This window comes from Olsenella sp. KH3B4 (genome assembly GCA_900111695.1).
Classification (GTDB): Bacteria; Actinomycetota; Coriobacteriia; order Coriobacteriales; family Atopobiaceae; genus Tractidigestivibacter.
This window is the reverse complement of the sequence record FOHD01000004.1, coordinates 57,672-173,014: the sequence shown is the minus strand read 5'-3', so window position 1 is coordinate 173,014 and position 115,343 is coordinate 57,672. Positions and strand designations below refer to the sequence as shown.

The following is a 115,343-nucleotide window of genomic DNA, read 5'->3' as shown; positions in this document are numbered from 1 at the left end:
TTGAGCTCGACCTTGTCGACGGTACCCACGACGGTGACCTCGCTGCCCACATCCGCATGGCTGATGGGCACCACGTTGGAGTAGTCCACATAGCGATGGGGCACATGGAGGAAGAGGTCACGCACACGATGGATGCCAAGCCGCTCCAGCGCCTCAAGACGCGACGAGGCGCCGCGCGACGAGACGTAGCGAAGTCGCGAGACGCCATCGGTGAGGGCAAGCGTCCTGTCTATGCGTCCCGCAGCAGCCCCGACACTCGGGGCACTGCCCGCGGGCGGCTGCTGCGGGACACCCATGGGCGGCTACTCGATGGAGAAGACGACGGGATAGAGCGGCTGCTCCCCGCGGTGAGAGTCAAGCTCGAGCGAGGGCTCGGCGGCGGCGATGGCATCGAGAATCTCCTGGAAAGAGGCATCGTCGAGGTCCTTGCCAGCCAGGATGGTGAGGGTGTCGCCCTCCTCGGCCTCCTGCATGCGGCGAATGAGCTCGACCGTGACATCCTTGACCGAGGAGCCCACAACCGTGATGGCGCCGTCCTCGATGCCCATGACATCGCCGGCGTGGATGGGCGAGCCATCGGCGGCCTGGGAGTCACGCACGGCGCGCGTGACCTCGCCGCCGCGGACCTCAGAGACGGCCTCGGTCATGGCATCGACGTTGTCCTCGAGGGTGCCTTCGGGGTCCGCCGCAAACATTGCCGAGAAGGCCTGAGGGACGGTCTTGGTGGGGACCACGGCAACGTGCGCGTCCTCGCAGGCAGAGGCTGCCGCCTCGGCGGCCATGCGAATGTTGCCGTTGTCGGGAAGCACGATGACGTTCTCGGCATTGGTCTTCTCGACGGCAGCGAGGATGTCTGCCGTGGAGGGGTTCATGGTCTGGCCGCCAGAGACGACAACGTCAACACCGAGCGAGGTGAGGATCGACGCCTCGCCAGAGCCTGCCGCAACGGCAACAAAGCCCAGCGGCTTCTTGGGGGCCTTCTCCTCGGCGGCCTTGTCGGCAGCGATCTTTGCCGTGCGCTCGTGGGCCTCGAGGTCCATGTTGTGGATGAAGACCTCGAAGATCTGGCCGCGCTCGAGCATATAGGCAAGGACCTTGTCGGGCGTGTTGGAGTGCACGTGCACCTTGAAGTCCGGGTACTCGCCCACGAGCAGCTCGCAGTCGCCCATCGTGGCGAGAAACGCAAGCGCGGCGTCGCGGTCGAAGGACTCGTCGTTGGCGTGGAAGAGGAACTCGTTGCAGTAGCGGTACTGCGAGCCCTCCCAGTCGTCGTTGAGCTCGATGGCAACCTTGGAGGAGACGGCTGCCTTGGCGTCTGCGGAGTCGACGGTGGTCTTGAAGTCGGAGACCTCGCCGGCCTTGCCCTCGACGGCGTTCACGAAGGCCTCGAAGAAGGTGGCGAAGCCAAAGGCGCCGGAGTCGACTACGCCGTTCTCCTTGAGGACCGGGAGGAGCTCGGGCGTGCGCGCAACGGACTCGTAGGCCTCGATGACAAGCGCATCGAGCATCTCGGTGGCAGAGATGTGGGTCTTCTCGAGCTGGTCGGCGCGGGTGGACATGTCGCGCAGGACGGTGAGGATGGTGCCCTCGACAGGCTTGCGAACTGCCTTGAAGGCGACCTTCACCGAGCGGCGGAAGGCGTGTGCGATGTCGGGGGCCGTGGGGTTGTCCTGGTCCTTGGCGTCGCAGAGCCCCTCGGCAAGGCCGCGCAGAATCTGCGAGGTGATGACGCCGGAGTTGCCGCGCGCGCCCATGAGCGAGCCGTGGGTAATTGCCTTGGCAATGTCCTCGATGGTGGCGTCCTGTGGGAGCGCCTCCACCTCCTTGACGACGGTTCCCAGGGTAAGCGACATGTTGGTGCCGGTGTCGCCGTCGGGAACGGGGAAGACGTTGAGCTTGTTGATTTCCTCGGCTCGCTCGGCAACGACGTTTGCCGCCACGGGGAAGCACGTGCGGATGACTGACGCGATCATCTTATTTGGACCTCTGTTCTTTCTCTGCGGCGGCCTAGCGATTGGAGCGGAGGCCCTCGATGTGGACAGTGACCTTGACGTCCTCGAGCTCGGCGATTTGCTTCAAGATGAACTTGACCGAGCTGGTGAGGTTGTTCACGACGGATGCCATGTTGACGCCCTGCTCAACGATGACGTGAAGGTCGACGGAGAGGTGCCCATCCGAGGTGACGTCGACGTCAATGCCGCGGCGAAGGCGGTTGGTGGGCAGGAGCTGCGCAACGCCGCCCTGCTCGTCGATGACCGCCATGCCAACGACGCCATAGCACTCCAGCGCGGCATAGCCGGCCAGGTCTGCAATGCAGTCGTTAGACACCTTGAGCGTTCCCGGAACGACACCGGCCATGGGGTCTCCTCTCAAAGCCCTCGCAAAACGAGGACGGTAGAAACGACATAAGTCCTAGTGATTATAGCGCAGGGCGATGCGCACATGCGACCTACCCCACGAGAGCGGGGCCAAGGCGGCCGCAGAGGTTCTCCGGAGGTCGGCGCGGGCCATCCGGGGGTCAGCACGGGCCGGTGTCCAAAATTTGCGGTTGACGGCCCATTTTGGGCGAATCGACGAGTACGAAAACACTAACTTTTTGCGGAGCCGCAGGTAGCGAAATGGCACCCGCTAGGTGATACTAAGCGGAATCCCCGAAAAAGGCCGTCAACCGCAAATTTTGGGCAGAACCCTACTCTCGGACTGAAAAGAAACGGGAAAGCCGTCGTGAGTCCACCGTTTGCAGGCCAACTCCGCATGAGTTTTCGCAACCCATGCATGCAAACCAGAAAACAGAGCTCCATCAATGGCCACGAGGGAAAGCCGGGCTGCCCTTGCCTAATACGCCTCTTTGCGGACAATGGATCCGGCGGTGTTGGCTTCAAAGATGAGGAACTCCGCTTGACGCACTTCTTATACACGGCGTGCCCAACATCGTTTCTTGTGTACACAACCAACATGTCCCCCAACTGCCGCGCCAACTCCTTTTGAAACCTCTCTGCGTTTTGCTTGTTGTTCCCCGGCAGAGAGGGGCATGCCATGCTGAGAGAGTATTGCGGCACACGAAGCACCCGTCTCACGACAACATAGCGCGGGTTGTTCATGGAAGCCAGCAGTTCCCTCATGGCTTCCGCAAAGAGCTGCTTCTCCCAGAGCGCCCCCCGCAACGTGCAGGTAATTCGCAATCCATCCGCAGTTCCGCTGACCTCAACGCGAGCGTTCTCCGAACGGATGGTGCCGTTCTACTGGAATGCCGACAGAATGCTCTTTGCGATAGACTCGACCAGCCTCGTCGGGGAGGCCAGCCGAATCGCGTAACGAATCCCCCGCAGGAACAGCACGTACAAAAGCACCAGCGGGATTATCCCCAGCAGCCCGCCGCCAGCTCCTGCAACGTCCACAACGTTTCTGCAGGTGGATGTCTGCAGCACGCCGGTAGGGACCATCAGCACCAGGCAGGCAGCCAGATTGACGAACCGAAACTTGGTGGCCAGCGCCTCTTCACTGAACTCGTTCTTCTGGCTGCAGCGGGCAGCAGCCGAAGAACAGCAATCGAGGCCAGGGGATGGCATCCTCTGGCCTCGATACTTTTGGGATTGGAACCAACCGTTTGGTTGAGTTAGTAGCTCAGCCAAACAATGCGACTCTCCCCTTCTGGAGGGCGCACGAGACAACAGCCTGCCGAGCCGCCACTCCTAGTGGATGGCGTCCTGATAGAACTCCCAAGCTTCCTTGTCGGTGGCTCCCTCGTGGACGATCATGCGAATAGCTTTCGCCATCTCGATGGGGTGCGGGCTCTGGAAGATGTTGCGGCCCATATCGACACCGTGGGCACCCTTGCGCATCACGTCGTACGCGAGTGCGAGGGCATCGGGCTCGGCGAGCTTCTTGCCACCAGCAACCACGATAGGCACGGGGCAACCCGCGACGACCTTCTCGAACTCGTCGCACTGATAGGTCTTCACAATCTGAACGCCCATCTCAGCGATGATCCTGGTCGCAAGCTCGAAGTAGCGGCTCGTACGCTCCATGTCCTTGCCCACAGCGGTGACGCCCATCGTAGGAATGTCATAGGCCAGGCCAGCGTTGATGACCTGGTTAACGTTGTCGAGGCTCTCAAGCTGCCCATCGGCACCAATGAAGACCTGAACGGCCATGCAGTCGGCGTTCATGCGGATGGCATCATCGATGTCAACATTCACGACCTCGTGGGAGAGGTCGTCCTGGACCATGGAGGAGCCAGCGGAGACGCGAAGGGCAATGCCCTTGTTGGCAACTGCCTCAGGAGGCAGGCAGGTGCGGATGATACCGCGTGTACCCATCATGCAGTCCATGTAGGGCGCAAGCTCAGGCAAAAGCAGGTCGAGTCGCTCCAGACCAGTAGCGGGCCCCATGAAATAGCCGTGATCGAAGGCGAACATGACGGTGTTGCCGCTCTTGGGGTCAAAGATGTTGGCAAGGTGCTTCTTCATGCCCCAGTCAAGATCGTTGGCGCCCTTGAGGTAGAAACCCTTGTTGTTGGCAAACGGCTTGTCCAAGTGGAAGTTCTTCTCAACCTTGTCGACGTTTTCGGCCATGTAGTTCTCCAATCTATGACGCGCAAACAATATGTCTAGAAGTCCCCTCTGCCAAACCGGGGCCGTCGGCACAAGGCCGACGGCCCTTGGGGGAAGGGAGGACCCTATTGACTAGAAGTCATAATCGTTCATGTTGTCCTTGGTGAAGACGAGGCGCTCGGGAAGCAGGATGACGCCGTTGTTCTCATCCTTAGTCGTAGCGCCCTCGGCGATGCTGTCGTTGGCCATGACCTCGCACTCGCCAATGTCGGGGATGTCAATCTTGTCGCCAACCTTGACCGTGTTGCCGGCAGCCAGGTACGCGGCGGCATAGCAGCCCATGGCACCCTGCACGCCGCAGTCCCAGAGGCCCCAGTTGTAGATGGTGCCGTTGGAGCAGTACTGCTTGACCGAGTTGGGCGACGCGAAGCCGGTGATGGTGATCTTGTCCTCGTTATAGCCCTTGTTCTCGGCTGCCTGGAGCTGGCCGGGCAGCGCCGTGGAGTCATTGCAAATGATGAGGTCGATGTCGGGATACGCATCAAGGACGGCCTCGCCAATAGTGATGGCCTTCTCGGCATCCTGCTCGGAGTAGTAGTTATCGGGGTGAACGTTCTGCCACGTCGGGTAGTTCTCAGAAATGTACTTCTCTGCTGCTTCATGCCAGGAGTTCTGGTCGGTAACAGTTGCCTGCGAGTAGTGCCAGCAGTAGGTGATGGCGTCCTTGTCCGGGTCCTTGCCGCGCTGCTTGAGGCCATCGACACCCATGTCAACGAGCATCTTGCCCAGGATGTCAGGCGTGCCCTGGGAGACCATGAGGGCGCGGTCCTCGGGGTTGGCGTCGGAGTCCCACGTGCAAACCACAACGCCCGAGTCGGCTGCCTTCTTGAGGGCGTCAGAGACGCCGCCAGCATCAACAGTGGAGATGCAGAGGGCATCCACGCCAGCAGCGACCTCCTGGTTGATGACGGAGACCTGGGCAGAGACGGAAGCCGTGGAGTCTCCAACGTAGTCCACCGTGAAGCCCCACTTCTTGGCGTGCTCCTGAGCGCCGTTGTTGGCGGACTCGAAGAACGCGTTGCCTGTCACCTTGGGGATGAACGCGACGGTCTTGCCGGAGACGTCTCCGCCGGCCGAAGAGCTGGAACCTGCAGACGAGGAGTCAGAAGATCCGGAATCGGACGAGCTGGACCCGCCGCAGCCAACGAGACCAAGCCCGACCGTGGCCACGGAAACACCCATGAGCCTGCAGAAGTTCCTACGAGAGAGCTGTGACATTGCTAACCTCCACCTTCCCATGCCTAGGGACTTTTTGTCCCGCCTATTTCACGTCCTTCATGCGTACCGCGCTACGCCTTCTGGACGTCCTTCCTGAGGAAAAGAGACTTGAGCGTTGTTCCCACGCTCTGGTGACTTGCGACTGAACGGCCCACGATAATGGCAACAAGGAGAATGCCTACGGGAATATCCAGGTACTGCGTACCAATCTTGAAGCAGAGCGGCAGGCCAAACCTGAGCAGGGCAATGACGAGCGAGGAGAGCGCGGTGCCAAAGACCGAGCCCTTGCCACCTGTGGAGAGGGTGCCGCCGAGGACGACCGCGGTGACGATGTCCATCGTGAGGTCACTTCCGAGGTCGGACTTCGCGGTGCCGAGGTAAGACGTGAGGATGATCCCGGCGATGGCAGCCGCGATGCCGCTCAGAATGTAGGTGGACATGATCACGCGACGAGAGTTAATGCCAGAGAACTCGGCAGCACTGGGGTTGACACCGCACAGGAAAATCTTGCGACCGTACTTGGTCTTGTGGAGCAGGATGAACGCGATGACAAGCAGCACGGCGTAAATCACAATCTGGAGCGGGAGAACGCCACCGATCTTGTACTGCCCTATCACCTTGAATTCATCGGGGAAGTTGCCGATGCCCTGGTAGCTTGCCGTACTTGAGAGCGTGGAGACGAGAAGGGCGATGCCCGAATAAAGGAAGCTTCCACCCAAGGTGACAACCATCGCCTGGACGCCGCAGTAGGCGATAAAGAAGCCGGAAAGAGCGCCGCAGGCGGCCGCAACGATGATTGCCAGCAGGCACGACTGGAGAATCGAGAAACCAAAGTCCTGCCAGGTAACGCCAATGATGATCGAGGTGAGGCCAACAAGCGAGGCCACCTGGATGTCAATGCCGCCAGTAATCATGACGAAGGTCACAAAGAGCGAGATGATCATGACCGACATGGAGTCGTCAATGCTGGTGAGAAGCAGTTGCGGCTTGAGGAACTTGGGGTTAGCCGCACCAAAGATGACAAACTCAAGTAGGATGAGCGCCACAAGCATGATGTTCCAGCTTGCCTGACCGCGCTTGAAGAACGACAGGCCATTCTTCTTGGAAGCTGCCCCCTTGCCGGCAGCGGGCGCCTTGCTGTTTGCCGCCATCACTACTCGCCTCCCTTCTCGGTCGCGCCAGCGACTACCTGGTCAGGAGAAACCCGGGCGAGGAGGCGCGCATGGTAGTTCTTGATGACGCTTCTGTGCTGGATGAGTGCGTCAACGACGACGATCACGATGAGGATGATGCCTGTGATGGCATTGTCGTAGTTGGACGAGAAACCCATGAAGACGAGCAGGTAGCTGATGGAGGCCATGATCACGGCGCCCACCGCGGCACCTATGACGGAGCCGACGCCGCCAACCAGGCTGATGCCACCAAGGACGCAGGCAGCGATTGCCTTCATCTCGTAGCCGTCGCCGGAGTCAGCAGTGACGAAACCGATACGGCTCGTGAAGATAATCCCGGCAATGGCGGAGAGCACACCGCAAATAACGTATGCAATGACCTTCACCCGCTTGGAGGGGATGCCCACGAGCTCGGCGCCACTCGCGTTGTCGCCCACGGCAATGAAGTAGCGACCGTGGCGGGTCTTTGTCGTAAGCACCCAGATAACAATGGTGAGCACGACAGCTGCACAGTAGTACACCGTAAGGTCACCCACGGCAGTGACGGCCGAGAAGTCCTTAAAGTCCTTGGGGAGATTCTCGACCCAAGCGCCGTTGGTGTAAAGGTACATGAGGCCACGCAGGATACCGCAGACGCCGAGCGTGAAGATGAGCGACGGCGCATGCATGAGGGCAACGCCCCAGCCATTGATGAAACCGATGGCGGCACCGATGAGAATGCCCACGAGAATCGCCGCGGGCACCGGAGCCCCGTCGCGAAGCATCGAGCCCACGACCGTGGCGACAATGCCGAGGTTGGCTCCTACAGAAACGTCAATCTCACCGATGAACAGGGTAAATGCCATGCCTACCGCAACAAGCGTGTACACCACAGAGGTATTGAAACACGCAGAGACGTTCGACGAGTTAAGAAATGACGGGTTTATCAGCCCGACCACCAAGAAGAGGGCGATGAGGAACAAAATGCTGCTCAACTCCCTCGCATGCAAAAGCTTTTTCAACGCTTTCACCGTGACCCACACCTTCCGTCAGTGATGCCTGCAGTACGTGCGCAGCGTTACGACGCAACCTTCTCGCCAGCGCCCTCGTGGTAGACCCCGAAGGACGCCGCCATAAGGTTGTCCTGGGTGATCTGGTCCTTCTTGAACTCATGGTTGATGCGGCCCTGGAACATGGTGACCGCGCGATCAGCCAGCTCCACGACCTCCTCCATGTCGCTGGAGATGAGCAGAATAGAGACGCCCGTCTTTCTCAGCTCCTGAAGCACCGCATAGACATCGCCACGGGCGGCGGCGTCAATGCCACGCGTGGGCTCGTCAAGGATGACGAGGCGTGGCTCGGAGGCAAAGGCGCGAGCAATGATGATCTTCTGCTGGTTGCCACCGGACAGGCTACCGACCTCCTGGTCGAGGCCCGTGACCTTGGTGTGGAAGTTGTCCACGTAGGACTGGGAGATCTTGTCTTCCTCAGCCTTGTTGAGGAAGAAGGAGCCCAGACGCTTACCGTTGAGGATTGATGCCGTGGTATTCTCGGCAACGTCGCGAATGCGGAAGATGCCGTTGGCGAAGCGGTCCTCCGAGACATAGTTGATGCCCTCTTCGATGACCTGCTTGGTGCTCTCGCCCGTGATGTCTTTGCCGTCGAGAAGGACCTTACCTCCCAACACCTTGTCGCGACCAAAGATGGTAGTTGCCATCTCGGTACGGCCAGCGCCAACAACGCCAGCCAGGCCAACCATCTCTCCCGGGTAAATCTTGAGATTCACATGAGAGAAGCCGTAACCGGTAAAGTCCTGAAGCTCGAGCACCGGCTTTGCACTGTAATCAATCTCGGAAACGGGACGCGGGGCTGCCTTTGCCTCTCGCTTCTTGGTATCGGGCGGAAGGAGGCCGCGGATGAGGTCGTCACGCGTGAACTCGGAGACATTGCCCTGCATGGCAATGATGCCGTCGCACATGACCGAGACCCGATCGGCGATCTCGAAGACCTCCGTGAGTCTGTGGGTGATGTAGATGATGCCGATGCCCTTCTCCTTGAGGCTCTCTACCACCTTAAAGAGACTCTTGACCTCATCGAAGGCAAGAGCAGAGGTGGGCTCGTCGAGGATGAGGACCTTCGAGCGGCGCATGATGCCACGGAGAATCTCAACCATACCCTGCTCAGCAATCGAAAGCGTAGAGGCTTTACGCTCGAGGTCGAAATGCCAGCCGATCTCGCTCATGGTCTGCTCGAGCCTGCGGTCAAGCTCGCTCGGGCTCTCAGAGAAGCCAATCTCAACGTTCTCGCGAACGGTCATGTTGGGGAAGAGCATCGGTTCCTGCGGCACCATGTAGGTGCTGTTGGAGAGGGCCTCACGGGTGCTGTTGTGCTCGACCTTCCTGCCCTCCACGTAGATCTCGCCACAGTCCTGCGTGTAGATGCCCATGATGATCTTCATGAGCGTCGACTTGCCGGCGCCATTTCCGCCTACCAGGGCAATTGCCTCCCCGGGCATGAGGTCAAGGCTCACGCCCTTGAGGACCGAGTTAGACCCAAACGCCTTGCAGATGTTACGCACGGACAGCAGCGCGTTTGTGATCTCGTAGGAGGAAACGCCCTCGCTTGTATCCGCCATTGCTATCCCCCATTCAGGTAAGAGCTTCTGTCTCTTAAGAAATGGTGCATTGATGGACTTCTGTTCGCCCTGTGAGCACTCTACCGGTTTTCCTCCTCCCAAGACGGGCGGTCTGGACGGATGGCCGCAAATTGACGTTGTACGGTTGCATTACGTCCGTAAGTGGTAGAGGACTACCAGACGCTTGAGGGTGCCAGAGGAGAATCGATTTTAGCTTTTAAGCTATCTACCTTGTGTTTATTTGTTTTTCTGACCAATCATCAGAGATGGCTTTCCTTAGTTTGGTGACCGTTTGCCGATACTCGCCAACGTTTACAGGCAATAACGCAGACATGCAGTCGTAACCGTGAGAGAGTGTTTTCTGAACTCGATTCTTTGTTCAAGTCTGTTACAATTGTTCATATAACAGATATTTGTTCGAAGAGAGGCAGGCAATGGGCGAGTCAACTAACCTCTTCATGGTTAAGGCGGCTTGGTACTACTACATAGTTGGCTACACGCAGAGCGACATCGCCGATATGCTGGGGCTCTCGCGCGCCAAGGTGGTGCGTCTTCTGGACGAGGCGCGCGAGCAGGGCGTTGTTCAGTTCACCTTTAGGGCAGACGACAGTGCTCGCATGGACGTTGAACAGGAGCTCATTCACCGTTTTGGCCTGGAGGACGCCTTTGTCGTACCCACGGCTCGCGAGCGTGCAGCAACTGAGGACTCGATTGCGCGTGCAACATCAATGTATATTTCGTCCCACCTCGAGGATGGCTCTTACCTCAACATGGGGTACGGAGCCATGATGAACCGCGTGCTGGGGTCTCTTGCGCGTGGAACATGCCGAGACCTAAGCGTCATCAGCCTCACCGGGGGCGTGAACTTCTACCTGCAGGACATTCCGCCTAGCGTTATGTCCATCAGACTCAACCTTCTTCCCTGCCCAATTCTTCTCTCAACCAAGGAACTGCGCGACGCCATGGTGCAGGAGCCCAGTATCACGAGCATCGCCAAGATGGTGGATCTTGCGTCGATGAGCGTGGTTGGCATTGGCGGCATCTCTGATAACGCAACCATCCTCAAGAATGGGATGCTCACAAAGAGCGACTTCGAACTCCTGCGCATGCGTGGGTCTGTGGGCGATATTCTCTGTCACTTTATCGACGCCGAGGGCAACCCCCTTCCCACAGACATCGAGTCCAGGCTCGTCTCGACGAGCCTTCCCTCACTGCAGCATATGAGCAACGTCGTCGCTGCCGCCGGTGGCGACGAGAAGGTGCGTGCGATACGCGCGGTCCTCAGGCACGGTTACGTGAACACGCTCATCACAGACGAGAGGACCGCAACGAAAGTAATCGAGGAGGACGACAGGCTCAAGGAGATGGTCCCATGAAGTATTTGATGGCAATCGACGCGGGGACAGGCAGCGTGCGTGCGGTGCTGTTCGACACCAATGGTACGCAGATGGGAGTCGCACAGAAGGAGTGGACGCACCGCGAGGATCCGCGCTGGCCAGGAAGCATGGACTTTGACTGGAAGCATAACTGGGACCTCGCCCGTAGCTGCGTGAGCGAGGTTCTCGCTTCGACGGGTATCGACCCTGCAGACGTCGCCGCCGTCTCGACAACGTGCATGCGCGAGGGCATTCTCCTCTACGACGCTGATGGCAATGAGATTTGGGCGTGCGCCAATGTCGATGCGCGCAGCAATGACGAGGTCGCCCAGCTCATCGCGAAGGATCCCGACCTCGAGCGCGAGCTCTACCTCGAAAGCGGGCAGACCTACGCCCTTGGTGCGCTCCCCCGCCTTCTGTGGGTCAAGAACAAGATGCCCGAGGTTTACGAACGGGCAGCGAGCATTGGCATGTTCAACGACTGGCTCATCTACCATCTCACGGGTGTGCTGGCAGTCGAACCCTCGAACGGATCGACGACAGGAATCATGAGCCTCGAGAAGCGAGATTGGGATCCATCGATTTCAGAGCGCTGTGGCCTTCGAACCGACCTCTTCAAGCCCGTCCTCGAGTGCGGATCGCTTGCTGGCCACGTAAACGCACAAGGCGCACGCGATACCGGCCTGGCCGAAGGCACTCCCGTCGTGGTGGGTGGCGGAGACTGCCAGCTGGGGATGATTGGCGTCGATGCCTGCCTGCCCGGCCAGGCGGGAGTCTTTGGCGGAAGCTTCTGGCAGTACGAGTTCAACACGGCAAGCCCCAAGACAGATGAGAACTGCCGTGTTCGCGTGAACTGTCATGCCGTTCCCGGCGTCTGGCAGTACGAGGCCCTTGCCTTCAAGCCCGGCCTGGTGATGCGTTGGTTCCGCGACGCGTTTTGCCAAGAGGAGAAGCGCATTGCCGCAGAGACTGGCGAGAGCGCCTATGACCTCATGGACGAGCGCGCCGCCGAGGTGCCCGTGGGCGCTGGCGGCATGGTGTGCTGCTTCAGCGACATCATGAATTACATCCACTGGACACATTCCGCCCCCACGTTCACCAACTTCGAGCTCGATCCCGAGAGATACAACAAGTACACCTTCTACCGCGCAATCCTCGAGAACACCGCTCTTCTCGTAAAGGGCCACATCGAACTTGTGCGCGAGTTCACGGGCAACGAGCCCGAGGAACTTGTGTTTGCCGGAGGCGCCTCGTACAGCGACCTCTGGGCACAGATTGTGAGCGACGTCACCAACAAGCCTGTTCGCGTACCGGTCGTGAAGGAGGCCACCGCGCTTGGTGCGGCCATTCTCGCCGGCTACGGCGTTGGCATCTACCCCAGCGTCGCCGAAGGTGCTCATCGCGTGGTGAAGATCGAGAAGACCTTCTCGCCAGATGCGGCCAATCATGCGACGTACGAGAGGCTCTACGAGACGTGGCGCAAGGTCTACGCAGCCCAGCTCGGCCTCAGTGAGCAGGGCATCACGAAGAGCATGTGGAGCGCACCTGGCATCAAGTAGACGAAACCGGGAGGCGGCGCTCCCGCGCAGCGCCGTCCCCCATCGCTTGTCTCATCCAACATATTCCAGCCACGAGAGGAAAGGATCGCCATGTTTGTAACAAACGAGGACAAGTTCGAGTATCGGTTTGGCAACTCTGGACCCAAGTACCTCATGAAGGGGCCGCGTGCCAACTTCGCGCTTGTTGCCTTCCAGCCGGGACAGGACTTCGACGCCCATCACCACAACGTGATGGAGGAGAACTTCTACATTCTGGAGGGGAAGGTGGACATCGTCGTTGACGGCAAGGTCAACGTGCTCGAGCCTGGCGACTTCATCCACATCGAGCCGGGAGAGGTCCACTACGTGAACAACCCCTATGACAAGCCCGTGAAGATGGTCTCGGTGCTGGCGCCCCACACCGATCCAGACAAGTTCATCGACCCAAAGCCGGTATATTAGGGTTTAGAAACTTGGAACGGCACAGGACTGCCAAGCCGCGGTCGTCTCAGCCCATCATCGAGGGGCATGGCCGGTGCCAATACCAAGAAGTTGTGTGTATCGCTTGCGAGAAGCCGCCCAAGTGGTATATTTGCAAGGCTTGTTGATTAACGGGCGCGCGAGCGCCGCACTTTGGAGGTCAAGGTCATGTCGAAGGTTTGTGATATCTGCGGCAAGCACGCCGTTGCCGGTCGTTCCATCAGCCACTCCCACCGCACGGTTGCTCGCACGTTCAAGCCCAACATCCAGCGCGTCTCCGTCGTCGTCGACGGTCAGCGCAAAAAGCTCAACGTCTGCACCAGGTGCCTCAAGAAGGGCAACCTCGTCCGCGGCTAAGCTTCGAGGACTCAAACGTATGCAGAAAGGGACCGCACCAGTTTGGTGCGGTCCCTTTTTTGACGGTAGGGGGAGCTGACGCCGGAAGACGACTTTTGGCAGCAAGAGCATACGAGGCCCCCGCTGTGGCGCCGTTCTGGCCCCGGGGGGGCGCGTTTCCGCAGCGCTGGCGCACACGCACCGGTAACCTACCGCAGCAGGAACGCCGCCACCGCGCCGGAGCTCACGGACACCACAGCGTCGTCACTCTCCACCACGTTTGAGATTCCCACGTCGTCGAGGAGACCAAGGGGCTTCTCATCGATGCACCACTTCATGCCAGACTCGCTCGCGACCGTACCCGGCGCCACGGCCACAGCCGAGAAGGTATGCCCGCGCGCCTCCGCGCCAAGCCGCCATTCGCGCGCGCCCACTGCAGACACAACGCGCATCTCGAACGAATCCTCAACCAGGATGGAATGCGCGTCCGCTGCTCCGGCGAGAAGGCCCACGACGCCTAGCGCATGGTCGGGCCTGCCGCCAGAAGCACAGGTCACCGTAAGGCTCAATGGCCGACCCTGACGCGCGGCCTCGTGCCGCGCGCAGTCGATGGCAAGCGAGAGGTCCGTCGCGTACTTATCAGAAGGGAACGTAATCGAGCGGCCCGCCTGGTCATATGCCCAAGCTCCGTCCTCCTCGCTTACAGAGTCGTGATCCCCGCAAAACGCATGGGGTACCACCCCGGCAGCCCGGCACGTCTCGGCACCCCTATCTGCCGCGACGATATAGTCCGCCTTAGCCGCTAGCCGCGCAACAAGCTCCGGCGAGCTCGGCGCCGGGGAGCCGTCAACCACAAGTGCTCGCAGCGGTTCCTCCCCCGACGCCACTACATCTTTCATCATTGGTGCGACCGCGTAGTCCTCGATGAGCGCCAGGGAGAGCTCCGCATAGCCGTGAACGAATATGTCGCACCATGGCTTTACGTCCCTCTCGTCTCGCCCATCATGGTCGTTCATGAGGCCAACAACGTTGAACCCCGCCCGCTTGGAGGTGCGCACTCCAAACGGGGCGTCCTCGAAGACCCAAGTCTCCCCCACCGATGTGCCAAGGCGACGCGCCGCTTCGAGGTAGACGTCGGGAAACGCCTTGTCGCGCCCGCCTACCTGCTCGGTTGTAACAATGTCCTTGAAGAAGTGGGCAATGTCGTGCGTCTCGAGCGCCACGCGCACCTCACGCAGCGGGGTCGAGGTGGCAATCACCATGGGGATGCCGGCCGCCGCCAGCTCCTCGAGAAAGCCACGGGCACCCGGCATGAGCGGAATGTCCGTCGCATAGTGATGGCGCACAATGGCGCAGGCCTCCTCGTAGAGCTCGCTGGCTGGGGTCGTGATGCCAAGCTCGTCGTGCATCATCTGACAGCCGTCACCCAGCGTCACACTCTCGATGCGGTCGAAGAACGAACGGTCCACATCGCTGCAACCATGCGCGCGAACGAGCTCGAGCATCACGCTGCTCCACATGCGCATGGAGTCCACGAGCGTCCCGTCACAATCGAAGATCGCACCCTTGAAAGACATCGTTTCCTCTCCCTTGCTGAACGCATACGTGCTGCGGCGAGCAGATTCAGTGTTATCCCCAGGCTTGCCGCCCACGGACTGGCAGCAATCCCTCCGGTTGGGTAAAGTATCCCATGGCTTGGGCGCCGACATGCCCGCCCGGACCACCTTACAGCATCTGCACCAAGCTTCCGGAGGAAGAAGAACATGGCTCGTTATGACTACAAGTGCCCCTCATGCGGTTCCACCTTCGAGGTCGAGCATCCCATGAGCGCTCATCCAAAGGTGAACTGCCCCAAGTGCGGCCACGAGGCCGAGCGCGTGTTCGAGACCTCGGGAATCGTGTTTAAGGGCTCCGGCTTCTACAACACCGACCAGAAGGGCAAGTAACCCTCCTCCTCAAAAGCAGAGGCCCAGTGGCCCCGCCGACTGCCGGCGGGGCTTTTTGTACCTGCGATTATCTTCACGACCGGTGGAGTTATCTCCTCAGCAACGCGTTGCTCACCTTGTCTGCTGCAATTTACGTGCAAAAGTGAGGTTGTGTGTAAGTGCACGGAGTTGGAGATGGCATTCGAGGTCTCCCTCGACCTAACCAAACATCATGGTGATGAGTGCTATCAGGCATAATTATGTTAGTTTACCGGCGAGATCCCACGTGATTTCCGACCAACCACACCCGACGTCTCCCAAACCAAGAAAATAACCCACATATCCTGACTTCTGCACGTAATTTTGGCCTCTCATGTTACCCGGAGCGATTCGCATATGTTCACAAGCCGTAATGCGGAGGTCTGGCAGCAGCGAAGAAACGCTTTGGATACGCCTGGCAGCCTCCACCATGCGCACGAAACCAACACGGAGAATCCCCCAACAGCGTTAACGCAGGAAGCTGGTAGGTACCAGTCGTTTCCGTGTGCGCTTTTTCCAGAGCGCGAGTTGACAACAGGTCGAGACACCCGATACAACAAGACAATCACAGACACAGTGGCCATGAGTTGTCGGAATTATTGAGACATGAAGAGCAGCCAAAGCCATGAGTGCCGCGCTGGAAAGTAGTCTATGGTTATTTGAACACAGACATCGGGGCGCATCCCCTCGATACAACGAAGCAGAAACGACGTCACGCGGCGGGCTAGGTTCCGGAGGAAGCATGTCTGAGACGCATAACGAGAAGATCCCCTCCAAAAGGATGGCGGGTCCCACGAATAGTAACGACTTTGGGCTTGTAGGCAAGGGTGCGGGATTCATTCCCACGGGAGACGCCAGCGCAATGCCCGAAGGTGACAACCGCGGCAACGGAGAAGGTCGAAGCAGGCGCTTTGTAGCTCGGACGCTTGTGCCCCTCCTTGTGCTTGGAGCGCTTTTCGGCGGCGGTTACTACTGGTGGACCAGCCTCCGTCCCGTGCAGGTGACAGTCAACGGCACGCTCCAGAGTGTGACCGTAAGCACCACCATCGACCAGCTCAAGAGCGACGAGGGGATCCAGACAACCCCGGGCAACTACGTGAGCGTCTCGGGGAACATCCTCGCCGAGGGTGAGGGCTACCCCTATTCGGTGACCGTTAACGGCAAGGCCATGGACTACGACGAAGCCAGCACCTACAAGGTTGCCGGCGGAGAGCGCATCACCGTGAGCGACGGCGGGGACCGCACGGAGCCCTACACCACCGAGACCGTGAACCAGCCGCCCAAGCTCCTCATGGACGGCAACGTGGGAGCCATCAACTACATCTCTCAGTGGGGGTCCACGACGGTGAAGGACGTGCTCACTGGCCAGGAGTCTGGCGAGCAGGTCGACGGCACGGTCTACGAGCAGGGCCAAGACTGCGTGGTCACGGTTAAGGACGTGCAGCCCTCGGACGACAAGAAGCTCGTGGCCCTCACCTTTGACGACGGACCAAGCCAGTACACAGGGCAGTATCTGCAAATCTTGCAGGGCAAGGGCGTAAAGGCCACCTTCTTCTGCCTGGGCAAGGAGGTTGACGCCAACCCCGATGAGGCAAAGGCGATCGTAGACGCGGGGTGCCAGATCTGCAGCCACTCCTACGACCACCCGGACCTCAGGGCGTCTGACTCCCAGACCGTCCTTGACCAGCTGACAAGCTCCTTCTCGTCAATCGAAAGCGCCACGGGCGTGAAGACCACCGCGTTTCGACCGCCCTACGGGAGCTTCACGCAGCGCACCTGGCTCGCCACGCAGGGCGTGGCCACCGTGGCCGTGCGCTGGGACATCGACACCGAGGACTGGAAGCAGCCCGGTGTGGACCAGATTGTCTCGGCTGCCTGCGACAACGTGCACTCCGGGAGCATCATCCTGATGCACGACGGCGGCGGCCCGCGCGACCAGGACGTCGAAGCGCTGCCGCAGATCATCGACAATCTCCAGGCGCAGGGCTACACCTTCGTGACCATAAGCGAGCTTCTCGCCAGCGACGACTCGATTCCCTCGGACATCGCGAGCTGCGATGCGGCCATGCCCTCGAGCGCCGTCTGGCCAGACGAGATCGGCTAGGCGAACTGGCTGCGGTAGAGCGCCGCGTACGCCCCACCCTTGGCCAGCAGTGACTCGTGCGTGCCCTGCTCGATGATGGTGCCGTGGTCCATGACCAGGATGAGATCCGCGTCAACGATGGTCGAGAGCCGATGCGCGATCACAAAGCTCGTGCGGTCCTCCATGATGGCCTCCATCGCACGAACGATTGCCTGCTCGGTGCGGGTGTCCACGCTCGAGGTTGCCTCGTCGAGAATGAGCATGGCTGGGTCGGTGAGCATGGCGCGGGCAATGGTGAGGAGCTGCCGCTGGCCCTGGCTCACGTTCTCCCCGCCGTCGGTGAGACGCGTGTCGTAGCCGTGCGGGAGCGTGCGCACGAAGAAGTCCACGTGCGCGGCGCGCGCGGCCGCTTCGACCTCCTCACGCGTGGCACCCGGCCTGCCGTAGGCGATATTCTCTGCAATAGTGCCCTCGAAGAGCCATGCGTCCTGAAGCACCATGCCAAACTCGCGCCGCAGGTCGCGTTGGCGCAGCTGCCTGGTGTCTACACCATCAATGGTGATGCGGCCGCCATCCACCTCATAGAAGCGCATGAGCAGGTTGATGAGGGTGGTCTTGCCTGCACCCGTGGCGCCCACGATGGCAACCTTCTCGCCGGGCTCGGCCACAAGCGAGACGTCATGCATGAGGGGCGCCTCGGGCGAGTAGCCAAAGCGCACGTGCTCGAAGGCCACACGACCCCGCACCGGCTGCGGCAGCTCTGCCGGCACCTCGGGGTCGGGTAGAACCTCGGGCGCGTCGAGCAGCGCAAACACGCGCTCCGCTGCCGCAAGCGCACCCTGCAGCATGTTCACCGTGAGCGAGAGCTGCGTGAGGGGCTCGGACGCCTGCGTCACGTACTGGAAGAAGGCCTGGAACGCCCCGACTGTCATCTGGCCGCCCGCGACAAGCGCGCCGGCAGCAAGGCCAATGGCCACCTGCGAGAGTCGCACGAGGAAGCGGATAGCAGGAGAGATGGCGTTGGTGAGAAAGTCCGCACGGGCGCTCGTCGTGGCAACCTTCTCGGCATGCGACTCGATTGCCCGAAGGCTTGCGTCCTCGACTCCAAAGGCCTTGATGACGGTACGGCCCGAGTAGGCCTCCTCGACGCTCTCGGTGAGGTGGCCCAGCGCGTCCTGGCGCGCCGCGGCGGCATCAAGCGTGCGGCTGGCGGCAAACTTGGTGACCACAACCGACGCCGCGGCAAATGCACAGAACACGAGCGCCAGCGCCAGGTTTGAGAGAAGCATGAGCACGACGGCGCCCACCAGCGTCGTAAACGCGATGATGAGCTGCAACAGTCCGCGCTGCAAGACCTCAGAGACCTTGTCGAGGTCGTTGGTCGCGCGGCTTATGGTGTCTCCGGGCTGGTGCGCGTCGAAGTACGAGAGCGGAAGCCTCCCCAACTTTGCCGAGATCTCCTTTCGCAGGGAGAGGTTAAGCCGCTCGGCAAAGCTCGACATCACAAGGGACTGCACGGAGTAGAACGCCCAGGCGCAGGTCCAGATGCCAAAGTAGGTGAGAACCTCGCGACCACCGTTGCCAAGACCAACAACGTAGACCTCGCCCTTCGCGAAACTCGCCTGGATGTTCTCCCACAGCACGTCCACCACATGCGCGCTGTACGCAGCGGCTCCCAGGCTCGCGGCAACGTAGACAACGGCGCTCGCAGCGGCAACGACCAGGCGCCAGCGCTGCGTGCCGGCCGCCTCCCAGAGGCGACGTGCCGTCCCCCTTGCGTCGTGCGGACGCTCCTCGTCAAGCGCGTCCTTCTCGTCACGTGCGTTTCTCTCGTCACTCATCGGCGGTGGCACCTCCCCTCGTCTGCGACTCAACGATGTCCCTGTAGGCGGGGCACGTCTCCATGAGCTCGTCATGCGTGCCGCGACCCACCACGCAGCCGTCCCCGAGCATCACGATCTGGGCCGCATGACGCACCGTGCTCACGCGCTGGGCGATGATGACCACGGCTTGGTTGGCAAGCTCGCGCTCGAGGGCATGGCGCAGCGCCGCATCGGTCTTGTAGTCGAGCGCCGAGAACGAGTCGTCAAAGACGTAGAGGTCTGCGTGGCGCACGAGCGCGCGGGCGATGGCTAGGCGCTGTCGCTGGCCGCCCGAGAAGTTCGACCCGCCCTGTGCGACGCGCGTGGAGAGTCCATCGGGGAGCTCCCGCACAAAGCCCGCCTGCGCCACGTCGAGCGCGTGCCAGAGCTCCTCGTCTGTGGCAGCGGCATCTCCGTTACGCAGATTCTCGGCGATGGTGCCCGAGAAGAGCCATGCCTGTTGGGGCACGTAGGCAATGTGGGAGCGCAGCTCCTGCTGCGTGACGTTGCGCACATCGACTCCCAGCATGAGAAGCGACCCGGCTGTCACGTCGTGGAAGCGAAGGAGCATCTTCGCCACGGTCGACTTGCCCGAGCCGGTATTGCCCATGATTGCCGTGACCTCACCACGCCGCACGGAGAAGTCGAGGTCATGGAGGGTGTCCTCATCGGCATCGGCGAAGCGGAAGCTTGCGTGCGAGAAGCGCGCGACCCCGTCGCCAGGCTGCGGATTGGGGGGTGCACTAAGGTGCTTGGGTGACGCTGGATCTGCCACGCTCGGCACCGCCTCGAGCACGGCAGCAGCGCGCGTAAGGCACGAGAGGGCCCTGGGCACCTGGATCATTGCGAACTGCGCCATCATCATGAAGAACATGATGAGCATGGCGTACTCGAGCAGCGCGGAGATGGAGCCTATCTGCATGGCGCCCAAGCCCACGCGGTCCGCGCCCCACCACATGACGAGAACCTCGACGACGTTCATGAGGAAGAACGTCGAGCAGTCCACAACCGAGAAGAGCATGTTGACGCGGATGGCGTTTGTGGCGTAGTCCTCGAAGGTCTCGTCCAACCGGCCGCGCTCGCGTTCCTCCTTGCCAAAGGCGCGGATGACACGCGTGCCGGTAACAACCTCGCGCAGCCGCGAGTTCATGCGGTCAACATAGCCCTGCATGGCAAGGAAGATAGGCGTCGACCTGGCTATTGCGATAAGCGAGATGGCGAGCATGGCAAGCGTGACAAGAAGGAGAAGACGCCCCATCACGGGGTCGATGCCGAATGCCAGGACGATGGCAACCACGCAGGTGACGGGCACCGGAAAGACCATCATGAAGGCCATGAGCAGGGTCTGCTGCACCACATTGGCATCCGAGAGCGTGCGGGTGATCATCGAGCCCGTGCCAAACGCGTTGAAGTCGGCCCCAGAGAGCGCAAGCGACTTCTTGTAGACGGCCACACGCAGGTCGCGACCAACATAGGCCGCAAGGCGCGAGGCCACGTAGTAGGAGGCCACGCATCCGCCGGACCCCACCACCGCAGCCACGAGCATGGCAATGCCATGCGTGGCCAGCTCGGCGGTGTCACGCGTACCCACAGCCACGTTCACGAGTGCAGCAAGCTGCGTTGGAATGAGGAGCATGCCCACGATGTCCGCAAGCAGCAGCACTAGCGAAGCCGCGGCAAGACGCCAGTGTGGGCGCATGAGCTGCGTGAGAACCCTCCACGACGCGCGCTTGCTGTAGTCACGCTCAGCGGACATGTGGCCTCGCCTCCCCTGCGCTCTCGGCTGGCCCGCTCGCAGCAGGCCCGTTGGACAATTCGCTCGCAGCTGGCCCATCCGTATGCAGAGCCTGCATCTCAAGGTCGATTGCGACCACATACCGGCGAACGAGCGCAACGAGGTCTGCCCGGTCACGAGGCGAGAGCGAATCGAAGGCACGCTGCTCTGCCTGAAGCGCAGGCGAGACCTCCCTCTCGCAGAAGGCGCGACCCTCGGACGTGAGCGTCACGATCTTGCTGCGTCGGTTGTTCTCGTCACGCTCGAGCGTCACCAGGCCACGGGTGACGAGCGACCTCATGGCCGAGCTCACCGTCTGGCGCGAGAGCGAATGGCACGTTGCGATGGACCCCTGGGGACAGCTGCCCCCGGCAACCACGATGTCCACAAGGATCCAGTACGCCGTCTCGGAGAGGCCACAGCCCTTCGAGATCTCGTAGTAGAGGCGCTCGACCTCCTGGTAGACGATGTCCATGTCGCGGACGGTTGGGACGCCTGGCGCCTGGACCCCAGCGCTTCCCGACTGCTCCTCCGGCAAGAGAACCCCCAAGATTGTACGATTTCGGACAATGAGGAAACCATGGTAATCCTGAATGCCATACGGCGCAAGGAGGGACAGGCCATGCCTAAGGGCTACGCCTCGCGGACGAGAAGCGCCAGGAAGTGGCCGTCAAGCGGCAGCTCAGGCGTACCAGCACGAGAGGTGCGCACCATCCCATAGGGTCCGATCATGTCTGTGACCAGCTGTTGGGCGAGAGGTGGCAGCGACGCGAAGGCAGCCGTCGAACGGGGACTCACCAGCGAGAAACGCGAGCCCTCCGGGCACGCAAGGAACGCCTCGACCACCCCCTCGTCCTCCTCGCGCAGCTCGGAGCAGGTGGCGTAGGCAAGCGTGCCGCCGGCGCATACGCGCTTGGAGGCGGCGCGGAGAAGCTCCAGCTGGAGCGCAGGGAGGGACCTGCCCGCCGGACGGATTGCGGGCTCCTGGAGCGACCAGGCAATCTCGGGGTGCCGTCTGAGCGTGCCCGTACCAGAACAGGGGGCATCCACAAACGCGGAGTCGAAGCTCTCCGCGAGCTCAGGCGGGAGGCCCTCCTCGCCAAGGCGTCTTCCGTCCAATGCGGTGCAGGTCACGGCTTTGTCCAGGCCCGCGCGCTCCATCCGGGCGCGCGACACGGCAACCTTGAAAGCCTCGGAATCCACCGCGGCAATGCGTGCGAGGCCCCCACGGCGAAGCGAGCAGGATTCGAGCAGGAGCGACTTGGTTCCTCTCCCCTGGCCCACCTCAAGCATGCGAGTGCCGGGCGCAGGAGAGGCAAGCCAAGCCACGACCTGCGCCGCCATGTCTGCGGGGACAACGTCCACGGCATCAACGAGCCCTGAGGTGGCAAGACCCGCGGCCGAGGAGAGCGCGAGGCACCCGGGCAGACAGGTAGCCCGAGGCATGAGGCCCGCCGCAGAGAGCAGGTGCTCTACCTCGGCGTCATTGTGCAGGCAGGCATTGCCGGCAACGTAGGTGCCGGATGCGTCCATGGCAGAGAGGGCCATCCGACACGCACCCTCGGTGCCCAGCGAGACCACGAGCTCGTCTGCGAGCCACTGCGGCAGCGCGGCAACGAGCGCGATGTCGGAGGCGGTGCAGTCGCGACGCTCCACGCGCTTGCGTGCGTGGGCGATCGCGGGCAGGTCCTCCCCCGCAACGCGATGCAGCACCGCGTTGGCCAGGCCGGCACCATGAGGCGAGACGCGCCGCACGAGCTCAACACCCTGGCTGATTGCCACGGGTGCGGGCGTCGCGAGCCACAGGAGCTCGAAGGCCGAGATGCGCAGCGCGTCTCGCACGCGCGGCTCGAGGTGGCCGCGGCGCAGGTGGGCGTCGAGAAGTGCGTCGACGACACCAGACGTGCGGACGCCCCCCAGGGCAAGCCGGGTTGCGAGGGCACGGTTTGCGGGCGTCAGGCGAGCCACAGGCGCGGAGGTGCGAAGCAGGTCACGCGCGCGGGCGTCTCTGCGCCGCACGTTGGAGAGGATGTCCGCAGCAGCGATGCGGGCGGGCGAGAGCGTTGCCATGCGCTAGGCACGCTCCCATGGAGCGCCATTGGCACCGTGCAGGCCCTGAGCCCACGCAGAGGCGTCCATCTCGCGCTTGCCGTCGGGCTTCACGCGGAGAAGCTCAAGCGCGCCGTCCACGCAGCCCAGGAGCACGCGTCCGTGAGCCGCCAAGACCTCACCAGTGCCTATCTGCGGCGCATTGACATCTGCAACCGTGGCGAGCACGACGCGCACACCCCTACCCGCAACCTGGCAGCGCGCGGGAGCGGCATCGGTCGAGGCCTGTACGCGAAGCGCGTTTACGTCGCACGCGTCTGCCGGGTCAAGGCGCATCTCGCCCTTCTTGACCTTCTCGGCAAACGTGACCTGTGAGGGGTCCTGCTCGTGCCACGTTACCGAACCATCCGCGATCTGTGCCGCGGCGGCAACGAGCTCGGGAGCCCCCGCCTGCGCCAACTCGTCGAAGAGCTGGCCCGCCGTCTTGGTGCCAATGGGCGTGGCCACCTGGCGGCACCATGCCCCGGCGTCGAGGTCGTGCGCCACGCGCATGATCGAGATGCCGGTCCTCTCGTCACCGGCAAGAATGGCACGCTGGATGGGAGCGGCGCCACGCCAGCGCGGCAAGAGCGAACCGTGCACGTTGATGGCGCCCAAGGGCGCCACGGCGAGAAGCTCGTCGGGCAGGATGCAGCCAAACGCCACCACACAGATGAGGTCCGGCTGCGCGGCGCGCACGGCATCGACGGCCGCGGCGTCCATGCGCTTGGCCTCGAGCACGGGAAGGCCCAGCTCAACGGCGCACGCCTTCACCGGAGAGGGCTCGAGCTTCTTGCCGCGCGAGCGCACGGCATCGGGGCGCGTCACCACGAGCGTGACGTCGTAGGCGGCGGCAACGGCCTTGAGCGACGGCACCGCAAACTCGGGGGTGCCCATGAAGACGATGCGCATGCTAGCCCTCCTCGACCTCCACGTCGCCGGGACGCGCGCCGGCGTCAAGCGCCTCCTGGTACTCCGACATCGCGCGCACGCGTGCCGAGGGAGACAGGTGATCGATCATGGTCACACCGTGCAGGTGGTCAATCTCGTGCTGCAGGCACACGGCCAAGAGGTTGTCGGCCGCCTCGTACTGCATGAGGTCACCGTCGAGGTTCTGCGCCTGCACCACCACGTGGCTGGGTCGCTTGACCTCGACCGTAATGCCGGGGAAGGAAAGGCACCCCTCGCCCGTGGTGCGCTCGGGGCCGTCCGCCGTGATGATCTTGGGGTTGATAAGGACATAGGGGTTCTTCTTGGACCCCTTACCCGACCAGTCGACGTCGATGACCACAATCTGCTTGGCAACGCCCACCTGCGGTGCGGCAAGGCCGCAGCCGTCGGCGGCGTACATGTCGCGCAGCATGCGCTTGGCAAGGGCGCGAATCTCGCCATCGATCTTCTCGACAGGAGCGCACTCCTCGGTAAGCACGGGTGCGGGCGAGAGCACGATTTCGTCCAGCGGGTTCATTGCATCCTCCAATGCAGCGCGACTTCTCGCGCGAGTTGTGTCTTGCCTACATGAGGTTGTAGGCGTCTATATCCAATGCCATGTTAATACCCATACCGCGCCCTATGCCTGCGGCGCACTCCGAGACCACACCGCCAAGATCTGCGTCGAGAGGCGCCTTCACCATCACGTGGCGACGGGACCTGTCCTTCACGCGGGCCTTCACGCAGTCTGCGGGCCCCAAGACCTCCCAGCCGGAGAGGCCGGAGACTTTCTCGCGCAGGGCCGCAGCCACCTTTGCCGACGCGTCCTCCACGGCACGGGCATTCTTTCCCCACACCAAAATGTTTGCGAGGCGCGAGAACGGCGGGTAGGAGGCCTCCTTGCGCTCGGCAAGCTCGGGGGCGAGAAAGACGTCGCGCCGGTGCGAGAGGACCGCCTGCATGGCCGGATGAGTTGCCCAGTAGGTCTGCACGATGACCTCGCCCGGGCGCCCTCCCCTGCCGGCTCGGCCGGCCACCTGCTCCAAGAGGTCGTAGGTCCTCTCGGCAGCGCGAAAGTCGGGCAGCTTGAGCATGGTGTCCGCGTTGATTACGCCCACGAGCGTGACCTCGGGGAAGTCGAGGCCCTTGGCTATCATCTGCGTGCCCACGAGCACCGCACACTCCGCCGCATCGAAGCGCTCGAGCAGCCGCTGGTGGGCGCCCTTCGCGCGCGTGGTGTCCGCGTCCATGCGAATGACCTCGACACCCTCGGGCAGGAGCATGGCAAGCTCGTCCTCGACGCGCTGGGTTCCCACACCGTAGGCGCCCAGGTAGCGGCTACCGCAGTTGGGGCAACGGGTCGAGGGGTCTGGGTAGGCGCGCACGGGCCAGCTGCGGCCGCATGTGTGGCACACGAGGGCGTGGGTGCGCTCGTGGTACGTGAGCGCCGTGGAGCAGTGCGGGCACTCGGGCACGCAACCGCACTCGCGGCACATGAGGAAGTTCGCGAAGCCGCGCCTGTTTAGGAGCAGCACGGCCTTCTCGCGCCTCTCTGCCACGCCTTCGAGCGCACGGCGCAGGGGCTCCGAGAAGACCGAGCGCGAGCCGCCCCTGAACTGCGACGCCATGTCCACGATGGTCACCTTGGGAAGCACGGCGCCACCAGGCCTCTCGGGCATCTCTACGCGCGTCCAGCGCGCTTCGCGCCACGAGCCCACCTCGCAGCGACGCAGGCTCTCGAGCGAAGGCGTTGCCGAGCCGAGCACCAGCGCGCATCCCCACTCCTTGGCCATGCGTGCCGCGACCTCGCGCGCGTGGTAGCGCGGGCTCGAGTCCTGCTTGTAGGAGGACTCGTGCTCCTCGTCGATGATGATGAGGCCAACGTTGGCGAGCGGCGCAAAGAGCGCGGAGCGGGCGCCCACCACCACGTGGACGACGCCCTGACGCACGAGGTCCCACTGGTCGAAGCGCTCGCCGGTGGACAGGCGCGAGTGGAGCACGGCCACGTTGTCGCCAAAGCGCGAGCGGAAGCGCCCCACGGTCTGCGCCGTGAGCGAGATCTCGGGCACGAGGACCAGTGCACCCTTGCCTGCGGCAAGTGTTCGCTCGATGGCCTCGAGGTAGACCTCGGTCTTGCCGGAGCCAGTCACGCCGTCAACGAGAACCACGTCGCCAGCCGCGCGGGTGCGTGCCTCGTCAATGGCAGCAACGGCTGCGAGCTGGCCTTTTGTGAGGCGCTCGGGACGCGGGGCGTTCGCCGAGGAGAGCGTGGTCTTCTCGCCGCCGCGAATCTGGCGGCGCGTCTCAACGCTCACCACGCCACGCTTCGCCAGCGCGGTCACGGCAGCCGAGGCGCCGGGGATGGTGGCCGAGAGCTCGGCCAGACGCATGGCACCTGCGGAGAGCGCCTCCAGGACCTCGCGCTGACGACTCGCGTTGCGCGCGGGCTCAAAGCCCTGGGCGCCCGGGGCCAGCGAGACCCAACGGGCATCGGCGGGCGCGGCCTTCTCGGCAACAAGCTCCCATGGGGCGTCCGGCGACTCGCGGGTCACGCGGACCTTCTGGCCGGGAGCAAGGAAGAGGCGAACGGCGTCGGCCAGGGGACAGGCGTACTCGTGCGCAATCCAGCGGGCAACGGCAGCGGAATGCGGGCCAAAGGCTGCGGGCGCGAGGACCTGCGCCACCGAGAGAAGGCGGGCGGGCGCCACGTCTGCAGGGGGCTCGTTGGAGGTGGCCATCACGTAGCCCACGGCGCTTCTGTGCGAGAAGGGCACGAGCACCGTGACACCAACGTCTACCTGGTCCTCGATGGCCTCGGGGATGGCATAGTCGAACGTGCCCTCGAGGGAACGCGTGGATATATCAAGCGCGACGCTCGCAAAGCGCACGGATGCCCCTCCCCCCGCTGTTGAGAACTTCTCGCGCCACGTGCAGCGGCGCCAACGGGAACCGATTGTAGCCGATGCGCGTGGCGTCCCTACGCGTGAGACTCACGCGCGGCGCCGGAGGGCGGGTTTTGCAGCAGGCGCGTACGAAGTCGCTGCTGTAGCGCCGTTCTGGCGCCACAGGGCCAGTTCCCGCAGCTACTGCGTACGTAACCTCCGCTGTGGCACCAAATTGGCGCCGGAGCGCACGTTATCGCAGCAAATAGCCCGATACCGTCACCTCCGGCGCCAATATCTCGCCGAGAAACGCATGTCATTGCCGAGCACGGCAACCTGGGACGAAAAGCCCCTTTGCCTCACCCGCCGAGGTAGGCCTTGCGAACGTCGTCATCAACGAGAAGCTCGGCGCCCGTACCGGTCTTCACGATCTTGCCGGTCTCGAGCACGTAGCCGCGCGCAGCCACCTTGAGTGCCATGTTGGCGTTCTGCTCGACCAGAAGAATCGTGGTGCCATTCTTGTTGAGCGCCTGGATGATCGAGAAGATCTCGTCCACGAGAATGGGCGCCAGACCCATCGAGGGCTCGTCGAGCATGAGGAGCTTGGGGTGGCTCATGAGGGCGCGTCCCATGGCGAGCATCTGCTGCTCGCCGCCGGAGAGCGTGCCGGCAACCTGGTTCATGCGCTCCTTGAGGCGTGGGAAGTGCTCGTAGACAAGCTCGAGCGTCTCCTTGTTCTCGGCATCGGTTCGCGTGTAGCCGCCCATGTCGAGGTTCTCGGCGACGGTCATGTGCGTGAAGACGCGGCGCCCCTCGGGGCACAGGGCAAGCCCGCGCTCCACGATCTTGTGCGGCTTGATGCCCACAAGCTCCTCGCCCTTGAACTCGATGCTGCCAGAATCCGGCTTGATGAGCCCGGCGATGGTGTTCAGCGTGGTCGACTTGCCAGCGCCGTTTGCGCCGATGAGGGTCACGATCTCGCCCTCGTCGATGTCGAACGAGATTCCCTTGACAGCCTTGATGGCGCCGTACGAGACGGCAAGGTCGCTTACGGAGAGCATGGCCATCTACTTCACCCCCTGCTTGCCGAGGTAGGCCTCGATGACCTTGGGGTCGTTCTGGATCTCCTCGGGCGTACCTTTCGCGATGATGCGCCCGTAGTCCAGGACGCCGATGACCTCGCAGATGCCCATGACGAAGCTCATGTCGTGCTCGATGAGCAGGATGGCAATCTGGAAGTCGTCGCGAATCTTCTCAATGTTCTCCATGAGCTCCTCGGTCTCGGCGGGGTTCATGCCGGCCGCGGGCTCGTCCAACAGCAGCACCTTGGGATTTGTGGCGAGCGCGCGCAGAATCTCCAGGCGACGCTGAGCACCGTACGGGAGGTTGCCGGCGCGCTCCTTGGCCAGACCCTGCATGTTGAAGATGCCGAGAAGGTCCATCGCCTTGTCGTGGAACTCGTCCTCCTGCTTCCAGTGCTTGGGAAGGCGAAACACGTCCGTGAAGAGCCGCGTCGACATCGAGTTGCCAAAGCCCACAAGGACGTTCTCCTCAACCGTCATCTTGTTGAAGAGGCGGATGTTCTGGAACGTACGGGCGATGCCCATCTTGTTGACCTCGACCACGCTCTTGCCGGCCGTGTCGTAGCCGTCGAGCAGAATGGTGCCGCGCGTGGGCTTGTACACGTTGGTGAGCAGGTTGAAGATGGTCGTCTTGCCCGCACCATTGGGGCCGATAAGACCCGAGATCTCGGTGCGTCCCATGGCGATGTTGAAGTCGTCCACGGCGGTAAGGCCGCCAAAGTCGATACCGAGGTGCTCTGCCTGGAGGACGGGCATCTTGCCAAGGTCACGCTCGGGAACCAGGTTGGGGGTCTCCATCTGCACAAGCACGGAGCGGCGGCGCTTGGACGAGTCTGCCTTGGCCGCGTTGGTCGCGGTCTCGACCGTCTTGGTCTCGTCGTTACTCATGGGCGTTTGCCTCCTTCCCTGTGTCCTTCTCGGTGGTTGCTGATGGCGCACCAGGTGCCGCAGCAGGAGCCGCAGCCTCGACGGCAGGCGTCGCGGCGGGGGCAACGTCCTCCGGACGCTTGCCGTGGTTCATGAGGCGCTCAATCACGCGGGACATCGAGAAGTCGTAGTCGCCAAGAAGGCCCTCGGGACGGAAGATCATGACCAGGATCAGCACGACGGCGTAGACCACCATGCGGTAGTCGGAGACAGCACGCAGGGCCTCGGGCAGGATCGTGAGGACAGTCGCGGAGATCACGGAGCCGAGCATGGAGCCCATGCCACCGAGAACAACCATGACCAGGATCTCGATCGACTTCATGAAGCCGAACTTGGCCGGCGCCATGACGCCGATGCAACCCGCGTAGAGGCCGCCTGCCACGCCCGCGAAGAACGCGGAGGCCACGAAGGCGAGCGTCTTGTAGTACGTGGTGTTGACGCCGCAGGACTCGGCCGCGATCTCGTTGTCGCGGATTGAGAGAATGGCGCGGCCGTGGCGCGACTTCATCATGGTGTGGATGAGGAAGAGCGAGATGGCTACCACGATGAACGTGTTGAGGAAGTTGGTGTACGAGGGTATGCCCGTGAGGCCCTTGGCACCGCCGGTGAGCGTAAAGCCAAGGACGCCGTCGATGTTCTGCATGACCACGCGGATGATCTCGGCAAAGCCCAGCGTGATGATGGCAAGGTAGTCGCCCTTGAGGCGCAGTGCCGGCACGCCGATGATGAGGCCGCAGATAGCGGCGCAGAAGCCGCCAAAGATGATGCCCAGAACAAAGAGCCCCATGGCAGCGGGGGTGGCGTTCGCGAAGTCACGCGTGGTCACGCCCACGACGTCCATCATCCGCATGATGAAGATGGCGCACGAGTAGCCGCCCACGGACATGAAGCCGGCGTGACCGAGCGGCAGCTGGCCGAGGTAGCCGGTCGCGATGTTGAGCGAGACGGCGAGGATGATGTAGATGCCGATCTGCTCGATGACGCCCGTCTGATAGCGGCTCACCACGCCGCCATCGATCATGAGCTCGCCCACGACGAGAAAGACCACGACGAGGACGGCGTTAATCAGATAGCGCATGGGCATGGAGAGGCTGCGATAGCCGGAGGCAGCCGGCGTGTCTGCCTGCGCAGTTGTTGCCTTAGTTGCAGTCACGGCTTCCTCCTTAGACTTTCTCGGTCATCGGGCGGCCCAGGATGCCGGTGGGCCTCACCACGAGGACGATGATCAGAAGCAGGAACACCACGGCGTCCTGCCAGACGGACAGGCCGATGGCAGAGACGAAGACCTCGGCAAAGCCTACGAGAAGCCCGCCGATGACGGCGCCGGGGATGGAGCCAATGCCGCCGAGAACCGCTGCCACGAAGGCCTTGGTGCCCAGCATGATGCCCATCGTGGGCGTGGCCTGCGAGTACGCCATGCTGTAGAGCACGGCGCCAATACCCGCGAGGGCGGAGCCCACGGCAAAGGTGAACGAGATAGTGTTGTTCACGTTGATGCCCATGAGGCGAGCGGCACCCATGTCCTCGGAGACGGCGCGCATGGCCTTTCCGAGCTTGGTCTTCTGCACGAGGATCGTGAGCACGATGGTCGAGATGGCCGTCACCACGATAGTGATGATGGCGTTCGCGGAGAGCGAGACGTCACCAATGCTCATGTTGTGCAATTCGAAGTATTCGGGGACCACCTTGGCGTCGGCGCCAAAGACCAGCTGCGCGCCATTCTCGAGGAAGTACGAGACGCCGATTGCGGTAATGAGCAGGCTCATGCGCGGCGCCTCGCGAAGCGGCTGATAGGCCACCTTGTCGATAAGGACGCCGAGAACAGCGCACCCGGCAATCGAAAGGACAATCGCCAGCACCGGGCTGAGACCCAGCTGACTCATCACAATCCACGAAATGTAGGCACCGACCATGATGATGTCGCCATGGGCGAAGTTGAGCAACAGGATGATGCCGTACACCATCGTGTAGCCCAGGGCGACAAGCGCGTAGATGCTGCCCAGCTGAAGACCGTTGAGCACCTGCGTCAGTATCGTCACGGCACAACACTTCCTCTCTTGAACACGGGTCCTGTAGAACCAAGGAAGCGCCGGGGCTGCGTGCGCACCCGGCGCTTCCCTCATTAAACCTAGCAGAAGACCTACTCGCCCTTGACGGTCTTGGAGACCTCCTGGGCACCATCCTTGAAGGTGATGATCAGGGTGGACTTCACAGGGTCGCCCGTGCCGGAGTAGGAGATGTCACCCGTCACGCCCTTGGCGGTTCCGGAGGCGATGGCGTCGACGACGGCCTGCTTGTAGTCGTCAGAGCCATACGTGGCCTTGCCGTCCTTCTCGACGGTCTCGATGGCGTTGAGAAGAATCATGGCCGCATCATAGCCAAGAGCGCAGAAGTTGGAGGGCGTGTCGTTGTACTCGTCCTTGTAGGCCTTGATGAAGTCCTGGACCTTCTCGTCCTCGTTCTCGGCCACGAAGGAGCAGTCATAGTAGCAGCCCTCGAGGTCCTCGGCGCTCGCGTACTCCTCGTCGCCGCCAACGATGTTCGACCAGCCGTCGGCACCCAGGAAGACGCCGGTGTAGCCGAGCTTCCTCGCCTGGGTCACGATCTTGCCGTCGTCCTGGTAGTAGTTGGGCGAGAAGATCGCGTCGGGCTTGGTGGCAATGATGTTGGTGAGCTGAGAGTTGAAGTCGGTGGCGCCGGCGGGATAGCCCTCGGAGTCGCTCACGGTGACGCCCTTCTTGCCGGCCTCCTCGGTGAATGCGTCAGCGACGCCCTGCTCGTAGTCGCCACCCTGGTTGTAAATCACGCCCACGGTCTTGTAGCCCTGGTCGGCGGCGAAGTCGGCCATGAGCCTGCCCTGGTACGGGTCGGTGATGCAGGCGCGGAAGTAGTTGTTGCCGTAGGAGATGACGTCGGCCGCAGTGGCGGAGGGAGTCACGCAGGGCAGGTTGTCCTTGACGGAGGCCTGTGCCACGGCGATGGTGGGCGTGGAGGTCACGTCGCCGATGATGCCCACGACGCCGTCCTCGACGAGCTTGTTGTAGACGTTGACGGCCTCGGTGGCGTCGCCCTTCTCGTCCTGGGTGTCGAGCTCGACCTGCTTGCCGTTGATGCCGCCGTTGCTGTTGACCTGCTTGACGTAGAGCTCGGCGCCATAGCGGCAGGCGAGGCCGTACTGGGCCACGTCACCGGTATAGGGTCCCATGAGGCCGACCTTGATGGTGTCGGAGCTGGAGCCGTCAGAGGAACCAGAGTTCCCGCCGCAGGCGGCAAGGCCAAGGCCCATGCCCGCGACTGCACCGGCCTTGACGAAGCTACGCCTGGAAATGTTGGTGTTCATACGAACCCTCCCTTGTCGTGACCGCGCGAACGTCCCGCGCGGAGGTTGTGGACAACTGTATGGAAGGGCGGCGGGGGTTGGCCTGCCGCCCCCGAAAGCTTATTCGAGACGTAACACATGAACCAGCTTTGTAACATCCGCAAGCTGGGAACACGCTGTGAGGACAGGAGGTTACGGCCGTACGGCGGCACCCCCACCGCGTCGCTTTGCCGCATGGCGGGAGACGAGCAACGCTATGAGCGTGCCACAGGCAACGCCGCAGAGGTCGATGAGGACGTCGCGGGGCGAGGACTCGCGTCCTGGCACGAAGCGCTGGATCGTCTCGTCTGCCACGGGAACGAGAACCACCACAAGGGGGTCGAGCCAGCGGGGATACCTCCCCTCCCGAGCCGGAAGCAGAAGCGCGGGCACGCTCAGCGCTCCCAAGACCGTGTACTCAAGAAAGTGGGCCGTCTTGCGCACGGCAAAACTCATGGCGGCCTCGCCCGAGATGCCCAGCGCGTTGAGAAGGGGCGCCACCAGGGCGACCACGCGCGAGCTTTCGAGCGATGACTGCGGCCCCTGCACGAGAGAGTGCCCCCACACAAAGGCGACCCACAGGCAGAAGGCGAGCACCCACCTGCGATGGTGGGCGCTCGACCCGAGTCGTCCATTTGCGGCGCCCGTGGGCTCCCCCGCCTCCCAGCGCATCACGCCTCCAGCGCCTCGACCTGCGCGAGGGGGTTCGAGCCAGCAAAGTGACGCGGGCGGTAGCCGCCGTCAGGCGTGGCTCCGTGCTTCCCAGACGCCATGTGACGTCCGCGGACGCGGAGCGCCGAGGTCTGGGTGCCACCCTCGATGACACGCAGGTAGTCGCGGGAGGACCTGCGCACTGCGGCGGAGGGGTTGCGCGAGAACTCGTCAGCCAGCAGGTAGTCGACGTACGTCTCGGTGTCGACAACCTCGGGATGGCCCGCAGGCGGCTTGAAGTTCAGGAACTGCGTGGGCTGGGCGATGTCGTCGGGCTCATCAAGCGAGTCCTCGTCGCCAACGCAGTCCGAGAAGGGCTCGAGGCACGTGGGGGCGGAAGGCTTTGCCTGTGCAGCCGACTCCGTAGTCGGCGACGCCGTTGTGCCGATCTTCTCGTCCATCGCCTTGAGCGCGCGGTCCCAGTCGTCTTCGGTGACGTCCTCCACGCTGCGCTTCTCGGGATAGGCGTCCTGCTCCACGGGAGCAACGCGACGGGATATTTCACGCGGACCGACAGACATGAACTGCAGGTCATCGATGCCGGCGGCGCCAAACTCCGACGGAATGGCATCCGCCGCGCCCTCGCCAATGCCCACGGGCCCAGAGACGGCAGGCCCCACGGCGGCGGTCCACCAGGGGGTTCCCACGTCTCCCACCGAGCCGTCCGCGCGTTCGATAACGGGAAGGCCTTCCATGCGGTTGGCGTCAATGCGCGCCGAGAGGGTCGCCGCCACGCCCTGCGCGCGCGTGGCCATGCGCTTGCGGAAGCTCTGCTTCTCCACATAGTTCTCGGCGATGTCCTCGTAGTCACGTGCGGCATGCGCACCCGAGGCAGGGCTGCCATCCGTGCGGTAGTGCGTCTCGTCTGCATGCGAGCCTTCGGCCTTGCGGCACGAGGCGTGCGGCACCTTCTCGGAGCGCATGTGGCGCGGCGCGAGAGAGCCACGAGCATCCTGACCCGCGTTTGTCTCGCCAGCTTCCGCAGGCTCATCAGCCTGGCTCGCAGAACCCCGCCTGCGCGCAAAGGAGCTTACAAGGGCATAGGTTCCAAGCGTGACAAGAACGCCGCCGGCAAAGCTCACGCAGACGGCACCTGCGGTCTCAGGGTCGATGCTTGAAAGGTTGATGTTTGAGAGCGCGTCGAGAGGGGCTGTGCCCTCCTCTGCCATGGCGGGGGAAGGCATGCCGAGGGAAACAACGCCGAGAAGGCCGGCAACAACTGCGGGGCTCCTCCTGCACGTCATCCTGCTACACCTCCCGATGCCTGGCGCCCAAAAGCGGCGCAGCGAGAGACGAACAGGGTTACCTTGCTACCTAGAGCGCGCCCCACAGGGGGGCTGCTGGTTGGTGGGCAACGGCGTTGTTCGTCTTTGGCTGCATGTGCCGTCGCGACACTCGCGTGTCATCAAATCTACGTATCAGACTATACTTTTCACCATTCCAAATGCAAGCAGAGAATTGTTATGGGGAGGGCAAGATGTCCAACATCGCTGTAGTTACCGGAGCGTCCTCGGGGGTCGGCCGCGAGTTCGTCCGCCAGCTCGACCGTGGGGCAGGTGGCCCCCTCGACCAGATTTGGGTTGTTGCGAGAAACGCGCAGGCCCTCGAGGTCATCGCCGAGCAGACGGCCACGCCCACGCGCGTGTTCGCGCTCGACCTCACAAAGCGCTCGTCATACGAGTGCCTGCGCGACGCGCTTGATGACGAGGCGCCCACCGTGCAGTGGCTTGTGAACAGCGCGGGCTTTGGGAAGTTTGGCGACTTTGGTCAGATTTCTGAGGAGAACGAGAGCGACATGGTTCGTCTCAACTGCCTTGCCGTGGTCGAGACCATCTACCACTGCCTCCCGCACATGGTTGCCGGCTCGCGTGTGGTGAACATGGCCTCGATTGCCGGACTCATCCCCCAGCCAGGCCTCTCGACCTACTCGGCGACTAAGCGCTTTGTGGTTGACCTCTCGCGCACCCTCGACTACGAGCTTGGTCCTGTGGGCATTCACGTGTGCGCCGTGTGCCCCAAGTTCATGGAGACGGGTTTTCTCGCCAATCCCGGCGATGCGCGCGAGGTGCGCCGCATGACAACCATTGGCTTCGAGAAGCCCGCAGACGTGGTGAGAAAAGCGCTGCGAGCGGCGGTGCTTGGTCGCTCCACCTGTGTGACCTCGCCGGACATGCTAGCGGCCAGCATTGTGGCAAAGGTGCTGCCGGCAAGTTGGGTCATGAGGTCGCAAGACCTTCTCTTCACCGCACGCACTGGCGAGTAGTGCTTGCGGCGCATTGACGCCGCAGCGGGGGTTTCGTACGGCGTCGCTGCGGGAATGCGCCTTGCGGCGCCAGGACGGCGCCGTAGCTGGGGTTTTGTACGGGGTTGCTGCTTAGAACTGTCCCTCCGACGCCAGAACGGCGCCGGAGGGCGAACTTCCGCAACTTCCCAACGCGCAAAAGCCAGCGACGAGACCTACATCACGTATTCGTTCTGCGCGGCCTTCTTGGCAGAGCGAATGAGGAACTCCTCGTTGGAATTGGTTGCCTTCAGGCCCTTGACCAGCGCGGATGCAGCCCTCTCGGTATTGTTCATATTTGCGAGAACGCGGCGGATTCCCCACACGAACGGCGTGATCTCGGCCGGCAGGAGCAGGTCCTCGTTGCGCGTGCCCGAGGAAACCGGGTCGATTGCAGGGAAGATGCGCTTGTCGGCAAGCTCGCGGTCGAGCTTGAGCTCCATGTTGCCCGTGCCCTTGAACTCCTCGAAGATGACTTCGTCCATCTTCGAGCCGGTATCCACAAGCGCGGAGGCGATGATGGTGAGCGACCCGCCGTTCTCGATGTTGCGGGCAGCGCCCAGGAACTTCTTGGGCGGATACAGCGCAGCGGAATCAACGCCACCGGAGAGGATGCGGCCGCTCGCGGGCTGAGCGAGGTTGTAGGCACGTGCCAGGCGCGTGATGGAGTCGAGAACCACCACGACGTCCTCGCCAAGCTCCACAAGCCTCTTTGCATGCTCGATGACCAGCTCGGACACGGCAGTGTGGTTGTCCGCCGGCATGTCGAAGGTCGAGGCCACAACCTCGCCGTGAATGGAACGCTGCATGTCGGTAACCTCCTCGGGGCGCTCGTCCACAAGCAGGCAGACGAGGTGCACCTCGGGGTTGTTTGCAGCAATGGACTGGCAGATCTTCTTGAGAACCGTAGTCTTGCCGGCCTTGGGCGGGCTCACGATAAGGCCGCGCTGCCCCTTGCCAATAGGGGCGACAAGGTCGATGGCACGTCCGGTGATGGAGTCCTTCCCGTGTTCCATGACCAGGCGCTCGTTGGGATAGATGGGGGTGAGGTCGCGGAAGCGCGGACGATTCTTCATGGCTTCGGGGTCGCGACCGTTCACGTGCGCAATGGCTATAAGGGGCGGATACTGGACGGGATACTTGGTGTTGGTGCGGGCGGGACCAACGGTTCCCTCAATGTGGTCGCCCGGACGCAGCGCGTAGTTGCGAATGAGCTGCTGGCTCACGTATGCGTCGTTGTCACCCTTCATGTAGTTGCCGGTGCGCACCCAGCCTGCACCGGCATTGCCAATCTCGAGAATGCCATCGACGGGACGGAACCCCTCGGCCGCGGCTGCGGCACGGTATACGGATTCGACGAGGTCGGACTTGTGGACACCCACGTACTCGACGCCAAGCTCGGCGGCCTTTGCGCGAAGGTCTGCCACCTTCATGGTCTGCAGCTCGTCACGGGTGAGCGAGGGCTGGGTTTGGACCTGCTGGCCGTTGTGGCGGTTGTGCTGCTTGTGGTTCTGCTGGTTGCGACGGTTGAAGCCGTTCCCGTCTCCCCCGTTGCCATTGTTGAAGCGGTTGTTGCCGGAGTTGTTGTAGCTAACGCGCCGGCGCCTCCCCTGCTGCTGACCTTGCTGCTCGCCACGCTGGCCATGCTCGCGAGGCTGCCTCTGGAAGTGGCCCTGCTGCTCGTCAGCGCGATCGGCCTCGGCGAGGGTCGTGGCGGGCATGGGGGCGGGAACCGAGCTGGCTTGCGTGGCCTCCTGCGTCACGCGCGTCATCTCCGCGAAGCTCGAATGGTCATGCTCATCGTGCTCGGCTGACTCTGAAGGCCGGTGTTCGGGCTGCTCGGGGACGGCCTGCCCACGCTCCGCCGCCTCCGCTTGGGCACGCTCGTCTGCCTCAATCTGGGCGCGCGTACGGCGACGGCGACGGGGCTTGGGCGTCGACTGCTCGCCCGAGGAGGGCTCTGGCGGCTCGGAGGCAGCGGACTCGGCCGCGCTGGGAGCCACCCCCTCTGCTGCTGCCGCCGCCTTGGCCTTCTCGTCAGCTTCGATCTGGGCGCGCGTACGGCGACGTCGACGGGGCTTGGGCGCCTCGTCAGGCGAGCCATCGGTGGCCGCGGAAGCCTCTACAGGCGCTGTCTCACCACCAAGGGGAAGCTCTCCCTGCGCCGCAGCGGATTCCTCCACTTTCTTCCGAGAAGTACGACGGCGCCGAGGTTTGGGCTCCTCATCTGCGGTGGGTTGGCCATTGGCCGACGCAGACTCGGCAGATGCTGCCTTGGCGAGCTTCTCCGCCTCGATCTCGGCACGCGTACGCCTCCGGCGACGGGGCTTTGGAGCCTCCTCAGGTGCCTTCGCCGGGGTAGCGCCCATAGAATCCGAGGGTGTCTCGTCTGTCATGCTGATTTAACCTTTCACTCTCACGCGGGGCGCAGGGCGCGCCATGCCGTCGTGCAAATTAAGCAATTGATGGGCTTCGTAGAGGCCGGTGATCGATGTGCCCTCTTGGCACGGCTCTGTAACGGCTGCAAATACGCCGCTCATCACATGCAGGGAGGGTTTCAACGCGTATTCATGCGCACAGGCGTGCTCACATGGCGCTGCGTCTGCGTCACTATAGCACGACCTGCACGAACGTGCACGTCAAGGCGAAAATCAGGCTCAGAGGAACCATGCCGCAGCGGAGCTACTCCCCTGCTTGCTCGGCTACCTGCTCGGGCTCCGCCTGCCTCTGTCCCCTGGGACGGCGCTTCACGACGATCTCGCCAATGCGCGCGGCAACCTCCGAGGCGCGCACAGAGCCCTGAGGCGTGAGCGATAGCCCAGACGCCCGCGATGGCCCGCGCCCAATGAGGCCTTCTGCCACAAGGGACGAGACAGACATCGAGACCGTGGGCTGCAACAGCCCCAGCTCGTCCACGAGACCCGTGATGGTGACCGGACCGGAATCTTCGAGGTACATGGCGAGAAGTACAAGGTCTCCCGCCTTGGCAAAGACCGACCCCATGGCATCGACGTACTTGACGATGCGCTCGGGCTGCGTACGAGAGAGAGGCTGACCGGGCAGGATCTCCTTGCAGGTGAGCGAGGAGAGCTCCTCGACATGGAGAGCGCCCTTTGGCGTGACGGCGCACACGACATTGCGACGATCCCTGCCGCCCTCCCCACGGGAGATGAGGCCCAGCTCCTCCAGGTGATTGGTGCGATGGGTCATGGTGGGCCGGAGCGCTCCCTGGTACTCGGCAATGGCCGAGGTCTTCAGCGGCTCACCTGCCACCTGCAGACGGCAAAGAACTGCAAACTCCTCGAACGTGAGTCTGTCACGCGCAGGCTGTGACTGACGCACGAGGTTGTACGCTCTGCGTACCGACATGTACTCGCGCAGGTCCACAAGGCCCACCTCTGTCTCTAGCCGCACCCGAACGTATGGGACGACGTAGTAGTGCCAGGCAACGCACACCCGATGCTAACCCGCGGCCCTCTTTAAAGAACAAGTATATCTTAATGTGTATCCCGTGCCGAAACAACAGCATATACGTGCTATTTGCTGCCGGGGCATCCACACAAAAGAGGGAGGCTTGGACACTACATGCTCTGCGGCGCGTGAACCCCGCAGAATTCGAGCGTAAGCGCGAGCACCCTGCGCGTGGCGTCCACGGCGGCGAGGCGAGCCTTCGAGAGCCCCTCGTCCACCGGGCGCCCCTTGCTGGGAAGCACCTGGCACACCGTGTAGAAGGAGTGGAAGTCTCCCGCCAGCTCCTCGGCGTAGTGCGTGAGGCGGAAGGGGGCACGGTCACGCGCACAGCCCTCAACAAGCGCGGGGAACTCAGAGATCTTGCGCGCGAGCGTCGCCTCGGTGGGATCGGTGAGCAGCGAGAGGTCGTACTTCTCGCCCACCGCACGCCTGGCGACCTCGTCCATGCCGAGCTTCTCGGCCTCCTCGGCCGTCACTCCCGCGCCCTTGCGCAGAATCGAGCAGATGCGCGCGTGCGCGTACTGCACGTAGTAGACGGGGTTGGTGTTGTCCTGCTTCTTGACCTTCTCGATGTCGAAGTCAATCATCTGGTTGCTCGACTTGGAGATGAGCGTGTAGCGCGTGGCATCCACGCCAACCTCGTCCATAAGCTCCTTGAAGGGAATCATGGTGCCCTTGCGCTTGGACATGCGCACCGGCACGCCGTCGCGCAGCAGGTTTACGAGCTGGCCGAGAAGGACCTCAAGCTTGCCGGGGTAGCCAAGCGCGGCGCAGGCGGACTCCACGCGCTGGATGTAGCCGTGGTGGTCGGCGCCCCAGATGTCGATCACGTGGTCGACGCGCTGGAACTTGTTCCAGTGGTACGCCACGTCGGAGGCGAAGTAGGTGTACTCGCCGTTGGTCTTGATGAGCACGCGGTCCTTGTCGTCGCCGAGCGCGGTGGAGCGGAACCACAGCGCGCCGTCCTTGTCGCGGTAGAGGTAGCCCATCTCGTCCAGGCGCGCGAGGGCACGGTCGACGGCTGAGGTCCCGTCCTCGCCCTTCTCGTAGAGTGAGCGCTCGGAGAACCACACGTCAAAGTGGCAGCGGGACTCGTCGAGCGTGTTGCGGATCGAGTCGAGCATGAGCTTGTAGCCGCGCTCGCGGAACTCGAGCATGCGCTCCTGGGCATCCGCGTCGACCCAACGGGTACCGTCCGCCTCCATGAAGTAGCGGGCCACATCGATGATGTAGTCACCGCCGTAGGCGTTGCCGCCGAGGTTCTTGTTGAAGGCGTCCATGTAGGGGTGAAGCTCGGGGTGCGCGTCCTGCTCGTCTGCCACGAAGGCCTTGCGGTCGTCGAGAAGCACCTGCACCGCCTCGTCGAGCGAGCACCCACGCTCCGAGACCACCTGGGCAAGCTGCAGGTAGCGCTCGGCAACGGAGCTGCCAAAGACGTCCATCTGGCTGCCGTGGTCGTTGATGTAGTACTCGCGCTCTACGTTGTAGCCCGCGTGCTCCATCACGCGGCAGAGCGAGTCACCGAGGGCAGCCCAGCGGCCGTGACCGATGTGGAGCGGGCCCACGGGGTTGGCGGAGACAAACTCGACCTGGACCTTCTCGCCGGCGCCAATGTTGGAGCGGCCAAAGTCGTGCCCCTGCTCGCGCACCGTGCGGAAGACCTCGTTGTTTGCCGCGGCCGAGAGATAGAAGTTCACGAAGCCGGGACCAGCGACCTCGACCTTGGAAATGCCGGGGTCCTTCTCCATGTGGCTCACGATGGCCTGCGCGATGGCACGGGGCGCCATGTGGGCGAGACGAGCGGAGCGCAGGGCGAGCGTGGTAGTCCAGTCACCGTTGCTTGCATCCGCGGGGCGCTCGAGACCAAGGTCCCCAACCTCGAAGGAGGGCAGGTCGCCCGCCTCCTGTGCGTCCGCGACGGCCTTCCTGACAAGCTCCTCAATCTTCTCGGGCATGTGCCCCGTCCTTCCGTAGTACCTGCGCGCCCCCTGGCGCGCTTCCGTGTGCAGCAGTGTAGCAGAGGCGTTGGCAGACGCCGAGGTGCGGATGAGCTAGAGCCTCACGCGCGACGAGCCGCTTCGCTCCTCTGCCGCGAGGTCACGACGAAGCGCGGCAAGGCCCTGCTCAAGTCCCACCGGGTAGGCCTGCGGGTTGAGGAAGCGGGTGATTGCCGGGTCGAGATGCATGAGCGCGTTGTGGCAGCGCGAGCGGGACTCCTCGATGTCCACCGGTGCGCCCATGCGCTTGCCATGCTCGACGTAGCAGGTGAGAAGCTCGCGCGGCGTGCCGGAGAGGGCGTAGGACGAGAAGGGATCGAGAATGTCCTCCATGCTCGTGGCGGCCGCAGCCTCGCCGCGCACGTAGGTGTCGTCGAGAATCATGTCACCCACGGGGCAGTGGTCGTCGTCGAGGAAGCGCAGGACGTGCTGGACGCCGGGGATCGTGCGCTTGTAGGCCTGCTCGGAGAGCTTGATCACAGGGTTCCACGGGGCGTCCGCCGAGTCGCGGACGGCCGAGAGCTTGTAGACGCCGCCAAGCGAGGGCTGGGGATCGCAGGTGGCGAGCTTGGTGCCCACGCCAAACGAGTCGATGGGAGCACCCTGGGCATAGAGCGACTGGATGGTGTACTCGTCCAAGTCGTTCGAGGCAGAGATCTTGACGTAGGGCAGGCCCGCGTCATCGAAGGCCTTGCGGGTCTCCTTGGTGAGCTTGGCAAGGTCGCCGGAGTCGATGCGGATGGCAGCCAGGCGCTCGCCCGCCGCTTCCATCTCCTTGGCGACGATAATTGCGTTCTTGATTCCCTGGTGGACGTCGTAGGTGTCCAGGAGCAGCACGCAGTTCTTGGGGCTCGACTTGGCGAAGGCACGGAAGGCGTCAAGCTCGGTGGGAAACGCCATGACCCAGGAGTGGGCGTGGGTGCCAAAGACGGGGATGCCGTAAATCTTGCCCGCGAGCAGGTTGGAGGTGGAACTCGCGCCGGCAATGTAGGAGGCGCGGGCAACGGCGAGGCCACCGTCGGGTCCCTGGGCGCGCCTCAGGCCAAAGTCAGACACGGGGTGCCCCTCGGCCGCGCGCACCACGCGCGAGGTCTTTGTCGCCACGAGGGTCTGGAAGTTCACAAGGTTGAGCAGGGCCGTCTCGATGAGCTGGCAGTCGATGAGCGGACCTTGGACGCGCACCATGGGCTCACGCGGGAAGACCACGTCGCCCTCGGGCACGGCGTGAATCGTGAGGTCGAGGTGGTGGTTGCGCAGGTACTCGAGGAATGCCGGCTTGAACATAGAGCCGCCGCCGGGTGCGGGGATGCTGGCGAGATACTCTATGTCCTCGTCGTCGAAGACGAAGTTCTCGACGAGGTCGGGAATCTGGCCCATGCCGCAGGCGATGGCATAGCCGCCGCCGAAGGGATTCTCGCGGAAGAAGGCGTTGAACGTTGCCTGCGTGTCCACAAGGCCAGACTCCCAGAAGCCCTGGGCCATCGTGAGCTCGTAGAGATCGGTGTTAAGCGAGACGTCGGTTGGCTTGGTGCGGTCCGTGAGCGACATGGCTGATTCTTCCTCCCGTATTGGAACGCCCGCCGCGAGACTTCTCCCGCGCCGGGCGCCTTCCTGCTGTATGCCTTATCCGAGTGCCATGGCGAGAAGCCACACCACGGCTACGACGACAACCGCGGCTATGACGATCTTCTGGCCTTTTGGCATGCGCAGGTCGTCGTCATCGGGCTCCATGAGTTGACGGCCCTTCTCGCGCGCCTCGGCAATGCGCCGCTGCTCAGCGGCGTCCTTCTCGCTAGCTACTTTCTCGGCCTTCAGGCGCTCGAGCTCCGCGCGCTCGCGGGCAGCGGCCTGGGCCTCCTCGCGGGCGGCCTTCTCGGCGCGAAGCCTCTCGAGCTCTGACCTCTCCTCGTCGGAGAGCGGCGTGTTCTCTGGCATGGAACCTCCATAGTGGGCGCGCGATGTGCGCGCGATTGCCTACAGATGCTGAGTCTATACCCCTTTGGGGCCGCTGGTCAGCGGTGAGGCCGTTTCCTGGAACCCGGGAAGCTCCGGTCCCTCGACCCCCGTAGCGTCAAAGGCAGGCACGAAGCTCTCGGAGACGGTTCCGCCCTCCTGCCACCAGATGTTCTCGAAGCCAAGGTCGTCCGCGTGGCACAGGACAATCTCGTACTCCTCGTCCGTCACCGCGCGCGCAAGGTCGCCGCCGGCCTTGCGACAGGTGTCGTTGGGCGTGTACTGGTTCATGACCGAGAGGTCGGCGGCGTTGCCGCAGGTGTCCCACACGCGGTCGAGAACCGCGCAGGAATCGTCCACGTGGCCGGGAAGCACCAGGTGCCGCACGATGACGCCGCGCTTCATGGCGCCGTCCTCCCCCACCAGCCGGCCGCCTGCCGCGCTCACGGAGGAGATCATCTCTTCCAGCGCCGCTGCGGCAACGCTGGGGTAGTCGCGCGCGGCCGAGAGGGAGCCTGCAAGCGCAGGGCTTGCGTACTTGAAGTCGGTCAGCCAGATGTCGATGACATCGGACATCGCGCGAACGACCTCGGGCAGCTCGTAGCCGGAGGTGTTGCAGACCGTGGGGATGGCAAGGCCATGCTCCCGGGCGAGAAGCACCGCCTCGCGAACCGTGGGAGCAAAGTGCAGCGGTGTCACGAGGTTGATGTTGAGCGCGCCCTGGGACTGAAGCTCGAGCATCATCTCGGCGATGCGGGAGGTAGAGACGGCAAGCCCAAAGCCCTCCTGCGAGATCTGGTGGTTCTGGCAGAAGCGGCAGCGGAGGGGGCAGCCCGTGAAGAAGATGGCACCCGAGCCTGTCTCGCCCGAGATGGACGGCTCCTCCCAGAAGTGGAGCGCGGCCCTCGCGACGCGCGGCGTTGAGGTGGCGCCGCAGATGCCGGCCTTGCCCTGGGATCGCGCGGCGCCGCAGCGGCGCGGGCACAGCGTGCAGGCATCGTAGGAGGATGCGTCCAGCTTGGCGAGAAGACCTTCCATCCCTGCCATGCTCCCATCGGGCTTGGAGACAAGATAAGAAAAGGGCCCAAGCTTTGTGCCCGGGCCCCACAGATTCCATGGTGGAGATGAAGGGATTCGAACCCTCGGCCTCTGCCTTGCGAAGGCAGCGCTCTCCCAGCTGAGCTACATCCCCAGGCGCACATGCGCGGGAGCCATTGTCGCAATTTGCCGGGTCCGTGTCAACGACAATGTGCGGGATTTGCGAAAGAGCGTCACAGAGAGGGGCGCAAAGGTGCCGCAGCGGGGGTTACGTACGAGATTGCGGCGGGGACGCGCCCTGTGGCGCCAAAACGGCGTCAAAGCGGCACCGGAGCGAGGTTCTCCCCCGAGACTGCGGCGCGCAGCGCCGCGAGCAGCGCCGAGACAAAAAAGTCGCCCCCTGCGGATACGATTATGAACCCACCTTCATAAGGTGGGTGTCCTCACCGTCCGTTCCGGCTTCCCCAACAACGGAGGATCCCCTTCCAGGACGAAATGTCGGACTCCCTAGTAACGCTTGTCGGTTCACCCAGTTTGTACCGCAGGGGGACGACACATCCAATGTAGGCGAACACACACCCCAACGCTAGTCTTGACATCGTGAGCGGTGGTCACACAATGGATGTGTTGGGCACTATGTGTGCAGTATGCAATTGGCACTCAAACGAGCCGCAGGTAAATCGCCGTGCGGCTCTTCTCGTCTTTACGCTGAGAACCGCTTACCAGCACGTTTTCCCACGTTTCTGTGTATTATGTCTCGCTAGGAAAAGGCGACAACGAGGGGGAGGTGTCAGACGGTGCCCAGGTATTGGCTATCGTTTCTCTGCCTGTTTGCCGCATCTCTCGCCTGCGCGCTAGCCGTAACGCCCCTTGCACGAAAAATCGCCATCCGCGTTGGGGCGGTCGACTACCCCAGCAAGCGGCGCGTCAACAAGACGCCTACGCCCCGCATGGGCGGCATCGCAATCTTCGCGGGCATCGTTGCGGCGTTTGTGGTCCAGTACATCGGCACCACATTCTTTGGCTGGCCGGTGGTTCTCGTGCCGTCCCCGCGGCTCTCGGTTAATTACTGGATGCTGGTGCTCGCCTTTGTCATCATCTTTGTAACGGGGCTGCTTGACGACAAGTACACCCTCACCCCAAAGGCAAAGCTTGCCGGCCAAATACTCGCGGCCACCGTTGCCGCTTTGGGTGGCCTTGTCATTGGCGTGATTGCCAACCCCTTCGAGCCCGGCGAGTTCATCGAGCTGGGCTGGCTCACCTACCCCGTGACCATTGTCTACCTTGTTGCCTACGTGAACATCATCAACCTGATTGACGGGCTGGATGGCCTCGCCGCAGGCATCTCATGCATCGCGAGCGTGACCACGTTTGTGCTCTCGATCTGGGCCGGCCGTTTGGACGCCGCGGCGCTTGCGTGCGCCATCGCTGGCTCGACGCTGGGCTTTCTCCATTACAACTTCCACCCCGCAAGCATCTTCATGGGGGACTCCGGCTCGCTGACGCTGGGGTTTGCACTGGGCACCATTTCGCTTCTCTCGGTGACGAGAATCGCAGGTCTCACCACGATAATCGTGCCGCTGGTGATTGCGGGGATCCCCATCATCGACACGTTTTCCGCGATTGTGCGGCGCACGCGCGCACACGTGAGCGTGGGACGAGCGGATCGTGGACACATCCACCACCGCCTGCTTGCCGAGGGCTTTGACCAGAAGCAGGCGGTGCTTGTGGTATACGCGTGGACCGCGCTCCTCTGTGGCGGCGCGCTTGTCATGACACAGGTCACCACGATTCCGCGCATCTGCATTTTCCTCGTGCTTCTGGCTGTATCCGGAGCGTTTGCCAACCACCTACACCTTTTCGAGCCCGTCCTGCGCCACCACAAGGACCCCCATACCGGAGACGACGAGCTTGTGGGCCCAGATGACCCGGCCTTTGCCGAGGAGGCCGAGAAGGCCCGTGAGAAGCGCGAGGAGCGACGCGAAGAACTTCTCGGCATACGGCCCGAGAGCAAGGACAAAGACTCCGCCGAGAAGCACGAATAGCCTCGGCGGGATTGAGTTCCCCGGCAACGGGATTCCATTCCCCGGCAATGGGATTCCATTCCCCGGCAGGAAAATCCCATCCGAAAAAAGCGGCACCGGGAAACCCGATGCCGCCATAGGTGACGCTATCTATCGACTGCTGCGCTACTCCGCGTCAGCAAGAGCCTTCTTGGCAACGGCTGCAAGATCGGCGAAGGCCTTCTCGTCGCTGTAGGCGATCTCGGCGAGGACCTTGCGGTCCAGCTCGACACCGGCGAGCTTAAGGCCGTGCATGAAGGTGCTGTAGGAGAGGTCGTTCATGCGGGCCGCAGCGTTGATGCGCTGAATCCACAGGCTGCGGAAGTCACGCTTCTTGTTGCGACGGTCACGGTACTGGTACTGGCCGGAGTGCTGGGCCTGCTCCTTCATGCCACGGAAGGTGCGGGAGGAAGTTCCGTAATAGCCCTTGGTACGCTCGACCAGGGTCTGACGCTTCTTACGGCCGGCGACTGCGCGCTTGACTCGAGACATATCTAATCAACTCCTCGTTGAGGGAAAATCGGGACGCGCGAAGCGCCTACTTGGAACCCATGCGCTGGGAGACAACCTTCACGTCGCTGGGGGCGAGCTCGGCCTCCTTGCGGAAGTTGCGGATGCGCTTCTGGGACTTCTTGGACAGGATGTGGCTCTTGAAGGCCTTGGCGCGCATAATCTTGCCGGTACCGGTGCGACGGAAGCGCTTTGCCGTACCCTTGTGCGTCTTCATCTTGGGCATGTTACTTCTCCTTCTTCTCGCTCGTGTCTTCGTCGCCCTCGGGCGTCACATCGAACGCGCCCTTAATGGGGGCGATGAGCATGTGCATGTTGCGACCCTCCATGAGGGGCTGCTGCTCGACGGTGGCCCAGGGCTTGAGATCCTCGGCAAGACGGTCGAGCACGATGCGTCCCTGCTCGGGGTGAGCCATCTCACGACCGCGGAACATAATCGTGATCTTGACCTTTGCCCCCTTCTTGAGGAAGCGCATCACGTGGGCCTTCTTGGTCTCGTAATCGCCCACGTCGATCTTGGGACGGAACTTCATCTCCTTGACCTCGACGCGCGCCTGATTCTTGCGCGCAGCCTTGGCCTTGCGATCCTGCTCGTACTTGTACTTGCTGTAGTCGAGCACCTTGCACACCGGAGGGTTCGCGTTAGGCGCGATCTCCACGAGGTCAAGCCCCTGCTCCTGCGCAATGCGCAGCGCGTCACGCACGCCAAACAGGCCCAGCTGCGAGCCGTCGACGCCGATGAGGCGGCACGTGCGTGAGGTGATTTCCCCGTTGACGCGAGGACCATCGTTCCTGGCTATCTCTCTACACCTTCCTCTCTCTGCGACGCCTGGCGCCGCGATAAAAAATAACTCCCGATGACATACAGCCGCCGGGAGACAAGGCCCACCCATGCCTGGGTGGTGAGAAATCTTTGTCTGACCAGACAGCTGCCGCGTGGGCGCCGTTCAGGTGGGGGCGAGAAGCCCCGCTTAGCATGTTCACGCAAGGGACATAGTACCGCAGCGTTACGGCCGACGCAACGTTCATTTTGCGAGACGAACGCCTCCATCGAGACAACACGCCGCCGAGAAGCACGGTGGTACCGAGCGCATCTGGTGCCCGAGGTGGGGGTCGAACCCACACGAGGTTTCCCTCAGAGGTTTTTGAGACCTCCGCGTCTGCCATTCCGCCACTCGGGCACGCTTTACGCATCTGTGAACTATACCAGATGTGGCGGCGAGGACCGGGCGCATACGAAGTCGCAGCGAAAAGTGGCCCTGTGGCTTCGGCGCTTCGACGCCGCGCCGGCCACCCCCTCGCGCCTGCGGGATTGAGTTGCCCGGCAATGGAATCCCGTTGCCGGGCAAAAAAGTTGCATGCGACGCTAGCGCACGAAGGGGTTGCCGCTAAGCTCCTCGGCCATCGTGGTGGCGGGGCCATGCCCGCAGAGCAGCACCGTCTGAGGCGCAATCTCGCGGCCCATGCGCGCAAGTGACCGCCGCATGGCAGCGGGGTCGCCACCAGCGAGGTCCGTGCGGCCGCACGACCCCGGGAAGAGCGTGTCGCCGACAAAGGCAATCCCCTCGGCCGACCCCTCCCCCACCAGGCAGACGCCGCCCGGCGTATGCCCGGGCGTCTCCATCACGCGAAAGCGCGCCGTTCCCACCTCTAGCACGTCGCCCTCGGCAAGCAGGCGCTTAGGTGCGGGGGCATCGTCGTCGTAGGCAATGCCCGAGCCAGAATACGCTGGGTCGCCGGCATGCTCGGCCATCTCGACATCTGCCGCCGCAAGCGCAAACGGCGCACCCGTTGCCGAGACGAGCGCCGCCACGCCGCCCACATGGTCGCCGTGACCGTGGGTTGCCGCCACGCACACGACCTTCTCGCCAGCAAGCGCCGCGGCTACGCGCGCACCAGCGGCACCGGGGTCAACGACCAGCACCTCGTCGGCAGAGACATAGGCGTAGCAGTTGGTCTGAATGGGACCGACCACAAAGACGCGCACCACGTCACCGCCGGGCGAGACCTCGAACGACCCCGCATCGCGAAAGAAGCTCCCCATGGCTACACCCGCTGCTTCATCTGGTTGGCACCCTCACCGGGCATGATGCGGCGTGCGTCGTAGACGGACGGCACGCGGGAGACGCTGGCGAGCAGCGCGTCCAGCAGGCTTGCGTCCGAGATGGCCACAATGAAGCGCAGCCGCGCGATGCCCTGCTTGCCGGTCTGGGTGGCCGCGGAGAGGATGTTTCCGCCCGCGTCGCCAATGGCGATGGTAATGTCCTTGAGCAGCCCCATGCGGTCCGTCGCCTCGACCACGATCTCGACCCTGAACTCGGTGGCGCCGGAGGTGTCCCACTCCACGGGTATCATGCGCTCGGGGTGGTTCATGAGGTCGCGCACGTTGGGGCAGTTGGCGCGGTGCACCGAAACCCCGCGCCCGCGCGTCACAAAGCCCACGATGTCGTCGCCGGCAACGGGGTTGCAGCAGTGCGCAAGGTGGACGAGAAGATCCGCGTCACCCTTCACGACCACGCCGCAGTTGCTGCGGCGGCGGGCGCCCTTGGCAGTCTGCGTGATGGCATAGGACTGCATGAGGGGCTTGTTCTCCTTGATGGCCTCCTCACGCTTGGCCTGGCGTTCCGCCTCCTTGCGCGCGGCCTCAAGCTGCTCGGGCGAGCCCTCCTCGAGAATCTCCTCGATGCGGTTGGCCACCTGCTTGGCCGACACCTTGCCTGTGCCAATGCCGGCAAAGAGGTCGTCGGCCGAGCGGTAGTCAAACTGCGGGTACACGCGCTCGATGGCCTTGACGGTGCGCTGCGTCGAGATGCCATAGCCGCGACGGCGCAGTTCGTGGGCAAGCTCGTTCCTGCCCTGCTCGGCGTCGTCAGCGCGCGTCTCCACCGAGAAGTACTTGCGGATCTTGGCGCGCGCCGAGGGCGTGACCACAATGTTCATCCAGTCGCGGCTGGGCTTGGAGTTCTTGTTGGTGAGAACCTCCACGCGGTCGCCCATGTTGAGCTTGTAGGTGAGGGGCACCACCGAGCCGTTGACCTTGGCACCCACGCAGTGGTTGCCCACCTCGGTATGGACGGCGTAGGCAAAGTCGAGCGGCGTGGAGTCGCGGCGCAGGCTCATGACCTCGCCTTTTGGCGTGAAGACAAAGATCTCGTGCTCAAAGAGGTCTACGCGCAGGTTGTTCAGGAACTCGTGCGGGTCGTCGATGTCGTCCTCGACGGCCCAGTCGAGGCTCCTGCGGATCCAGTTGATGGTGGAGTCGATCGAGCGGTCCTCCGCCGACATCTTGCCCTGCGAGTTTCCGGCCTTCTTATAGAGCCAGTGGGCAGCGACACCGTACTCGGAGGCCTCGTGCATCTCGACCGTGCGAATCTGAATCTCGATGGGCTTGCCGTCCGGGCCAACCACCGTGGTGTGCAGCGACTGGTAGAGGTTGGCCTTGGGCGTGGCGATGTAGTCCTTGAAGCGGCCGGGCATGGGGTGCCAGAGCGTGTGGACCGCACCGAGCGCCGAGTAGCAGTCCCCCACCGTCTGCGTGATGATGCGCAGCGCGATGAGGTCATAGATGTCCGAGAAGTCCCGGCCCTTGCGGGTCATCTTCTGGTAGATGGACCAGAGGTGCTTGGGACGGCCGGTTATCTGGTAGTTCTTGAGGCCCACGCGCTTGAGCTCGTCGTCCAGGGTCTTGATGGCGGCCTCGGTGTCGTCCTCGCGCTGCGCGCGCGAGTCCTGCACCATGCGGGCCACGCGCTGGTACTCCTCGGGCTCGAGCCAGAAGAAGGCCAGGTCCTCGAGCTCCCACTTGATGGACGAGATGCCCAGCCGGTCGGCGAGAGGGGCGTAGACGTCCATGGTCTCGCGCGCCTTGAAGAGGCGGCGGTCGGGCGGCAGCGCCGCCAGGGTGCGCATGTTGTGCAGGCGATCGGCAAGCTTGATGATGACCACGCGGATGTCCTTCGACATGGCGAGGAACATCTTGCGCAGGTTGAGGGCTTGCTTCTCGTCCATCGAGGTGACCTTGATGGAGGTGAGCTTGGTGACGCCGTCGACGAGCTCGGCCACCGTCTCGCCAAAGAGCGAGGAAATCTGCGCGAGCGTGGCGGGCGTGTCCTCCACCGTGTCGTGCAGGAGCGCGGCACAGATGGTGTCCTCGTCCATGTGGAGGTCCTTGCAGAGGATGAGGGCCACCTCGACGGGATGGTTGATATAGGGCTCGCCAGAGCGTCGGCGCTGGTCACGATGGTAGTCGGCCGCAAAGTGGTAGGCGCGGTCGATCTTTGCCCACTCCTCGTCATCGAGATAGGCGCGCGCGGCTTCTTCGAGCACGCGGAAGTTGGCCGCGTCGGGGATGACCGGCTTCTTGGCGGGGGCGGCAGGAGCGGGGGCCGCCGGGGCCGGGGCCGCGGGGGCCGGGGCCGCGGGGGCCGGGGCAGCGGTGGTGACGTGCTCAGCCGAAGCGACAGACATCGCAGATGCCGCATCGATGGGCGCGGAGGCGCTGGCCCCTCCCGCAGGCGCCATAGCCATTGCGTCCTGGGCCTTCTCGGCCATCATGCCGTCGTCGCCCATGGTCCCTCCTCCTATTCGCCCACACGAACGCCAAAATCGGGCGCTATGGGCCTGTTTATCGCAGAGAGCAACTCTTCCTCAGTACATGAGAGTACCCATTCGCCAAACTCGCCGCACGCTTCGCGCTCGCGAATGCCCTCGAGGTAGCGGGCGGAACCCTCGAGGTCGACGTGGCCGGGGTTTCTCGCCATGGTGATGAGACGCGCGTCGCCAAAGCCCGCAAGCGAGAGCAGGCCCAGCTCGGAGAAGACCTGGATGCCGCAGGCGACGGCGCCCTCGGAAAGCGGGCGTCCCTTTACCGTAGCCATGGCCGCAAGCTGAGAATCCTGCGCCGAGAAGGAGGCCTGGCCAACGCTTGCGGCACTCTTGGAGACCCCGCGCAACGCACGGTAGAGTGCGGCGAGCTCGTCTCGCGTGGGCGCCACCTGGTCGAGGATGTGCTGAGAGGAAGCAAGGTCACGCTGGCCAAAGAGCAGATGCACGCAGGCGCTGCTTCCGTCTCGGCCCGCTCGGCCACTCATCTGGTTGAACTCCACGCGCCCCAGAGGCATGTCGTAGAGCACCACGTCGCGCACGTTGGGGATGTTCACGCCCTCGCCAAAGGCACTGGTCGAGACGATGCAGGAGAGCTCGCCGGTGCGGAACGCCCGCTCGACGCGGGTGCGGTCGGCGCGCGGCAGGCCGGCGTTGTAGAAGGCGACCCTGGGCGCGAGCTCTGGTACCTGGTGGCGGAGGAGCCGCGCAAGCGTCACCGAACGGGCGCGGGAGTTGACGTAGGCAATGCACTTCTCGCCCTCGGCCACAATCGAGACAAGCGCGGAGTCGCGGTCGCGCAGGCCGCGGCAGTCGTCCAAGAGGAGGTTGTCGCGCACGGAGGGGTCGACGATCACGTCCTGGGCGGCAATGCCGCAGAGGTCGCAGACGTCACGCGCGACCTCGGGCGAGGCCGTGGCCGTGACGGCGAGGACGGTTGGCTCGCCCAGCGCCGCGCGAATGCGGGGCAGGTCGCGATAGGCGTCACGCGACCCCGAGCCGGAAGGCGAGCTGTGGTGCGCCTCGTCCACCACGAGGAAGCCAACGCGACCGGAGCGCGCGAAGTCGTCGACATGGATGGCAAGGTACTCCGGCGTGGTAAGGACAATGCCCACGTTGCCGGAAGCAAGCGCCTCGTAGACGCGAGCGCGCTCGTCCGAGGGCGTTTCGCCGGTGAGCACCGCAACGCCTACGCCGAGGGGCGCGAGCTCGTCGGCAAGGTGGTGGGCCTGGTCGGCGACAAGCGCGCGCAGCGGGTACACAAAGACGCTGGCACGGTGCCGCACGAGTGCCGTGCGCGCGGCGTGGACGTGAAAGACAAGGGACTTGCCGCGCCCCGTTGCCATGACGCAGAGGGTCGAGCGGCCGTCCTTCAGGCGCAAGAGCGCCTCGTGCTGCGCGGGAAGGAGCGGGTTCTCGCCGATGAGGGCGTGCACCAGGCGTGCGGTGAGGGCGTCGTAGTCCTGGGGCAAGGCCGAAGGTGTCGTTGAGATGGGCCTTTCGGGAGCGCGGGGTACAGCCGTAGTGGCCATCACCGCACTCTCCCCACCGTCCTCCTCGCGAGCAAAGAGCTCGTCCACAAAGCTCGGACCGGAGGGCTTCTCGTCCCCAGCGTCGCGGTAGAGGATGTCCTTGACCATGAGCTTTGGCTTCGTGCGCCCCTGCCAGGTCTCGTCAACGGCCTCGAAGACCAGGTCAACCACGCTCTCGGTGGCGCAGGCACGCGAGCAGTCCGGCACGCGGAACATGATCGCCGGCACGGACGAGACGCCGTCCGTGGCAAGAAAACGCAGGTGGGCACCATCGGCCCCAACGCGCGAACGGTTCTTCATGGTGACGCCGCGCACGGCGAAGAGCGGCTTCTTGTTGCCCTGGCCAAACGGTTGCAGCGCCTCGAGCGCGGCGATCGAGGAGAGATTGAGCTCGGAGAGGCGCACAACGGCCGTGACCTCGCCACGCGACTCGAACTCCTCGGCGGGCAGGACGTCGAGCACCGACTCCAGGCGAGATCGGAACTCGTCGAGGCGCGAGGCCTCGCAGGTCACACCCACGGCACCAGCATGGCCGCCAAAGCGGACGAGAAGGTCCGAGCACTGCTCGACGGCGCGGAACAGGTCGACCGAGCCAACGGAGCGGCCGGACCCGCGCGCAATGCCGTCCTGGATGGTGAAGAGAATGGTAGGCACGTGGTAGCGGTTCACGATACGGCTTGCGACGATGCCCTTGACGCCCTCGTGCCAGCCCTCGCCGCCCACCACGATGACGCGCCCGCCATGCCAGGTTGCCGCGACCTTCGCGAGCGCCTCCTCGGTGAGGGCAGACTCGATCTCGCGGCGCTGGCGGTTGATGTCCTCAAGCTGGCCCGCAAGAACCGGCGCCTGGGCGGGATCGTTGGTCATGAGCAGGTCGATGGCTACGTCAGTGGTGCCCATGCGACCCGCAGCGTTGAGGCGCGGGATGATCGAGAAGGGCAGCGAGTCTGCAGTGACCTCGGAGATGTCCTGGCCCGCACAGGCCGCAAGGGCCACCAGTCCGGGACGCGACGTCCTTCTCAGCCGCTCTATGCCATCGGCGACCAGGGCGCGGTTCTCGGACGAGAGCTGCATCATATCCGAGAGGGTACCCAGGGCGGCGACGTCGGTGTAGGAGCGCCAGACGTCCGGCATCCCCAGGCGCTGTCCCAGCGCGGCAAGGAGCTTGAGCGCCACGCCCGCGCCCGCAAGGTCGCGCGAGGGGCCATCGGCCGCAAGCTTGGGGTCTGTCACGGGAACGCCATGGGGCACGAGGTCTGCAGGCTCGTGGTGATCGGTCACCACCACGTCGATGCCCTGCTCGAGGAGCCAGTCGACCTCGTGCTCGGCGGCGATGCCGTTGTCCACGGTCACGATGAGGTCTGGCTTCCCGTCAGCAAGAACGCGATTGAGGGCAGCCTTCGTGAGGCCGTAGCCCTCGCCAAAGCGGTGCGGGATGTAGGCGCGCGCACGCCCGCCAAGCTCGCGCAGGCCAAGCGCGAGGATGCAGGTTGAGCTCATGCCGTCGACGTCGAAGTCGCCAAAGACGGCGATGTCCTCCCCCGCCCTCACGGCCCGCTCCACACGATCCGCCGCCTCGGCCATGCCTGGAATCACGAGGGGGTCCGCCCAGTCGCGCTCGAGCGAGGGCGTGAGAAACGCCTTTGCCTCCTCGGCGTTGGTGAAACCGCGGGCCACAAGCACGCGTGCCACAAGGCGCGGCACGCCCAGGGCATCAGCAAGGGACGCCTCGACGCGCGGATCCGCGTCGAGGACGTCCCATCGTCGACTGTCGAGAAGGCCAGACACGCTAGCCTTCCTTGGGCTCGTTCTTCTCGCCAGCCTTGCCCGTGGCAGGCGTCACCGAGGCCTTCTGGGCACTGTCATACTTTGCCTCGAGCTTGGCCCACTTGGGCTCGCGCGTCTTCCAGATGGCAAGAAGCGGTGACGCCACGGCGAAGCTGGAATAGGTGCCCAGAACCTCGCCGACCAGGATGGCGAAGGCAAAGTCCTTGAGCGTGGCACCGCCGATGGCCAGCATGCAGATGACCGGCACGAGCGTCACGATCGTGGTGTTGATGGTGCGGACGATGACCTCGTTGATCGAGAAGTTGCATATCTCGAAGTAGGTGTGATGCACGCCGTCGCGGAGCTGCTTGGCGTTCTCGTTCATGCGGTTGAACTCGACCACGGTGTCGTAGAGCGAGTAGCCCATGATGGTGAGCAGCGCGGCGATAACGTTAGGCGAGATGTCGATCTGGAACCAGGCGTAGACGCCGAGCGTGATAACGAGGTCGTGGATGAGGGCGATCACGGCCGTGATGGACATCTTGAACTCGTAGCGGAACGACACGTAGGCAATGATGAGCAGGATGGCCACGCCAAATGCCATGAGCGAGGAGCGCGTGGTATCGGCGCCCCAGTCGGGACCGATGGTCGTGACAGTGTAGTTGTCGCTCGTGAGGCCAAGGGTGTCGGCTGCCGCCTGCGCATGGGCGTTTGCGGTGGTGGGGTCGGTGGTGTCGGAGCGCACCAGGAAGCCCGCCTCGCCCTGCATGGTGGTGGTCTGGACGGTTGCGGTGGCCTCGCCCGCAGACTCGAGGGCGTCGCGCATCTGTTCGATGGAGATGTTGCCCGTCTGATAGAAGTCTATCTCGGTACCACCCGTGAACTCGATGCCAAAGACCAGGCCGCGCACGGCAAGGCCAACGATGGCGAGAACCACGAGGATGCACGAGAGCGTGAGGAACTGCTTGCGGTGGCCGATGAACGAAATCTCGTGGGAGAAGTGGCTACGCACGAGCCTCACCCCCCTTCGCGGACGAGGCGGGCGCCTTGGCGCCCCTCACCTTCTGAGCCTCCTGGGACCTACGCTCGGCCTCGGCGATGTCCTGGTCGACGCCCCAGAAGCCAGGGTGCGACGGAATGACGTGGGCTGCAAGGATCCTGAGCGCGGGCGCCTTGAAACCGAACATGGTGACGATGTCGCACGCCACACCAAGCGCCAGCGTGAGGCCAAAGCCCTTCACGGTGCCGGTGCCCACAAAGAAGAGCGCGAGCGCGGTGACCAGGGTCACGATGTCGGCGTCAAGCGAGGTCATGATGCCGTGGCGCGCGCCCGAGACGGAGGCGTTCTTGACGGTGCGGCCCATGCGAATCTCCTCGCGGAAGCGCTCGAGGACCAGGATCGAGGAGTCGGCCGCGGAACCCGTGGTAAGGACCATGCCCGCAAGGCCCGGAAGGGACAGCGAGAACATGCCGTAGTGCGAGAGGATGGCGAGAAGCCCCAGGTAGAGAATCGCGAAGACCGCCAGGGATCCCAGCGTGAGGAGCCCCAGGCCGCGATAGAAGAAGAACAGGTAGACAATCACGATGGCAACGCCAATGACAAGCGCGAGAACGCCCTGGTTGAGCGAGTCCTGGCCAAGCGTTGGGCCAACGACGCGGCTCTCGGAGTAGTTGAGGCTGACCGGCAGCGAACCGGAGTCGAGCACGGTCTTGAGCTCCTGGGCTGCCTCGTTCGTAAAGTTGCCGGTGATGGAGACCTTGCCGCCCGAGATCTCCTCCTGCACGGCAGGCGCGGACTGTATCACGCCGTCGAGCACGATGCAGATCTGACCGTTGGTGGGGGCGAGCTCCTTGGTGACCTGGTCAAAGATGTCAGCGCCCTCGGAGTTGAAGGTGATGTTCACCGAGTAGGTGCCCACCGAGGTGGAGGACTGCGCAACGGAGGTGGACTCGATGTAGGAGCCATCGAGGAAGGCGGTGTAGGTGCCCTGCTCAAGCTTCACGTTGGAAGCGCCCGCCTCAATCTTGGCGAGCGCGTCCGCGTCACCGATGTCGTCGAGGCGAACGAACTCGAGGTGACCGGTCTGGCCGATGGTCTGGACCGCAGAGTCTGCGTCCGTGGCGCCAGGAATCTGGACCAGGATCGAGTTGGCACCCTGAATCTGCACGGTGGCCTCGGATGCGCCCAGCGTGTTGACGCGCTTCTCGACGATGGTCTTTGCGGTGTTCATCTCGTCTGCCGAAGGAGTGGAGCCGTCTGGCTTCGAGGCGGTGAGGATTACCGAGACGCCGCCCTGGATGTCGAGGCCGGTGGTGATGCGCTCGCCAAGCGGCGTGAAGCAGAAGGCGCATGCCACGCAGAGAACGGCCGTCACCACGAGCGTGGAGACGTAGCGGCGCACGGTTGGGTTCATGCGACGGCGCTTGGAGCGACCGGGGCGGGCAGCGCTCCCACCCTTTGAGCCATGCGGTTTTGACTCGGTAGCGTTCCACCGGTCGAGGCCCGTTTTGGGGGCCTCGCGGTCTTGCTTGTGGGCCATGTGCAAACCTTCCGTTATTCGATAAACGTGCCGCCCGGGCGAGAAGGACGCCCGGCCGTGGATGTTTTCCGAAGCCATTATAGGGTTTGCCCCGCGACATCGCTGAGGTGGGCCTTTGGTCCCGCCCCTTCGATCCCCCGCCGCCGGTTGTTCTCTTCTCGCCTTGCCCGCATCCTGCGCACCCGCCCGTTGTTACCGGCCCGTCTTGGCCCCGGAGCGTTTTCGCAGGTGAGACCCGATGGGAGGCCACGGGCCGGTAATATCGCACGTCTCGCTGCCGCCACCGTTACCGGCCCGTTGGGGAACCGCCATTGCTATCTGGGAGAACGCTCGGGAGTCGCGACGGCCCGGTAACAAGGTCCGAGCGCCCATCGCAAGACCCGCCGCGGGGCCTACCAGTCGGCAGCGGCAGGTGAGTCCATCCAGCGCGAGACAAACTCCCCGTACGTTCCCGCGATGATCGACTCACGGGCACGGCGCATGAGGTCGAGAAGGAAGTACAGGTTGTGCATCGACAGCAGGATGGAGCCGGCCATCTCCTTCTGGCGCACGAGGTGATGCAGGTACGCACGCGTGTATCCGCCCTGGCACACGGGGCAGGTGCACGCGGGGTCAAGCGGGCCGGCGTCGTGAGCGAAGCGTGCGTGACGCAGGTTGAGACGACCCTCGCTCGAGAAGGCCGTCCCCATGCGGGCGGTTCGCGTAGGAAGGACGCAGTCGAACATGTCGATCCCGCATGCCACGCCGCGCACGAGCGTGGTGGGGTTGCCCACCCCCATGAGATAGCGGGGCTTCTCGCGCGGCATGTACTGCGAGGCCAGGGGCGCAAGGCTCTCGAACATGGTCTCGTGGTCCTCGCCCACCGAGTACCCCCCAATGCCAAAGCCAGGGAAGTCGCCCACGTCGAGAAGGTGCTGCAGCGAGCGCCTGCGCAGCGTGAGGTCCATCCCACCCTGCACGATGCCAAAGAGCGCCTGGTCTGGGCGGGTGTGTGCCTTCCAGCAGCGCTCTGCCCACATTGCCGAGAGCTCCACCGCGCGCTCGACCTTCGAGCGCGGGGCTGGGTAGCCCACGCACTGGTCGAGCTGCATCACGATGTCGGCCCCCAGCTTCTGGGCGATGTCCATGTTCTCCTCGGGCGTCCAGGTGAACCAGCGCCCGTCATAGTCGACCGCACGGAAGCGCACGCCGTCGGCAGAGAGCTTGCAGAACTCCTCGTGGCTAAAGACCTGGAAGCCGCCAGAGTCCGTGAGGATGGGGCCGTCCCAGCGGGTGAAGCCATGCAAGCCACCCATCTCGGCCACGAGGTCGGCGCCGGGACGCATGGCGAGGTGGTAGGTGTTCGCAAGGACTATCTTGGCGCCAAGCTCCCTGAGCTGCGGCACCAGCACCCCCTTCACGGTGCCCTTCGTACCCACGGGCATGAAGATGGGCGTGGGAACGTCGCCGTGGGGAGTGTGCAGGACGCCCGCCCGCGCGTGCGTGGCGGGATCCTCGGCGACAATGTCGTAGGAGAACCACTGGGGCTCCATGTCAGTTGCTCCTCTCGTGGGGCTGGGCTTCTCGGCTGCAAGGCTTATGACGCATCGCATCGCGTCAGCAGGACATCGGACGCTGTAAGCCCCTACCTCATGAAAGCGGCCCGGGAGTCCCGGGCCGCTTGCGTGCACATGTTCTTGCGCAGCCTACTCGCCGAAGCCGGAGTCGACGAGGGCGACGAGGGCGTCGAGGGCCTCCTGCTCGTCGGGACCGTCGCAGGCGATCTCGATCTTGGTGCCGGTGCCAAGGCCAGCCGCCAGGATCATCATGATGGACTTCGCGTTGACGGGCGCGGTGTCCTTGTCGACGTTCTTGATGGTGACGTTGGACTGGTACTTCTTGGCCTCGGTCACGAAAACGGACGCGGGACGAGCGTGAAGGCCAGTGGCGTTGATGATCGTAGTCTGCTTGGAAACCATGTTAGAACTCCCCTTCTAGACTCCCTGACTAGGCTCGGGCAGTAAATCCCGAATTGCTTATATCGTACCAAACGCTCGTATAGTTTACACACTTCATGGACAGCTGGCGGACAAACTCTTCTCAAGCAACTCGATTGACACTCAGCGTGGACGCTTGCGGCAAAATGGAGAGACGCAGGCGCCCCGCACCGGACTGCGCCGTTGCAACCACAACACCTAGTCTCGCGTCCGCACGACGCGATTTCGAAAGGAGCCTCCATGGCTTGGGGCAAGGGCAAGAAGGACGAGAAGGGCACTGCCGAGAAGGACGCGGCAGCCTCGCAGGACAAGATGACAGACGCCGCGGGCGATGCCGGTACGCCCCGGAGCGCAGGCAAGGCCACCAGGGACGGCGCCGCACAGGCAGCATCCAGGGCCGCAGGTGCTGTCGCCGGAGCCGCCAGCGGAGCCGCAGGGGCTGCCGCGGGAGCCGCCCGCGGGGCAGGCAAGGGCATCGCCGCAGGTTTCACTGCCCTGCGAGACGTGCGTGACGCTTCTCGACAGCACTCCTCCGCCAAGTCGCAGATGGAGTCCACCGAGAAGACGCTCGAGGCGCAACGCGCGGCGCTTGACCACCGCGTGAGCATCGAGGAGGGTTACCAGGACATCGTGGCGGCACAGACGGCAGCGCTCGCGGATGCGCAGAAGCGTGAAGCAGACGCCGTGCAGTACGCAGCGCGTCTCTCCCACGAGCTCCGGGACCTTGAGGCCGGCCTCGCCAAGATGCGAGCCGAGGACGAGCAGGCACTGCGTCCCTACAAGCAGCTCGCGGAGTCGTCCAAAGGACGCGCGGACGACGCCACACGCACCGTCGCCGAAGCCAAGCGCGCCGTGCGCACGGCAGAGGGCCAGGTGAAGGACGCCACGGACCGCCGCGAGCAGGCAATTGCCTCGGCAAACCGGGCGCTTGACAACTCCAAGGCGCGCCAGCGCAAGGTCCAAGGCGAGCTCGACAAGCTCCTTGCCGACCCGTCTGCCAAACACGACGCCATCGCGCAGGTGCGCCAGGAGCTGGCCGCCGAAGCAGCACACGTAAGCGCCGCAGAAGCGGCCGTGACCCGGTCGACCGCGGACGCACAGTCCTCCGTCGACAATGCCCAGACGCATCTCTGGACCCAGAAGCAGTCGCTCGAAACCGCTCAGCGGGAGGCAGACGCCATGCAGGCGGAAGCGAAGGAGCGGCGTGGTGAGTACGACCACCTCCGCGCGCAGGCAGACGCGCGCCAGAAGAAGCTCTCGGACAACATCGACCGCCACAAGGCGGAAATCGAGCGCACGAACCGCCTGCGCGACAACGCGCAGACCGACGCAAAGAAGGCGGGCGACCTGCTCAGCGAGGCCAAGAGCATCCACGACACGCCCCAGGCAACCATGCAGCTGCGCAACTCAATCGCCGAGCGCGAGCAGGCGCTCGAGACGCAGCGCGCGCAAGTGGAGGAGCTTGGCCGGGCCGAGCGGGAGCTGCGCCGGCGTACGCGCGCCACGCGGATTGCCGTGCTGGTAATACTGGCTGTCGTTGTGGTTGTGGTAGCTGTTCTCGTCGCCTCCATGCTGTTTGGATAGGGCGGTGGCGCAAGCGCCCTACCTTATGAGCATGGCGTCACCAAACGAGAGGAAGCGGTACTTCTCGTCAATGGCTGCCTGGTAGGCGGCCATGATCTGCTCGCGCGTAGCAAGCGCCGAGACAAGCATCATGAGTGTCGAGCGGGGCACGTGGAAGTTGGTGATGAGGGCGTCCACCACGTGGTAGGTGGAGCCCGGCATGAGGTAGAGGTTGGTGGTGGCGTCGCGACGCTCGACGATGTCGCCGCGTCCCGTCACTGCGGCCGAATCCGGGGCGTCCTCGAAGCGGCGGGCCGTGACGGCCGGCGTGTACGCGGGCGCCTTGGGGTCCCAGGCGCTCTCGAGCGAGCGAACCGCCGTGGTGCCCACGGCAACCACGCGGTGTCCCGCGGCCTTGGTGGCATGCACGGCGTCGACCACGTCCTGCGGCACGTGGTAGCGCTCGGTGTGCATCACGTGCTTGGTGGGGTCGTCCTCGGTGACCAGGCGGAAGGTGTCGATGCCCACCTCAAGCTCGACCGTCTTCCAGCCCACACCCTTGTCCTCAATCCTCTCGATGAGCTCCGGCGTGAAGTGCAGACCCGCCGTGGGCGCCGCCGCGGAGTGCTCCTCGTGCATGGCGTAAACGGTCTGGTACTTCTCGGGATCGCCCTCGTACTTGGTGATATAGGGGGGCAGCGGCACGTGGCCGGCCTCGTGGATGGCGGCGTCGAGCGTGCGGCCGCCCTGCGGCTCGAAACGCACCAGGCGCCCGCCGCGGTTGTCCTCGAGAAAGTCGAGGATCTCGCCCGTGAGCACGACCTCGGCCGAGAGGGGCGCGTGCAGGCCGCCCGCGCGGTACTCGATGATGGTGCCGGGCTGGCGCAGGCGCTTGCCGGGGTTCACGAGGCATTCCCACACGTGGCCAAGGGGGTCGAGGTCCTCTCTGCGCTTGAGCAGGAGCGTCTCGGCTACGCCGCCGGTGCCGCGCTTGTGACCCACCAGGCGTGCCGGCATGACACGCGTCTTGTTGGCAACGAGAAGGTCACCCGGATCAAGGTAGTCAATCACGTCGGTGAAGTGGCGGTGCTCGAGCGAGCCGTCCTCGCGGTTGAGCACGAGGAGGCGGCAGGAGTCACGCGGCTCCGCGGGTGCCTGTGCGATGAGCTCGTCTGGGAGCGGGTAGTCAAAGTCATCGGTACGCATGTGTGTGGTTCTCCTCGTGCCCTAGGGCTGATGTGTTGAGGTGAGATGCGGCGCGCTATGCGCCGGCCGCCCATTCTAGCGCGTGGCGGCGGGAAGCGACAGCGGGGCTAGCGCGTGGCGGCAGCGCGGGCGGCGGCGTGCTCGGCCTTGCGGCGGTCGCGAGCCTCATGGCGCTCGATGGCAGCCTCGGCCGCGGAGAAACGGCATCCGCAGTAGTTCTGCCGATACATGCCCAGGTCACGAGAGGTGCGGGTGGCCTCGGGGTAGTAAGGCCTGAAGTCGCGCCACACCGGTGTGAGGCCGTAGGCGGCAGCCGTCTTTGCAAGCACGTCTCCGCAGGCCTCGAAGAGTTGGTAGGGCGAGACAGCAAGGGTGGTGGAGACGTGAGTAAAGCCCAGGTCGCGGGCCGTGCGGCAGGCCTCCGCGAGACGCAGGGCATAGCAGGCGCGGCAACGGGCGGCGCGGTCGAAGCCGTGGGGCGCGACGCCTTTCTCCCACGCGGCACGATCGTCTCCGGCGACAATCAGGTCGACGTGAGCCACGTCTGCCGCCCACGCGCGGAGCGTGGCAAGGCGACGGTCGTGCTCGGCCATGGGCTGGATGTTTGGGTTGGTCCAGCAGATGGTCGGCTCGAAGCCCTCGCGACGCAGGAGTTCCACGGGCTCTATCGAGCAGGGGCCGCAGCAGGCGTGCAGGAGGAGCGGCGTGCGGGCGCCCGAGGCCAAGGTGTTGTCGCTCATGATGTCTGTCACGTCGGCGTCCTTCTCGTCATTCCTGCGGAAATGCACCGGCGTCGCTTTCCGCGCCGGTGTCCCCCGAGGTCCAAATGCTGCCGCCCTCGTCCTCTACCAGCATGTTGCAAGCCGAGGAATGCGCGAGTACGCGACGCACGTTCATTCCGTCGCACCTCATGTACCACTCCTCTGCCGCCTCGGGCGTTAGCCCACCGCGAACCTTGCGCGCAACCAGCCGGCGGTGAAGGAGATCCTTGTCAGCCACCAGGAGATACGACGCGTCTGCCAGGCCGCGCGTCTCGTCCCATGGGGATTCGCTCGAGAGGAGCCAGTTTCCCTCGACGAGCACCAGGTGCGCGTCCGCCGGAACCACGATCGCGTCGTCGACGACGTCGTGGATGTTGCGGTCGTAGCGCGGCCACGAAACCGCCCCGCCCGAGCAGAGCTCGCCGCACTTCTCGGCAAAGCGGGCATGGTCGAAAGTCTCCAGAGTGCCCTTTACCTCGCGCATGGGCACCTGACGCCCCTCTACGCACACGATGCCGGTGGCAATCACGTCTGCGTGGTAGTGAAAGCCGTCGAGTGGCAGTGCCACCAGCGGTTCGTATGCCTTGTCCTCGCGGGAGAGCCTTGCGAGGAGGCTCGCGAAGGTGGACTTCCCGGCTCCTGGAGGGGCGGCGAGAAAGACGACCATGCGGCGGCCAAGCTCGCGCTGGCGCGCCGTCCATTGGGCGAGGAGATTGTGGCAGAGGCGAATGGTCTGCTCCGAGAAGGGCAGCCTGCACGGCACCCCGTCGACGACGAGGTCGACAACGCTTTCCCGATGGGTCCCCGTCATTGCGCAGCCTCCTCCAGCGCCACCTCGCGCATCACGACCTCCCCGCGCTCGTCGTGGCCAAGGACGAGCGCGCTCGCAAAGCCGCACGATGCGGCGAAGCGGGCCCCCTCATCAAGCCCGCCGCAGAGCAGCTCCACGCTGTGGGCATCGGAGTTCACGAGAATCTGTCCTCCCATCTCGTGCAGGGCGCGCAGCAGCTCGCGACGCGGATAGGGCTGGCTCCGAATCCCGCGCGCAAAAGCTCCGCAGTTCACCTCGAAGGGCATGCCCTCCCCCACCAGGTACTCCATGGCCTCAAGCGCGGGTGCAAGGTACTCGCGGGACGTCTCGTCGAAGAAGCGACCGCCCTCGTTGAACTTGCTCACGAGGTCAAAGTGCCCAACGAAGGTGCACTCCGTGCGGTCGTGCGTCGTGGCCTCAAGCTCGTAGTAGGCCCGCACGAGCGCCATCCAGCTGCCGCCAAACCCCTCCCGGCAGAGGATCTCGAGCTTCTCGGGCGACCAGTCGACCGCCGTCTCGCACGGCACGTCGAGGTCCACGAAGTGCGTGGAGCCGATCCTGTACTCCGCGCCGGGACAGCAGGCGGGGTCGTAGAGCGTGTCCAGCTCCACGCCGAGAAGGATGTCCATGCGGCCACGATACTCGTCCTGAAGGCGGCGGATCTCGGCCACGTACGCGTCCCAGTTCATGTTGATGTCCTGGTCCATGTGGCCGGAGAAGCCAAGGGCGACAAGCCCGGCGTCATAGGCTGCCTTGGCCATCTCACCCGGCGTGTTCCTTCCGTCGCAGAGCGTCGTGTGCGTATGGAAGTTGGCGTTGATCATGCAGTGCCTCTGGGCTTTCTTAAAGGATTCTCACACGACCACAATAGCGCGACGCGGTAGGTCGGCCGCAAGCTGGCGGCGAGAAGAACGCAAAGAGAACGTAAGGGGATGCCGACCGGGCGGCAGTGGGTGCAGCGGGCCGGGGTGACGGCGGGTGGCCTTCTCGCTCCGGCCTTCTCGTCAGCGTCCTTCTCGTCAGCGCGCTTAATAGACGGTTAGCCCCAGCTAAACGTCCGGATTCCGCATCAACGAAACCGTTACGCCGATTCGGGACGGTTAGGGGAACCTAACCGTCGAATACGCGCGTCTAGAAAATGCGAGCGCGCCTGGGCACGAGGCTAGGCGTCTCCACCATCGTCATCGGCGAGAAGCTCTACTCCCATATCCGTGTCGCGCACGTGCGTGCAGCCGGACGTGCGAGCAATTCCCCCAACCATGGCCAGGTCACCAGCACACCCGGAGAGGTGCGCCCACGCAAGCGCCCAGGCAAGCGCTGGACCGGCGAGAAGCTTCCCCGCTACGGCAAGCGCCGCGGTGACAACGACGGCTGGCGCCAGAAGCACAACGAGGAAGCGTCCGCGCGAAAGGGGCTCTCCCTCCGCCCTGGTGTAGAGCATCCCCGTCTGGTACCCAAAGCGCACATGCACGCGTCCGCGTCCCAACAGCAGGAATGCCGCCGCGTGGACAAGCTCGTGCACGGGCAGGGCCACGACCGTCGCCACCACGGAGACGGCAAACCACGCACCAACGTCCGTGCCCCAGCCGTCGGCAACAACCAGGAAGAAGGCACCGACGAACCCCACGGCGAGAAGCGCCACCGAGCCCGCCATCATGCGACGGGCAAGCGGGGTGTCTCCCAGGATGTCGAGCTGCGCCACGCTCCTCACGCCGCGCCTCCTTCTCTTGATGACGCCTCTCGCCGACGGCGTCGCTCCTGCCAGGCGTGGAGCAGCACCACCGCCACGGCAAACGAGGCCATGTACGGCACGAGGTATCCGGGGTTGCCGAAGGCATCCTCCCACCAGGCGAGCGGCGAACCCCCGGCTGGACTGGTCACAAAGCCAAAGTTAGTGTCGAAGACCCCGTTGAACCACCTAAAGACCACGAGATAGAAGACGGCAGCCGCCAGCGAGATCCACGCGTCACGCCACCTTGGCGCCTTCCGCGGGTCGTCGAGCGCCATGAGCGACACAGAGAAGATAAACGCATGCTCCAGAAAGCCGCTGATGCAGGGCAGCGTGTACGGCGGGCAGTACGTCCAGCCAGGGAAGAGCATTGCGCAGAGCCCACCCGTGAGCCCAAAGCAGAGCAGCAGCTCGCGGGTCACGCGCGACGGGGCGAGCGCATGCCACAGGCAGACGTACTCGGCGACGTTGCACAGGTGAAGCGGCCACCAGGTAGGCGAGAAGGTCCCCGTCTGCGCCTTGAGGATGTCGCCCCAGAGCAGCAGCGCGTTGGGGACGACGGCGGCGACAAGGACGAGCCAGCGTCTTCCGCCGTGCCACGAGTCGTCGGCGGGAAGGCTCCGATAGCCGTGGACGAGAAGCGCGATGACGGTGGCGCAGACCACGAGCCAGAGCAGGTGCCAGGGGCCAAACATGGCAAAGCCGGTCCCGCCCCACAGCAGTGGCTCGGCGACGATGATCTTCTCGACAGACACGCTGCCCCTCCTTTCGCCCTTCTCGTCCTACGCTTCGTCCTTGAGCGGAGGGGCGCCGCGGACGACACCGCAGCGTTGCCGCGGGCGCTCCGAATCGCACCCCCACACCCTTGAACGTACCCACCCCACGTAGGCCCAGTCCGCCCGCACGTACGTCTGTTGTGGGATAATCACGTGGCCCATGGCATGCGCGACATGCCACCAGGCATCACCAGCACCACCACAACCAAGAGGGAGCACGTCCCACATGGCAGACAATTCCCAGAACGTCACGGAGCAAGACCGTCCGAGCTTCCCCGCACGCGCCGTCATCACCGGGGGCATGCCGTACGGCAACAAGAACCTGCACTTTGGCCACATCGGTGGCGTCTTTGTGCCCGCGGACTTCTTCGCGCGCTTCCTGCGCGACCGCATCGGGAGCAAGAACGTGATCTTCGTCTCGGGCACGGACTGCTACGGCTCCCCCATCATGGAGGGCTACCGCAAGAAGGTGGAGCAGGAAGGTTACGAGGGCACGATCACCGACTATGTCCAGGCGAACCATGACGCCCAGAAGGCGGCACTCGACGCCTACGGCATCTCGCTCGACCTCTTCGCGGGCTCTGGCCTCGAGCCGGCACGCGACTTCCACGCCCGTCTTACCGCCGAGGTCCTGCGCCGCCTCCACGAGCGCGGCTTCCTGCACAAGATGAGCACCCGCCAGTTCTATGACGTCAAGGCAGGCCAGTTCCTGAACGGGCGCCAGGTCATTGGCCGTTGCCCGGTGCGCGGGTGCAAGTCCGAGAAGGCCTACGCCGACGAGTGCGACCTTGGCCACCAGTTTGACCCCGAGGAGCTCATCAACCCCGTCTCGGCCCTCACCGGCACCACGCCCGAGCTGCGCCCCGTTGACAACTGGTACTTCGACCTGCCCGCCTTTGAGTCCCAGCTCAAGGAGCTCATGGACGAGTGGGACGTTGACCCGCAGGTGAGGCCCATCGTCACCAAGACCGTGCGCGAGTCTCTCGTCCCGCCCGTCGTCTACATCCAGGAGAAGTTCCGCGAGAGCTTCGACGCGGTTGAGGCCAAGCTCCCCGCCCACCAGCTCCACGAGGCCGAGAAGGGCCAGCAGTCCTTCTCCGTCGAGTTTGCCAACTGGCGCGACCGCGACGACGCCCGCGCCATCCTCGAGGCCGCCGGCGTGCGCTTCCGCACGGGCAAGACGCTTCTACCCTTCCGCATCACCGGCAACATCGAGTGGGGCGTGCCCGCGCCCGAGCTTGAGGACACAAGCGGCCTCACCGTGTGGTGCTGGCCCGAGAGCCTCTGGGCGCCCATCAGCTTCACGCAGACCGCGCTTGCTCTGGACGAGAAGGACGGCGGCACGCGCTTCTCGTCAGACGACTGGCGCGACTGGTGGTGCGCCGACGACGCTAAGGTCTACCAGTTCATTGGCCAGGACAACATCTACTTCTACTGCGTGGCGCAGCCCGCGCTGTGGGACGCGCTCGACTGGGGCCTCTTCCAGGACACGCCCGTGGCCAACTACCACATCCTGTTCATGAACAAGAAGGCCTCGAGCTCGGGCAAGATCCGCCCGCCCATGGCCGCCGAGCTTCTTGACCACTACACCGCCGAGCAGCTGCGCTGCCACTGGCTGAGCCTTGGGCTGGATCAGAAGGCCGTGAGCTTCTCGCCCAAGCCCTACGACACCTCGGTGAGCCACAAGGACAAGGCAACCGGCAAGGACGTGCTGGTAAAGGACGACCCGCGCGTGGTCGACCCCGCCCTCAAGGAGAGCGCCTTCCTCACCAACATCTTCAACCGCCTTGCCAGAAGCTGCATCTACGGCGCACAGAACGTCTGCGCGGGCCATCTGCCTGCGGTCGAGGCGGACGCCGACGTGCTTGCCGGCTGCCGCGAGGCGACGCTAGCCTACGAGCGCTGCGCCCACGCCTTTGACGCCCACGGCGCGCTTGCCGTGGCCGAGGACTTCTGCCGTGACGCCAACCGTCGCTGGGGCGACGAGTCAAAGGCCGCCAAGGGAGACGACGCCGCCTACGAGCACGCGCTGGCAAACGCCTTTGCCGCGCTGCGCACGGTGACGCTGCTCATGCACCCCGCAGTGCCTGCCGGCTGCGAGAAGATCTGCGAGCACCTGGGCTTTGCGGCAGACGCGTTCTTCTCGTGGGAGCATGCGTTTGAGACCCCCGGCGAGCTGGCGCAGGCACTGGGAGAGAACCCCGCCGAGCACGCGCTGGTGGAGCTGCCACCGCGCTTCGACTTCTTCGAGAAGCATCCAAGCCAGAAGTAAGACGAGAAAAGAGGGGCGCCGCCAGGGCGCCCCTCTTCGTGGATGAGACAAAGGGACTGTCCCTTTGTCTCATCGCAGGCTGTTGTCGCGGTCGTAGCGCTTGCCGTCCCAGTACACGCGCGTGGCACGCTGGCACTTCTCGGGCAGCTCGACGTCCTTCAAGGCCCACTCGCAAAACTCGTCGAAGCCAACGCGGTCGACGATGTAGCCGATGTGCTCCTTGCCCTCGGGCGCGTTAGGGTCGATGTACTCCTCGATGAAGGCATAGGTGTTCTTCACGATCTTCACGATGGAGTCCTCGTCCACCCAGCGCAGCCAGTCCTGCGCCAGCCGCGGGTTCTGCTTGCCCGTGCGGCCCATGATCTTGACGCGGAAGTAGTGCTCGGGGCTGCGCGTCCAGGCGCGCGTGGGGCAGTAGACCACGCACACGCCGCAGCCAATGCAGCGGTCCTCGTCGCGCACGACCTTGCCCTTCTCCAGCCTGAGCGCGCTCACCGAGCGGCGCTGGCACCAGTCCACGCACTGGCCACAGCCAATGCAGCGGTTGGGGTCGTATTGGGGCTCGGTCATGCCAATGATGCCAAAGTCGTTCAAGGCAACGTGCGCGCAGTCGTTGGAGCAGCCGGTGAAGGCCACCTTCACGTGGCGGTTGTTGGGGAAGATCTCGTGGTCCATGCGCTGCGCGAAGGCCGTGGTGTCATAGCAGCCAAACGGGCACAGGCGCTTGCCCGGGCAGGCCACCACGTTGCGCGTGCCGCTTGCCAGGTAGCCCTGAGAGGTGTCCTCCTGGTTAATCTTAGTGTCCTCGATGATGGCCTGGAGCTTCTCGTTGACCTTGGGCATGTCCTCCATGTGGATGCCCGGAATCTCCACTCCCTGTCGGTTGGTAAGGAAGATCTCTCCCCTGCCGTACTCCTCGGCAATCTCAACAATGCGCGCCATGCTCTTGGCGCTCACCAGGCCGCCGGGAACGCGCACGCGGCTGGCGGTCATCCCGCGCTCCTTGCTCACACGGAACGCGTTCTTCTTCATGGCCTTGACGTCGATGTCCTGAATCATGGCGGCCTCCTAGTCCAGCAACTGCTTGCTCTGGGTGTAGTTGAAGACGGGCCCGTCCAGGCACACGTACTTCTCGCCTATGCGGCAGTGGCCGCACTTGCCCAGGCCACAGCACATCTTTCGCTCCTGGCTCACCCAGATGTTCTCCTCGGCAAGACCCAGCTCGAGAAGGCCCTTCACGGAGAAGCGCATCATGGGCGGCGGACCAACCACAATGGCCTGCGCCGTGGAGGGATCGCGCAGCGGCAGGCTCGGGATGAACTTGGTCACCAGGCCAACGTTGCCCTGGTAGCCCTCGGGCGCGCCGTCCACGGTAAGGATGAGGTCAACGAGGTTCTCCCAGCGCGCAAGGTCGTCGCGGAAGAGCAGGTCGTTGGGGCTGCGGAAGCCCACGATCACGTGCTTGTCCTGCGGCGTGGCGCTTGCGGCCAGCGCCTCGACCACGCCTCGCACCGGGCTCACGCCCGTTCCGCCGGCCACCACGACGCACTCGCCGTCCACGTAGCGCTCCACCTCGAAGCCGTTGCCGTAGGGGCCGCGCAGGAGGAGGCTCTCACCCTCGTAGGCCTCGAACACCTCGTTGGTTACCACGCCCACGCGGCGGATGGTAAGGTCGACCGACTCGCCAGGCACGATGCCGCTCACGCTGATGGGGGCCTCGCCGTACTTGGGGACGGAGACCTCGAAGAACTGGCCAGGGCGAACCTCTCCGCCAAAGGCCATGCGGAAGGTGTACTCCTTCTCGGTGTGCTTGATGACCTTGAGCACCTTGGAGGAGAAGGGAATGTACGGGTTGTTGCTAGGCATCACGGGCCACGCTCCCCTCATGCTGGGCGTCCCACTCGTCGACGGCGTCAGAGAGCTTGTTGACGCACGCAGCGAAGCTGATGTACTCGGGGCAGACGTCGTCGCAGCGACCACAGCCCACGCACATGTCGTAGCCAAAGCGCTGGCGGAAGTCGTACACCTTGTGCAGCACCTTGAAGCGCATGCGCTCGCCGTGCTGCTTGCGGTAGCTTGCGCCGCCGGCCACCGTTGAGTAGCCGTCGATCATGCAGCTGGCCTGCACGCGGCGTCTCTCGCCCACCCTGCCGTTCTCGGTGTAGGCCACGTCCTGCATGGTGAAGCAGGTGCAGGTTGGGCACACCAGCGTGCAGCGGCCGCAGCCGATGCAGCGGTGGTTGTACTCGTCCCATACGGGGCTGGTTCTTAGCTCGAGCGGCACGGTCTCGGGGACGCGCACGTGGACCTCGTTCTGCGTGACGTGCGCGGGAACGACCTCGCGGACGCCCGCGGCATGGCGCTCGAAGAGCGGGCGGAGAGACTCGTTCGCGACGGCACAGGCGAAGCCATCGCCCGAGCGCTCGAGTGAGAACTCCCAGGCGTCTGGCGCGACGTTAGTCCCCATGTCCACGCAGAAGCAGTGCTCGAAGGTCTGGGGGCAGCCGAGAAGCACAAAGTGCACGCGGTCGCGGATTCGACGATAGAAGCTGTCCTCGGGGCCGTTGTGCAGGTACATGGCATCGAGGCGCTTCACGCCATGGAGATCGCAGGCTCGCAGGAGCACGAGGACATCGCGCGCATCTCCCCCGTGGGCGGGTCCGCTGGCGGCACCGATGCCACCAGCCTCGCGCACCTGGTCCTCCGTGTAATAGAAGAGCGTCTGCGAGAGCGGCGTGAGCAGCTCCTTGAAGGAGTAGTCGCTCTTCTCGTCCAGCTCGATCTGCGACGCGTCGTCCACAAAGTCGTAGATCACCTGATCCACGTCGGTGAAGCGCCCGGCACCCACCTTCCGAACCGGCGCAAAGACGAGGAAGTCGCGGGCAAGCTCGCGAACCAGCCCGTCAAACCCCTCCCCATCAAGCACGTATCCCATGGTCTCCCCTCTCCTCCGCGCCCGCCGGGCGCACTTCCTTTCCTGTCTTGCGCGCAAGTTCACGCGCGTGTGAGCGCATACCTCCACAGAAGCGTGGGGTCGTCCTGCTCGGCAACGCCTACCCCCAGTGCCAAGCGCACCGCCCCGCTTTTGGCCACCGCACCGGGCGGTCCTTGGGCGATAACCCGACCGTCAGCCATGAGGCAGACCTCATCGGCAAACGAGAAGGCCGACTCCACGTCGTGCGTGGCGACCACGACCGCCAGGCCCTCGTCCGCAAGGCGCCGCAGCAGCTTCGCAAGCTCCCAGCCCCTTTGGGCGTCCAGGTGCGCCGACGGCTCGTCAAGAAGGAGCGTCCCCGTGTCCTGAGCGACAACCATGGCCAGGTAGGCACGCTGCAGCTCTCCACCAGAGACGTCCGCGAGGGACCGGTCCCGAAGCTCCCACACCCCCGTGAGCTCCATGGCCTCGCGCACCAGGCGGCGGTCCCTCTCGCCAAGGGTCCTCACGGCGCCGAGCGTGGCAAAGCGACCGTGACAGGCCAGCGTGTAGACGTCCATGTGCGGGCAACCCAGCTCCTGCGGGAGGTAGGCCAGACGTCGGGCGCGCTCCCGGTGGCCAAGATCCCCCAGCTCCACGCCATCGAGAAGGATGCTGCCCTCGTGAGGCAGCACGCCGGCAAGGCAGCGAAGCAGCGTTGACTTGCCACACCCGTTTCTCCCCACGAGGACACTCACCTGACCGTCATTGAGCTCGAGCGATTCCACGGCTAAGGCAAAGCCGCCGTCGCGCGCAAACGAGAGGCCTCTCACGCCAATCACGCGGCATCGCCTCCGCGACCAGCCGCCACGGAATGCGACCCGTGCCCGCGGCCTCGACGCGTGAGCAGCGCGATGAAGAACGGCGCGCCGAGAAGCGCGAGTACCAGGCCAACCGGCAGCTCATATGGAAACGCGATGGTCCGTGCCACGAGGTCACATGCAACCAGGAGTGCCGCACCCCATACGGCGCAGAGGACGAGCCCCCGGCGGGCCGTGGGACGGGCCCACATGCGCACCAGATTGGGGACTATGAGCCCCACAAAGCTGAGCAGACCGCAGACCGAGACCGCCGAGGCGGCAAGAAGCGCGGCGCAAACGATGGCGCCGAGCCTGCAGGCGCGCACGTCGAGGCCAAGGCCGTGCGCGGTCTCATCCCCCAGCGCAAGGAGGTCTATGCCGCGACCGAGGTAGGCCCCCGCCGCAAGCGCCACAAGCATTGCAGGCACGCACAAGGCCAGGCGCTGGTAGGTGACACCCGAGAGGCCGCCCAGCGTGAACGACACGCGATCCGAAACTGACTGCGGCCACACTACAACAATGGCGTCGATGGCGGCGCCCATAAGGCTCGAGACGGCGACGCCCGCAAGGACCACGGTCCCCCGGCTGGTACCTGCGCGGCGCGAGACCAGGTACACCAGGAGCGTGGCGAGAAGCGCGCCGGCAAAGGCCATGGCCTGTCTCAGCACAGGGTGCCCCGGCAGCCAGAGCGCCGCAGCAAGCCAGAGCAGGCCAGCCCCGGAGTTCACGCCCATCACGCCCGGTGACGCCAGGTCATTGTCGAGCGAGGCCTGCAGGAGCAGGCCGGCGCAGGCGAGCGCCGCGCCGCAGCACATGCCCGCAACCACGCGGGGAAGGCGCACGCCCAGAAGAACGAGCGTGGCCGTGGCGTCCGCGGTCCCTCCGGAGGCGAGAAGGGCAAGCGTCTTGAGCGCCTCTCTCGTCCCCAACGCCGCGGTACCCCAAAGGAGCGAGGCCAGCGAGACGAGCGCGAGCGCCACGACGCCCAGGACACACGCCCGACGGCCCTTCTCGCTTGTCCTCTCTCGCCCATGGGCCATGGCTACCCCTCTTGCTCGCGGAGGTCAAGGATGTAGGAGTAGGCCTCTGCCCAGCGCTCGTTGGGCTTGTACTCGAAGAGGTCCTTGGGCAAGACGTTGACCCTGCCCGCCGTAACCGCAGAGAGGGACCACCACGCGGGCTGGGCCTGGAAGTCCTGCTCGAAGACTGCCTTGGCTTCGTCCTCGTTGCCGCGGGGGATGACAAAGATGTAGCTGGGATCGGCGGCGACGATGGCCTCGACCGAGAGATCGTCGAGCGAGCTGTCGTCCTCGGCGACGTTTGCCATCTGCAGATTGTCAAAGATCTCGCAGGCAAAGTAGTCGCCCTTCGCGACCTTCGCCTTGGTCGACGAGACGAGAAGCGCCAGATAGCTCACCTGAGGAAGGTCTGCGGCGCTCTCCTCGACCCTGTCTATGGCATCGGAGACGTCGGCGACGTTGACCTGGAAGAGGTCGTCTCGGCCGCTCATCTCGGTGAGCGCCTGCATGTGAGATGCATAGTCACCAAAGCTGTTCACGTCGACGTCGCGCCAGGCAATACCGGCGCCGTCGAGGCCGGGCTCGAGCTCCTTCTGGGCGGGGACCTCGGCAGTGATGAGCACAAGCGCGGGTGCAAGCGCGACGATCTTCTCGAGGCTGGGGTGTGCGGCAGTGCCCACAGTCGCCACGTCTTGGGGAAGGCCGTCAAGGTCCGTGGCGTCCTCGGTCACTCCCACGGGCGGCATGCCGGCGAGGATTGCCATCTGGGCGAGCGAGCGTGACCCAACCACAACGCGCACTGCGGCGCCGTCTGCCGAAGAGGACGCATCCGACGCGCTTGTCGGCTCCGACGAGGCGTCCGCATCCTGCCGCAGGGCACAGCCCGGCAAGAAGCCAAGGCCAAGCAGCGCCGAGAGGCGCAGGAATTCTCTTCTCTGGAGCATGGCTCCTCCCGCACAACGCCGTGACACCGGGATTTCTCGCCCATCATATCGCAGTCGCATAACGACCAGACAATATCAGGAATGAGAAGAAGGTTCTGTTGGATACGCAACAAAATGAGGTAAAGAGGACTCACTATTTCTCAACGCGGCAGCTCTGCGCCCTGCCTCATAGCAACGACAGCCGAGAAGCCGCGCGACATCGCCCAAGCTTGGCACATACTGGATGTAGACGGTTTGACCGCAAGGAGAGGAGCGGCCGTGAACGAGTTCTTTGGAACCACCATGCCCAAGCTGGGGTTTGGCCTCATGCGCCTGCCGCGCCTGGCAGACGGCACGACCATCGACGTCGAGCAATGCGAGGCCATGACCGACGCCTTTCTCGACGCGGGCATGTGCTACTTCGACACCGCCTATGTCTACGAGGGAAGCGAGGAGGCAGCCAAGCGCTTCCTGGTAAGCCGCCACCCGCGCGAGAGCTTCCTTCTCGCCGACAAGATCAATGCCAGTCCGTGGGCGGCAAAGAGCGCCGAGGAGGCCAAGCGCGAGCTGGCAACATCGCTCGAGCGCACCGGGGCAGGCTACTTTGACTTCTACCTGCTCCATGCGCTCTCCTCGCGCAATGTCGACTACTACGAGGACTACGGCATCTGGGACTTTGTCGTCAAGGCCAAGGAGCAGGGCCTCGTGCGTCACATGGGCTTCTCGTTCCACGACCGCCCCGACGTCCTGGACAAGATCCTCACGAGCCACCCCGAGGCGGAGTTCGTGCAGCTGCAGCTCAACTATGGCGACTGGGAGAGCCCCAGCGTCTGCTCGCGCGAGAACTACGAGGTTGCGGTTGCCCACGGCAAGCCCGTCATCGTAATGGAGCCGGTCAAAGGCGGGCTTCTCGCCAATCCGCCACAGCAGGTTCAAGACATCCTGCGCGCGGCCAACCCGAGCGCCTCGATTGCCAGCTGGGCGGTGCGCTTTGTAGCCAGCCTGGAGAACGTGATGGTCGTGCTGTCGGGCATGTCGAACGTCGCGCAGATGGAGGACAACCTCTCCTACATGCGTGAGTTCGCGCCACTGAGCGCCGCCGAGCGGGATGCGGTGGCGCGGGCGAGCAGGGCGCTCGCCGCCGTCGAGCAGGTGCCTTGCACCGGGTGCCACTACTGCACCGGCGGGTGCCCGCAGAAGATCGACATTCCCTCGGTCTTCTCGGCGTACAACCGCTACCTCGTGTATGGCGACCTTGCCGGCGCCAAGCGCGACTACCAGTCGGCCGTGTCGAAGCGTGGCAAGGCGAGCGACTGCGTGCGATGCCTTCAGTGCGAGGGCGCCTGTCCGCAGCACATCGAGATCACGTCGTGGCTCGAGAAGGCCGCAGCGGTGTTGGAGTAGGGCAGCGATCATTGCCAGCCGTCGCCCCGGCGCTTTGTTTGCGCCGCCTTGTCAACCGACAACCGAGAGGAGCAGCATGCCGAATCCCAATGCCCCCATACCACCACAGCCGCACTTTCCCAGCTACTACCTGCGTCCCACCGTTGCTCCAAGCGTGGCTCGCAAGGTTGGGACTGCGGACGGGGCGCAGATTGCGACGTTTGTGTATGGCGCTGATGGGACTCGGAGGAAGAGCACGTATCCTGTTCTCTTCCTGCACGGCAACGGTGAGGAGCACGGCATCTTTGGCGTGCAGATAAACGGCCTGGTGGGTGACGGGCGCTGCGCGATTGGCGTGGACTCTCGCGCCCAGGGCGCTTCGACGCGCGGGGCCGCGCCGCTCACCTACGAGCTTATGGCCGCCGACGCGCTTGCCGTGCTCGACGCGCTTGATGTGCCGCGCGCGCACGTGGTGGGCTTTTCGGACGGGGCGATTGAAGCGCTGCTCATGGCACGGGACCATCCCGAGCGCGTGGCCTCAGTCCTCTCGATGGGCGCGAACCTCTCGCCCGAGGGAGTCCTTGCCGGAGACGACTGGGACATGGAGGGCACGGCCCGGCAGTGCGAGGCATGGGCCGCATGGCTGGAACGTGGACCCGAAGGCGTGGACCCCTCTATTGTGACGCCAAGCGTCAGGGAGGCGAGGGCGACCGCCGAGCTCATGCGCCTCATGCTGGAAGAGCCGCACATCCCCGCCGAGTCTCTTGGCTCGATACGCTGCCCCGTCACCGTGATGACCGGGGAGTTTGACTGCATCGACCCCGCCGAGACCCAGCGAATAGCCAATGCGATTCCCGGCGCGCGCAAGGTGATGGTTCCCGGTGCCGACCACGTGCTGCCCAAGTGTGCCCCCGACGATGTGAACCGCGAGCTCTTCTCGCTGCTTCGCCTGGTTGAATCGAACCCCTGTCGGTAGTGCAGCACTCATGCAGTTGCCTCAAAGTGTGCTGGGTGAAGTCCGGACCTTGTTCGGCATGGGGCCCAAATGCACAAAAAACGCCAAGCGCCGTCCGATAGAGCGCTTTTGTGCAGCGAGCAAGCGAGCGTTGTGCGCCGGAGCCCCTTCGCGCATAGAATTCAGGCCCCACGCAACGCAAAAGGCCCCTCCGTCGCAAGGACGGAGGGGCCAAACGTAACGGAACAGCGGGAACGCTTACTTGGCAAGCTCTGCGATGGCAGCCTTGAGCTCGTCGACGCGGTTCGTGGCCTCCCAGGTGAAGTCGGGGTCCTTGCGACCAAAGTGACCGTAGGCCGCCGTCTTCTGGAAGATTGGACGACGCAGGTCGAGGTCGCGAATGATAGCGCCGGGACGCAGGTCGAAGACCTTCTCGACGGCCTTCTCGATGAGCTCGTCGTCATATGCGCCGGTACCAAAGGTGTCGACCATGATGGACAGCGGGTGGGAGACGCCGATGGCGTAGGCCAGCTCAACCTCGCACTTGTGGGCGAGACCAGCGGCGACCACGTTCTTGGCAACCCAGCGCGCAGCGTAGGCGGCCGAACGGTCGACCTTGGTGCAGTCCTTGCCGGAGAAGCAGCCACCGCCGTGACGACCCATGCCGCCGTAGGTGTCGACGATAATCTTGCGGCCGGTGAGGCCGGTGTCGCCCATGGGGCCGCCAACCACGAAGCGACCGGTGGGGTTCACGTAGATGTCGGCGTCGCGCCACTTGATGCCGACCTCGTCAAGCACGGGGGCAATAACGTGCTCGACCATGTCGTGCTCGATCTGGTCGTGCTCGACCTTGGCGTCGTGCTGCGTGGAGACGACGATGGCCGTGACCTCGACGGGCTTGTCGTCCTCGTAGCGCACGGTGACCTGCGTCTTGCCGTCGGGGCGCAGGTAGCCGACCTCGCCGGACTTGCGGACGGCAGCCAGGCGCTCGGCCACGCGCTGCGCGAGGTAGATGGGCATGGGCATGAGCACGTCGGTCTCGTCGGAGGCGTAGCCGAACATCATGCCCTGGTCGCCGGCGCCGATCTTGTCCAGCGGGTCGGTGTCGTCGGCACGGGCGTAGGTGCCGTCGACGCCCTGCGCGATGTCGGGGCTCTGCTCGTGGATCATGTTGATGACGCCGCAGGTGTCGCAGTCGAAGCCGTACTTGGCGCGGTCGTAGCCAATGCCGCGCACGGTCTCGCGCACGATCTTCTGCACGTCGACGTAGGCCTCGGTGCGAACCTCGCCCATCACCACGACGGTGCCGGTGGTGGTGAAGGTCTCGACGGCGCAGCGAACGTTGTCGACGTTGGCGGGGTTGCCGTCCGCGTCGACGTAGCCCGCGGCCTGGAGCTTGGCCTCCTTGGCGAGAATCGCGTCGACGATGGCGTCGGAGATCTGGTCGCACATCTTGTCGGGGTGGCCCTCGGTGACGCTCTCCGAGGTGAAGTAGTAGTTCTTGTGGGCCATTCCAGTATCCTTTCCGCACGGACGGACCCGTGCCAACAGCGACCGCCGCGTCGGCGCTCGACTATACCTGAGAAGTGCAACGGCTCATCGCCTGGGCGAGAAATTCGCCCGCACAAGGGTAGCGCGCTGGTTGCGTCTCGTCACCCCTGTTCGGAGAGCTGGGGCGCAGAGTTCCCGGACTGCTGCACAGCCAGGGAAGACGCGCATCCCGCAGCAGCGAGCGCCGTATGCGCGGCCTCGGTGCCCATGCCGTTGAGCGCAATGTCGATAAGCGAGTGCGCGAGCCTATCGCCCGTAGGCGCATCCTCGCCGAGACTCGCCACCTCGAGAGCCGCAAAGATGAACGCACCGGAGATGGTAACGGCACCAAGACGGCTGTTTACGCCCTCGCGCACCATGCCCTCCCCCTTGGCGCGGTCAAGCTGCGCACTGATGATGGAAATGATGCGCGCGAAGTGCGTCTCCATGGACGGGAGAACGTTATTGTTGGCGTCGATGACCTCGCGGGTCATGGCCAACGCAAGCGGGCTTCCCACACTCATGCGGCTGGTGAGCTCGCACGTAAGGCTCACGAGCGCCTCGAGCGCGGAGGAAGCACCGGCGACGGCACCCTCAACCGAGTCCACAAGCTCGTCGATAGAACGGTCGAAGATGGCCTCAACCAGCGCGTCCTTGTCGGCAAAGTAGTAGTAGAGCGCGCCTTTGGACATCTTGCAGCGCGAGGAGACCTCGCTCATCTGGAAGTCAGTGTTACCGCGCTCGACCATAAGCGAGGTTGCGGCAGCCATGATGCGCTCGCGCGTTGCGGCGCTCTTGCGCGTCTTGGTGCTGCTGCGCAGCCTGGTGGTCTGTCGGGTCACCGTTTCCTCAAGCGACGTACGCGCCGCCCCACTTGCTTTCTTTAGGCTATTGGCCAGCTCAGACGTCATTTTCTCGTCAAGCAGACTCATGCAGTTTGCGCCCCACTTCGCGCCTCGCAGACTCGTGTATACGGCGCGATTTTACCATCTGATTCAAGATTTTTGAGCAGTTTTCAAAAAAACTGCCTGTGACGTCTAAAATCCCGTTCTCTGGGATACCAACAGACGTAGAAATATATGATTGATGCAAAACGCTTACTAAGGCGCAGGTGTCCACGCCTGCGCGCCCCGATAAGTCACGACCCACCGCGGAGGAGCATGGGCAAGGTATTTCGAATCTTCTGGCGCGATCTCAAGAGGATACTGCGCAACCCCGTGGCGGTGATTGTCACGTTGGGCGTCTGTGTGATCCCTTCTCTCTACGCCTGGTTCAACATTCTGGCCAACTGGGACCCCTACGAGAACACGCAGGACGTCCGTGTCGCCGTGGTGAACCTCGACGAGGGCGCAGACGCCGGCGGCGACCTCGGCTTCATCAACGCCGGAGACATGGTTGTGGAGGAGCTGGGCAAGAACACCCAGCTCAAGTGGGTCTTTCTCGACGAGGACACCGCGCTCGAGGAGGTCCGATCCGGCCGTTCGTACGCCGCCATCGTGATTCCCGCCGACTTCACCCGCGACCTCACCTCGGTCCTCACGGGAGACCTCGTCTCTCCCGATCTCACCTACTACGTTAACGAGAAGGTCAACCCCATCGCGCCCAAGGTCACCGACACGGGTGCCTCAACCGTCGAGACCCAGATCAACGAGACCTTCGTCTCAACCGTCTCGAACGTGGTGGTAGGCAAGCTCCAGGGCCTCATCGTGAGTGCAAAGGGCGATACCGACAGCGCCACCACGAGCATCGTGGGCCGCGTACGCGGCGTAAAGGAGACCGTGGACGGCCTCTCCACAAGCATGTCGGATGCCCAGAGCACCGTTGCGGCCGCCCGTCAGACCATCGAAGACGCCGAAGCAACCCTCGACGAGCTTGACCGTATCTCCTCAAGAGCAAGTGGAAGCCTTGCGGATGCGACCGGGGTCCTCTTCACCTCGCGCGACGACGCAACGTCGCTGGCAACCTCGGTAGCCGGTGCGGTGAGCGATGGCTCCACGCGCCTCTCGTCCATCTCGGGAACCACCAACCAGGCGATAGGCCGCATCTCTGGCAAGATTGGCCAAGCCCAGGGCACGGCCGAGGGCGCGCTTGCAACCGCCCAGTCGCTCGTGGACCAGAACCGCCGGCTGGTTCAGGACCTTCAGAGTCTCTCCGCAACCCTTCCCGAGAGCGTGCGCCCCGCCTTCGACGCCTCCGTGGCACGAATCAGCGCGCAGGTGGACAAGGAGCAGGCGACCGTCGACGACCTCTCGCGCGCAACGAGCGACATCGGCGCCACCAACGACGCCGTGGCAGGGCTCTCGTCGTCCGTGAACGATGCCATCCAAACCGGGACCACGTCGCTCTCGGGCGTGAACTCCTCGTTCAACCAGGACACGCTCCCCGAGCTCTACGGTGCACTCGACAACTTCTCTGGCGCCGCGCAGAGCCTCTCGGGGTCCCTCGGCGGGCTCTCCCCCACCATCGCGCAGACAAAGGCCGTGCTTGAGCAGCTCGACGACACCCTCGAGCAGACCTCGACGGCCCTCTCGGTCACCACCGAGTCCCTGAACGACATGTCCTCCTCACTCGATGACGTTGCCACGGACCTCTCGGCAATCCAGAGCTCGAGCGCCATGAACCGTGTGAACGAGCTCCTCAACCTCGACGCCAACGGCATCGCATCGTTCATGTCCTCCCCCGTCGCGCTAGACGAGGAGGCCGTCTTCCCGGTTGCCAACTACGGCTCGGGCGTGGCGCCCTTCTACACCAACCTGGCCCTGTGGGTGGGCGGCTTTGTCCTCATCGCCATCTACAAGGCCGAGGTGGACAAGGAGGGCATCGAGGGAGGCTTTGCCCCCTGGCAGGGCTACTTTGGCCGTCTGCTGCTCTTCCTGCTCCTTGGCGTCCTCCAGGGCGTCATCTGCACCGTGGGCGACCTCGTGATTGGCATCCAGTGCCTTGACCCCAAGGCTTTCATCCTCGCCGGCGTGATCGAGTCTTTCGTCTACGTGAACGTGATCTTTGCGTTTGCCGTGGCGTTCAAGCACATCGGCAAGGCGCTCTGCGTCCTTCTCGTGATCCTGCAGATCCCCGGGTCCTCGGGCACCTACCCCATTGAGATGATGCCCGACTTCTTCCGCGCGCTGAACCCCTGGCTGCCCTTCACCTACGGCATCCGCGCCATGCGCGAGGCCATTGCCGGCTACTACGGCAACTATTACGGGCAGAACCTCTTCATGCTGCTGCTCTTTGTGATTCCGGCCCTGCTCATTGGCGTTGGCTGGCGCCGACACCTCCTCAACATCAACTCGCTCTTCGACAAGAAGCTCGCCGAGACCGACCTCATGATCTGCGAGCGCGACGGCATCGAGGTCGAGCACTACCGGCTCTCCTCGCTCATCAAGGCGCTCATGCACAACGACGAGTACCGCGCGCAGATCGTGCAGCGGGCGGCTAGGTTCAACGCGGCATACCCGCACCTCATCCGCGTGGGGTTCGTGCTGCTCCTGGCACTGCCCTTGGGTCTCTCGGTGGTCATGTTCTCCGTGAGCAACAAGCTGCCGTGGTTCATCGTGTGGATTGTCTGCCTGGTGCTCCTGTGCACGGCGCTCATCGTCATCGAGTACTTCCACGAGTCGCTCAACCGCAAGACCGCCATGGTGGACCTCTCCAAGGACGAGATGTACCAGCTCCTTGGCGACCAGCTCGACCGCGAGTACTTCTCCTCCCCCATCGAGCGGCTGCGCAAGCGCGTGAGCGACGTGGTGGCAGAGGCGCAGGGCAAGCACGTCGAGGCAAACGCGCCCGAAGCGCACGGCGCCGTGGGCACCACGAGCGACCTGGCCGGCTCCCAGTCAACAATCGTGCTGCGAAGGCTCTTCGAGAGTGCGCCCCTTGGCGGACACGACCCCGAGCCCGAGGTCGAGGTGCCCACCATCACGCGCGGCGGCGTCGTGGCTCCGCCCGCGGCCGAGGACGCAGAGCCCGTAACGCACGCCATGAGTCCTGCCGCCACCGTCTCGAAGGCCGCAAAGCACAAGGCAGAAAAAGGCGAGAAGGACGACCGCGCCCACGCTAAGCACGATAAGCGCAAGGCCGAGAAGGACAAGAAACGCAAGAAGGACAAGAAGAAGGACTCCGACAAGAAGCACAAGCACGACGACAAAAAGCGCGACGACAAGGATCGCAAGCGCAAGCACGGCAAGAAGGGAGGCCGCGCATGAGAAAGATCTGGCGCATCTTCTGTCTTGACGTGAGACACGCAACCAAAAACATCATCTCGCTCATCGTGTGCGTTGGCCTCGTGGTCATCCCGTCGCTCTACGCGTGGTTCAACATCGCAGGCAGCTGGGACCCCTACGGCAACACCGGAAACCTCAAGGTGGCCGTCGCCAACAGCGACGAGGGCTTCCAAAGCGACACCATCCCCGTAAAGATCAACCTCGGCGAGCGCGTGGCAACGGACCTCTCGCAGAAGACGACCATTGGCTACGTGGTCACCTCCGAGGACGACGCCATCGAGGGCGTTCGCAGCGGCACGTACTACGCAGCGATCGTGATTCCCGAGGACTTCACGAAGGACATGCTCACGGTCTTCTCGGACGACATCCAGCAGGCGACCATCGTCTACTACAGCAACCAGAAGGAAAACGCCATCGCCCCCATCGTGACCGACAAGGCCGCGACCTCCGTGAAGAACAGCATCCAGACCGACTTTGCCCAGAGCCTTGGCGAGATTGGTGCAGGCGCCCTCTCGGAGATTTCCGGCTACGTAAGCGATGACCAGCTCATGGACATCAGCAAGAACCTGAGTGATGCCATCTCGCAGGCCTCGGGCGACCTGCGCACCGTCTCGGCGCACATGGGCGTCTACTCGAGCCTGCTCTCCTCGGCGGGCTCCATCATCGATTCCTCCTCCACCCTGCTCTCGGGAACCGACTCCTCGACTCAGGACGTGCGGAATGCGCTGGCAGAGTCCGCGCAGGGTGTGCGCAAGGTGGGCGACTCCGTTGACACGGCATCCGCCGCCATTGACGAGGCCCTCTCGACCAGCAAGGAGAGCTTTGACTCCGTCTCGGACGCGGTGGACACGGCCTTCGACACCGCCCAGACCGACGCCTCCGACGGCGCCTCAGAGCTTCGCGACATCGCGACGCGCATCGACGCGCACGCAGACGCCTACCAGCAGCTCGACGACAGCCTCACGTCGCTCAAGGAGATTCTGCCCGAGGGCTCGAAGTCCCTTCTCGACCCCACGATCTCGCGCGTCAAGGGGGTCATCTCCACGCAGCGCGCGATGGCGGAGCGCCTGCGCTCCTCCGCGACGGACCTCGAGAACGGCGTGAGCGACGCCAAGCAGGACCACGAGGACGTGAAGGCCCTCATCCAGCAGGACGCCCAGGAGATCGAGGACGCGCAGGGCAGCTTCAACTCCGACCTGCGCTCGCAGCTCTCGGACCTTGCGAGCTCCATCGACTCCGCCTCGACGGCGGCAAACACGGTCTCGATCAAGCTCGAGGACACCGTGAGCGACGTGAGCGGGGCGGCCTCCCTCACCTCGGGAAACCTCGCGGACATGAAGAACCTGCTCGACTCCTCCGCCGACCAGGTCAACGGCATGGCTGACGACCTCGATGACCTCTCCGCGCGACTCACCGCCGCGCTCGATTCCGGTGACGCGCAGCAGGTGCGCCAGATCCTCTCGGCAAACCCCAGCGACCTCGCGACGTTCCTCTCGCAGCCCGTGGGCCTCGACCGCGTTGCCGTCTACCCTATTGCCAACACCGGTTCGGCCATGGCGGGCTTCTATACCACGCTCGCACTGTGGGTGGGCGCCGTCGTCCTTGTCGCCATGCTCAAGGTACAGGTCTCGGACGTTGAGCTGGCCAAGGCCAATGCCCGCCCGCGTCACGCCTACCTGGGGAGGCTTCTCCTCTTTGACCTGCTGGGGATTCTCCAAGCCCTGCTCGTCTCGTTTGGCGACCTCTTCTACCTGGGCGTGCAGTGCGCCAACATGGCGGTGTTCGTGCTTACGTGCTGCCTCATGTCGGTGGTCTTCGTGAACATCATGTACGCGTTCACGGTCTCGTTTGGCGACGTGGGCAAGGCCATCTGCGTGTTTTTGCTGGTCATCCAGGTGGCGGGCTCCGGCGGTACCTTCCCGGTGGAGATGCTCCCCAAGGCGTTCCAGACCTTCTACCCCACGCTCCCCTTTGTGCACGGGATTGCCGTCCTGCACGAGTGCATTGGCGGGTTCTACGGCTACACCTGGGTGGCAGAGATGTCGATTCTTGGCATCTATGTGGTGCTCTCGCTCATCCTGGGACTGCTGCTGCGCAAGCCGGTGGTGCGTCTCAACAACTGGATCGCCGAGAAGCTCGAGTCAACGAAAATCATGTAGGCAACGCGACGCGGGCGACGACGGCGACGGCGACGGTGATGCGGTCCGTTGTGGTCGTCTGCGTCTATACTTGAACGCTGAATGCACGTCAGCAAGAGACTAGTGAGAGGCACCACCTTGGCAGACGACAGACACGTGCGCGTGCGCTTCGCGCCCTCCCCCACCGGAAAGCTCCACGTGGGCGGGGCTCGCACCGCAATCTACAACTGGGCATTCGCCCGCGCGAACCACGGCACCTTCATCCTGCGCATCGACGACACGGACCCAACCCGCTCGACCGAGGAGAACACCCAGATCATCCTGCGTGCCATGCGCTGGCTGGGCCTCGACTGGGACGAGGGTCCGGAGGTGGGCGGCGACTTTGGCCCCTACCGCCAGACCGACCGTATGCAGCTCTACCGCGACGCGGCGCAGCGCCTGTGGGACGAGGGCAAGGCCTACCCGTGCTTCTGCACGCCTGAGAAGCTCGCGGCCGACAAGGCTGCCGCCGAGGCGCGCCACGACCCCTTCCAGGGCTACCAGCGCACCTGCCGCGACATCGACCCCGCCGAGGCTAGGCGCCGCATCGACGCGGGCGAGCCCTACACCCTGCGCATCAAGGTTCCCCTCGACCGTGGCGACGTGGTGGTCCACGATGCGGTCCACGGTGACGTGACCTTCAACGCCCGTGAGCTGGACGACTTCATCATCTTCCGCTCCGACGGCACCCCCACCTACAACTTCGCCACCGTGGTGGACGATGCCATGATGGGCATCACGCACGTGATCCGCGGGGACGACCACCTCTCCAACACCCCGCGTCAGATCATGGTCTACGAGGCCCTGGGCGCGCCCGTACCCACCTTCGCGCACATCTCGATGATTCTGGGGCCAGACGGCAAGAAGCTCTCGAAGCGTCACGGCGCGACCTCGGTCGAGGAGTACCGCGACGCCGGATATCTCTCCGATGCCTTCGTGAACTACCTGGCGCTTCTCGGCTGGTCACTCGACGGCGAGACCACCATCGTGCCGCGCGACGTGCTGGCGCGCGAGTTCTCGCTCGACCACGTGTCGAAGAACCCCTCAACCTTTGACCCCAAGAAGCTGGACGCCATCAACCAGGCATACTACCTGGCCATGAGCGACCGCGAGTTCTCCGAGCGCGTGCTTGTGCCCGAGCTTCGCGCCGCGGGACTGGAGGCGGCCGAGGGCGCCCTCGCACACGAGGACGGCTGGTACGACCTGCTCTCCTCCATCCTCAAGCCCCGTACCGTGGTGGCGCCCGACGTGGTTGGCAAGGCACGCTTCCTCTATGAGGGCAACGAGGTGGAGCTGGACGAGAAGTCCGTCGAGAAGAACCTGGCCAAGGCCGGCGCACGCGGCTTTGTGACGGCCGCGACCGAGGCGCTCGAGGCACTTGGAGACGACGCCTGGCACGCCGACGCCATCAATGCCGCCCTGGAGGCGCTGCCCGAGAAGCTCGGCGCGTCCAAGCGCAAGTTCTTCGGCGCCGTGCGCGTGGCAGCGTGTGGCAACCAGGTGTCGCCGCCGCTTGGCGAGTCGCTCGAGCTTCTCGGGCGCGACTGCACGCTCGCACGGCTCAGGCGCGCGGAGGGCATTGCGACAGAGTAGGACTGGCGCGCCCGGGAGCGAGAGCTCGTCCCGGGCGCGCGCTCTTATCGGCGGCGCTTCCGACGGCACGTTGACGAGACGGCACGAAAGCGAGAGGAGCGGCAATGGTCACGATGTCAGCGTTTGAGGTGCTTGGTCCCATCATGGTGGGTCCGTCCTCCTCGCACACCGCTGGCGCGCTGAGAATCGCGCTGGTAGCGCGCTCGCTTGCGCCCGCACCCATCATCCACGTCGACTTTGTCCTGTACAACTCCTTCTCGCGCACGCATGTGGGGCACGGAACCGACCGGGCGCTTGTCGCGGGCATCCTGGGGCTCGCGCCGGACGACATCCGCGTGAGGCGCTCGTTCGAGCTTGCCCGCGATGCCGGGCTTGGCTTCAGCATCACCGAGGGCGGCAGAAACGAGAGCCTTCACCCAAACACCGTAGAGATTCGCATGGCATGTGAGGGCGGGGCGTCAATCTCGGTCACCGGCGAGTCGCTAGGTGGCGGGCGCGTGCGCGTGAGCAGCATCAACGGAGTGCGCGTTGACATCGCGGGAGACATGCCCACCATCTTCGTGGAGCACCGCGACCTGCCTGGCGTGCTCGCGGCGCTCACGCGGAAGCTCTCAACGGCCAACGTGAACATTGCGACAATGAGCACCTTTCGCGAGGAGCGCGGCGGCAGGGCATACACGGTCTTCGAGGTGGACGAGCCGGTTGGGTCTCGCCTGCTCGAGCTGCTTGGCGCCACCGAGCATGTTGAGTTTGCCTCGCAGGTGAACGTCCCCGGCGCGGCTGGCGCGGCCGAGCCCGTTGAGTCCGGCCTCTCCTTTGCAAGCGGATCGCAGCTGCTCGCTGCCTGCGGCGCACGGCAGCTCTCGATAGGCGAGCTCATGCGCGCCCGCGAGGCGGAGCTGGCGGGCGACGTAGGCGGTTCCCTCTCGCCCGATGCCGCCATGGCCCGCGTGCTTGAGGTCATGCGCAGCGAGACGACCGAGGCGATCACGCGGCCCAAGGCGTCTCTCGGTGGGCTGCTCGGCGGCCAGGCGGCGAGCGTGGCGGCAGGCGGAGGCACAGGCGAAGGTGGGCTCGCCAGGGCGCTTCTGGGGTCCACACTCACACGGGCCACGGCGTTTGCGATGGCGACGCTCGAGCGCTCGGCAACCATGGGAGTCATCGTTGCCGCCCCAACGGCCGGGAGCGCTGGAGTGGTGCCCGGAGCGCTTCTCGCCTGCGCCGAGGCCACGGGCGCCGAGGACGCCGCCATTCGGCGTGCGCTGTGGAACGCGGCCGCCGTGGGTGCGCTCATCTCCACCAACGCGACGGTCGCCGGCGCCGAGGGCGGCTGCCAGGCCGAGGTGGGCACGGCCTCCGCCATGGCAGCAAGCGCGCTGGTGGAGCTTCTCGGCGGCACGCCCGCACAGTGTCTGGATGCCGCCTCGCTTGCGATTGCGAACACGCTGGGGCTGGTATGCGACCCCGTGGGAGGCATGGTGGAGTTCCCCTGCCAGGCGAGAAACGCAATGGGCGTTGCATGTGCGATGAGCTCGGCGCAGCTGGTGCTCTCTGGGGTGGGATGCCCCATTCCGTTCGACGAGGTGGTCGATGCCATGGCAGCCGTTGGGGCAGCACTTCCCGCGACGCTGCGCGAGACGGCCGAAGGTGGCCTTGCCGCCACGCCCACGGCGCGCGGGGGATGCCCTGGCTGCGGCGCGTGCGCGTAGGGGCTGCGGGCCGGCGGGGGCTGCTGCGGAAACGCGCCCTACGGCGCCCACGCTCCCCTCAGCAACGATAACCCACCAGCATAGTCACACACAAAAGCAGGCCACCGGCATAGCCGATGACCTGCGACTGTTTGGTAGCCCGTAGCAGATTCGAACTGCTGATCTCCGCCTTGAGAGGGCGGCGTCCTAGGCCGCTAGACGAACGGGCCATATTCGGTTGTCGGGGACAGTGGCTGGGATGGAGAGAATCGAACTCCCGTTGACGGAACCAGAATCCGCTGTCCTACCGCTAGACGACATCCCAATTAATGTTTGTCCTGTCTCAACGCGAGAAGATACTTTACGGCATAGTCCGAGTCATTGCAAGCATCAATTCAAACTTTTTTTCGAGAGACTCGCAGGCAACACCAGCTAGCCACATCTACCTGCAGCAATGCCACCTCAGGCCTTCTCGTGCAACCATGCCAGCAGGGCATCCCGGCTGTTCTCGACGCGTCCGTAGATCACATCGTCGAGGAGCGCCGAGAGGGTCTCCCCAACCCTTGGTCCCGGGGCAATCCCCAGCGCGCGCATCACGTCTCCCCCACCAATGGCAAGGTCGCGCACGCGAAATGCCGTCCCGCGTGCAAGCTCGTCAGAGAGCGCCCGCTCGAATACATCGAGCTCGACCGCACGCTGCGCGCAGCTCAGCGTCTTTGCGACAGCATCAGCACGCTGAAGGTCGAGCAGCTGATACGCAAGCGCGGGTGCCTCTCCAGGGCGCGCCTGGTCAAGTCGCCTCAAGAGCTTCCGTACCCCCGCGGGCGACGCCGAGAGATGCCTGTCGTGATACCGAACAAGAGCTGCCGCCCGGCCTGCCACCTCGTGCGGCAGCGCCAGGCCGAGAAGGGTTTCTCGGCAGATGGTCGCGCCCACGCGCTGGTGATCGCGAAAGTGCCCGCGGCCACGCTCGTCGACAGATGCACACACGGGCTTGCCCACGTCATGCAGGAGGGCAGCCCAACGTAGCGACTGCGTGGGGGAGCCACCCGCAAACGCCTCGACGCCAGCGCACACGCGGGCGGTATGCTCGAGGAGATCGTAGGCGTGATAGGGACTTCGCTGATCAAGGCCATGCATGGGCATAAGCGCCGGCACGGCACGCGCGACTACCTCGAACTCGTTGCGCAGCGCCCAAGCCATGCGCCCGGAAGAGACGATGCCGTCCATCTCCTGGCCCACGCGCTCGCGAGCGATGCCGTCGAGCTCCGGCGCGCATGCCACAAGTGCCGCCTGCGTGCGCGTCTCTACCTCAAACCCAAGTCTGCAGGCGAAGCGCACCGCGCGAAGCACCCGCAGCGCGTCCTCCTCGAAGCGCCTGTACGGATCCCCCACCGCGCGCACCACGCCGTGGGCAAGATCCTCTCGTCCGCCAAAGAGGTCGAGAAGTCCACGATTCGGGTGGTAGGCCATTGCGTTCACCGTGAAGTCGCGCCGCGCGAGATCTTCTCGCACGTCCCGGACAAAGCGCACCTCGTCGGGGTGGCGGCGATCCGAGTATGCGCCCTCGACGCGATAGGTTGTCACCTCGACGGGCTGTCCATCTATCACGGCGGTCACGGTGCCGTGGGCAGTGCCCGTCTCGTGCACCTCGATGCCTGCGGAGCGAAGCGCCCGCTCGGTCTCCTGCCAGGGAGCGGAGGTGGTCACGTCTACGTCGTGCATGGGAGCGCCGAGAAGCGCGTCGCGGACCCAGCCGCCCACAACCCACGCCTCGAAGCCGGCGTCCTCGAGGACGCGAAGGACGGCGAGCCCGTAGTCAGGCACGGGGTATGCGGGTGCGTCTTGCACAGCCAACATGCACGTCCTCCCCGCTCTAGCGCTTGTTTCCCAGTGCATCGAAGTATAGCGCGGCGATGCGAGGGGGCTACGGCGCAAGGGGGGCGACTATCTGGGACGGACTGTCATGCAATCGCGGGGACCACACTCCGCATGCGCGCGTTCTTCGACGATCACTGGGCTCAAGCGTTGAAAAGACCTGGCCGACGTTGAAAATACCTAACCGAAATACAGCCAGGAGCAGGTTGCGGCGCAAATTGACGGTTGGTGGCAGTTTAACGGGGTAGTCCCGAGTACAAACAAATTGAATAACTTATCAATGGCAGGTAGAAGAATTGCGATGCAATGTGCAACATATAAGGAGTTGTACGAAAACTGCAACCAACCGTCATTTCGCGCCAATAAGCCACCCTCGCGAGCCCCCCAACCGCGTTGGACACACCACTACGCCTTCTCGAGCAGCCGCACAACCGTGAGCATAGCCTGGTCGAGCTCCTTTCGCTCCTCCTCACTCAGATGCGAGAAGAGCTCGCGCGCCCACCTTGAGCCCTCCGCGATGTGCCTGCCCACGTACGCCCTGCCCGCATCGCTCAGCGAGATCACGCGGCTCCGCCCGTCAGCATCGTCCAAGCTTCTTGCGACAAGGCCCATCTGCTCCAACCTGGCAGTCATTTTCGAGACGTGCTGCTTCGTGGTTCTCAGCTCGCCTGCCAGCTCGTGCTGACGAAGCGGCCCGTGCATGTACAGCAGCTCCAGGAGCTCGACCTGCGCCTGGCCGAGCTCCCCGCGATAGGTGTCCCGATACGGGGCCACAACCTTGCTCTCGAACACAACCCGCATCCTATACGCGGGTGAAAGCTCGGCAGCTGCTGCGGACGACTCGCCTATTCCAGCCAGCGCTTGATTGCACTCGGCCACGCTACCAGGTCCTCGATCCGGCAGAGCGGAACTGCGCCACGGTGGGGGCGTGCGAGTTGAGGCCGCCGTCCACGTTGATCACCTGGCCCGTGACATAGGCGCTCTCGTCGGAGGCAAAGTACGTGCAGGCATGCGCGATGTCCGCGGGGCATCCGTAGCGGTTGACCTCGATATTGCTGAGAAACACGTCCTTGAGCTGCTGCGGGACGTGTGCCTCGTTCTGCGGCGTAACGATAAGCCCCGGACGCACGCAGTTGCAGCGGATGTTCTCCTTCCCGTACTGCAGCGCGACGGAGGAGGTGAGCATGTCCACGCCCGCCTTGCTGCAGGCGTAGGCGGTCGAGCCCAGGTCGCCCGAGATGGACGCCATAGATCCAATGTTCACGATCGACCCGCCACCCGCAGCGCGCATGTACGGCAGGACCGCCTTGATCGCATAGAACGTGCCACGCACGCCAGAGGCAAACATCGCGTCCCAGTCCTCAAGCGAAATCTCGTCCACGCGACCATCCTTGAGGCCGACGCCGGCAGCGTTGTTCACGAGAACGTCGATGCTGCCATGGTCTCGCGCCGTGTCCGCCATGAGCGCATCCACGGTGGAGAGGTCCGTGAGGTCCATCCTGTGGAAGCTGGCACTGCCGCCCGCGGCGACAATCTGGTCCACGACCTCCTGGCCGCGCGCCTCGCGTCGGCCGCACACCACTACATGGGCGCCCTCGGCAGCGAACTCCTGCGCAATGCCAATGCCGATACCGCTTGTAGAACCCGTGACCACGGCCACCTTGCCCTTGAGCCTCTCCATCCTACCTGCCTCCTTATTGCCAGTCTCTTGTGTTGGGCGCCCACCCCAGGCCAACGTGCCCAGGCAGGCGCCGTCCTTCTCAGTGGCAAAGATACCCACGCAAGAAAGTCATATACATATGACTAATGACTGTCGAGAATTGCTCCACAAGGGGTACCAATCTCAGGTACGCACGCGTGATATGCTTCGATGCGGAATATGTTGCGCAAACCACGAAACATCAGGAGGAAAGATGGAGGATCTGACCAGCATCACCGCTGACGACCTCGCCGCCTCGCACGAGAACTTCTCGTCCGAGCGCGTGAACGCCGTCGCAAAGAACGCCGTCACCGCCAACGGCATCCGCGCCGCCGCGCGCCGCCCCGAGGGCGTCGCCGCCAACGCGCTGGGATTCGATATCGAGGTCACGCAGGGCGAGAGGTGCAACCAGGAGCACTCCGGCCGTTGCTGGATGTTCGCAAGCCTCAACACCATGCGCTACCGCGTCATCAAGAAGTACAACCTCAAGACCTTCGAGCTCTCGCAGGCCTATCCCCTCTTCTGGGACAAGCTCGAGAAGAGCAACTGGTTCCTCGAGAACATCCTCGACACACTTGACGAGCCTCTCGACGGCCGCCTGGTGTCGTTCCTGCTCACCGACCCCATCGGCGACGGCGGGCAGTGGGATATGTTCCGCAGCCTCGTGAAGAAGTACGGCGTGGTGCCCAAGGAGGCCATGCCCGAGACCGCCTGCTCGAGAAACACCAGCGACATGGACCGCTACCTCACGCGCTACCTGCGCGGTGCTGCCAAGCGCCTGCGCCAGAGCCACGAGGCTGGCGTCGAGGTGGCCGACCTGCGCTCCATGAAGAAGGAGATGATGGACGAGGTCTACCACCTGCTGGCCGTCTGCCTGGGGGAGCCGCCCGCGAGCTTCCCCGTGCGCCTGCGCGACAAGGACGACAAGCTCGTGCTCACCGGCACCTTCACGCCCAAGGAGTTCTTCTCGACCGCTGTTGACATGGACGTGGACGCCTATGTGTCGCTCATCAGCGCGCCCACGGCCGACAAGCCCTTTGGCCACACCTACACCGTGAGCAGGCTGGGCAACGTCTTCGAGGACCACGGCGTGCGTTACCTCAACCTCCCGCCCGCAGAGCTCAAGCGCGTGGCGATCGAGCAGCTCAGGGACAACCTGCCTGTGTGGTTTGGCTGCGACGTTATCCAGAGCTACCTGCGCGACGAGGGCATCATGGACACTGCGGCGCTCGACGTGGACGCACTCTTTGGCTTCCCCGTGGAGGGCAACATGGACAAGGCCGAGCGCCTGGACTACGGCGAGAGCCTCATGACCCACGCCATGGTGCTCGAGGGCGTGCGCCTGGACGAGAAGGGCGAGCCCACGCTCTGGAAGGTGGAGAACTCCTGGGGCAAGGACCACGGGCGCGACGGCTTTGACACGCTGTCCGACGCATGGTTCGACGAGTACGTCTACCAGGTTGTTGTTGACAAGAAGTACCTCACCGAGGAGGAGCGCCACACCTACGAGACCGAGGAGCCCACGGTGCTTGCGCCATGGGACCCCATGGGCTCGCTGGCGTAACAACAAGAATGAGACAAAGGGACAGTCCCTTTGTCTCATCGGGAAGGAACCACATGGGAAGCATTGATACGAGTTGGGCACGCGAGCAGGGGACGGCCTTTGGAGCCGAGCGTGCCAACCGAGTTGCAAGAAACGCCGTAACCTCCATGAACGTGATGGCCGCTGCGCGCGACTACACGCGTATGCGCACCTACCACGACACCTATGGGGTCTCGATCAAGCGCACCGGCGATGTCACGAACCAGCGTCAGAGCGGGCGCTGCTGGATGTTCTCGGCCTTCAACGTGGCTCGTGCAGCCACGATGGACCTGCTCGACGTGGACTCCTTCGAGTTCTCGCAGGCATTTGGCATGTTCTACGACAAGCTCGAGAAGGCCAACGCCATGCTCGACCACGTGATTGCGCTGGTCGACCGGCCCGACAACGACCGCGAGCTCGACCACGTGCTCGAGTGGGGCATGGGCGACGGCGGCTATTACTTCGAGGCCATGGACCTTATCGCCAAGTGGGGCCTTGTCCCTAAGGACGTGATGCCCGAGACCGCTTGCACCAAGAGCTCCGCCGAGATGGACGCCCAGCTCGATCGCCTGCTGCGTCGCGCCGCCTCAGACATCCGTCACGCTCACCGTGCAGGCGCCGGCGCCGGGGAGCTTGCGGCAAAGAAGGACGCCTGCATGGCCGACGTCTACCGCATGCTCTCCGTCTGCCTGGGCGAGCCGCCCGCGACCTTCGACCTGGAGGTCAAGGTTGGCAAGAAGGCCAAGGTCGACGCTGCCAAGCTCACGCCGATCCTGCCCGAGGACGCCTCAGAGAAGGCTAGCGACAAGGGCGCCGAGAAGGACACCCGCATGCTGCTCCGCGACGCCGGCATCACTCCGCGCGAGTTTGCCGAGCGCTATGTTCCCTTTGACCCCAATGACTACGTGCAGCTGGTCTGCATGCCGGGCGCCTCTCGTCCCTGGAAGACGGCGTGGCACGTCCTGCTCGAGGAGCCCATGGTGGGCGGCACCCCCAACCGCTTCCTCAACATGCCACAGGAGGTGCTGGAGCAGGCCGCCATCGCCAGCCTCAAGGCAGGCGTGCCTGTGGGCATGGACGCCGACGTCATGCAGGAGTTCCCGCGCCACATCGAGGACTTCCCCGGCGTGCTGGCAACCGACGGCCTTGACCTCGAGGGGCTCTTTGGCGTTGGCCTCAAGATGAGCCGCGAGGACATGCTTGATGTGCGCGAGACCTCCCTCACCCACGCCATGACCTTCCAAGGCGTGGAGCTGGACGACGCAGGAGAGCCCGTTGCGTGGCGCGTCGAGAACAGCTGGGGCAAGGACTCTTGCAAGGACGGCTACCTCTACATGAGCGCCGATTGGTTCCGCACCTATGGCGGCGCTGTGACGGTCATGCGCAAGTTCGTGCCCGCCGACGTGCTCGAGCTATGGGATACTGCCGAGGCCGTCGACGTTGAGCCGTGGGACGGCGTTGCCGCCGGCCTCGGCGTGAGGTCGTAGCGCCTCGCACGCAGCGCAGGCAAGATGGATCATCGCGGGTCATTGGAGGAAAGATGGCTGCTTCACAGAACACCCCCGTTCAAAACGTTGTCTTTGACATGGGCGGGGTGCTTCTCGACTTCAATGGCCCGCTGTTCTCGCACGTATTCACCACCAACGAGGAGGACGCCGCGGCACTTGACGCGGCGCTCTTCTCGAGTCCTGCGTGGCCGCTGCTTGACGCAGGTGCCATTACCGAGGAGACCATCGAGCGCATGGCGCAGGCGCGACTCCCCGAGCGACTCTGGCCAAACCTGCGCGAGTGCATGGCGCACTGGCACGAGCACCAGCCGGTCATCCCGGAGACCAGCACGCTTGTCGAGCGGCTGCACGCCGCCGGCTATGGCTGCTACGTGCTCTCAAACGCCGGCACGCGCTTCTGGAGACAGAAGGACCGCATTCCCTCCTTTCCGCTCATGGATGGTTGGGTGGTCTCGGCCTTCGAGCGCATCATGAAGCCAGATCCGGCAATCTACCTGGTGCTTTGTGACCGCTATGGCCTCGACCCCGCAACATGCCTCTTTGTGGATGACAACCCCGACAACGTTGCGGGAGCAAGGGTTGCCGGCATGCAGGCTCACCAGTTCACGAGCGCTCGGGAACTGGAGGACAATCTCAAGAGCCTTGGCCTCGAGTTCTGAGTCTTATTGGCAGCCCACCAACCCACCGCACTCAATCGATTTAACGGCGCCCCTGGTCACTTGGCCGGGGCGCTTCTCTCTGACGGCCATTTCTACCACTCCCCCACTTTCTCTAGGTACTCCGCACAGGTCACCGCCGGGACTCTTGACCCTTCGAAAGCCCTGGTGTCACGGGAGAGAATCACGTCGACACCATTGAGCTCAGCACACGCACGAATCAGCCCATCCTCGAAATCGGGCTCACCGGAACGCAGGGCAAGGTCGCATTCCTCTGCACCAAAGGGAGCGACAACCAAAAGGCCCGCGAGAAGATCGATGCAACGGCGTGCGATACTCTCCCCATATGCCTTTCCCAACACGTAATAGGCATCCTTGAGAGACATCGGCGTCACCAGACCCATGTCTCCCCCACCGTTACAGCGCTCAACGACAAGCGCCGCCTCCCGCGATTGCGGACGTCTCTCGTCCACCAGGTCGAGAAGCACATTGGTATCGAAGAGCAGCCTACTCATATCTGCTCGCAACCATATCCTTGGCTTGGGAGTCCGTAAGAGTGTCTAGCCAGTCCACCTTAGGCAAAGACGCCCTCAGCTCCATGAGCTCGCGAAGCTTTGTGGATGCCTCGTCGTGAACTTTGACCCCATCAGCAGGAATCTTGCCGGTGTCGGCGATTGCTTCCCACGTACGGCGAATCACCTCTCCTGGAGCGATGCCCTCACGCGCCAGGATTCGTTCCACCTGACGAGCGGTAAGGACGTCGATCCGTCCTGAGACAACAGTAGTGGCCATATTTCCTCCTAAGCTGTATACACGTATACAGCTTAGGAGGAAACGATGAGTCCCACGCTCCACAATTGGAACTCTTCGGAAACTGGTCGCGATTCCTCGGCGGGCGGGAGCAGGTGCCCCGGCAGCGCTAGAACTCGGCGAACCCAGGTTCGCCAACGCGACAGATGTCGTCACCGTTGGCGAAGTCAGTCACCGCAGCTACAAAGGCTTCCTCGTCCCCAGTACGAAACGCGCAGGTAAGCTGCACGTCCTCAGCAAAGACGGAGTCTCGCATGCGCCCGCCAGCATCGGCGACCATGCGCGTGATGCGGTCGTAGGCCGAGTACGGAATCTGCACCACCACTCGCGTCACAAGCGTCATCTCGACCATGCAGTCAGCCTTCTGGGCCGCCTCAACCGCTGCCTGCGTGGCAGCCGTGTAGGCGCGCACGAGCCCACCGGGACCGAGAAGCGTGCCGCCAAAGTAGCGCGTCACAACGCAGCAGACGTCCTTGAGCCCGGCGCCATGGAGAACCTCGAGCGTGGGCATGCCGGCGGTGCGGCTCGGCTCGCCGTCGTCGGAGCTCCGCTCGCGGCCATCTGCAAGAACCCACGCCGGTACGTTATGGCGTGCGTCATGGTGACGCGAGCGCACCTTCTCGATAAAGGCATTAGCTTCTGCCTCGCTAGACACATGCGCGAGCTGCGCGATGAAGCGGCTTCGACGGTCCTCAAACTCGCCCTGGACCTCGATGCCGGTCTCGAGGGTAAGGTAGCCGGTCTGCGATTGGGACATCCGCGTCACGCCCTACCGTCGAGCGTGAAGAGAGGCTCGCCGGCACGGACTTCCGCCCCGGACGCCACGGCAGGCAGGGCCTCGCCGGACGCGTTTGTCACCGAGACCATCACGATGTCATCGTGGCCGGCAGCGCGGATCTTCTCGCGGTCAAACACGATAAGGGGCGTTCCCGCAGCAACATGGGCGTCCTTCTCGACCAACACGGCAAACCCGTCGCCGCGCATTTCGACGGTGTCGACGCCCACATGGATGAGGACCTCCATACCGTCGCCAGACGTGATGCCAATGGCGTGTCCGGTTGCCACCGCCGCAGTGATGGTTCCAACAACTGGCGCATAGACCACGCCGTCAGAGGGCTCGACGGCCATCCCCGGGCCAAGCATGCCCTGCGCAAAGACTGGGTCGGGTGCCTCGGAGAGAGACTTGGCCACTCCGGTGACGGGAGCCAGGACGTACCCGGGCTCAGCCGTAGCTACTATTGCATGCGGCGTCTCCCCTACGGCACGCTTCCCCCGCGAGAGCCTGTCAAAGAATCCCATGTGAACGACCTCCCCACGGGCAATTCGCCCGTCATGCATACATACCTTGTGCAGGATACCAAGTCATTGTAGTTGCGCTACGCTGAAGCGGGCACCGTCGTGCTAGAATCACCCCTGCGAAGTGGGCCAGACGATCGCGGGGCCGGCGGCTTGCCGCAGGCCATGAGGAAAGTCCGGGCTCCACAGGGCAGGAAGCTGGCTAACGGCCAGGCGGGGTGACCCGACGGAAAGCGCCGCAGAAAAGAAGACTCCCGCTGCCCGCCTTGGCGGGTGAGAGAAAAGCTGAAACGGTGGTGTAAGAGACCACCAGCGTCGTGGCAACACGGCGGCTTGGCAAGCCCCTTCCGGAGCAAACGCAAATAGGAGCGCCATGGTGTGGCCCGCACTGCGCTCGGGTTGCGCGCTAGAGGGCGTCGGTAACGGCGTTCGTAGATAAATGATCGTCCACGACAGAACCCGGCTCATAGGCCCACTTCGCAACTTTTGCTCAGTACGGGCAACCGGCAACCTTACGACATGTCCAATCAAATCTATTGACAGGCACTTCTCAAGTCGCAGCGATTATTTGGGCCTCCCGTGCCAACCGCTGCACAAAAATCGACATTGACGGCCCAAATTCGGGTTTTCTCCTAGTATCACCTCGCAAGTGCCATTTATCTACCTGCTGCTCTGTAAAAAGTTAGATATTTCGTACTTGGTAATTCGCGAAAAAAGGGCCGTCAATGTCGATTTTTGTGCACGGGATCACGCTTCCAGTGTCCGCGTGACTGGAATCAAAAGAGCCGAAACTGCGGGTTTGTGAGCATGCAATATAGCGTCTTCTGAGCTAAGAGTTGTTTTTCATTGTATGTTTTATGCCTAATCCCAAAATTGTTCTCAACTAGCCACCAAAAGTCCTGGTACAGCTCAAACGTCTTGATCTGTCCCCACGTCGCAGAGACCACTTTAATCCCCGCCGCCTCGATTACATTCCGACGCGTACTCGTATGGTCAAGACGATACCTGCCCGTGTGGAAATCATAGCTGTCGTATTCGATGTCCCCCTTCACCGACTCGTAGTACAGGTCACCGTACAGCTCGTCCGCCGACATGAGGCTTTGGAGCCTTTCCGGCACAAGAATTCGCTGATTCGCGGCCACTTGAGGCATCATCCTCCCGCCGAGTACTGGAGGAAGGGAGCTTGTAAGCGCAAGCAGTGTTTCGATCGGCGACGCTGTGTTTTGAACAACATACTTCAGGGCACGACGTGCCTTGTTGAGCCCATATGCCCCAGGCACGAGATCCAAGAATGACGCTATGTCCTCTGGAGTAGTGAGGGAATCTCGAGGCCCGGCGTAACCTCTACCCTCATCTGAGATAGAAAAGCCACCACAGAGATAGCATCCAATAACGGCAAGATCTTGAATGTCCCTGCACTGAGCCATGAGGAGATATGTAAGCTCGGGAGACGCCACCCCAACTGTGCCCGCCAGCAATCGGAAGGAACCCCTGGGCAACGTAGATGAGAGCTGATGCTCCCGCACCCCAGGGGTTGATCTTCGTCCGCGCTTACCTGACACGAGCAGGTGAAGCGGTCGTTCTTCAGAACACTCGAACGGCAGTGGGCTCGAGATGACCTCACCCTTATTGGCCGTCGCATTGGCAAGGGTCGTGTCGGGTGAACAATCTGGGAGGCACTCGTCTCCTCTCTTCGTAAGCCAATACCGCAACGCCGACTCATGCCCCAAATACAGTCCCATGCCAGACCCTTTCCTCGATTGCCGAAGAAGGTAGCAGGACGCGTCTGCACTTTTCTGACATTCTTCGAACCGCCCGCAGACAGACAGCTGTCACGGTTTTAGAAATAGCCAGCCAGATAGGAGCGTTTTTTCATGCCAGTACCAACGAAAACCGCGAGGTCGAAATGGGACGTGATTCAAGGGCACACGTTGCGATGACTTCATATTAGAACTCTTGTACTACTCGCGCGTGCGATGTAGACTTGAGTGGAACATTCGTTCTGTTACTGCGTCATACCAGGAGGTGCCATGGACAAGCTCACCAAGCTGGGAATTCTCGCCGAGGCAGCGCGCTTTGACGCGGCGTGCACCTCGTCTGGCGTAACGCGGGGGCCGCGCGAGGGCATGGTGGGCGATGCCTGCGCGAGTGGATTGTGCCATTCCTTCTCGGCAGACGGGCGCTGCATCACTTTGCTCAAGGTGCTCATGTCAAACGCGTGCAGCTTCGACTGCGCCTACTGCGTCAACCGCCGTGGTGCCAGCTGCCCTAGGGCAACGTTCGAGCCACGGGAGCTTGCGGAGCTCACCCTTGACTTCTACAAGCGCAACTACATCGAGGGGCTGTTTCTCTCCTCGGCAGTCCTGGGCAACCCGGATAACACCACCGAGCGCATGATTGCCTGCCTGGAAGCGCTTCGGGGAGAGTTCCGCTTCAACGGGTACGTCCATGCCAAGGTAATTCCGGACACCTCCCCAGAGCTTGTAGACCGGCTGGGGCGCCTCGCTGACAGGCTCTCCGTGAACCTTGAGCTTCCCAGCAGGGCCTCGCTCACGGCACTCTGTCCGGACAAGGATGCCTCCTCCGTCATGGCACCTATGGCACAGATTGCCACCACAAGACGCGAGGAAGAACGGCAGCTACTCGACTCCCCCGCCGGCAAAAGGGCTTTGGCGAGAAGGAGTGGACGGTCGTCCAGCCATGTTTCCGAGGGGATGCAGGTCACCTCGGCTGGGGCACGCTACACGCTCGGCCGGCCTGCGAGTGCCGTTCCCAATGCGCTCCGCAAGTTTGTGCCGGCAGGCCAGTCCACGCAGCTCATCATTGGGGCCACCCCCGAGGACGACAACCACATCCTGCAGCTCTCGAAGTCCCTGTATGACCACTACGGCCTTAAGCGCATCTTCTTCTCGGCATACATGCCCATGGTCGAGGATAGCCGCCTGCCAGACCGCGAGACACCCGTGCCCCTTCGGCGCGAACACCGCCTCTACCAGGCGGACTGGCTCATGCGCTACTACGCATTCACGCCAGACGAGCTGGCAACGCCCAGCCGTCCCTGGCTCGACCTCGACGTTGACCCAAAGCTTGCCTGGGCACTTGCCCACATGGAGCGTTTCCCCATTGAGGTCATGGACGCATCGCTCGAGATGCTGCTGCGCGTGCCCGGCATTGGCCCGGTTGGGGCAAGGCGCATACTTGCCGCTCGGCGCACTAGGCGGCTCTGCCTGGATGACCTGCAAGGGCTTGGCATTGCATTCAAGCGGGCGTGCTACTTTGTGACGTGCGGTGGCAAGCGAGACCAGGCAGCGCCGCTCGACGCGGACCTCATCCGGCGAAAGGTGGTGAGCGATGCCGCAGGGAGCAAGTACAACTCAGCCAGACGACAAGCAGAGGGACAGCTTAGCCTGTTCTAGCCTGCGTGCACCCGCCACAAAGGGCAATGTCGTAGAACGCGCGACGGCAGAGGCTTCCTCCGTGCTCGCGTGCGGCGAGGCCGTTGTCGTGTGCTGTGAACGTACCGCAGAATCCGTGCTTGCCGCCATTGGAGTCACGTATCTCTCACACGCAGACCCCCATCGAGTTAGGCTTGTCGCCACAGACAAGGCACAGGCGCGCATTGGCGAGAAAGTCATTGCCCTTGGAGATGAGGACGATGGCTCCGTTGTGGCGCTGGCAAAACGGGTGTATGCGGGCTTCGAAAGGAGCTGTGGCACCACTTGCGCACGTCGCGTTGTTCTTGCCTGCGCGGCAGACGAGAGCGGCATGCCGGAGGCAGTCCATCGCTACCTGCGGCTCGGCTTCTCGGAGGGAAAGCGTCTCTACGAGGATGTCGGCGCACCAGAAGCGCTGGCCTTCGCCAAGTTGGTACAGCGCGTCTCCTCGGAGTGCGAGCACACGCGCCAATTCGTGCGTTTTGTTCGCCTACCGGACGGAACCTTCGTCTCGGTCTTCGAGCCCAATGAGAACACGTTGCCACTTGTCTGCTGTCACTTTGCCAGACGCATGAAGGAGGACCGCTTTGTGATTGTCGACCCACGTCACCTCGTAGCCATCTTCCACGAGCCAGGGGACGCCAGCTGTGCCGTGGTGGGTCTCGATGGGGAGACCGCTGCTATGCTTGCCTCGCGCGTGGACGAGGCGGACGAGCGCGAGCGCCTGGTCCAAGCCCTGTGGCAGCGCTTCTATCGGGCCATGGAGCTTCCCGGACGAGGGGCCGCCAGCCGAGGGTATGACCTTCGGGCCTCGTGGATGCCCAAGCGTTTCTGGCACGGGCTACCGGAACTTGACCCCAGGTTGCGGAGATAAACAACCAGCCAAAGACTGGCACCGCTCGCTGGGCTACGAACCAGGATGGTGTAGCTCAGGAGCGAATTTCATCACTTTCCTGCATGAGCCTCTCTACGCGCTCCGCCCTGTCCAGGAACTCCTCGAGGCTAAAGTAACCTGCAGCTTCTGCCCAGAGCCTGCCTTGCGCGTAGAAACGAAGCGTCGGTGCCGAGAGGACATCCGCTTGGGCAGCGAGTGCAGGATGCTCGTCAAGCGAGACGTATACGGCATCCACTGGAAGATGCCCCGGCTCCTTGCTCCTCTCGTTAAGCCAGCGATTAACCTTCTGACGGATCGCTCTGCACGGTGCGCAGGAAGCAGTCCCAAACTGTACAAGTGCCAGAGGAGAGTTGGCAATGACATCCTCCAACCGCTCTCCCGGCACAAGCGCTCTTAATTCCATGCCAAGGCTAAAGCTGGGCATCGACGCGACCTTTGAACTCTGATATTGGCATCGCACCAACCATCTGATCGACAACTTTACCGTTCTTCAGGATAAAGCAGGCTGGGGATGCTCATGACATTGAATGCTCGGGCACGCTCGGGCTACTCGTCAGAATTGACCTTTCCGACCATGAGTTTCCCCTCGTACTCGTAAGTATCACCGGATCGGGCTGCGCCCTGAGGCGCGTGCTCGACGCAGTTGGTGGCAAATGGAAGATTCTGCTTCTTGTTGCGCTTTCACAGAAGGAGGAATTGCGCTACGGCGAGCTCAGGAGACTCGTATTCGGCATCACGAATACGATGCTTGCCTCGTCTCTCAAGGACCTCGAAGCAGACGGGCTGGTGAACAGGAAACAATACGACGAGATGCCGGTACGTGTTGAGTACAGTCTCACGCCTCGTGCCCGTACCCTCATCCCCATCCTGATGGAACTCAAGGATTGGGGAGAGATCCACCTGATGGGCGATGCGACTGACTAAACGGCACGGCCAAAGCCGTCGCCTACGTAGACGTGCGCGAAGAGGAGAAGGAATATCGTCCAGTGCAGCAAAGCGTCGATGCAGGAGACTGGTTTTTTCAACCTCACCAACACGGCCGGGACGTTGAGCCTCACCGTAGAGAACATGGACATTTCGAAAGTGGCGCTAATCCGAGTCGCGGCAAGGTTCTCGTCGGCAATCTTGCCAGTATTTGGCGCTACCGCGCTGGGGACAACCGCATCGTACGCGACATAGGGGACGAGGTTCTCATCGTCCTCGTCGTTGGGATGACGCATAGAACCAGCGCTTATCGGCACAGATGACGCCCGCAAGTACATTAGGTCGTGGGCATGCAGTTCTGCGCGTACGTGATAGTTTCCTAGTTTGATTACCAGACAGATTGGCACTGTTCCAGAACCGATGGACGAATCGGGGGACCGCAGGCCTGACGGAATTTGCCGACCGGCAACAACGTACTCCCCACCGGGCTCCATCCCCACAAAAGCGCACACGAAAACAATTCGGGCTTCTCGCCTGGAGCGTTTTCCCAGGAAACTGGTAGTAACCGGTCTTTTTCGTGTGCGCTTTTGCGGATGGCGCGTGGAACGGGCTAATACCCCAGCCTGATTGGTGCTGCCCTCAGATTGGCGCTGCTCTTCAACGCATGCACGACGCACCGTCCAATGAGCGAGGAGTGGCGAGAAAAGCGCACCACAAAAAGGGAGACCCCAAGCTGGGGCCTCCCCGTCACATCAAGGTTGTGCTCGTCGTTCTCGCCAGGCGAATCGTCCAGGCTAGTCCAGGTCACCGAAGTCGGTCTGGAAGGATGCGTTGCCCGAAGCGGTAGAACCAGCGGGCGTCGTAGCGGGCGCCGCGGGTGCGCTCGCGGCAGGACGGGCGGCCGGTACGACGCCAGAGCCGTTGGGAGCCGTGGAGAGCGACTGCTGGGGGAACACGGAGTCCGCGTCGTCCATGAAGTGCTGCAGGAGCTTCTTGTACTCGCTGCGGAAGTCCTCGCGGGACTGCTTGAGGCGGTCAATCTCGTCCAGCTCGTTCTGCTTCTCGGCAAGCGCCTGGCGAATGACCTCACGGGCCTTCTGGTCGGCCTCGTTGCGGATGCGCTCCGCGTTGTCGCGCGCGTCAGCAACGAGCTTGTCGGCGCTCTGCTGGGCAACGATGAGCACGCGAGAGATCTGGCTCTCGGATGCCGCAAGGTCATCCGGAGCGGCGGGGGTAGGAGCAACAGAGGTGACTTCCATGCGCTCGGGGGCGGCATTGAGCTGCTCCTCGAGGCTGGCAACCTGAGCCTGGGAAGCAGAAAGCTGCTGCTCAGCGGTATTCAGGCGACCCTTGAGGTCTGCGATCTTCTGGAGCATCGCATCAACCTCGCTGGAGATCTGCTCGAGGAAGGCGTCGACCTCCTCGGGGTCGTAGCCGTGCTTCGAGGGAGAGAAGGTCTGCTGCTCGATATCTGCTGGTGTGATTGCCATCTTTGTCCCTTTCACTTCGACTCGTCGCCCCGGGCAGCGCCCGTCAAGCGGCAATGACATTACAAAAGTATAGCCAGAAGCAGGCGCTCTATGGCCTCAAGAGCGAAGATCGCCACAATGGGCGAAAAGTCTATACCTCCCAGCGGCGGGATGAAGCGCCTGAAGATTCCCAGCCACGGCTCAACGATCATGCCTATGGCGCCGCGGAAGTCATCGAGCAGGCCAGAGCCTCGCGGAATCCACGAGAGCACGCACCAGATGATGACCAAGATGTTGTAGATGCGGAAGAGCTGGACAATTAGGTTGGCTATCGTGTAGTTCAAGTGGTCCTCGCTGTCAGTCGTCGGTAGTCTTGCCGCCTGCCGCCTTAGAGAGCTCGCAGGTACGACGCAGCGCCGCGTCGACCCCTGCACAGGCAACCTCAAACATACCCGACTCCATCGCGCGCAAACCCGCGGCCGTCGTGCCGCCGGGAGACGTCACTTTCTCCATATACGCGCGCGGGTGCTCGCCCGAAGCCAAGAGCTGCTCGGCCACGCCACGCATGGTGGAGAGCACAAGCTCCCGACAGGCCGCGGCAGGAAGGCCGCGCTCCACGCCGGCACGCGTGAGGTCGTCGACGAGGAGAGCCACGTACGCTGGCCCACAACCCACCACAGCGCCCTCGGCATCCAGCTGGTCCTCACGCAGCACCACAGCGCTTCCCAAGGCCGAGAAGATCGTCAGCGAGAGGTCCAGGTCCTCCTTGGTGGCACGAGACCCCGGACAGACAGCCGTCGCGCCCGAGAGCACCTGCACGGGCAGGTTGGGCATGGCGCGCACCACGCGGGACGAGGCAAGCGACGCCTCGAGCGAGGCCACCGAGACGCCTGCGGCGATGGAGATCACCAGACGTCCGGCAAGGCCGTCCGTGTGCTCGGCAAGGACCCCAAGAAGCACCTGGGGCTTCACAGCAAGGACAACCGTGTCAGGGTCCTGGGCGAGAAGCTCCCCGTTGCTGGTGAAGGTCTTGATGCCAAGCTCGGCCAGCGGCGCGAGCTTACCTGCGGAGGGGTTGGAGACAAGGACGCGCTCGGGCGCGGCGGCACCGGAGGCCACCAGTCCGCGCGCGATGGCAGACCCCATGGACCCAGCGCCTATGACGCCTATGACTTGCTCGATCTTCTCAGCCATGACGCTACGCCTCGAGGTCGCCGTCAGCGACGAGCTTGTCGATGTCACCCTGGGTGAGCTCGATGCCTGCGGGCAGCACCGCAAAGACGCGGTCACCGAGCGCCTCGACCGAGCCGGCAACGCCGTAGCTCAGGCCGTAGCAGAAGTCGAGGATGCGCTTGGCGGTCTCGATGTTGGTGCCCTTGAAGATGAGGATGACGGGCTGGTTGGTGCGCACGCGCCTCACCACGGACTGCACGTCGTCGTACGAGACGGGACGCAGCACGTAGGGAGGAAGCTGGCCGGAGGTCACACGAGACGACGAGCTGCCACGGCCGAGGTCTGCAGGCGCCGCCGGAGCGGGGCTTGGCGCCGGAGGCTCGTACGTGGGCCGATAGGTGGGCTCAGGAGGCTCTGCGTACGCGGAGCGGGACCGTGTGTCGCGCTGATCGGCATAGGCCGCGGCGGGGTTCTGCGTCACCGGGCGACCGGAACGCGTGTAGACCGAGACGCTCTCGGCCTCGGGGCGCGAAGTGTTGCCAAGGAGCTTGGTCGCGCTGCCCGTGGGACGACGGTCGCCATAGCCGCGCTCGCGGTCACGGTCGCGCTGCTCGTCGTCGCCCTCGTAGTAGTCGTCCTCGTAGTCGTCGTAGCCGTCGTCCCTACGGAAACGATCCCTGATGTTGTCGAGGAAGCCCATGATTCCCCCATCCGTATCGCGGGGTCCAACACCCCGCCCCATTGCCAGATTAACCCAGAACGTACCTGGGATCGAACACCGTTCTGCCAAGCCGCACGATTGTGGAGCCCTCCTCGACCGCAATCGGGAAGTCGTCGCTCATGCCGCACGAGAGGACCGGCAGCTCAAGGCCGCCGCGGGCGGCAAGCTCGTCGCGCAGCTCGCGCAGACCGGAGAAAGTCCTTCTCGCCGCGTCCATGTCGTGCGCCGGCGCCATGGTCATGAGGCCGTGAACGCGCAGGGCAGGAAGCGCCAGGATATCCTCGAACGACGCGCGGACCTCGTCGGGCGAGAAGCCGGACTTTGACTCCTCCCCTGAGACGTTTACCTCCAGAAGCACGTCGCTCGTCAGATTGTGGCCCACGCCGCGCTTGGAGATGGCCTCGGCCAGGTGGAGCGAGGACACCGAGTGGATGAGTGTCACGTTGCCCACGACCTCGCGCACCTTGTTGGTCTGCAGGTGGCCAATCATGTCAAAGCGCGCGCCGGCCATCTCGGGATACGCAGCGATGCCCGCAAGCTTGCGGACAAGCTCCTGGGGGCGGTTCTCGCCAAAGGCGCGATACCCTGCCTTCCAGGCAAGGTCGACCTGCGGCACATCAACGGTCTTAGAGACGGCGAGAAGCTCGACCTCCGCCGGGTTGCGCCCGGCACGAGCGGCAGCCTCGGCTATGCGCTGGAGGATCTCCTCCCTGCGCTTGACGAGAAACGCCGCGTAGCGCTCGTCCTCTGTTTCGTCCATCGGTGACCAGCTCCCATAAACTCGATGAAAAACCACGCCCCGCAGGGGGCATCCCTCGCTACTCCCCCGCCATCACGGCCATGGCGCCGTGGCGCCCGCATGACCCGTGCTCGGCCCGGTACGAGAAGAACCTCTCGGTTGCCGACGCGGTCGAGACATCACAACAGGCGATGGAGCGTCTGGGCACCCCGGCGTCCAGGAGCGCGCCTACAACGGCAGCCCCAAGGTCGAGGTTGCGCTCGCCCCAGATGACGCCAGGTCCAAACTCGGCCGAGAAGCGCGCGGCAAGCTCGGGAGAGACCTCGTAGTCCTCGCGCCCGATGTGGGGACCAACGTAGGCGAGGACCTGCGAGACGGACGAACCGGTCTCCGTGGCAAGGGTCCGCGCCGCCTTGGCGCCTATCCGGGCGATGGTTCCCCGCCATCCGGAGTGCGCCACGGCAAAGCCACCGGGCGCCACGAGGATCACGGGCACGCAGTCCGCAAAGCAGAGCAGCACGGGCACCTTGGTGGCCGTGCAGACGATTGCGTCTGCACCCGACGCGGCATCGGCCTGGGCGGTGCGAACGGAGCCCGTCTCTGCGGATCGAACCACGACAATCCTGTCGCCATGCACCTGGTGTGGGTTCACGAGCGCGTCAGCACAGCCCTCCGCACCAAGCGCGACAAGGGCGCGACGGCGGTTCTCGGCCACCGAGGACGGATCGTCTCCACAGGCGTTACCCAGGTTGAGGGAGGCGTAGTCGCCCTTGGAGACGCCGCCCGTACGCTCCGTGAACGCAAGAGAGACCCCCTGGGGGACGGAAACGTCCCCCAGAAGGGTCACACCGTGCGACTGGTACCTTGTGAGCGTGGGCTCGGACATGGCTCTAGATGCGGCTGCGCTTCAGGAAGTCAGGGATATCGAACTCCTTGTTGTCGCCGCTCGCCGCAGGGGCAGCGGGACGGCTCGCGGGAGCCGGCGCGCTGTAGGGGCGCTGCTTGGACTTGGGTGCCTGGGACTGCGGGCGGGCCACCGGCATGGTGGGCAGCGTGGGCTGGATGTTGGCGTCGTTGAAGCCGGTAGCGATGACGGTGACGCGCACCTGGTCACCGAGGGACTCGTCGACGACGGTACCAAAGATGATGTTGGCCTCGGGGTCGACGTTCTTGGCGACAAGGTCTGCCGCGTCGTTGATCTCCTGGATGCCGAGGTCCTTGTTGCCGGCAATGGAGAGCAGCACGCGCGTGGCGCCATCGGTAGAGGTCTCGAGCAGCGGGCTGGAGATGGCCTCGGAGGCAGCGTCGGTTGCGCGAGAATCGCCGGAGGCGGTGCCAATGCCCATCATGGCCGTGCCCGCACCCTTCATGATGGTGCAGACGTCTGCAAAGTCGAGGTTGATGAGGCCGGGGACGGTGATGAGGTCCGTGATGCCCTGAGTGCCCTGGCACAGGACGTCGTCGGCCATGCGGAAGGCTTCGAGCATGGTGGTCTTCTTCTCGGAGAGGTCGAGCAGGCGGTCATTGGGGATCACGATGAGCGTGTCGACGTTCTCGGAGAGGTTCTTGATGCCCTCTGAAGCGGAGTTGTAGCGCTTGCGGCCCTCGAAAGAGAAGGGCTTGGTGACGACGCCCACGGTAAGGGCGCCCACGTCATTCTTGGCGATGTCGGCAACGATGGGCGCCGCACCGGTGCCCGTGCCGCCACCCTCGCCAGCGGTGATGAAGACCATGTCGGAACCGGCGAGCGCCTGCTTGATCTCGTCGCGGCTCTCCTCGGCGGCCTCCTGGCCAACCTCGGGGTTGGCACCGGCGCCCAGGCCCTTGGTGATGTCGGTGCCAATGTGCACCTTGATGTCAGCATCGGAGATGGCGAGCGCCTGGGCATCGGTGTTGATGGCGACAAACTCGACGCCGCGGATGCCCTCCTCGATCATGCGGTTCACGGCGTTGGTGCCGCCGCCGCCCACGCCAACAACCTTAATCACGGCGAGATAGTTGCTGGGGACCTCGGTGTCCTTCATCGTTTCCTCCTCGTTGGCGGCGGCCCTGTGCCAGCGCCCTTGCTGGTGCGTTCGTGCTTCGCTCATGTAACGTTTTTCTACCAGCCCCATGAAAAGCGCTGGTAGAAACCCTAAACCTCAGGTTAAGCCAGATGCTCCCCACGAAGCGACGTATATTTGCACATTGGGTGTGGTCTCGTCAAACACTTTGTGCAAACGGTGAAAATCGCAGGTAGACACCATGGTCTTAGACGACAAAAACACTCAAGTAAGGCTTGAGACTAAGAGGTTTTGCCTCAGGTAGTGCTCTGTGTGGACGCGTTCGAACTTGTCGAGGCAGTCTCCGAGGAGCCCGTGGCACCCGTGCCTGCGGTCACGTTGGAGGACTCGATTTTTCGGTACGAGGGACTCGAGGGCACGCGAACGTTGATATAGGTAAGTTCATCCGGATACTCGGCAAGCAGGCTCTGGACAACCTCTTCCTTGGAGGAAATGTCCGAGGGGGACCCAAGCGAGATCTCCACGCCGCTTGCAAGGACGCACGAGATGCTCGCCTCGCTGGGAGCCGTGAAGCTCACGATCTGGGACGCGAAGTCAGACGAGAACCCGTCGAGGTAGCTGCGGACGGCAGTTATCACGTCATCGGTAGCCTTGGAGCCCGCCACCGGATCGACGGTTGCGGGTACCCCGGTGATGAGGATGGCCCCCACTGACGTAGCCTTCTCGAGGGCGACGTCGTCTGCGGACTGATTGTCGGATACGTCGAGATTGACGGGCTCGAGCCAGACATCGCCCTCCCCCAGGTACCACGCGACGCTTCGCGAGCTCATGACCACGACCGCCTCAACCGTGCGCTCGGTGACGGAGATCTTGAGCTTGTCGGGAAACTCGCGCTCCACACTCACCGACTCCACCCAGGGGTTCTTCAGAAGGTTCTGGGTAATCGCGTTGGTGTCCACGTTGAGCAGGGTCGTGCCCTCCTCGACGTTAGCAAGCTTCTGGATGTCATCGGCGCTTACGTGGTCGCTCGCCACGGCATCGATCGAGGTGATCTGGAAGGTCGAGGTGTTGCTCAGGACGAGAAACACCACCCCAAGGGCGGCAGCGACAAGACCAACGACAATCGCGACGCGCAGGGCAATGCCCATGGCATCCGCGGTGCGAACCTCTCGTGCGCGCGCCTCTCTGGCCTCACGCCCGCCCTGTGGCCGAGGTGCCCTCTGCGGCCGGAGGGCAGACAGTCGCTCCCGCCTGGACCCCGACGTCGAGACAGGCCTCGCCGGATTGGGCCTTGGCGCGGCCTTAGACCTGCGCTCAGGCTTTGGGGAGGGTTTGGGAGCTCGCGTTGGACGCGCGGCACGGACACGCGGTGCGGGGGTAGGGCGCGAGGGGCGAGCGGGACGCCCCTGCGTTGGCCGCCTCGTCGCCTTGCGCGCCGTTGGCCTTCTTCTCTCGTCTGACGCCATGCCGTGCTCTCCCTATGCCCCAAACCCGAGCAGCTTGACCTCGGGCTGGAGGTCAATCTCATACTTGTCGCGCACGGCATCGTGGACGTGGCGCATGACCTCCACCACGTCGTGGGCATGCGCGCCGCCGTCGTTCACGATGAAGTTGGCGTGGACGTCAGAGACCACTGCCCCACCCACGCGGTAGCCCTTGAGGCCGCAGGCCTCGATCATGACCGCAGCGGAACGCGAGCCCGGGTTCCTGAAGACCGAGCCGCAGCAGGGCCTTCCCATGGGCTGAGACTGGCTGCGACGGCGCAGCCTCTCCTCCACGTCATGCGCGATGGCGTCATGGTTGCCCGGCTGAAGACGGAACGTGGCCTCGAGGACAATCTCGGTGGTGGGAAGCGAGGTCACGCGGTAGCCCCACTCGACCTCGGAGGCGGCGTGGCGCACCAGCCCCTTGCCCGGCCGCAGGCTCACCACGTCCTCGATGACGGCGCCCACCCACTCGTGGCGGGTCCCCGCGTCCATCGAGACGGCCCCACCCACGGTGCCGGGGATGCCGGCGCAGAACTCGAGACCCGTCAGCGAGCGCTTCATGGCCTCAGAGACGAGCTTCGAGAGCGGAAGGGCGGCACCTGCCGTCACGTGGCCGTCCTCGGCAAAGCTCATGCGCGAGAACTCGCGGCCCAGCGTGATGACACAGCCGTCGTAGCCGGCGTCGGCGGCAAGAATGTTGGAGCCCTTGCCCATGACGACCCAGGGCACGCGCTCGGCACGCAGGACCTCGACGGTCTTGAGCAGGGCCTCGTAGGTGTTGGCGCACACGAACAGCGCGGCGGGCCCGCCGATGCGGTACGTCGTGCGGTGGGAGAGCCGCTCGCCACGAATCACGTCTGCGTCAATGGCCCCTGAGAGGCTCATGTATGCGTTGAAGACGCTCACGCCTACCTCTCGTCTTTCTTCTCGTCACGCTCGCGCATGGCGGCAATGAACGCGGGGCCAATCTGGGTAACGTCGCCCGCGCCCTGCGTGATGAGCAGGTCGCCCGGACGGCAGGTGTCGCAGAGGTTCTGGATGAGCTCGTGGCGGTTGGGGACATAGGCCACGTCGGGCACCGTGCCCGCCGCCTCGACCTGGGACGAGACGGTCTTGCCGGAGATGCCCGGAATGGGCATCTCGCCTGCCGAGAACACGTCCATCACGCGCAGGACGTCCACCTTGTCAAAGGCATGCGCAAAGAGCGGCTCGAGCGCCTTGGTGCGGCTGTAGCGGTGCGGCTGGAACACGCAGACAATGCGGTCGAAGCCCAGCCGCGAGGCGGCGTCGAGCGTGGCGGCAATCTCGGTGGGATGGTGGCCGTAGTCGTCCACCACGGTGACGCCATCGATGTCGCCCACGTGGGTGAAGCGCCTGCGCGCCCCCTTGAACTCGGAGAGCTTCTCGGCCGCCTGGGTAAGGTCTGCTCCCAGGACGTCGGCCACGGCGATGGCGGCCGTCGCGTTTGCCATGTTGTGGCGGCCGGGGTTCGACTTGATGGTCACGTCGACCGAGACGCCGGAGGGAGCCTTCACGGAGAAGCGCATGGCCAGGCGGTGCGGCGCCAGCCCCTCCTCGGGGGTGCAGACGTAGTCGTTGCCCTTGTCGAAGCCGTAGGTTACCACGTGACGGCCGGTCGAGCGGGCAAGCTCCACGTAGTGGGGATTGTCGCCGTTCACGACAACAGTGCCGTCCTCGCCAACCAGGCCCATGAAGGTGCAGAAGGTCTTCTCGATGTTCTCGAGGGTGCCGTAGTGGTCGAGGTGGTCGGCCTCGATGTTGGTGACAACCACCACGTTGGGGTTGAGGTAGAGGAAGGAGCCGTCGGACTCGTCCGCCTCGCAGACAAAGTAGCCGCCCTCACCGTTCCGGCCGTTGGTGTCGTAGCCCTCTACCACACCGCCAATGAGGAACGAGGGGTCCCAGCCAAGACGGTCGAGCATCGTTGCGATCATGGACGACGTGGTGGTCTTGCCGTGCGTGCCGGCAACGGCAACGGTGATGGCGTTATTGGAGAGGTACGAGAGCATCTTGGCGCGCGGCCAGATGGGAATGTCCAGCTCGCGGGCACGAACGACCTCGGGGTTGGTCTCGGGGATGGCGCTCGAGGTCACCACGACCTCGGGAGAGACGCGGTCGATGGTCGCAGCGTCATGGCCAATGGTCACGTCGATACCCGCGTCCTCAAGCTCGCGCACGTAGTGGGAGCTCTTGAGGTCGGAGCCGGTAACCTTGCAGCCGCGCTTGTTGAGCACGAGGGCGATGCCGCTCATGCCCGCACCGCCAATGCCCACGAAGTGGGCGCTCGCAATGGTCTTGCCCTTCTCGACGGCATCTTCGCCGGACTTCTCCACGATGTCTGCCATGGCTTCCCCTTCCAAAGGTGCGCGGCGAGAAGACCCGCCGCAGAAACTGGTTCGCCTAACCCATTCACTCTAGCCCATGGGCGACCCGTCGCGCCCCACGGCGTCAAGCCGCCACGGACTCCGCAGGCATGCCGCAAAGGCAAACGCACTCGCCTAGCGAGCAGCCGCGCGCTCCACCACGTCGGCCAGCTTGGCAGCCGCACGGTCCTGGCCAAGGCCGCGCGCGCACTCCCGCATGCGCTCGCGCCTCTCGGCGTTACCCACAAGGTCGAGAAGGTCATGGGCAAAGTCGTCGCCGTCGATGGAGTCATCGGCGAAGAGGTCTGCCGCTCCGGCGTCCACCAGGTAGTGCGCGTTGGTGGTCTGGTGGTCGCCCGTGGCAAGCGGATAGGGCACGAGGACGCTCGGCACGGCAAGCGCGGCGATCTCGGCAATGGAGGAGGCGCCGGCGCGGGAGACCACGAGGTCTGCCGCCGCGAGGGCCTCGCCCATGTTGGAGATGTAGGGCACGATCTGCCAGCGCTCGCGCTCGGCGTCCGTAAGGCCAAGGGAGGACGTCACGCTGTCGTAGAGCTCCTTGCCCGTGGAGTGCACCACATAGAGCTTGGAGTTGGCGAGCAGGCGCTCCTTGAGACGCGTGACGGCCTCGTTCACGTGAGCGGCACCCAGGCTTCCGCCAAAGACCAGAAGCATCGTGGCGTCCTCGGGGATGGAGAAAGCCGCACGTCCCGCCTCGCGCGAGGCACCCAGGACGCTCTGGCGCACGGGGTTGCCCGTGAGCACAATGGCGTCGTCGCCGTGAGCGTGCCCCTCGAAGGCGGCACGCGCCTGCGGAAGCGACACGCACACGTAGCGCGCGTGGGGTGCGAGCGTCTTGTTGGCAAGTCCCGGAACCGAGTTCTGCTCGTGAAGCACGTAGGGGACGTGCAGCTTGCGGCAGCGGTCCATGAGGGCGAGCTCCACGTAGGCGCCAAAGCCCACGGCAACGTCTGGGACGCCCTTCTCGGCAAAGACCTCCCCCACCCGCGAGGAGGCCTTCCCCTCACGCACCAGGGCCGAGACGAGCGTCCAGGGCCGCGAGCGATCGAAGCCGGTCACGTGAATGGGCTCGAGCTCGAAGCCCGCCTGCGGGACGAGCGTCCCCTCGAGCTTGGCGCTCTGACCAAAGAAGCGCACGTGGTGGCCGCGGGACGAGAGCTCCTCGGCCAGCGCGAGCGCCGGGTTGATGTGACCTGCAGTACCTCCGGCAGCAATTGCCACCTCAAGACTAGTTCCTGCCACGCCTGCCATCCCCTCTTCCGGACCCGCGCCCGCGGAGCCTCTCCGCGGCACTGGGGCCAAGGTCTATCCTTCCGCCCTCGTACCTGCCCTGTCTGCCGTTCCGGCTGCTTGTGCCCCGTGGCCTTGACTGCGGGCGCCCCTGCCCGCCGCCGTCGACCATGCGCAGGCCGGAGGCGGTGTCCCCGCGCTGCCGCGAGGAGCGCGGCGTGGGACTGCCAACAAGCGAGATGCCCGGCCCAGGCGCGGGCGCGGCCCCTCTCGGCCGCTCGTCGCCATCCGCAAACTGCCAGGACTGGCGGCTGCGGTCGTGCACGGTCTCGGGCAGCGTCGAGTGGTTGGAGACAGAGACGATCATGCCCACAAGCATGAGGCAGCTAATGATGGTCGAGCCACCGTAGGACACGAAGGGGACGGGCTTGCCCGAGAGCGGCATGATGCCAAGGACGCCGCAGACGTTCACCAGGAGCTGGATCACGATGAGCGAGGTGCATCCGGCGGCGATGAGCCTGCCGCACATGTCGGGCGCATAGCGCGCGATGCGGAAGCCCGCCCACGCCAGCACGCCAAACGCGGCAAGCACGCCGAGCGTTCCCACCAGGCCAAGCTCCTCGCCAACCACGGCAAAGATGAAGTCGTTGTAGGCCATGGGCAGGTAGGAGTACTTCTGCTTGCTCATGCCCAGTCCCACGCCAAAGACACCGCCAGACCCAAAGGCGTAGAAGCCCTGGATGAGCTGGTAGCCAGAACCCGTGGGGTCACTCCAGGGGTTGAGCATGGCAACAATGCGGGCGCGCGAGTAGTCGTCCTTAAGCGAGATCGCAAGCACCCCCACGACGCCGACCCCAATCACTAGGAGAATCCAGCGACGATCCATGCCGGCGAGATAGGCCATCACGATGAGGGTTGCCGCAATGATCATAGTCGAGCCCTTGTCGGGCTGGAGAAGGATGAGCACGAGCGGGATGCCCACGAAGACCGCAAGGTTCTTCACGAACTCCTGGAAGCCCATGACCTGCTCGTCGTAGTAGCGCTCGGCGAGGTCTGCCGCCACAAGGATGATCGTGATCTTGGCAAACTCGGACGGCTGAAGCGTAAAGGGGCCAAGGGCGATCCATCGCGTGGCGCCATAGGCGTCACTGCCTGCGATGGGCAGGAAGATCAGCAGCAGGAGCCCGATGGTGAGAATCCAGATGACTCGTACAAGCGCCTTTCCCCAGAGGTGGTAGTCCTTTGTCGCAATGAAGACGGCAAGGCCTGCGCCCACCACGGCAAAGATGAGCTGGCGCTTGAGGTAGTAGGCAGGGTCGTTGCCCAGAGCGTCAGAGGTGAGCGACGTTATCGACGAGGCCGAGTAGACCATGAGGAAGCCAAAGCAGGCGAGAATCACCACCACGGCAATGAGGATGAGCCGCGGCTTCATGAACCTCTCGGGCACGCCGAGGATGGTCTTCTCGACCGACGAGCGGCCGGCGCCCCTCCCCTGGCTGCCACGCCCGGCGGAGGAACGGCGATGCGGTGCGGCGGAGCTCCGGTATGTGGACGCCTGGGCCACTAGCACAGCCTCCCTGCGGCAACGCGCTCGGCCGCCAGGCGCTTGAAGAGCTCGCCACGCTCCTCCATGTTGTGGAACTCGTCGAAGGACGAGCATGCGGGCGAGAGCAGCACCACGTCGCCGCCCTGGGCACGCTCGCAGGCTGCCGAGAAGGCCTCGCGCATGTGCGGCTCGCGCACAACCTCAAGCGCAGCGCCCGAGGCAGCAACCTCGTCCTCGAGGGCACGGGCGATCCTCTCGCCGGCGGCGCCGTAGCACACGGCGACGCGGCAGCGTGCCGCGGCCGCGCGGGAAAGCGAGGTGAGGTCGGTGCCCTTGTCGTGGCCGCCCAGCAGCAGCACGACGCTCCCCGGCCTGAAGGCCGTGAGGGCCTTCTCGACGGAATCGGTGTTGGTGGCCTTGGAGTCGTTCACAAAGCGAACGCCCGCGACCTCGCCGCACGGCTCGATGCGGTGCTCGAGCGGAGAGAAGGCGAGAAGCCCGCGGCACACGTCCTCCTCGGCAACGCCCAGCTCGAGGGCAACTGCCGAGGCGACAAGGGCGTTCTCCTCGTTATGCTCGCCCTTGATGAGAAGGTCTTTGGCGTGGACAAGCTCGTGCTCCGTGCCATCGAGGCGCACCACGAGGCGCCCCCCGCGCACGAAGGCGGCGCACGGCGTACCGGGATCTTCGCGCACGTCTACGCGGCACACGCGCAGGCCGCGCGCATCGAGGCGGCCTATGACGGCGCGGCACCAGTCGTCGCCGTC

The 115,343-nt window shown here is 64.0% G+C and carries 99 protein-coding genes, 4 tRNA genes and 2 other RNA genes (2 of these 105 cut by a window edge); 23 read left to right on the top strand and 82 right to left on the bottom strand.

All coding sequences use genetic code 11. The features are described 5' to 3' along the window. The 9 genes from BMX94_RS05355 to BMX94_RS05315 all read right to left on the bottom strand — a co-directional run. Positions 1–296: the 5' portion of an ATP-dependent DNA helicase RecG gene (locus BMX94_RS05355; protein ID WP_091004536.1), read on the bottom strand. It extends 1,915 nt beyond the left edge of the window; only the first 296 of its 2,211 coding nucleotides appear in the window; it begins with the start codon at positions 294–296; the stop codon falls past the left edge of the window. A gap of 6 nt (positions 297–302) precedes the next feature. After that, positions 303–1,973: a DAK2 domain-containing protein gene (locus tag BMX94_RS05350; protein WP_091004533.1), complete on the bottom strand. Its 1,671-nt coding sequence runs from the start codon at positions 1,971–1,973 to the stop codon at positions 303–305. Positions 1,974–2,007: 34 nt separating this feature from the next. After that, a complete protein-coding gene (locus BMX94_RS05345; protein ID WP_091004531.1) occupies positions 2,008–2,358 on the bottom strand; it encodes an Asp23/Gls24 family envelope stress response protein in 351 nt (116 codons plus the stop codon). Between the two features lie 881 nt (positions 2,359–3,239). Next, positions 3,240–3,569, bottom strand: a complete 330-nt coding sequence (locus BMX94_RS05340; protein ID WP_091004529.1) for a hypothetical protein — start codon at positions 3,567–3,569, stop codon at positions 3,240–3,242. Between the two features lie 123 nt (positions 3,570–3,692). Further along, positions 3,693–4,574, bottom strand: coding sequence for a 3-hydroxy-5-phosphonooxypentane-2,4-dione thiolase (lsrF, locus tag BMX94_RS05335; protein WP_091004528.1), 882 nt, complete (start codon positions 4,572–4,574; stop codon positions 3,693–3,695). A 111-nt stretch (positions 4,575–4,685) separates the two neighbouring features. Then, a complete protein-coding gene (locus BMX94_RS05330) occupies positions 4,686–5,831 on the bottom strand; it encodes a substrate-binding domain-containing protein (protein ID WP_091004526.1) in 1,146 nt (381 codons plus the stop codon). Between the two features lie 71 nt (positions 5,832–5,902). Beyond that, positions 5,903–6,982, bottom strand: coding sequence for an ABC transporter permease (locus tag BMX94_RS05325; RefSeq protein WP_091004523.1), 1,080 nt, complete (start codon positions 6,980–6,982; stop codon positions 5,903–5,905). 2 nt (positions 6,983–6,984) lie between these two features. Continuing rightward, positions 6,985–8,013 (bottom strand): ABC transporter permease, encoded by a 1,029-nt coding sequence (locus BMX94_RS05320; protein WP_091004521.1) that lies wholly within the window; start codon positions 8,011–8,013, stop codon positions 6,985–6,987. Between the two features lie 47 nt (positions 8,014–8,060). Beyond that, positions 8,061–9,617, bottom strand: coding sequence for a sugar ABC transporter ATP-binding protein (locus tag BMX94_RS05315; RefSeq protein ID WP_091004519.1), 1,557 nt, complete (start codon positions 9,615–9,617; stop codon positions 8,061–8,063). A gap of 434 nt (positions 9,618–10,051) precedes the next feature. Between BMX94_RS05315 and BMX94_RS05310 the strand changes: the two genes are divergently transcribed. The 4 genes from BMX94_RS05310 (at position 10,052) to rpmB (ending at position 13,368) form a co-directional block, all read left to right on the top strand. Continuing rightward, positions 10,052–10,993 (top strand): sugar-binding transcriptional regulator, encoded by a 942-nt coding sequence (locus tag BMX94_RS05310; RefSeq protein WP_091004518.1) that lies wholly within the window; start codon positions 10,052–10,054, stop codon positions 10,991–10,993. Next, positions 10,990–12,552 carry an autoinducer-2 kinase gene (gene lsrK, locus BMX94_RS05305; RefSeq protein ID WP_091004516.1) on the top strand — a complete coding sequence of 521 codons (1,563 nt, stop codon included), beginning with the start codon at positions 10,990–10,992 and terminating at the stop codon, positions 12,550–12,552. Before BMX94_RS05310 ends, lsrK begins: the two co-directional genes overlap by 4 nt. 90 nt (positions 12,553–12,642) lie before the next feature. Beyond that, positions 12,643–12,993 carry a cupin domain-containing protein gene (locus BMX94_RS05300; RefSeq protein ID WP_091004513.1) on the top strand — a complete coding sequence of 117 codons (351 nt, stop codon included), beginning with the start codon at positions 12,643–12,645 and terminating at the stop codon, positions 12,991–12,993. 186 nt (positions 12,994–13,179) lie between these two features. Beyond that, positions 13,180–13,368: a 50S ribosomal protein L28 gene (gene rpmB, locus BMX94_RS05295; protein WP_032111626.1), complete on the top strand. Its 189-nt coding sequence runs from the start codon at positions 13,180–13,182 to the stop codon at positions 13,366–13,368. Between the two features lie 188 nt (positions 13,369–13,556). On the opposite strand, the gene BMX94_RS05290 is transcribed toward rpmB, so the two are convergent. Beyond that, the gene (locus tag BMX94_RS05290) at positions 13,557–14,924 is read right to left on the bottom strand and encodes a thiamine diphosphokinase (RefSeq protein ID WP_091004511.1); all 1,368 of its coding nucleotides are present in this window, start codon (positions 14,922–14,924) and stop codon (positions 13,557–13,559) included. Between the two features lie 186 nt (positions 14,925–15,110). Between BMX94_RS05290 and BMX94_RS05285 the strand changes: the two genes are divergently transcribed. Beyond that, the gene (locus BMX94_RS05285; protein WP_032111624.1) at positions 15,111–15,293 is read left to right on the top strand and encodes an FmdB family zinc ribbon protein; all 183 of its coding nucleotides are present in this window, start codon (positions 15,111–15,113) and stop codon (positions 15,291–15,293) included. 760 nt (positions 15,294–16,053) lie between these two features. After that, on the top strand, positions 16,054–17,415 hold the full coding sequence (locus BMX94_RS05280) for a polysaccharide deacetylase family protein (protein ID WP_177171338.1): 1,362 nt from the start codon (positions 16,054–16,056) through the stop codon (positions 17,413–17,415). On the opposite strand, the gene BMX94_RS05275 is transcribed toward BMX94_RS05280, so the two are convergent. The 14 genes from BMX94_RS05275 to BMX94_RS05210 form a co-directional block, all read right to left on the bottom strand. After that, the gene (locus BMX94_RS05275; RefSeq protein WP_177171337.1) at positions 17,412–19,235 is read right to left on the bottom strand and encodes an ABC transporter ATP-binding protein; all 1,824 of its coding nucleotides are present in this window, start codon (positions 19,233–19,235) and stop codon (positions 17,412–17,414) included. The genes BMX94_RS05280 and BMX94_RS05275 overlap by 4 nt on opposite strands. Further along, the gene (locus BMX94_RS05270) at positions 19,228–21,012 is read right to left on the bottom strand and encodes an ABC transporter ATP-binding protein (protein ID WP_091004505.1); all 1,785 of its coding nucleotides are present in this window, start codon (positions 21,010–21,012) and stop codon (positions 19,228–19,230) included. The genes BMX94_RS05275 and BMX94_RS05270 overlap by 8 nt, the downstream gene beginning before the upstream one ends. Then, a complete protein-coding gene (locus BMX94_RS05265; RefSeq protein WP_091004503.1) occupies positions 21,002–21,568 on the bottom strand; it encodes a MarR family winged helix-turn-helix transcriptional regulator in 567 nt (188 codons plus the stop codon). Before BMX94_RS05265 ends, BMX94_RS05270 begins: the two co-directional genes overlap by 11 nt. Positions 21,569–21,663: 95 nt before the next feature. Further along, a complete protein-coding gene (locus tag BMX94_RS05260) occupies positions 21,664–23,100 on the bottom strand; it encodes an RsmB/NOP family class I SAM-dependent RNA methyltransferase (RefSeq protein WP_091004501.1) in 1,437 nt (478 codons plus the stop codon). Between the two features lie 3 nt (positions 23,101–23,103). Continuing rightward, positions 23,104–24,030, bottom strand: coding sequence for a methionyl-tRNA formyltransferase (fmt, locus tag BMX94_RS05255; protein WP_091004499.1), 927 nt, complete (start codon positions 24,028–24,030; stop codon positions 23,104–23,106). 1 nt (position 24,031) lies between these two features. Continuing rightward, positions 24,032–24,586: a peptide deformylase gene (gene def / locus BMX94_RS05250; RefSeq protein WP_091004497.1), complete on the bottom strand. Its 555-nt coding sequence runs from the start codon at positions 24,584–24,586 to the stop codon at positions 24,032–24,034. A 46-nt stretch (positions 24,587–24,632) separates the two neighbouring features. Next, a complete protein-coding gene (gene priA, locus BMX94_RS05245; RefSeq protein WP_091004496.1) occupies positions 24,633–26,936 on the bottom strand; it encodes a replication restart helicase PriA in 2,304 nt (767 codons plus the stop codon). Between the two features lie 353 nt (positions 26,937–27,289). Further along, on the bottom strand, positions 27,290–27,997 hold the full coding sequence (locus BMX94_RS05240; protein WP_091004494.1) for an ABC transporter ATP-binding protein: 708 nt from the start codon (positions 27,995–27,997) through the stop codon (positions 27,290–27,292). Next, entirely contained in the window at positions 27,998–28,900 is a 903-nt protein-coding gene (locus BMX94_RS05235; protein ID WP_091004492.1) for an ABC transporter ATP-binding protein, read from the bottom strand. Then, the gene (locus BMX94_RS05230; RefSeq protein WP_286160034.1) at positions 28,893–30,092 is read right to left on the bottom strand and encodes a branched-chain amino acid ABC transporter permease; all 1,200 of its coding nucleotides are present in this window, start codon (positions 30,090–30,092) and stop codon (positions 28,893–28,895) included. Before BMX94_RS05230 ends, BMX94_RS05235 begins: the two co-directional genes overlap by 8 nt. Before the next feature lie 10 nt (positions 30,093–30,102). Further along, entirely contained in the window at positions 30,103–30,978 is an 876-nt protein-coding gene (locus BMX94_RS05225; protein WP_218138462.1) for a branched-chain amino acid ABC transporter permease, read from the bottom strand. A 101-nt stretch (positions 30,979–31,079) separates the two neighbouring features. Next, positions 31,080–32,279 carry an ABC transporter substrate-binding protein gene (locus BMX94_RS05220; protein WP_091004489.1) on the bottom strand — a complete coding sequence of 400 codons (1,200 nt, stop codon included), beginning with the start codon at positions 32,277–32,279 and terminating at the stop codon, positions 31,080–31,082. Positions 32,280–32,450: 171 nt separating this feature from the next. Next, positions 32,451–32,969 carry a VanZ family protein gene (locus tag BMX94_RS05215; RefSeq protein ID WP_091004487.1) on the bottom strand — a complete coding sequence of 173 codons (519 nt, stop codon included), beginning with the start codon at positions 32,967–32,969 and terminating at the stop codon, positions 32,451–32,453. After that, a complete protein-coding gene (locus BMX94_RS05210; RefSeq protein WP_091004485.1) occupies positions 32,969–34,252 on the bottom strand; it encodes a hypothetical protein in 1,284 nt (427 codons plus the stop codon). Before BMX94_RS05210 ends, BMX94_RS05215 begins: the two co-directional genes overlap by 1 nt. Before the next feature lie 233 nt (positions 34,253–34,485). On the opposite strand from BMX94_RS05210, the gene BMX94_RS05205 reads away from it, so the two are divergent. Then, positions 34,486–35,271, top strand: coding sequence for an SDR family NAD(P)-dependent oxidoreductase (locus tag BMX94_RS05205; RefSeq protein WP_091004483.1), 786 nt, complete (start codon positions 34,486–34,488; stop codon positions 35,269–35,271). Between the two features lie 194 nt (positions 35,272–35,465). Here the strand turns inward: BMX94_RS05205 and rho are convergent, their stop codons facing one another. The 8 genes from rho to ssrS form a co-directional block, all read right to left on the bottom strand. Beyond that, complete coding sequence (gene rho / locus BMX94_RS05200; RefSeq protein WP_286160033.1) at positions 35,466–37,685, bottom strand: transcription termination factor Rho; 2,220 nt, start codon at positions 37,683–37,685, stop codon at positions 35,466–35,468. A gap of 286 nt (positions 37,686–37,971) precedes the next feature. Continuing rightward, a complete protein-coding gene (locus BMX94_RS05195) occupies positions 37,972–38,685 on the bottom strand; it encodes a MarR family transcriptional regulator (RefSeq protein ID WP_286160032.1) in 714 nt (237 codons plus the stop codon). Between the two features lie 185 nt (positions 38,686–38,870). Further along, on the bottom strand, positions 38,871–40,715 hold the full coding sequence (gene argS / locus BMX94_RS05190; protein ID WP_091004482.1) for an arginine--tRNA ligase: 1,845 nt from the start codon (positions 40,713–40,715) through the stop codon (positions 38,871–38,873). Positions 40,716–40,811: 96 nt separating this feature from the next. Continuing rightward, complete coding sequence (locus BMX94_RS05185) at positions 40,812–42,305, bottom strand: nicotinate phosphoribosyltransferase (protein ID WP_091004480.1); 1,494 nt, start codon at positions 42,303–42,305, stop codon at positions 40,812–40,814. Between the two features lie 75 nt (positions 42,306–42,380). After that, the gene (locus BMX94_RS05180; RefSeq protein ID WP_091004478.1) at positions 42,381–42,692 is read right to left on the bottom strand and encodes a hypothetical protein; all 312 of its coding nucleotides are present in this window, start codon (positions 42,690–42,692) and stop codon (positions 42,381–42,383) included. 54 nt (positions 42,693–42,746) lie between these two features. Continuing rightward, positions 42,747–43,757: a radical SAM protein gene (locus BMX94_RS05175; RefSeq protein WP_286160031.1), complete on the bottom strand. Its 1,011-nt coding sequence runs from the start codon at positions 43,755–43,757 to the stop codon at positions 42,747–42,749. Positions 43,758–43,826: 69 nt separating this feature from the next. Next, positions 43,827–43,902: transfer RNA gene (locus BMX94_RS05170), tRNA-Ala, on the bottom strand. A 239-nt stretch (positions 43,903–44,141) separates the two neighbouring features. Then, positions 44,142–44,299, bottom strand: a non-coding RNA gene (ssrS, locus tag BMX94_RS10900) — 6S RNA. A 246-nt stretch (positions 44,300–44,545) separates the two neighbouring features. On the opposite strand from ssrS, the gene BMX94_RS05165 reads away from it, so the two are divergent. After that, positions 44,546–45,793 carry a glycosyltransferase family 4 protein gene (locus BMX94_RS05165; RefSeq protein ID WP_091004473.1) on the top strand — a complete coding sequence of 416 codons (1,248 nt, stop codon included), beginning with the start codon at positions 44,546–44,548 and terminating at the stop codon, positions 45,791–45,793. 144 nt (positions 45,794–45,937) lie between these two features. On the opposite strand, the gene rplT is transcribed toward BMX94_RS05165, so the two are convergent. The 11 genes from rplT to BMX94_RS05110 all read right to left on the bottom strand — a co-directional run bounded on the left by rplT (position 45,938) and on the right by BMX94_RS05110 (position 58,720). Beyond that, positions 45,938–46,303, bottom strand: coding sequence for a 50S ribosomal protein L20 (gene rplT / locus BMX94_RS05160; protein ID WP_091004471.1), 366 nt, complete (start codon positions 46,301–46,303; stop codon positions 45,938–45,940). Positions 46,304–46,349: 46 nt separating this feature from the next. Further along, complete coding sequence (gene rpmI / locus BMX94_RS05155; protein ID WP_032111610.1) at positions 46,350–46,547, bottom strand: 50S ribosomal protein L35; 198 nt, start codon at positions 46,545–46,547, stop codon at positions 46,350–46,352. Between the two features lies 1 nt (position 46,548). Continuing rightward, positions 46,549–47,121: a translation initiation factor IF-3 gene (gene infC / locus BMX94_RS05150; protein ID WP_177242216.1), complete on the bottom strand. Its 573-nt coding sequence runs from the start codon at positions 47,119–47,121 to the stop codon at positions 46,549–46,551. A gap of 295 nt (positions 47,122–47,416) precedes the next feature. Then, positions 47,417–47,502 (bottom strand) — tRNA-Leu (locus tag BMX94_RS05145). Positions 47,503–47,687: 185 nt separating this feature from the next. Further along, positions 47,688–48,365, bottom strand: a complete 678-nt coding sequence (locus tag BMX94_RS05140) for an MBL fold metallo-hydrolase (RefSeq protein WP_091004468.1) — start codon at positions 48,363–48,365, stop codon at positions 47,688–47,690. 2 nt (positions 48,366–48,367) lie between these two features. Then, positions 48,368–50,890: a RelA/SpoT family protein gene (locus tag BMX94_RS05135; RefSeq protein WP_286160030.1), complete on the bottom strand. Its 2,523-nt coding sequence runs from the start codon at positions 50,888–50,890 to the stop codon at positions 48,368–48,370. An 11-nt stretch (positions 50,891–50,901) separates the two neighbouring features. Further along, a complete protein-coding gene (recJ, locus tag BMX94_RS05130) occupies positions 50,902–54,243 on the bottom strand; it encodes a single-stranded-DNA-specific exonuclease RecJ (protein ID WP_091004466.1) in 3,342 nt (1,113 codons plus the stop codon). A gap of 1 nt (position 54,244) precedes the next feature. Continuing rightward, the gene (gene secF / locus BMX94_RS05125; RefSeq protein WP_091004647.1) at positions 54,245–55,234 is read right to left on the bottom strand and encodes a protein translocase subunit SecF; all 990 of its coding nucleotides are present in this window, start codon (positions 55,232–55,234) and stop codon (positions 54,245–54,247) included. Beyond that, the gene (gene secD / locus BMX94_RS05120) at positions 55,227–56,762 is read right to left on the bottom strand and encodes a protein translocase subunit SecD (RefSeq protein WP_091004464.1); all 1,536 of its coding nucleotides are present in this window, start codon (positions 56,760–56,762) and stop codon (positions 55,227–55,229) included. The genes secF and secD overlap by 8 nt, the downstream gene beginning before the upstream one ends. A 392-nt stretch (positions 56,763–57,154) precedes the next feature. Next, a complete protein-coding gene (tgt, locus tag BMX94_RS05115; RefSeq protein ID WP_091004463.1) occupies positions 57,155–58,294 on the bottom strand; it encodes a tRNA guanosine(34) transglycosylase Tgt in 1,140 nt (379 codons plus the stop codon). 153 nt (positions 58,295–58,447) lie between these two features. Continuing rightward, positions 58,448–58,720 carry an HPr family phosphocarrier protein gene (locus BMX94_RS05110; protein WP_032110786.1) on the bottom strand — a complete coding sequence of 91 codons (273 nt, stop codon included), beginning with the start codon at positions 58,718–58,720 and terminating at the stop codon, positions 58,448–58,450. Between the two features lie 258 nt (positions 58,721–58,978). Between BMX94_RS05110 and BMX94_RS05105 the strand changes: the two genes are divergently transcribed. Then, a complete protein-coding gene (locus tag BMX94_RS05105) occupies positions 58,979–60,322 on the top strand; it encodes a coiled-coil domain-containing protein (RefSeq protein WP_091004461.1) in 1,344 nt (447 codons plus the stop codon). An 18-nt stretch (positions 60,323–60,340) separates the two neighbouring features. On the opposite strand, the gene queA is transcribed toward BMX94_RS05105, so the two are convergent. From queA to BMX94_RS05075, 6 genes are all read right to left on the bottom strand, one after another. Next, positions 60,341–61,507, bottom strand: coding sequence for a tRNA preQ1(34) S-adenosylmethionine ribosyltransferase-isomerase QueA (gene queA, locus BMX94_RS05100; RefSeq protein ID WP_091004459.1), 1,167 nt, complete (start codon positions 61,505–61,507; stop codon positions 60,341–60,343). Positions 61,508–61,614: 107 nt separating this feature from the next. Beyond that, positions 61,615–62,247, bottom strand: coding sequence for an epoxyqueuosine reductase QueH (locus BMX94_RS05095; protein ID WP_091004646.1), 633 nt, complete (start codon positions 62,245–62,247; stop codon positions 61,615–61,617). A 28-nt stretch (positions 62,248–62,275) separates the two neighbouring features. Then, the gene (locus tag BMX94_RS05090) at positions 62,276–63,079 is read right to left on the bottom strand and encodes a nucleoside/nucleotide kinase family protein (protein WP_091004457.1); all 804 of its coding nucleotides are present in this window, start codon (positions 63,077–63,079) and stop codon (positions 62,276–62,278) included. Next, on the bottom strand, positions 63,076–63,903 hold the full coding sequence (locus BMX94_RS05085; RefSeq protein WP_091004455.1) for a PHP domain-containing protein: 828 nt from the start codon (positions 63,901–63,903) through the stop codon (positions 63,076–63,078). The genes BMX94_RS05090 and BMX94_RS05085 overlap by 4 nt, the downstream gene beginning before the upstream one ends. Positions 63,904–64,241: 338 nt before the next feature. Then, positions 64,242–64,790, bottom strand: a complete 549-nt coding sequence (locus BMX94_RS05080; RefSeq protein WP_091004453.1) for a DUF3267 domain-containing protein — start codon at positions 64,788–64,790, stop codon at positions 64,242–64,244. Then, the gene (locus tag BMX94_RS05075) at positions 64,787–65,563 is read right to left on the bottom strand and encodes a YwaF family protein (RefSeq protein ID WP_091004451.1); all 777 of its coding nucleotides are present in this window, start codon (positions 65,561–65,563) and stop codon (positions 64,787–64,789) included. Before BMX94_RS05075 ends, BMX94_RS05080 begins: the two co-directional genes overlap by 4 nt. Before the next feature lie 247 nt (positions 65,564–65,810). On the opposite strand from BMX94_RS05075, the gene BMX94_RS05070 reads away from it, so the two are divergent. Further along, positions 65,811–67,856 (top strand): class I tRNA ligase family protein, encoded by a 2,046-nt coding sequence (locus BMX94_RS05070; RefSeq protein ID WP_091004448.1) that lies wholly within the window; start codon positions 65,811–65,813, stop codon positions 67,854–67,856. Positions 67,857–67,925: 69 nt separating this feature from the next. On the opposite strand, the gene asrC is transcribed toward BMX94_RS05070, so the two are convergent. From asrC to BMX94_RS05040, 6 genes are read right to left on the bottom strand one after another with little or no spacing between them, the layout of a single operon-like run. Then, positions 67,926–68,915, bottom strand: a complete 990-nt coding sequence (asrC, locus tag BMX94_RS05065) for a sulfite reductase subunit C (protein ID WP_091004446.1) — start codon at positions 68,913–68,915, stop codon at positions 67,926–67,928. A gap of 9 nt (positions 68,916–68,924) precedes the next feature. Then, the gene (gene asrB, locus BMX94_RS05060; RefSeq protein WP_091004444.1) at positions 68,925–69,722 is read right to left on the bottom strand and encodes an anaerobic sulfite reductase subunit AsrB; all 798 of its coding nucleotides are present in this window, start codon (positions 69,720–69,722) and stop codon (positions 68,925–68,927) included. Then, positions 69,715–70,791, bottom strand: a complete 1,077-nt coding sequence (asrA, locus tag BMX94_RS05055) for an anaerobic sulfite reductase subunit AsrA (RefSeq protein WP_091004442.1) — start codon at positions 70,789–70,791, stop codon at positions 69,715–69,717. The genes asrB and asrA overlap by 8 nt, the downstream gene beginning before the upstream one ends. Before the next feature lie 59 nt (positions 70,792–70,850). Beyond that, positions 70,851–71,612: an ABC transporter ATP-binding protein gene (locus BMX94_RS05050; protein WP_091004440.1), complete on the bottom strand. Its 762-nt coding sequence runs from the start codon at positions 71,610–71,612 to the stop codon at positions 70,851–70,853. Then, positions 71,609–72,670, bottom strand: a complete 1,062-nt coding sequence (locus BMX94_RS05045) for a FecCD family ABC transporter permease (protein WP_091004438.1) — start codon at positions 72,668–72,670, stop codon at positions 71,609–71,611. The genes BMX94_RS05050 and BMX94_RS05045 overlap by 4 nt, the downstream gene beginning before the upstream one ends. Positions 72,671–72,672: 2 nt before the next feature. After that, the gene (locus BMX94_RS05040) at positions 72,673–73,593 is read right to left on the bottom strand and encodes an ABC transporter substrate-binding protein (RefSeq protein ID WP_177171336.1); all 921 of its coding nucleotides are present in this window, start codon (positions 73,591–73,593) and stop codon (positions 72,673–72,675) included. 258 nt (positions 73,594–73,851) lie between these two features. Here BMX94_RS05040 and BMX94_RS05035 point away from each other — a divergent pair, with 258 nt between their 5' ends. Then, positions 73,852–74,976, top strand: a complete 1,125-nt coding sequence (locus BMX94_RS05035) for an aldo/keto reductase (RefSeq protein ID WP_218138461.1) — start codon at positions 73,852–73,854, stop codon at positions 74,974–74,976. Between the two features lie 76 nt (positions 74,977–75,052). After that, positions 75,053–75,931: an alpha/beta fold hydrolase gene (locus BMX94_RS05030; protein ID WP_091004434.1), complete on the top strand. Its 879-nt coding sequence runs from the start codon at positions 75,053–75,055 to the stop codon at positions 75,929–75,931. A gap of 237 nt (positions 75,932–76,168) precedes the next feature. On the opposite strand, the gene metK is transcribed toward BMX94_RS05030, so the two are convergent. Both metK and BMX94_RS05020 read right to left on the bottom strand, forming a co-directional pair. Beyond that, positions 76,169–77,422 carry a methionine adenosyltransferase gene (metK, locus tag BMX94_RS05025; RefSeq protein ID WP_091004431.1) on the bottom strand — a complete coding sequence of 418 codons (1,254 nt, stop codon included), beginning with the start codon at positions 77,420–77,422 and terminating at the stop codon, positions 76,169–76,171. 140 nt (positions 77,423–77,562) lie between these two features. Beyond that, entirely contained in the window at positions 77,563–78,282 is a 720-nt protein-coding gene (locus BMX94_RS05020) for a TetR/AcrR family transcriptional regulator (protein WP_286160029.1), read from the bottom strand. Between the two features lie 318 nt (positions 78,283–78,600). Here BMX94_RS05020 and BMX94_RS05015 point away from each other — a divergent pair, with 318 nt between their 5' ends. The 4 genes from BMX94_RS05015 to sdaAA all read left to right on the top strand — a co-directional run bounded on the left by BMX94_RS05015 (position 78,601) and on the right by sdaAA (position 87,142). Continuing rightward, a complete protein-coding gene (locus tag BMX94_RS05015; protein ID WP_091004428.1) occupies positions 78,601–81,645 on the top strand; it encodes a YhgE/Pip domain-containing protein in 3,045 nt (1,014 codons plus the stop codon). Continuing rightward, positions 81,642–83,822 (top strand): YhgE/Pip domain-containing protein, encoded by a 2,181-nt coding sequence (locus BMX94_RS05010; RefSeq protein WP_091004426.1) that lies wholly within the window; start codon positions 81,642–81,644, stop codon positions 83,820–83,822. The genes BMX94_RS05015 and BMX94_RS05010 overlap by 4 nt, the downstream gene beginning before the upstream one ends. A 117-nt stretch (positions 83,823–83,939) precedes the next feature. After that, positions 83,940–85,433 (top strand): glutamate--tRNA ligase, encoded by a 1,494-nt coding sequence (gene gltX / locus BMX94_RS05005; RefSeq protein WP_286160028.1) that lies wholly within the window; start codon positions 83,940–83,942, stop codon positions 85,431–85,433. A gap of 104 nt (positions 85,434–85,537) precedes the next feature. Continuing rightward, positions 85,538–87,142: an L-serine ammonia-lyase, iron-sulfur-dependent, subunit alpha gene (gene sdaAA, locus BMX94_RS05000; RefSeq protein WP_091004421.1), complete on the top strand. Its 1,605-nt coding sequence runs from the start codon at positions 85,538–85,540 to the stop codon at positions 87,140–87,142. A gap of 132 nt (positions 87,143–87,274) precedes the next feature. Here sdaAA and BMX94_RS04995 read toward each other — a convergent pair. The 5 genes from BMX94_RS04995 to BMX94_RS04975 form a co-directional block, all read right to left on the bottom strand. Next, a tRNA-Glu gene (locus BMX94_RS04995) sits at positions 87,275–87,351 on the bottom strand. A 21-nt stretch (positions 87,352–87,372) separates the two neighbouring features. After that, positions 87,373–87,446 (bottom strand) — tRNA-Gln (locus tag BMX94_RS04990). 137 nt (positions 87,447–87,583) lie between these two features. Next, positions 87,584–88,981, bottom strand: coding sequence for a CCA tRNA nucleotidyltransferase (locus BMX94_RS04985; protein ID WP_091004419.1), 1,398 nt, complete (start codon positions 88,979–88,981; stop codon positions 87,584–87,586). 423 nt (positions 88,982–89,404) lie between these two features. Then, positions 89,405–89,791 carry a MarR family winged helix-turn-helix transcriptional regulator gene (locus BMX94_RS04980; RefSeq protein ID WP_177171335.1) on the bottom strand — a complete coding sequence of 129 codons (387 nt, stop codon included), beginning with the start codon at positions 89,789–89,791 and terminating at the stop codon, positions 89,405–89,407. Between the two features lie 88 nt (positions 89,792–89,879). Next, positions 89,880–90,680: an SDR family NAD(P)-dependent oxidoreductase gene (locus BMX94_RS04975; RefSeq protein ID WP_091004415.1), complete on the bottom strand. Its 801-nt coding sequence runs from the start codon at positions 90,678–90,680 to the stop codon at positions 89,880–89,882. Between the two features lie 232 nt (positions 90,681–90,912). Between BMX94_RS04975 and BMX94_RS04970 the strand changes: the two genes are divergently transcribed. The 3 genes from BMX94_RS04970 to BMX94_RS04960 are packed head-to-tail and all read left to right on the top strand — an operon-like array spanning position 90,913 to position 94,447. Further along, positions 90,913–92,262 carry a C1 family peptidase gene (locus tag BMX94_RS04970; RefSeq protein ID WP_091004413.1) on the top strand — a complete coding sequence of 450 codons (1,350 nt, stop codon included), beginning with the start codon at positions 90,913–90,915 and terminating at the stop codon, positions 92,260–92,262. A gap of 53 nt (positions 92,263–92,315) precedes the next feature. Continuing rightward, on the top strand, positions 92,316–93,767 hold the full coding sequence (locus BMX94_RS04965) for a C1 family peptidase (RefSeq protein WP_177171334.1): 1,452 nt from the start codon (positions 92,316–92,318) through the stop codon (positions 93,765–93,767). Between the two features lie 53 nt (positions 93,768–93,820). Further along, positions 93,821–94,447 (top strand): HAD family hydrolase, encoded by a 627-nt coding sequence (locus tag BMX94_RS04960; RefSeq protein WP_091004409.1) that lies wholly within the window; start codon positions 93,821–93,823, stop codon positions 94,445–94,447. Positions 94,448–94,539: 92 nt separating this feature from the next. Here the strand turns inward: BMX94_RS04960 and BMX94_RS04955 are convergent, their stop codons facing one another. The 4 genes from BMX94_RS04955 to BMX94_RS04940 form a co-directional block, all read right to left on the bottom strand. Further along, a complete protein-coding gene (locus BMX94_RS04955; protein WP_091004406.1) occupies positions 94,540–94,959 on the bottom strand; it encodes a type II toxin-antitoxin system VapC family toxin in 420 nt (139 codons plus the stop codon). Next, on the bottom strand, positions 94,952–95,236 hold the full coding sequence (locus BMX94_RS04950; RefSeq protein WP_091004404.1) for a type II toxin-antitoxin system RelB/DinJ family antitoxin: 285 nt from the start codon (positions 95,234–95,236) through the stop codon (positions 94,952–94,954). The genes BMX94_RS04955 and BMX94_RS04950 overlap by 8 nt, the downstream gene beginning before the upstream one ends. 127 nt (positions 95,237–95,363) lie before the next feature. Then, positions 95,364–96,011 (bottom strand): IMPACT family protein, encoded by a 648-nt coding sequence (locus BMX94_RS04945; RefSeq protein ID WP_091004402.1) that lies wholly within the window; start codon positions 96,009–96,011, stop codon positions 95,364–95,366. A 5-nt stretch (positions 96,012–96,016) separates the two neighbouring features. Next, positions 96,017–96,553: a PTS sugar transporter subunit IIA gene (locus BMX94_RS04940; protein ID WP_091004400.1), complete on the bottom strand. Its 537-nt coding sequence runs from the start codon at positions 96,551–96,553 to the stop codon at positions 96,017–96,019. A 118-nt stretch (positions 96,554–96,671) separates the two neighbouring features. On the opposite strand from BMX94_RS04940, the gene rnpB reads away from it, so the two are divergent. Continuing rightward, positions 96,672–97,033, top strand: an RNA gene (gene rnpB / locus BMX94_RS04935) — RNase P RNA component class A. A gap of 293 nt (positions 97,034–97,326) precedes the next feature. Here rnpB and BMX94_RS10505 read toward each other — a convergent pair. After that, complete coding sequence (locus BMX94_RS10505; protein ID WP_177171333.1) at positions 97,327–98,292, bottom strand: hypothetical protein; 966 nt, start codon at positions 98,290–98,292, stop codon at positions 97,327–97,329. Positions 98,293–98,580: 288 nt separating this feature from the next. On the opposite strand from BMX94_RS10505, the gene BMX94_RS04925 reads away from it, so the two are divergent. Next, the gene (locus BMX94_RS04925; RefSeq protein ID WP_091004396.1) at positions 98,581–99,966 is read left to right on the top strand and encodes a putative DNA modification/repair radical SAM protein; all 1,386 of its coding nucleotides are present in this window, start codon (positions 98,581–98,583) and stop codon (positions 99,964–99,966) included. A 61-nt stretch (positions 99,967–100,027) separates the two neighbouring features. Continuing rightward, on the top strand, positions 100,028–100,858 hold the full coding sequence (locus BMX94_RS04920) for a TIGR03915 family putative DNA repair protein (RefSeq protein WP_177171332.1): 831 nt from the start codon (positions 100,028–100,030) through the stop codon (positions 100,856–100,858). A 55-nt stretch (positions 100,859–100,913) separates the two neighbouring features. On the opposite strand, the gene BMX94_RS04915 is transcribed toward BMX94_RS04920, so the two are convergent. Then, the gene (locus BMX94_RS04915) at positions 100,914–101,249 is read right to left on the bottom strand and encodes a thioredoxin family protein (RefSeq protein WP_177171331.1); all 336 of its coding nucleotides are present in this window, start codon (positions 101,247–101,249) and stop codon (positions 100,914–100,916) included. A 260-nt stretch (positions 101,250–101,509) separates the two neighbouring features. Between BMX94_RS04915 and BMX94_RS04910 the strand changes: the two genes are divergently transcribed. Then, complete coding sequence (locus tag BMX94_RS04910; RefSeq protein ID WP_286160027.1) at positions 101,510–101,803, top strand: winged helix-turn-helix transcriptional regulator; 294 nt, start codon at positions 101,510–101,512, stop codon at positions 101,801–101,803. Here BMX94_RS04910 and BMX94_RS04905 read toward each other — a convergent pair. The 14 genes from BMX94_RS04905 to murD form a co-directional block, all read right to left on the bottom strand. Continuing rightward, a complete protein-coding gene (locus tag BMX94_RS04905; protein ID WP_091004389.1) occupies positions 101,800–102,099 on the bottom strand; it encodes a hypothetical protein in 300 nt (99 codons plus the stop codon). The two genes, BMX94_RS04910 and BMX94_RS04905, sit on opposite strands and share 4 nt — an antisense overlap. Positions 102,100–102,597: 498 nt before the next feature. Beyond that, positions 102,598–103,293, bottom strand: coding sequence for a DivIVA domain-containing protein (locus BMX94_RS04900; RefSeq protein WP_091004388.1), 696 nt, complete (start codon positions 103,291–103,293; stop codon positions 102,598–102,600). A gap of 59 nt (positions 103,294–103,352) precedes the next feature. Then, entirely contained in the window at positions 103,353–103,616 is a 264-nt protein-coding gene (locus BMX94_RS04895; RefSeq protein ID WP_286160026.1) for a YggT family protein, read from the bottom strand. A gap of 13 nt (positions 103,617–103,629) precedes the next feature. Then, positions 103,630–104,466 carry a pyrroline-5-carboxylate reductase gene (proC, locus tag BMX94_RS04890; RefSeq protein WP_091004386.1) on the bottom strand — a complete coding sequence of 279 codons (837 nt, stop codon included), beginning with the start codon at positions 104,464–104,466 and terminating at the stop codon, positions 103,630–103,632. A gap of 4 nt (positions 104,467–104,470) precedes the next feature. Then, the gene (sepF, locus tag BMX94_RS04885; protein ID WP_091004384.1) at positions 104,471–105,145 is read right to left on the bottom strand and encodes a cell division protein SepF; all 675 of its coding nucleotides are present in this window, start codon (positions 105,143–105,145) and stop codon (positions 104,471–104,473) included. 49 nt (positions 105,146–105,194) lie between these two features. Further along, positions 105,195–105,926 (bottom strand): YggS family pyridoxal phosphate-dependent enzyme, encoded by a 732-nt coding sequence (locus BMX94_RS04880; protein ID WP_091004382.1) that lies wholly within the window; start codon positions 105,924–105,926, stop codon positions 105,195–105,197. A 58-nt stretch (positions 105,927–105,984) separates the two neighbouring features. Continuing rightward, positions 105,985–106,791 carry a purine nucleoside phosphorylase YfiH/LACC1 family protein gene (locus BMX94_RS04875; RefSeq protein ID WP_091004380.1) on the bottom strand — a complete coding sequence of 269 codons (807 nt, stop codon included), beginning with the start codon at positions 106,789–106,791 and terminating at the stop codon, positions 105,985–105,987. A 4-nt stretch (positions 106,792–106,795) separates the two neighbouring features. Continuing rightward, a complete protein-coding gene (gene ftsZ / locus BMX94_RS04870) occupies positions 106,796–107,929 on the bottom strand; it encodes a cell division protein FtsZ (RefSeq protein WP_091004378.1) in 1,134 nt (377 codons plus the stop codon). Positions 107,930–108,204: 275 nt separating this feature from the next. After that, a complete protein-coding gene (locus tag BMX94_RS04865) occupies positions 108,205–109,056 on the bottom strand; it encodes a cell division protein FtsQ/DivIB (RefSeq protein ID WP_177171330.1) in 852 nt (283 codons plus the stop codon). Between the two features lie 330 nt (positions 109,057–109,386). Then, positions 109,387–110,301 carry a UDP-N-acetylmuramate dehydrogenase gene (gene murB, locus BMX94_RS04860; RefSeq protein ID WP_091004375.1) on the bottom strand — a complete coding sequence of 305 codons (915 nt, stop codon included), beginning with the start codon at positions 110,299–110,301 and terminating at the stop codon, positions 109,387–109,389. A 2-nt stretch (positions 110,302–110,303) separates the two neighbouring features. Continuing rightward, positions 110,304–111,761 carry a UDP-N-acetylmuramate--L-alanine ligase gene (gene murC / locus BMX94_RS04855; protein WP_091004373.1) on the bottom strand — a complete coding sequence of 486 codons (1,458 nt, stop codon included), beginning with the start codon at positions 111,759–111,761 and terminating at the stop codon, positions 110,304–110,306. 153 nt (positions 111,762–111,914) lie between these two features. Beyond that, complete coding sequence (gene murG / locus BMX94_RS04850; protein WP_286160025.1) at positions 111,915–113,042, bottom strand: undecaprenyldiphospho-muramoylpentapeptide beta-N-acetylglucosaminyltransferase; 1,128 nt, start codon at positions 113,040–113,042, stop codon at positions 111,915–111,917. Then, a complete protein-coding gene (ftsW, locus tag BMX94_RS04845) occupies positions 113,029–114,594 on the bottom strand; it encodes a putative lipid II flippase FtsW (RefSeq protein WP_286160024.1) in 1,566 nt (521 codons plus the stop codon). Before ftsW ends, murG begins: the two co-directional genes overlap by 14 nt. After that, positions 114,594–115,343, bottom strand: partial view of a UDP-N-acetylmuramoyl-L-alanine--D-glutamate ligase gene (gene murD, locus BMX94_RS04840; protein WP_091004369.1) — the 3' portion only. It continues 672 nt past the right edge of the window; only the last 750 of its 1,422 coding nucleotides appear in the window; its start codon lies beyond the right edge, outside the window — the gene reads right to left on this strand; it ends in the stop codon at positions 114,594–114,596. Before murD ends, ftsW begins: the two co-directional genes overlap by 1 nt.

Coding starts and splice junctions, on each gene's coding strand:
- BMX94_RS05010 (WP_091004426.1), top strand. CDS start 81,642: ATGAGAAAGATCTGGCGCATCTTCTGTCTTGACGTGAGACACGCAACC.
- proC (WP_091004386.1), bottom strand. CDS start 104,466: ATGGCTGAGAAGATCGAGCAAGTCATAGGCGTCATAGGCGCTGGGTCC.
- BMX94_RS05345 (WP_091004531.1), bottom strand. CDS start 2,358: ATGGCCGGTGTCGTTCCGGGAACGCTCAAGGTGTCTAACGACTGCATT.
- BMX94_RS05085 (WP_091004455.1), bottom strand. CDS start 63,903: ATGATCAACGCCAACTTCCATACGCACACGACGCTCTGCGACGGAAGG.
- BMX94_RS04955 (WP_091004406.1), bottom strand. CDS start 94,959: ATGAGTAGGCTGCTCTTCGATACCAATGTGCTTCTCGACCTGGTGGAC.
- BMX94_RS05090 (WP_091004457.1), bottom strand. CDS start 63,079: ATGACGGGGACCCATCGGGAAAGCGTTGTCGACCTCGTCGTCGACGGG.
- argS (WP_091004482.1), bottom strand. CDS start 40,715: ATGCCCGAGAAGATTGAGGAGCTTGTCAGGAAGGCCGTCGCGGACGCA.
- BMX94_RS04985 (WP_091004419.1), bottom strand. CDS start 88,981: ATGTTGGCTGTGCAAGACGCACCCGCATACCCCGTGCCTGACTACGGG.
- BMX94_RS05185 (WP_091004480.1), bottom strand. CDS start 42,305: ATGTCGCTCACGGACCGCACCAAGCCAACCGACGTCTCGCTTAACACC.
- BMX94_RS04975 (WP_091004415.1), bottom strand. CDS start 90,680: ATGGAGAGGCTCAAGGGCAAGGTGGCCGTGGTCACGGGTTCTACAAGC.
- BMX94_RS05315 (WP_091004519.1), bottom strand. CDS start 9,617: ATGGCGGATACAAGCGAGGGCGTTTCCTCCTACGAGATCACAAACGCG.
- BMX94_RS05235 (WP_091004492.1), bottom strand. CDS start 28,900: ATGAGTAACGACGAGACCAAGACGGTCGAGACCGCGACCAACGCGGCC.
- BMX94_RS05240 (WP_091004494.1), bottom strand. CDS start 27,997: ATGGCCATGCTCTCCGTAAGCGACCTTGCCGTCTCGTACGGCGCCATC.
- lsrF (WP_091004528.1), bottom strand. CDS start 4,574: ATGGCCGAAAACGTCGACAAGGTTGAGAAGAACTTCCACTTGGACAAG.
- BMX94_RS05205 (WP_091004483.1), top strand. CDS start 34,486: ATGTCCAACATCGCTGTAGTTACCGGAGCGTCCTCGGGGGTCGGCCGC.
- lsrK (WP_091004516.1), top strand. CDS start 10,990: ATGAAGTATTTGATGGCAATCGACGCGGGGACAGGCAGCGTGCGTGCG.
- BMX94_RS04970 (WP_091004413.1), top strand. CDS start 90,913: ATGGAGGATCTGACCAGCATCACCGCTGACGACCTCGCCGCCTCGCAC.
- BMX94_RS05270 (WP_091004505.1), bottom strand. CDS start 21,012: ATGTCCGCTGAGCGTGACTACAGCAAGCGCGCGTCGTGGAGGGTTCTC.
- BMX94_RS05180 (WP_091004478.1), bottom strand. CDS start 42,692: ATGCCAGAGAACACGCCGCTCTCCGACGAGGAGAGGTCAGAGCTCGAG.
- BMX94_RS05330 (WP_091004526.1), bottom strand. CDS start 5,831: ATGTCACAGCTCTCTCGTAGGAACTTCTGCAGGCTCATGGGTGTTTCC.
- BMX94_RS05215 (WP_091004487.1), bottom strand. CDS start 32,969: ATGCGCTGGGAGGCGGGGGAGCCCACGGGCGCCGCAAATGGACGACTC.
- BMX94_RS05300 (WP_091004513.1), top strand. CDS start 12,643: ATGTTTGTAACAAACGAGGACAAGTTCGAGTATCGGTTTGGCAACTCT.
- BMX94_RS05110 (WP_032110786.1), bottom strand. CDS start 58,720: ATGGTTTCCAAGCAGACTACGATCATCAACGCCACTGGCCTTCACGCT.
- BMX94_RS05350 (WP_091004533.1), bottom strand. CDS start 1,973: ATGATCGCGTCAGTCATCCGCACGTGCTTCCCCGTGGCGGCAAACGTC.
- rpmB (WP_032111626.1), top strand. CDS start 13,180: ATGTCGAAGGTTTGTGATATCTGCGGCAAGCACGCCGTTGCCGGTCGT.
- BMX94_RS04905 (WP_091004389.1), bottom strand. CDS start 102,099: ATGCGTCATCCCAACGACGAGGACGATGAGAACCTCGTCCCCTATGTC.
- rplT (WP_091004471.1), bottom strand. CDS start 46,303: ATGTCTCGAGTCAAGCGCGCAGTCGCCGGCCGTAAGAAGCGTCAGACC.
- BMX94_RS04875 (WP_091004380.1), bottom strand. CDS start 106,791: ATGTCCGAGCCCACGCTCACAAGGTACCAGTCGCACGGTGTGACCCTT.
- BMX94_RS04965 (WP_177171334.1), top strand. CDS start 92,316: ATGGGAAGCATTGATACGAGTTGGGCACGCGAGCAGGGGACGGCCTTT.
- BMX94_RS05285 (WP_032111624.1), top strand. CDS start 15,111: ATGGCTCGTTATGACTACAAGTGCCCCTCATGCGGTTCCACCTTCGAG.
- BMX94_RS04960 (WP_091004409.1), top strand. CDS start 93,821: ATGGCTGCTTCACAGAACACCCCCGTTCAAAACGTTGTCTTTGACATG.
- BMX94_RS05310 (WP_091004518.1), top strand. CDS start 10,052: ATGGGCGAGTCAACTAACCTCTTCATGGTTAAGGCGGCTTGGTACTAC.
- BMX94_RS05280 (WP_177171338.1), top strand. CDS start 16,054: ATGTCTGAGACGCATAACGAGAAGATCCCCTCCAAAAGGATGGCGGGT.
- rho (WP_286160033.1), bottom strand. CDS start 37,685: ATGACAGACGAGACACCCTCGGATTCTATGGGCGCTACCCCGGCGAAG.
- BMX94_RS04900 (WP_091004388.1), bottom strand. CDS start 103,293: ATGGCAATCACACCAGCAGATATCGAGCAGCAGACCTTCTCTCCCTCG.
- BMX94_RS05095 (WP_091004646.1), bottom strand. CDS start 62,247: ATGAGCGACAACACCTTGGCCTCGGGCGCCCGCACGCCGCTCCTCCTG.
- tgt (WP_091004463.1), bottom strand. CDS start 58,294: ATGGAGCCCCAGTGGTTCTCCTACGACATTGTCGCCGAGGATCCCGCC.
- BMX94_RS05030 (WP_091004434.1), top strand. CDS start 75,053: ATGCCGAATCCCAATGCCCCCATACCACCACAGCCGCACTTTCCCAGC.
- BMX94_RS05275 (WP_177171337.1), bottom strand. CDS start 19,235: ATGAGTGACGAGAGAAACGCACGTGACGAGAAGGACGCGCTTGACGAG.
- BMX94_RS05015 (WP_091004428.1), top strand. CDS start 78,601: ATGGGCAAGGTATTTCGAATCTTCTGGCGCGATCTCAAGAGGATACTG.
- BMX94_RS04950 (WP_091004404.1), bottom strand. CDS start 95,236: ATGGCCACTACTGTTGTCTCAGGACGGATCGACGTCCTTACCGCTCGT.
- BMX94_RS05070 (WP_091004448.1), top strand. CDS start 65,811: ATGGCAGACAATTCCCAGAACGTCACGGAGCAAGACCGTCCGAGCTTC.
- metK (WP_091004431.1), bottom strand. CDS start 77,422: ATGGCCCACAAGAACTACTACTTCACCTCGGAGAGCGTCACCGAGGGC.
- asrA (WP_091004442.1), bottom strand. CDS start 70,791: ATGGGATACGTGCTTGATGGGGAGGGGTTTGACGGGCTGGTTCGCGAG.
- BMX94_RS05175 (WP_286160031.1), bottom strand. CDS start 43,757: ATGGCAGGGATGGAAGGTCTTCTCGCCAAGCTGGACGCATCCTCCTAC.
- BMX94_RS04945 (WP_091004402.1), bottom strand. CDS start 96,011: ATGTCCCAATCGCAGACCGGCTACCTTACCCTCGAGACCGGCATCGAG.
- fmt (WP_091004499.1), bottom strand. CDS start 24,030: ATGCGCATCGTCTTCATGGGCACCCCCGAGTTTGCGGTGCCGTCGCTC.
- queA (WP_091004459.1), bottom strand. CDS start 61,507: ATGCGTACCGATGACTTTGACTACCCGCTCCCAGACGAGCTCATCGCA.
- asrB (WP_091004444.1), bottom strand. CDS start 69,722: ATGCCTAGCAACAACCCGTACATTCCCTTCTCCTCCAAGGTGCTCAAG.
- BMX94_RS05140 (WP_091004468.1), bottom strand. CDS start 48,365: ATGGGGAGCTTCTTTCGCGATGCGGGGTCGTTCGAGGTCTCGCCCGGC.
- murC (WP_091004373.1), bottom strand. CDS start 111,761: ATGGCAGACATCGTGGAGAAGTCCGGCGAAGATGCCGTCGAGAAGGGC.
- BMX94_RS10505 (WP_177171333.1), bottom strand. CDS start 98,292: ATGGGACTGTATTTGGGGCATGAGTCGGCGTTGCGGTATTGGCTTACG.
- BMX94_RS05220 (WP_091004489.1), bottom strand. CDS start 32,279: ATGAACACCAACATTTCCAGGCGTAGCTTCGTCAAGGCCGGTGCAGTC.
- secD (WP_091004464.1), bottom strand. CDS start 56,762: ATGGCCCACAAGCAAGACCGCGAGGCCCCCAAAACGGGCCTCGACCGG.
- def (WP_091004497.1), bottom strand. CDS start 24,586: ATGAACCCGCTGGACGAAATCGTGCTCTCGCCCGCACCCGTGCTTACC.
- BMX94_RS04925 (WP_091004396.1), top strand. CDS start 98,581: ATGGACAAGCTCACCAAGCTGGGAATTCTCGCCGAGGCAGCGCGCTTT.
- BMX94_RS05045 (WP_091004438.1), bottom strand. CDS start 72,670: ATGGCCCATGGGCGAGAGAGGACAAGCGAGAAGGGCCGTCGGGCGTGT.
- BMX94_RS05105 (WP_091004461.1), top strand. CDS start 58,979: ATGGCTTGGGGCAAGGGCAAGAAGGACGAGAAGGGCACTGCCGAGAAG.
- BMX94_RS04880 (WP_091004382.1), bottom strand. CDS start 105,926: ATGGACGAAACAGAGGACGAGCGCTACGCGGCGTTTCTCGTCAAGCGC.
- BMX94_RS05340 (WP_091004529.1), bottom strand. CDS start 3,569: ATGCCATCCCCTGGCCTCGATTGCTGTTCTTCGGCTGCTGCCCGCTGC.
- BMX94_RS05260 (WP_091004501.1), bottom strand. CDS start 23,100: ATGGCAACGCTCTCGCCCGCCCGCATCGCTGCTGCGGACATCCTCTCC.
- BMX94_RS04940 (WP_091004400.1), bottom strand. CDS start 96,553: ATGGGATTCTTTGACAGGCTCTCGCGGGGGAAGCGTGCCGTAGGGGAG.
- ftsZ (WP_091004378.1), bottom strand. CDS start 107,929: ATGAAGGACACCGAGGTCCCCAGCAACTATCTCGCCGTGATTAAGGTT.
- BMX94_RS05135 (WP_286160030.1), bottom strand. CDS start 50,890: ATGGGCGACGACGGCATGATGGCCGAGAAGGCCCAGGACGCAATGGCT.
- BMX94_RS05040 (WP_177171336.1), bottom strand. CDS start 73,593: ATGCTCCAGAGAAGAGAATTCCTGCGCCTCTCGGCGCTGCTTGGCCTT.
- BMX94_RS04865 (WP_177171330.1), bottom strand. CDS start 109,056: ATGGGCATTGCCCTGCGCGTCGCGATTGTCGTTGGTCTTGTCGCTGCC.
- asrC (WP_091004446.1), bottom strand. CDS start 68,915: ATGATTCAGGACATCGACGTCAAGGCCATGAAGAAGAACGCGTTCCGT.
- rpmI (WP_032111610.1), bottom strand. CDS start 46,547: ATGCCCAAGATGAAGACGCACAAGGGTACGGCAAAGCGCTTCCGTCGC.
- BMX94_RS05290 (WP_091004511.1), bottom strand. CDS start 14,924: ATGTCTTTCAAGGGTGCGATCTTCGATTGTGACGGGACGCTCGTGGAC.
- sepF (WP_091004384.1), bottom strand. CDS start 105,145: ATGGGCTTCCTCGACAACATCAGGGATCGTTTCCGTAGGGACGACGGC.
- BMX94_RS05325 (WP_091004523.1), bottom strand. CDS start 6,982: ATGGCGGCAAACAGCAAGGCGCCCGCTGCCGGCAAGGGGGCAGCTTCC.
- BMX94_RS05210 (WP_091004485.1), bottom strand. CDS start 34,252: ATGACGTGCAGGAGGAGCCCCGCAGTTGTTGCCGGCCTTCTCGGCGTT.
- sdaAA (WP_091004421.1), top strand. CDS start 85,538: ATGGTCACGATGTCAGCGTTTGAGGTGCTTGGTCCCATCATGGTGGGT.